The following is a 112,695-nucleotide window of genomic DNA, read 5'->3' as shown; positions in this document are numbered from 1 at the left end:
ACCCGCCGCCCCGCCGGGGAGGGTTGGCGCAGCCCACCCCTGACCCCACGAGGACCCGTCTGATGAGTGCTCATCCGCTGCCCACCAGCACCCCCGCCGCCGAGGGCGTGGACGCGCGGGGCGTCCACGCCTTCCTCGACGCCGTCGAGGGCGCGCCGGACATCGAGCCGCACAGTCTGATGATCCTGCGCCACGGCCGGCTGATCGCCTCCGGCTGGTGGGCGCCGTACACCGCCGAGCGGCCGCATCTGCTCTACTCCCTCAGCAAGAGCTTCACCTCCACGGCGGCGGGGCTGGCCGCCGCCGAGGGGCTGCTGGACCTCGACGCTCCCGTGATCTCGTACTTCCCCGAGTTCGAGGCGGAGATCACCGATCCGGGCAGCCGCGCCATGCTGGTACGCCATGTCGCGTCCATGGCCAGCGGACACCTCGAGGAGACCCTGGAGCGGGCGTTCGGGCTGGACCCGGAGGAGCCCGTGCGCGGCTTCCTGCGGCTTCCGCCGGATCGCGCGCCGGGCACCGTCTTCGCGTACAACCAGCCCGCCACGTACACGCTCGCCGCGATCGTCCAGCGGGTGACCGGGCGGTCGCTGACGGAGTATCTGCGACCGCGCCTGTTCGATCCGCTGGGCATCGGCGAGGCGGCCTGGCTCCAGGTGCCGGCCGGGCGCGACATCGGCTTCAGCGGGCTGTTCGCGGCCACCGACGCGATCGCCCGGCTGGGGCTGCTGTATCTGCGGGGCGGTGAGTGGGAGGGCGAGCGGCTGCTTCCGGCCTCCTGGGTCGCCGAGGCGACGCGGCTGTGGATCCCGACCGAGGAGGCCATGGCAGGCGGCTCGGGGCCGGACTGGCGGCGGGGGTACGGGCTCCAGTTCTGGATGTCCCGGCACGGGTACCGGGGCGACGGGGCGTACGGGCAGTTCTGCCTGGTGCTGCCCGAGCACGATGTGGTGATCGCCACGACGGCGGACACCGAGCGGATGCAGGCCGTCCTGGACGCGGTCTGGGAGCATCTGCTGCCCGCGTTCGGCGACGCGCCGCTCACCGGCCGCGAGGACGAGGACGCCGCGCTGGAGCGGCGGCTGTCCCGGCTCGCCCTGCCGCCGCTGGCGGCGAAGCCCGCGCCGCTCGCGGACCCCGGCGCCTGGTCGGGCGCGGAGTTCTCCCCCGAAGGCGGCGTCTGCGCGGACCAGCCGACCCTGACCGGGGTCACCGTGGCCGAGGACGGCTCCGGCGGATGGGCCGTCTCGCTGGCCGAGCGGGCGTCCCGGCTGGACCTGGGGTTCGACGGCGCGGGGTGGCGGGTGCACACCGGGCCGGAGGCGCCCGTCCCCACGGCGGTGAGCGGGGGCTGGACGGACCCGGACTCGCTGACCGTGGACATCGCGTTCCTGGAGACCCCGCATCACCTGCTGGTCACCTGCTCCCTCGCGGACCGCGTCTTCACCGCGCGGTGGCGCACGACACCGCTGCACCGCGGACCGCTGCACGCCATGCGCGCGCCGGGGCCGCGTTGACTCGTTCCGCCGGTCTGACCACGGTACGGCCCGGGTCCGGGGTACCCCCGGCGCCGCCGTGGTCGTGGATCTGTCACGGGTCCGGGAGAGCACGGCGGGGGGGGTGTGCGGGGTCTGCCGCGCTGTGCGCGGCCCCTGTCCGAGGCCGGAGCCCCGCTGCTCCTCGCCGGGGCCGCCGACGACGTGTGCGCCCGGCCGGTGGTGGCGGACATCACCACCGACCGCGTCTTCTCCGACACCGCCCACGATCCTGCTCGACCTGGCCACCCGGGCGGGGCTGGGGCTGGAGTGGCACGGGCGCACGGTCGTGCTGGACGCGCTCGAAGACCCGCACCGGCGCGCCCTCGCCGCGGCCCGCGGAGCGGCTCCCCGGCGGCCGTCTCTTGGGAGTCCTCCCGGCGGGTACCCGTCGGAGTCGTGACAGCGCTGCTCGGGGCCCGGCGTCGGGAGGACGACCATGGCTGTACCGGCCGCGACCCGCTCCGGCGGCATCCACGCGCCGCCGTGGCTCGGGATCTACCTCAACGACCATCTGGTGGCCGCCACGGCAGCGGTCGGGCTGGCCCGCCGGATGACCCGCAGACACCGGCGCTCGGCCTACGGCGGCGAGCTGGCGAGGCTCACCGCGGAACTCGTCCAGGACCGCAGGTCGCTGCTGTGGTGCATGGCCTCGCTCGACGTCCCCGTCCGCCGCGGCAAGCTCCGCGCGTCGCGGGCGGCCGAGCGCACGGCGCGGCTGGCGCCGGGCAGCCGACCGCGGCGGCGCACCGGGGTGAACACGCTGGTGGGGCTGGAGGCGCTCCGGGTGGGCGTGGAGGGCAAGGCGCTGCTGTGGCGCTCACTGCTCGCCGTGGCCGTCCATGACACCCGGCTCCAGACGGGCCGCCTCGCGGAGCTGCTGGAGCGGGCCGGGCAGCAGCTCACCGCCCTGGACTCGCTGCACTCCCGGGCCGCCTCGGCGCTGATCGCGGCCGAGGGGCCGGTGTAGGGCCCTTCTGACGGATCTCCGCGGCGTCGCGACGCCCGGCACGCCCTCTCGCCGCACCGTGCGAAAACCCAAGTAGCTCCGCTACGAGGGCTTCACGCTCCCCCAGCTACCGCTGGGAGGTGCCCCCCTGACGCCGCTCCTTCTTCCACGGAGATCCGTCAGAAGGACTAGGCGGCGGCCGGTTCGCCCGCCTCCCCTTCCCGCCTCACCCGCCCACTTCGGGCCACCCGCTTCAGACGGTCGCCGGTGGGCACTCGGGAACGATGACCGAACTTCCTGGCGCGCCCGAGTCGTACTGGATGGACACCGCCCCGCCCGGCACCCCCCACCCGGCCCTGACCGAGGACCTGGAGGTCGATGTCGCCGTGATCGGTGCCGGGATCGCGGGGCTCAGCACCGCGTGGGAGCTGACCCGCGCCGGGCGCCGGGTGGCGGTGCTGGAGGCGGACCGGATCGCCGCGGGCGTCACCGGCCACACCACGGCCAAGCTCACGGCGCTGCATTCGCTGATCTACGACCGGTTGCGGCGCACCCGCGGGCCGGAGGGCGCGCGGATGTACGCCCAGTCGCAGTCGGACGCCGTCGAGCGGGCGGCGGCGATCGCGGCCGAACTCGGCGTCGACTGCGATCTGGAGCGCGTCCCGGCCTTCACCTACACCGAGGACCCGGCGCGCGCTGACACCATGCGCGCCGAGGCGGACGCCGCGAGCGAGGCGGGGCTGCCCGCCTCGTACGTGACCGAGACCGGGCTGCCCTTCCCGGTCGCGGGCGCGGTCCGGGTCGAGGGAGGGGCGCAGTTCCATCCGCGCACCTACCTCCTCGGGCTCGCCGAGGACCTGCGCGCCCGCGGCGGGCGGATCCACGAGCACACCCGCGCCACCGGCCTGGAGGAGGGCACCCCCTGCCGGGTCACCACGGAGGGCGGGGCGGTGGTGACGGCCGGGGACGTGGTGATCGCCACCCACTACCCGGTGTTCGACCGGGCGCTGCTGTTCGCCCGGCTCTCGCCGCGCCGCGAACTCGTCGTGGCCGGGCCCCTTCCCGCCGACCGGGATCCGCAGGGCGCGTACATCACCCCGGACCAGCGCACCCGGTCGGTGCGCACCGCGCCGTACGGCGACGGGCGACGGCTGCTGATCGTGACCGGCGAGACCTTCACCCCCGGCACCGGGGACACCCCCGAGCGCTTCGAGCGGCTGGCGGGCTGGGCCCGGGAGCGCTTCCCCGGCGTGGAGATCACCCACCGCTGGGCCGCCCAGGACAACGACCCCACGGACACCGTGCCGATGGTCGGCCCCTTCCACCCCGGCGCGCGCCACACCTACGTCGCGACGGGCTTCGCGGGCTGGGGCCTGAGCGGCGGCATCATGGCGGGCCGGCTGCTCACCGCGCTCATCGGCGGTGAGCGGCCGGAGTGGGCCGGGCTGTACGACCCCCGGCGGCTGGGGACCGCGCTGCGCGAGGCCCCCGCGCTGATCAGCCACCAGGTCCACGTCGGGAGGCATTTCGTCGGCGACCGGCTGAGCACGTTGAGCACCCCGGGGGCCGACTCGGCCGACCGGATCGCCCCGGGCACCGGGGCCGTGGTCCGCCTGGACGGGCGGCGCCGCGCCGTCTACCGGGACGAGGACGGCACAGCCCACGCGGTCTCGGCCCGCTGCACCCATATGGGTTGTCTCGTGGCGTTCAACGCCGCCGAGCGGGCCTGGGAGTGCCCCTGCCACGGCTCCCGCTTCGGCACCGACGGCCGGGTGCTCCAGGGCCCGGCCAACCGGCCCCTGGAGCAGCGCGACATCTGACCCGCGGCGTCCGATGTTCCCGCGGGCTCTGTTGGATGAAACACGTACATGGCCCCCGGCCCCGGGGGTACACGCCTGGCGTCAACCCGTCGGCTGAGAAAGGACCACTGCCGTGCTGATGGCCCACCCGGTCGTACTTCAGAACCTCATCGAGCAGTACGAGACGCTGCGGATGCTGCACGCCGAATCGGGCGGCACCGAGGTACGACAGCGGATGGACGATCTCGCCTACACCCTGTGCGTCTCCACCGGGACGCGGGATGTGGACGCCGCCCTCATCGCCGCCCGGCACCGGCTGCCCGGCGCACGGGTGGAGGACGACTCGGCCCTCACGGCCGGGGCGGGCACACCGGGCGCCTGAGCCCGCCGCGGCCGCCTACAGGTGAAGGCGCCCCCGCCCGATCAGCCCTCGGCCCCCTTCGCCAGCTCGGAGAGGTCCATGGTCTGGTCGGCCGGCGGCGCCTTCACCGTGACCGGCTCGTTGAGGGCCGAGAAGGTGATGGTCATGTCGAGCGGGCCCTTGTCCCCCTCGCCGCGGACGCGGAACCGCTTGGTGTGGCCGTCCGGGTCGATCCACATGTCCATGGACAGCCGGTCGACCCCCATCTCCTCGTACGCCTTGAGGTTCTTCTCGCGGCGCTCGCGGGTCGCCGCGTCCTCGCCCTTCAGGCTCGCGCGCATCTGGCGGGAGGTGATGGTGCCCCGGTAGTGCGTCGTGCGCACTCCGTCGATGGTCTCCTCGCCGACCCGCTTCACATCGTCGGCGCCGGAGAGGAAGGCCGACTCGTCGGCCGGGTTCTTGTCGGCCTGGCGGGAGAGCGCACCGCCGCCCAGCGAACCGGTCGCCTTCTCGCCCAGCGCCGAGAGGTCCAGCTTGAGCCAGGTCTTGCCGTCCAGCCCGGCGGCGGCCTCCTTGCCCCCGTCGAGGTACATCGCCCCGTCGAGCATCCGGATCTCCACCGCCGCGTCCGCGCCCTGGCCGACCGCGCGCATCTTCATGCTGACGGCGACCGGCTTGACGCTCATCGCCGCCTCGCCCTCGATCCGCCCGTCCTCGGGGGTGCGGCCGCTCATGCGGTAGCGGAACGAGGTGAGCTTCTCGCTCTTCTCGGCGGCCGTGCGCACGGCCGCCGCCGGGGCCATCCGCACCTGCTCCGAGGACTTCTCCCCCGCCTTGCCCTCCTGCTTCCCGTCCGCGCCGGACGATCCGCAGCCGACCGCGCCGCCGCAGAGCAGCACGGCGGTGAGCACGGCACCGGCCGCACGGGCACCCCTGCCATGTCCGCCATGTACGACGATGGCCATAAACCCCACCCCTTGCAGAACTTCTGTTCGTTTCACTGTGATCCGGGACAGTACCAGCAGACGCCGACAGCTACCCGTGGGCGCGGACCGGGGGCAGGGGGCCGTCGTGGCGTTCGAGGGCGACGCGGGTGAGCTGTCCGGTGCAGCCCTGGGTCAGCCGCGAGGTGCCGATGTCGTGGGTGACGGCGTTGGGGTTGCCGTGGACGCAGGTGGCCACCTCGGGCGCCGAGGGGTCCCACCAGGCGCCGGTGGCGAGTTGGGCCACCCCGGGGCGTACCGCGTCGCTGATCCGCACTCCGGCCAGGCAGCTGCCGACGGCGCCGCGGATCCGCACCACGTCGCCGTCGCCCAGCCCCAGCGCCCCGGCGTCCCGCGGATGCAGCCGGACCGGCTCACGGCCCGCGACCTTCGACGACGCGCTCAGCTCGCCGTGGTCGAGCTGGCTGTGCAGCCGGGTGGCGGGGTTGTTGGCTATGAGCCAGAAGGGATATTCGGCGTCCTGCCCCGGGTCCGGGGGCAGCCAGGCCGGGTGGCCCGGGCAGTCGTCGTAGCCGTACGAGGCGATGGTCGCCGAGGCCAGCTCGATGCGGCCGCTCGGGGTGGCCAGCGGACGGGCGCCGGGGTCGGCGCGGAAACCGGCGTAGAGGGTGTGGTGTTCGCGCAGACCGCGCAGGGGGATCCGGCCCGCCCGCCAGAAGGTGTCGAAGTCCTCCTCGGGGGCGTACCGCGGGTCGAGCCCCGCGCGCCAGCTCTCGTAGAGGTGCTCCAGCCAGCCGCGTTGGTCGCGGCCCTGCGAGAAGTCGTGGCCGATGCCGAGCCCGTCGGCCAGGTCGGACAGGGCACGGAAGTCGTCGCGGGCCTCGCCGACCGGGTCGGCGACGCGGTGCATGGCGATGAGCGCCGCGTCCTGGCTCGCACCGCCGATGTCGTCGCGTTCCAGGGTGGTGGTGGCGGGCAGCACCACATCGGCGTGGCGGGCGGTGGCCGTCCAGTACGGCTCATGGACGACGACCGTGTCCGGGCGGCCGAAGGCGCGGCGCAGCCGGGCCAGGTCCTGGTGGTGGTGGAAGGGGTTGCCACCGGCCCAGTGGACGAGGCGGATGTCGGGGTAGGTGTACCGGCCGCCGTCGTAAGCGAAGGTCTCCCCCGGGCGCAGCAGCAGATCGGCGATCCTGGCGCAGGGGATGAAGTCGGGGACGGGGTTGATGCCCTGGTCGAGGGTGGGCAGCCGGTACGGGAGGGTGCCGGCGCCGATGCCGGCGGTGGCTCCGTAACCATGGCCGAAGCCGCCGCCGGGCAGCCCGATCTGGCCGAGCAGGCAGGCCAGGGCGATCCCCGCCCACAGGGGCTGCTCACCGCGGTGGGCGCGTTGCAGGGACCAGCTGAGGGAGATCATGGTCCGGTGCCGGGTCAGCTCACGGGCGAGTTCGGCGATCCGGGCGGCGGGGATGCCGCAGATCGCCTCGGCCCACCGCGGGGTCTTGGGAGCGGAGCCGTCCTGGCCGAGGACATGGCGGGCGAAGGTGTCGAAGCCCGTGCAGTGGGTGCGGCAGAAGTCCGCGTCGTAGCGCCCCTCCTCGATGAGGACATGGCTCAGCGCCAGCATCAGCGCGGTGTCGGTGCCGGGGACGGTGGCCAGCCACTCGGCGTCGAGTTCGGCCGCGAGGTCGTCGCGCACCGGGCTGACGAGGATGAACCGGGCACCGCGGGCGCGGGCCGCGGCCAGCCGCTCCGCGGTGCGATGACGGCTGAGGCCGCCCGCGTTGACCTGGAAGTTCTTGGCCGGCATACCGCCGAAGCAGAGAAAGAGGCCGGTGTGCTCGGCCAGCACCGGCAGGGTGGTGGGGGCGCTGATCGGTGAGTCGTCGCCGACGACATGGCGCAGCAGGGTGCGGGACGCGCCCAGGCTGTAGGTGTTGACCGAACGGGTGTAGCCGCCGAAGCAGTTGAGGAAGCGGTGGATCTGGCTCTGCGCGTGGTGGAAGCGGCCCGCGCTGCCCCAGCCGTAGGAACCGCCGAAGACGGCGCGGTTGCCGTGGTCGGCGCGGACCCGGCCGAACTCCCGGACCAGGAGGGAGATCGCCTCGTCCCAGGACACCCGTACGTAGGTGTCCGCACCACGCTCGGGGTCGGGCCCGGGGCCGTGCTCCAGCCAGCCGCGGCGGACATGCGGGGCGAGCACCCGGCCCCGGGGGCCGAGCGCGGCGGGGACGTTGCGCAGCAGGGGCGACGGGTCGGGGTCCCCGGGGTCGGGGATCACCTCGAGGCCGCCGCCGGGGAGGGGCGCGGCGGTGAAGGTGCCCCAGTGCGAGCTGTGGGGGCGGGGGGTGGGAGCGGACGGCGCGTCCGGGTCCGGGTTCGGCGGGGCGTCCGGGTCCGGGTTCGGCGGCGCGTCCTGGGCCATCGCGTGGCCTGGCGGGTCCGGGGTCATCCGGTGGCCTTCCTCCCGTCGTTCTCCTGAGCCTCCCCCTCGACCGAACCGAGGCTCAGCATCAGGCGGTTGGCCCAGCCGAAGAACGCGGCACAGTGTACGAGGTCGACCAGCGCGAGCTCGGTGAGGCCCAGCGCGCGCAGCGCCTCCGCATCGGCTTCGGCGGCGGTGGCCGGGACCGGGGCGAGCCCCGCGGCGAGCCGGGCGATCAGCTTCCAGCGGCGGCCGAGGACGGCCGTGGAGCCGTGTGCCAGGAAGCGGTGCACCGGTGCGGGGTCGCCGTGCAGCCGGGCGGTGAGCCGGGCGTGCACCGAGGCGCAGTAGACACACCCGTTGTACAGCGATACGGCGGTGGCGGCCAACTCCCGTTCGGCACGCGGCAGTCCGCCCTCGGCGGTGAAGGCGGCCAGGTCGATGGCGGTCCGTACGGCGAGGATGCCGAGGTCATGGCCGAGGGTGCGGAAGTACGCCGTGTCGACGCGCCGTTTGCCGGCGAGCGCGGTGCGGTGTTCCTCGCTCAGCTCCTCGGGGGCGAGCGGACGGATGGCGGGGTGCCAGGTGAGGACGTCGGTGGTGTACCGCGGCCCCCCGGACACGGTGGTCGAGGGCGCGCCGGGGTCGGTGCCGGTACCGGAGTCACCGGTGGCCAGCAGCGCCAGCCCGGCGGCCAGGTGCATCTGGTGGTTGGCGAAGGCGATGGTCTGGGAGAGCGTCACGATCTGCGGATCGGTGAATCCGGCGGCGCGCAGCGCGTCGGGTCCGCCCTCGGCCGGGGTGTGGGTGAGCAGCCGGGCGTGGGCGACGGCGGCGGCGATACGGCGTGCCGCCGCCGTCGCCGCCGTATCGCCGTTCAGTGGAGCGCGGGCGGTGATCCGGTCCGCGGTGGTGGCGTCCCCCGCGGCGGCCTCGAGCAGCGTGCGGTAGTGGCGGACGGCCGGGGCGCGGCGGTGCTCGACGGCCACGGCGAGGGCGGCCGCGGCGCGTTCGGCGGCGCTGACGCCGGTGTCGGCGGCCGCCCCGGGGCCGGGTGGGAACAGCACGTCATACGCGCGCTGCTCCAGTTCGGCCAGCTCCGGGCGCAGGGCGCGCAGCCGGGCCAGCTCCGGGGTGGCGCCCGCGAAGTGGTCCAGTACGTCGATGACGTCGATGGGGTGCTCGGTGTTCTGCACGGCTTGGTGCACCTCGGGGCCTTTCATGCCGGTCATGCCGGACGGCGCGGGGACGGGGTGGCCTCGATCAGCGCACGGGTGTAGTCGCTGCCCGGGCGCTCCATGATCTGCTCCCGGTCCCCGGTCTCGACGATCCGGCCGTGGCGCAGTACGGCGATCCGCGAGCACATGTGCCGTACGACGGTCAGGTCGTGGGAGATGAAGAGCATCGCCAGACCCCGGTCCCGGCGCAGCTTGGTGAGGAGGTTGAGCACCTGCGCCTGGACGGAGACGTCGAGCGCGGACACCGGCTCGTCGGCCACCAGCAGCCGGGGCTCGGGCGCGAGGGCGCGGGCGATGCCGACGCGCTGGCGCATCCCGCCGGAGAGCCGGTCCGGGTAGACACCGGCCAACTCCGGGTCCAGGCCGACCTCGGCGAGCAGGGCGGCGACCCGTTCACGGCGGGCCGCGCCGCGGGGCAGCGCGGCGCCGATGGTGTCGCCGACGCGGCGGTCGGGGTTGAGTGAACCGTACGGGTCCTGGAACACCATCTGGATCCCGGCGGCCAGCTCCCCCCGGCGGCGCCGGGTGGCGCGGGTGATGTCCTCGCCGTCGAAGTGCACGCTTCCGGAGCCCGCGCGCTGGAGGCCGAGCAGGACGCGGGAGATGGTGCTCTTGCCGGAGCCGGATTCGCCGACGAGGCCGAAGGATTCGCCGGGTGCGATGGCGAAGTCGACGTCGTCGACGGCCTTGAGCGGGGGGCGGGCGAGGGTGCCGGGGTAGGTGACGGTGAGCGCTCGGACCTCGAGCAGGGGGTCTTCCCCACCCCGCCCCTTCCCGAACCGGGGATCCGCCCCGGCCCCCGCCGGGGGCTGCGACCCCGCCCCCCTGCCGGGGCTCCGCCCCGGACCCCGGTCCTCAATCGCCGGACGGGCTGGATTGTCCGCCGCCACGCCGGGGAGTGCCTCCTCGCCCGAGACCGGGACGGGCAGCCCGTCCGCCTCCTGCGAGGCGGGCGCGCCGTCCGTTGTCCGCGCGGGCGCCTCGCCGGAAACCGACGCCGACCGCGAGTCGGCGCCCTGGTCCACCGCGGTGGGAGCGGCGAGGGGCCCGCCCCCGCCCGAGCCCGAGTCGGGCACCGCCGCCGCGGGTGGCCCGGCGGACGGGCCGTCCGTCGCCCCCGCGGCCGGCGCCGACGCGGGGTCCGGCCCGTTGGGCGAGTTCGGCCCCGGCTCCGGGACCGGCCCCCGGCCGCCCTGAACGGCCGGGCGGGGCCCCTCGGACGAGGCCAAGGCGCCCTGGGGCGACGTGCCCTCAGGCACGGCCAAAGCGCCCTCAACCACCGCGCCCTCGGACGCAGCCAAAGCGCCCCGAGCCACCGTGCCCTCGGACGCGGCCAAGGCACCCTCAGCCACCGCGTCCTCAGCCGCCGGCCCCCCAGACGCGGCCAAGGCGCCCTGGGGCGCCATCGTGGCGCTCGGCGCGCCGGAGGGGATGCGCAGGGTGGGGTCCGCCAGGGACTCCTCGTCCACCGGGCCCACCAGGGCGGCGACGGTTTCGGGGACCGTGGCCAGGCGGGTGCCGGGGGTGTCGTCCATGCGGGGGACGGATGCCACCAGGGCGCGGGTGTAGGGGTGTTGGGCGGCGGTCAGGATGTGATCGGTCGGGCCCTGTTCGACGACCCGGCCCCGGTACATGACCACCACGCGCGAGCACATCTGCCCGATCACCCCGAAGTCATGGGTGACCAGCACCACCGCCATGCCCATCTCGCGCCGCAGCTCCGCGAGCAGTTCCAGGACCTGGGCCTGGACGGTGGCGTCCAGCGCCGTGGTGGGCTCGTCGGCGATCACCAGCTCCGGTTCGTTGACCAGGGCGGCGGCGATCATCACACGCTGGCGCATCCCGCCGGAGAACTGGTGCGGATACTCCTTGGCGCGCCGCTCCGGCCGGTCGATGCCGACGCGTTCCAGCAGCTCCACGGCGCGGGTGCGGGCCTCGGACCGCTTCACATCGTGGTGCAGCCGGTACGCCTCGGCTATCTGGGCGCCGACCGTGCGATACGGGTTGAGCGCGTCGAGGGCGTCCTGGAAGACCATCGAGACGCGGCGGCCGCGCAGTCCGCGCAGGGTGCGTTCCCCGGCGCCGACCAGCTCCTGGCCGCCGAGCCGGATGGACCCGGTGATCCGTGCCCGCGGCCCGTGGAGGCCGAGGACCGCCAGTCCGGTGGCGCTCTTGCCCGAGCCCGACTCCCCCACCAGGCCGACCGTCTCGCCCGGCCGGACCTGCCAGGACACCTCGCGTACGGCCTCGACGCCGGCGTCGGGGAAGGCGACGCTCAGGCCGGACACCTCCAGCAGCGGGTTCGCCCGTTCCTGTTCGGTCACCGGTTCCGTCCTCTCTGACCGCTCAGACCTGGATCAGGTCGCGTCGGGTGTGGGTCAGCAGCTCATGGCCGGCTTCGGTGATCACCAGGCTGTCGGAGTGCTGCAGACCGCCGAAGCTGGGGATGCGCAGGTTCGGCTCGAAGGTGAGCGTCATCCCGGGCTCCAGCACCAGGTCGTCGTGCGGGCCCAGGCTCGGCTGCTCATGCGGGCCGAGGCCCAGACCGTGGCCGATGCGGCCGGGGAGGTAGTCGCCGTAGCCGTGCCTCAGATAGCTCTCCCGGGCCGCCTCGTAGACCTCGGCGCAGGTCAGTCCCGGCCGGAGAACGGGCCGGACCTCCTCGCGGATGGCCAGCAGCGCCTCGAAGGCGCGCTGCCGCTCGGCGGGGAGCGGGCCGACGGCGACGCTGCGCTCGTTCTCGGCGTGCATGCCGTCGATGGCGGTCCAGATGACGGTCCACTGGATCTCGCCGTCGACCGGGCGGCGAGAGGTGGGCGGTGCCGAGTTCATCGGCACCCGGTCGCCGACCAGGGAGTAGGCCCACAGGGCATTGAAGACGCCGCCCTCGAGGTTGCCGAAGTCCATGGCGAGCCGGTCGGGGTGGAGGCTGGACCACACCTCCTGCATGGTGCGCATGACGGCCGAGGAGACCTCGACCTCACTGCGCCGCGCGGCGACCGCCTCCAGCGCCGCGTCCATGCCCGCGTCCGCGATCTCGCAGGCGACACGGAGCGATTCGAGCTCGGCGGCGTCCTTGACATAGCGGGCGCGCATCAGGGCCTGGCCGGTGTCGGTGAAGACCGCCTCGGGCAGGGTGCGTTCCAGTGTGCGCTGGTAGTTGGCGGGCAGGAACTCGCCCTCGATGCCGATCCTGGCGTCGCCCAGCCCACGTTCGGCCATCACCTCGGCGAGCACCTGCCACCAGTGGTCGGGGCCGATCTCCTTGGCCCAGCGCCCGTAGGGGCGGATGTCGGAGATCCGGGAGACCGTGCGGGAGCTGTGGGCGCGCAGCGCGTGCAGGATGAACACCGGCTCGCCCTCGGCGGGCAGCACCACCAGCACCGGATGGGAGTAGATCATCGGCGTGTAGCCGGAGAGGTAGAAGGTGTTCTGCGGCTTGACGACGACCATGGCGTCCACGCCGTCGGCGCGCAGGTTGTGCTGAACGCGGACCCAGCGGGCGCGGACGGTCTCGGTGTCGGGGATCATGCGGTGGTGCTCCTCGCGGTCACGGTCTTCTTCACGGTGCTGCGGGCCGCGCGGCGTCCCCCGCCGCGCTCGGCGAGCCGCTCCCCCAGCAGATTGGCGCCGATCACCAGCGCCACCAGGCCGAGGCCCGGAGTCACGGCGATCCACCAGGCGCCGAGCAGCTGTCCCTGCCCCTCGGCCACCATCAGTCCCCAGTCGGGGGCGGGCGCCTGGGCGCCGAGGCCCAGATAGGTGAGTCCGGCCTCCATCAGCACGGCGCGGGACAGATCGAGGGTGGCGGTGACGGCGACGAGTCCGCGCACCCCGGGCAGCAGGTCGTACACCAGCACCCGCCAGGTGGCGATGGACTGGGTCAGCGACGCCTCGACATACGCCATGGTGCGCAGGGCGAGCACCCGTGAGCGGACGAGGCGGAAGTAGGCGGGCCAGCCGGTCAGTGCGATCACCAGCACCAGGACGGCGGTGGACTGGCCGCCGAAGGTCAGCACCAGCAGCGCCAGCAGGACGGACGGCAGGGCCAGTTGCACATCGGCGAGCCGGGAGAGCACCTGGTCGAGCCAGCCGCGGGCGAACCCGGACAGCAGCCCGAGCAGCGTCCCCACGAGGCCGCCGCAGACCACGGCGAGCACCCCCACCAGCAGCGGGGTGCGGGCGCCGTACAGCAGCCGGCTGAGCAGATCGCGGCCGAGCTGGTCGGTGCCGAGCGGATGGCCGTGGACCCCGGGCGCGGCGTCGGTGTGGGCGAGGTCCTGGGCGAGCGGATCATGCGGCGCGAGCACGGGCGCGAGCAGCGCCATCAGCACCACGAGGGCGAGCAGCACGGCGCCGGTGGTGCCGGCCGCGCCCGGCCGGAAGCGCCGGCCTCGCTGGTCCAGGTGGCTCATCGGCTCTCTCCTGCCTGGTGCCGGACGCGCGGGTCGAGCACGCCGTAGAGCAGGTCCACGACCAGGTTGACCACGACGAAGGCGATGATCAGGAAGGTCAGGTCGGCGAGGACCAGCGGATAGTCCTGGTTCTGCAGGGCGGTGATGACGAGCTGGCCGACGCCGGGCCAGGAGAACACCGACTCGACGATCACGGTGCCGCCGAGCAGCGCACCCGCCTCCAGCCCGAGGACGGTGACGGTGGGCAGCATCGATCCGTACGCGGCGTGCCGCACCACCCGGGCGCGGCTCATGCCGAGCGCCGTCCCGGTGCGGGAGTACGGGCGGGCCAGCTCACCGCGGAGGTTGTTGCGGAACACCCGGGCCAGCGGCGGCAGCACCCCGCAGGCGAGGGTGACCGCGGGCAGCACGATGGAGGTGGCGGTGGTGGCGCCGGAGGTGGGCAGCCAGGCCAGCTCCACCCCGAAGACCCACACCAGCAGGACACCGATGTAGAAGCCGGGCACCGACTGGGCGAGGAACACCAGCCACATGGGCCATTCGCGGCGCGCCCCGCCGCCCTCGCGCGACCCGGTCCACAGCCCGACCACGAGCGCCGCGGCGGCGGCACCGGTGAGGGCCACGGCGGCCAGCAGCACGGTGGCGCCGAGCCGTTGCAGCACCACGTCCATGGCGGGCTGCTGGAAGGTGAGCGAGTCGGGGAAGTGGCCGCGCAGGGCGTCGCCGAAGAACGACGCGTACTGCTCGGCCAGCGGACGGTCGTAGCCGAGGGCGTGGCTGAGCTGGGCGACCTTCTCGGGCGGCGAGCCGATCGGGGCCATCAGCACGGCGGGGTTGCCGGAGGAGTGCAGCACGCAGAAGACGGTCGAGAGGGCGCCCCAGACGGCCAGCGCGGTCAGCGCGAGGCGGCGGATCAGGAAACGGATCATCGCGTGGCCCCTGTCCAGGACATCTCGGCGGGGCGGACCCAGTCGTCGGGCCTGGCCCGCCAGTTCAGGCCCTCGGCGGTGGCGTAGAGGCCGGGTTGGGGGAAGAGGAAGAGCACCGGGGCCTGGTCGCGGGCGCGCCGCGCCGCACGGCCGTACAGCGTGTCGCGCTCGGTGCGGTCGTCGGTGCCGCGTGCCCGGGTGACGGCGTCGGTGAACTCCTCGTCGCGCCAGTAGGCGTAGGGGCTGTCGGAGACGAAGAGCCCGTAGAGCCCGCCGGCGGCGAGGGTGGGCCACGCCTGGGTGATGTACTGCATGTCGGGCATCGCCTTCTGCTGCAGGTACTTCTGCATGTAGACGGCGAACGGCACGCTGTTGATCTTCACGCTCACACCGGTCTCGCGGAGCTGCTGGGCCACGGCCTGCACGACCAGCTCGCCCGCCACGTACTGACCGCTGGGCACGGTCAGCTCCAGCCTCAGCGGGCGGCCCGTGCCGTAACCGGCCTCGCGCAGCAGCGCCCTGGCCCGGTCCGGGTCGTGGGGGTAGCCGGTGAGGTCCTCGGTGTAGCCGGAGTAGGACGGGGTCATCAGCTGGCCGGGGCTGGGATCGACGGTGTTCTTCAGCAGGCTGGAGGTGATGGCCCGCTTGTCGACCGCGTAGTTGACCGCGCGCCGCACCCGTACGTCGCGCATCGGGCCCTTGAGGGTGTTGAGCTTGATGAACGCCATCCGGGTGGTGTCCAGCCGCTGGATCCTCAGGCCCCGGTCGGCGCGCAGCCGGTTCAGGTCCTGCGGGTCGAGCCCGGCGACGGCGTCGAGTTCCCCGGAGAGCAGCCCGGAGACGCGGGCGGCCTCGGAGGGGGTGATCCGGAAGGTGGCCCGGCGGATGGCGGGCGCGGGGCCCCAGTAGTCGTCGCGGGCGCGCAGCTGGATGGTGCCGCCGGGGCTGTAACCGGTGATCGTGTACGGGCCGGATCCCATCGCCCCGGTGGCGGGCTTGTGGCGCGCCGCCCAGCGGGGCTCCAGCAGATACAGGAAGGACAGCGCGCCGAGCAGATCGGCGTCGGGGCGGGAGGTGATGAGGTCGACGGTGTGCCGGTCCACCTTCTCCGCACGGGTGAGGGCGGGGAAGTTGGGGGTCATGCGCAGCGCGTTGTCCGCGTTGAGCAGCCGCCGGACGTTCCAGACCACGACATCGGCGTCCAGCGGGGTGCCGTCGGCGAACGCCGCACGGGGATGGAGCCGGAACCGCCAGCGGGTGGGCTCCACGCGCCGCCAGGAGGTGGCGGCGTCCGGGCCGATGGTCAGATCCGGCTTGCGGGTGACCAGCGAGGAGTGGACCGAGGACAGCACGGACAGATCGGTGCCGACCGAGGTGGTGTTCATCGGGTCGAGGGTGGTGACGGCCGCGGACAGCCCGATCACCACATGCGAGGCGTCCGCCCGGTCCCGAGGGGTGTCGCCGGGCAGGCAGCCGGCCAGTGCCGGGGTGAGGGCGAGCCCGGCGCCGAGGCCGAGCAGACCGCGCCGGGTCAGCGGTGGTGTGCCGTTCATCCGGCCGCTCCGGCTGCCGGGGAGTCGCCGAACACCGTCCGGTCGGAGGCGCAGGGGTTGCCGAGAGTCACATAGAAGGCGCCCTCGGGGAGCACGGCGATGGAAGCGTAGGTCGTCTCGGAGCCGGCCCCCTCGACCTGGTGGCGGCAGAGCGAGTCCTGCGGATAGCCGGTGTGGTCGGCGAGCAGTTCGGCGAGCGCGCCCGGGGTGAGCCCGTGGGAGGTGCCCAGGGCGCGGCCCGCGGTGGCGGCGCGGTGGTACGAGGAGGCGTTCTCGTCCGGGCCGGGCGCGAGCGGTGCGGTGGCCGGGCACTCGTAGTGGTTGGTGAGCACATGGTGGTCGGCCCGGTCGCGGACGGTCACCTCGGAGGCGGTGGCCTCCACGGCGAGCCGGTCGGCCGGGTCGGCGAGCGCGATGTTCAGCCCGCTCAGCCGGGGCTGCCCGCGCAGCAGGTCGGCGAACTCCGCCGCGGTGCGGGCGCGGCGCAGCAGATCGTGCGAGTTGATGAGGATCCATCCGGTGCCGGAGGCCCGCCAGTCCACTCCGGTGCGCTCGCTCCAGACGCCGGAGGTGGACATCGCCACCCCGGAGTCGTTGATGCCGCTGCCCGGCCACAGGACGCTGCCCGCGACGGTGACCTCGGTCATCCGCCGCCCGTCGGGGTAGCGGCGGCGCAGCACGACATGCCGGGCGAAGTGGCCGGCCATGTCCCGGGTCTTGGCGAGCAGGGTGTGCCCGGCGGCGGCGCGGTCCCCGGTGGCCAGGAGCTGGCTGCACTCCTGCGGGACCCAGCGCAGCACCATATGGGCGGGCAGGTTGAGGGCGAGGATGTCGTCCAGGGGCGCGTCCGCGCCCTCGGCGATACCGCACAGCTCGGCCCACTGCCCGGGGTCGTGGCGGCGCACGAAACCGGCGTTGGCGGCGAGGCACTGGCGGTAGCGGCTCACCGACTCCTCGTCGGTGCACAGTTCGCCGATGTCGCGGCGTACCGCGGCGATATTGGCGGCGATCGCCGCACGGGCGGCGCGGCCGTGCTGTCGGCCCTGTTCGGCGGGGTCGCCGCGGAGGTCGAGATAGGCGGGGTCGGCCGGCTCCCCGGCCGGCCCGGGGGCCAGGCCCCACTCCCGCCAGCGGCTGGGGTGGGCGGCGCGGACGGGTTCTGCGACGGTCACGGCTGACTCTCCTCGGTCAGGGGACGGCGGGGGGCCGGGACGGCGGCGGCGGGGCGGCGGTCCGGTGGGCCGACGGCGCGCAGGAGTTCGGCGGCGACGCGGTCGGTCTCGTGGAAGAAGTCCGCGTCCGTACCAGGCCGGGCCCCGATGGCGGTGGTCCAGCGGACGCCTTCCAGGGGGACGCCCACGGCGAAGAGCGCCTGGTGCGCCGTGCCGTCGGGGCGGCGGAGCCGGCCGTCGGCGGGGCGGACGTCGAGCGCGCCGGTGGGCAGCGGTGGGGCGTCCGTGTCGCCCGAGGCCAGCCGGTGGGGGCGGGCCATGCCGTCGGCGAGGAGGCGGCGGACGACGCCGGGGCCTTCGGTGGTGACGTCCGTTCCCGGCAGCCAGGCGTCGATCACCGCGTCGGGCCGTACCGACAGCCCCGCCACGACCGCGGAGTCCCCCCGGGTCCCCGGGCGGACCGGCCCCAGCAGGCGCACCACGCCCGCGTCCAGCAGCGCCCGCAGTTGACGGACCCGCAGCGCGGGCGGGCCGCCGGAGACGAAGCCCGCGAAGCCGTTGAGCCAGCCGAGGACGTCCCGCCGGTACGACTCGCCACTGAGGTTGCCCGCCGTGATGAGCGTGCGCAGCGCGGGGCGCGCCTGGCGCACGGCGACGGCGAGCGCGGCGGGCGGGGGCACCCGGGGGTCGGTGGCCGCGGCCACATCGGCGTCGAGGTACCCGGCCCACCAGGCGTGCAACTCCGCGGAGTGGGCGAAGCTCCGCCCGCGCAGCGGTTCGGCGATCGCGTCCAGGTCCAGCCGGAGGGCGGCGGGGGCGGCGGCGCGCAGCGCGCGGTCGCGGTCGGGGCCGGGCGGCTCGGCGAGGGCGCGGCGCAGCGCGCCGGGGTCGGGCAGTTGGTCGGCGTGGAGCTTCAGCACCCGGTCGTACCAGGCGAGTTCGAGGTCGGCGAGCAGCAAGGGCAGCACATCGGCGCGGAAGTCGAGCCGGTCGCGGGCGGCGAGCGCGGCGATCCGCTCGGGGGTGAGGAAGGCGACGGGCGCCGCGACCCCGGGGGCGTCCACCCGGGCGTGGAACGGGACACCGCGCCGGCTGGTGATCCAGACGCGCGGCTCCCGGCCGCTGGGGGAGTAGCCGTGCTCACCGAAGCGGCCGCCCCGGCCGAGGGTGAGCAGGGCGAGCACGTCGAAGGCGTTGAGCCCGCCGCCCCGCAGCAGCACCCGGGCGCGCGGGGCGATGGCGTCGAGGGGGTAGTCGGTGGGGTGGCCGCCGGGGAGGTGGAGCGGCTCGCGTCGCGGCGGGGTGGCGGGCGCGTCGAGATGGCCGGTGGCGAGGACGACGGCCCGGGCCGCCAGCCGGCCCCCGTCGTCCAGGACGACCTCGTATCCGGCCGGTGTGCCGGAGGAGCCCTCCGGGGCCGTCAGGGGCGTCACCCGGACCACGGCCGCCGTGCGGACCGCTATCCGGATACGGTCCCCCGCGGCCGCCCGTATCCGGTCCAACGCGTCGGTGAGATAGGCCCCGTAGACCCGGCGCGGGGCGTAGTCGCGGTCATCGGCGCGGGCGGCGAATTCCGCGGCGGTGGAATCGGGATGGCCCTTCCCGGCGATACCCCGCAGCCATTCCGAGAACGTGGGGCCGGTGTCCACGGGTGCGTCCACACGCACCGATCCATCGGGGAAGACGGTGTTGTCGGCCACCATCGTGTTCATCAGGAGCTGCGGTGGCTGATCACGCCGCCACACCCGCCCGGCGCCCGGCGGATACGGGTCGACCAGCACCGTACGGAGCGGACGGTCGCCCGGGGCCGCCCTCGCCACCAGCCGTTCCAGCACCGACACCCCGCGCGGACCGGCACCCACGACGACCGCGTCGACCGGTCGGCGGTCGGGCCCCGGTGCGGGCACAGCGGAATCGTTCATAAAGATGTCACATTTCTCGGACGGCACGGGAAAGCGGCGGAACGAAATCTTGCGGGCAGCGTCCTCGCACGTCAAAAGTCTCTTTGGGGAATCCCAAATGGTGGCTTTGAGTCCGCGCGGAAAAGCGAGCGGGGCGGGGGGCGGATCTGTTGCATCAGATTTCCCGGACGACGGGGAATAGGGTGTTGCTCCTGCCGGTCGGCCCGGCCGCGATCCGGCCCGGTGCCCATCTGGTGCATCAGGCCGGGGGCTGTGGTATCCGTCACAGTCACCCTCCCGGAGCCCCGGAGCCCCGCGCGACCTACGGACGTACAAGAGAAGAAGCAGACGACACGACCATGACCGCATCCGAACCACCCGAGCCACCCGCCTATCTGCGCCTGGCCCGGGACCTCCGCCGCCGGATCGAGGACGGCCGGCTCCCGGCGGGCGCCCAGCTTCCCTCCCGTGCCCAACTGGCCCGGACCTACGGCGTCGGCCCGAACGTGGCGAACTCCGCGGTGCGGGTGCTGATGGCCGAGGGGCTGGTGCACGGCCGGGCGGGCAGCGGGGTGTACGTGACCGAGCCCCGGGCGCTGCGCCGGATGCTGCGCTCATGGCACGACGGACGGCTCAGCGGCACTCCGTATGTGCTGGATCTGCCGGGCCACGGCGGCGGCCGGCGGGAGGGGAGTTCCACCACGCTGACCGCGCCGCCGGGGATCGCCGAACGGCTGGGGCTGGCGTCCGGGGCGCAGGTGGTGCGGAGCGCGTATGTGTTCTGGAGCGGCGACGGGAGCGGTGCGGGCGCCGCGCGTGAGGGGACCGCTGGCGAGCGGGCCATGATCTCGACGAGCTGGGAGCCGCTGGAGCTGACGGGCGGCACACCGGTCGCGCTGCCGGAGGCGGGCCCGCTGGCGGGGCGCGGGGTGGTGGCGCGGATGGCGCACATCGGACTGCCGGTGGACCGGGCGGTGGAGGCCGTCGTGGCGCGCACGGCGTCGGCGGAGGAGGCGTCGCTGCTGGAGATCGCGGCAGGTTCGGTGGTCGAGGCGCTGGAGCGCACGTACTACAGCGGAGATCGGGCCGTGGAGACGGCGGACATCGTCGTCCCGGCCGGCCGGTATCAGCTGGTGTACGAGTTCCCGGTCGACTCCTGACCGGCGGCTCCCGGCCGTGATCCGCCGGCCGCACCGTGGGCCGCCCCCTCTCACCGTGGGCATACTTGAAGACGCGACCATTGGTTCACTCTCCGCCAAGGGCGCCACGAGGAGCCGGCACCTCGCCCACGGCGGACGACCCGGGGCAAGGGTGAGATGACAGCATGACGCGACCGGACACCCCGCGGGACGAGCGGTCCGTCCGGTCGGGCGATCTCCTCGGCGAGGGGGCCACCGCCAAGGCCACGGTCGACGAGCACGGCATCGTCACCCAGTGGAACGAGGCGGCCCGCGGGCTGCTCGGCTACCGCCCCGCCGAGATCGTGGGCAGACCGGCGGCCGAGCTGCTCCACGACTCCTCTCGCGCCCGCGCCGAGGTGCCGGCCGCGCTGCGCTCCCCCTCCCCGCCCGCCCGGCTGAACGGGCGGGTCACCCTGCTGCGCCGCGATGGCTCCACCGTGGAGCTGGGGCTGCTGGCGCACCGCCGCACCTCGTCCGCCGGGGCCCCCGAGTGGCTGATCGTCTCCGCCGTGCCGCGCGCCGGGGACGCCGCCGCCGACGAGGAGCTGATGCGGCGCTCCTTCCTCGAGGGTCCCTGCACGATGGCGGTCTGCGACACCGGACTGCGGCTGCGCTGGGCCAACCACGACCTGGAGCGGGTGATGGGCCTGGCCCAGGAGGAGATGCGGGGGCTGCGGATTCCGGAGATCCTGCCCGGCCCCGAATCCGAGTCGGCCGAGCGGACGATGCGGCGGGCGCTGGAGACGGGCCAGGGGCAGCGGCTGGAGCTGGCCACGCCCATGCCCGGCCGCCCCCGCCCCCTCGCCTGGTCCGCCGTCGTCGCCCCGCTGCTGGACGAGGAGGGCCGGGCGGCGGCCGTGATGCTGTCCGCCCACGACACGACGGCCCAGCTGACCGCCCGGCAGCGGCTGACGCTGCTCAACGAGGCCAGCGTGCGGATCGGCAGCACCCTGGACATCGACCGGACCGCGCAGGAGCTGGCCGATGTGGCCGTCCCCGCGCTCGCCGACTTCGTGACGGTCGATCTGCTGCCCGCGGTGCACGACGGCGGCGAGCCGCGCCCCGGCCCGCCGGGCGGCCATGTGCTGCTGCGCCGGGTCGCCTGCCGGTCGGTCCTCGCGGGCTGCCCGGAGGCCGTGCTGGAGCCGGGGCAGGTGGCCGCCTACCCCGAGTTCTCCCCACCTGCCGAGTCTCTGAAGGCCGAGCGGGCGATGCTGAACCGGGTCACCGACCCCGCCGTCGCCCGGTGGGCCGACGAGGCCCCGGACCGGGCCGCCATGATCCGCCGGTTCGGGCTCCATTCGACGATGGCCGTTCCGATGCGGGCCCGTGGCACCACCCTCGGGGTGGCCACCTTCTCCCGGCACCGCCGCCCCGAGCCGTTCGAGCAGGACGATCTGCTGCTCGCCGAGGAGATGACGGCCAGGGCCGCCGTCTGCGTCGACAACGCCCGGCGGTACACCCACGAGCGGCACACCGCGCTGGCCCTGCAGCGCAGTCTGCTACCGCGCACCCTGCCCCCGAGCGCCGCGGTGGAGGTCGCCTCCAGCTATCGGCCGGCCTACTCCCGGTCCGGGGTGGGCGGCGACTGGTTCGACGTCATCCGGCTGTCGGGCGCGCGGGTCGCCCTGGTCGTCGGCGATGTGGTGGGCCATGGCGTCCGGGCGTCGGCGGCCATGGGTCGGCTGCGTACGGCGGTGCGCACCCTCGCCGACGTCGATCTCGCCCCCGATGAGCTGCTCACCCACCTGGACGACCTGATCAACCATCAGTCGGACGAGACGGAGAGCGGCCCCGGCGGCCCGGGCGCGGCGGAGGCGCCTGAGGCAACTGAGGCGACGGGCGCACCGGACTCGGCGGAGGCCGTGGACTCGGCGGAGGCGGTCGAGGTGACCGACGCGGAGGTCGGCGCCACCTGTCTGTACGCGGTCTACGACCCGGTCTCCCGCCGCTGCTCGCTGGCCCGGGCCGGGCATCCGCCGCCCGTGCTGGTGACGCCCGACGGCACCGCCACCCTCCTCGACCTGCCCAGCGGACCGCCGCTGGGGCTGGGGAGCCTGCCGTTCGAGACGGTCGAGCTCGACCTGCCCGAGGGCAGTCTGCTGGCCCTCTACACCGACGGTCTGATCGAGTCCCGCGAAGGGGACGTCGACAAGGCGATCGACACCCTGCGCTTCGCCCTCGCCCAGCCCGCCGCCTCGCTGGACGCCCTCTGCCAGGCGGTGTCGGCCAGGCTGCTGCCGGGCCACCCCACCGACGACATCGCCCTGCTCGTTGCCCGCACCCGGGGGCTGGGCGCGGACCGCGTGGCCACCTGGGAGCTGCCGGACGACCCGGCCGTGGTGGCCCGGGCCCGCCGGGAGGCCGCCGGGCGGCTGGCCGCGTGGGGGGTCGAGGAGGCCGCCTTCACCATGGAGGTGGTGGTCGGCGAGCTGGTCACCAACGCCATCCGGCACGCCACCCCGCCCATCCGGCTGCGGCTGATCCATGACCGGGCCCTGATCTGCGAGGTCTCCGACGGCAGCGCCACCGCACCGCATCTGCGCCGCGCCCGTGCCTTCGACGAGAGCGGCCGCGGACTGCTGCTGGTCGCCCAGCTCACCGAGAGCTGGGGCACCCGGCAGACCGCCACGGGCAAGACCATCTGGGCCGAACTGGCCGTGCCCGCCCTGGAGGGGCCCACGGCCTGAAGGGCCGCGCATCGTCGCGGTCGCCCCTCCACGGCTTCACGACCGCGGCCCCCGCCGCACCTCTTCACTACAATCGCGGAGCAACGAAGCCCCGCTCAGCAGAGGCTGAAGGCTGCCATCCATGCGTACCCAGCACCCACGCGACGCCAGTCCCCTGGCCGCGCTGAGCCCCGCCGAATCGGCCCGTCTCATGGCGGTGATCCGCGAGGCGGCGCTGAGCCGGGGACGGCTTCCGCTGCCCGCGCGACCGGTGATCGGCGCCTCCTGGGACCGGATGCTGCGCCTGGGCCTCGACCCCGATCACGGCCGCGCGCAGCGGCCGCTGGGCCTGGACGAACTGGAGCGGCGGAGGCGGCAGACCCGGCTGGCCGAGGTGCTGCCCACCCTGCGGGACGGCCTGCTGGAGGCGGCGGAGGCGGCCGCGCACATCATGATCATCGCCGATGCGGAGGGCCGGATCCTCTGGATCGACGGCCATCGGGGCGTCCGCAGGCAGGCCGACGGCATCGCGCTCGTGGAGGGTTCGCACTGGGCCGAGGACGTCGCCGGGACCAGCGGAATCGGCACCGCGCTCGCCGTGCAGTCCCCCGTACGGGTGCATTCGGCGGAGCACTTCGTGAGCGCCTTCCACCCCTGGAGCTGCGCCGCCGCCCCCGTCCACGACCCGCGCGACGGACGGCTGCTGGGCGTCATCGACGTCAGCGGCCCCGCCGCAACCGCCCATCCGACGGTGCTCTCCCTGGTCACCGCGACCGCCCGGTGGGCCGAGGGCGAACTGCGCCTCGCCCACAGCCGGGAGCTGGAGGGTCTGCGCGCGGTCGCCGCGCCGCTGCTGGCGCGGATCCGCGGCAAGGCCGTGGTGGTCGACCAGCACGGCTGGATCGCCGGGGTCACCGGGGTGACCCCGCGCGAGCGCCGGCTGTTGCTGCCGAAGGCGCCGTACGACGGTCCGGTGTGGCTGCCCGCGCTCGGCTCGTGCGCGGTGGAGCCGCTGCCCGGCGGCCATCTGCTGCGGGTGCTGGACGGCGAGACCTCCGAGGGGGGCGGCCCGGCCGGCTGGGGCGATCTGCTGCTGGACGTCCGCCATCCGCACCGCTGGACCCTGACGTTCTCGGGCCCCTCGGGCACCTGGACCCATGAGCTCAGCGCCCGCCACGCCGAGGTGCTGCTGGTGCTCGCCGCGCACCCCGAGGGGCGCACGGCGGCCCAGCTGGCCCAGGACCTGTTCGGGGACCCGACGCGGACGGTGACCGTACGGGCCGCGATGTCCCGGCTGCGCGGCCGCGTAGGGGCGGTGCTGGCGCACCGCCCCTACCGCATCGCCGACAGCGTCCGCATCGCCGTGGCCACCCCGGACCACCCCGCCGAACTGCTCCCCCACAGCTCGGCCCCGGCCGTCGCGCGGCTACGAACGGAGCCCTGAGGGCTGCCCCGCGACCTCCTCCGGGCGCAGGACCTCGGCCAGGCGGTCGGCGGGCAGCAGGCCCTTCTCCAGGACGAGTTCGGCCACGCCGCGGCCCGTGGCGAGGGCCTCCTTGGCGATGCTGGTGGCCGCGCTGTAGCCGATGTACGGGTTGAGCGCGGTGACCAGGCCGATGGAGTTCTCCACGGAGGTGCGCAGCCGCTCGGTGTTGGCGGTGATGCCCGCGACGCACCGCTCGGCCAGCACCAGGCAGGCGGCACGCAGATGGGTGACGCTCTCGGAGAGGGAGTGCAGGATGATCGGCTCGAAGGCGTTCAGCTGGAGCTGTCCGGCCTCGGCGGCCATCGTGATGGCCACGTCGTTGCCGATCACCTCGAAGGCGACCTGGTTGACCACCTCGGGGATCACCGGGTTGACCTTGCCGGGCATGATGCTGGAACCGGCCTGCACCGGGGGCAGGTTGATCTCGTTGAGCCCGGCCCGCGGGCCGGAGGAGAGCAGCCGCAGGTCGTTGCAGCTCTTGGAGAGCTTGACCGCGATGCGCTTGAGGACGCCCGACAGATGGACGAAGGCGCCGCAGTCCTGTGTGGCCTCCACCAGGTTGGCGGCGGTGACCAGCGGCAGCCCGGTGATGGCCTCGAGGTGGCGGCGGGCGGCCTCGGCGTAGCCCTTGGGCGCGTTGAGGCCGGTGCCGATGGCGGTCGCGCCGAGGTTGATCTCGTGCACCAGCGTGGCGGCCTCCAGCAGCCGGCTCTGGTCCTCCTCCAGCATCACGGCGTACGCCGAGAACTCCTGGCCCAGCGTCATGGGCACCGCGTCCTGGAGCTGGGTGCGCCCCATCTTCAGGACGTCGCGGAACTCCTCGGCCTTGGCGGCGAACGCCCGGCGCAGCGTCTCCATGGCCGCGTGGAGCTCACGGACGGCGATGATCGTGGAGACGTTGACGGCGGTCGGGTAGACGTCGTTGGTGGACTGGCTGAGGTTGACGTCCTCGTTGGGGTGGAGGTGGGCGTAGTCGCCCTTCTCGTGGCCGAGGAGCTCCAGCGCCCGGTTGGCGATCACCTCGTTGGCGTTCATGTTGGTCGAGGTCCCGGCGCCGCCCTGGATCACATCGACGGTGAACTGGTCGTGCAGGGCGCCCCGGCGTATCTCCTGGCAGGCGGCCGCGATGGCGTCGGCCTTCTTCGAGGTGAGCAGCCCGAGGTCCTCGTTGGCGCGGGCGGCGGCCTCCTTGACGGCGGCCAGGGCGCTGATCAGGTGCGGATAGGCGGAGATGGAGGTGCCGGTGATGGGGAAGTTCTCGCCGGCGCGCAGGGTGTGGATGCCCCAGTAGGCGTCGGCGGGGACGTCGCGGTCGCCCAGCAGGTCGTGTTCGCGGCGATAGCCGGTTGCGCTCATGGTGTGCGGTCTTCCTCGGTTCCTCGTGAGGGTGGGCGGGGTCAGAGCCGGTGTCCTATCCCCGGCCGGGCGTGCGGCGTCTGGCACGCACGCTCGCCGCGTTGCCGAAACGCCCAAGTGGCTCCGCCACGAGGGCGCTCCGGCGCCTTGCGATCGCACGCACCAGACGCCGCACGCTGATCCGACCGGGGATAGGACACAGGCTCTCAGGCGGTGGGCGGGGCCAGGACGTCGGTGGGGTGCACACCGCCGACGGCGGCCCCGCCGCCGTACACCGGCGTGGTGGCGAACTCGGCGAGCACACCGGGGTCGATCCCGCAGTGGGCGAGGGCCGCGGCGGTCACCGGCATCCGGGCGCGGTCCGCACCGTCGGCGATCTTCACGGCGACGGCCCGCCCGTCGGGCAGCGCCGCGATCTGCACGCCTTCGAAGCCGTCCTTGGCTATCAGGCCGGGTACGGCACGCATCAGCCGGGCCACGTCCCGGTCGGTGCCGGACGCCATGTCCGGGTGGGCGCGCAGGGCGGCCGCCACCCGCCCCTCGGGGGTGTCCATGGCGCCGGAGGCGATCCGGGCGGCGGCCGTCGCGAGCCCGCGCAGGGAGACGGAGAACAGCGGCGCGCCGCAGCCGTCGACCGAGACCCGGGCGACGCCCTGCCCGGTGAGGTCCTCCACGGTCTCGGCGATCAGCCGCTGCAGCGGATGGGCCGGGTCGAGGTAGTCCTCCAGCGGCCAGCCGCGCAGCCGGGCGGTGAGCAGCATCGCGGCGTGCTTGCCGGAGCAGTTCTGGGCGAGCCGGGTGGGCTCGCCGCCGTCGCGCAGCCAGGCGTCGCGCTCGGCGGCACCGTACGGCAGGTCCGGGGTGTTGCGGAGGTCGGCCTCGGTGAGCCCGGCCTGGTCGAGGATGCGGCGGGCGCCGTCCAGGTGGCGCGGCTGGCCGGAGTGGCTGGCGGCGGTGAGCGACAGCAGCTCCCCGTCCAGCGGCAGTCCGGCCCGCAGCAGGCCGGCGGCCTGGACGGGCTTGAGCGCGGAGCGCGGGTAGAAGGCCACGTCGATGTCGCCGGCCTGGAACGCGACCCGGCCGTCGGCGGCCAGGACGACGACCGAGCCGTGGTGGACGCCCTCGATGGCCCCGCCGCGCACCACATGGGCGAGCGGCACATGGCGGGGTGCACGGATGGCGGGGGGCTCGGCCGGGGTGCGGCGGGTCGCGTCGTCGGTCCGTCCGAGGGGGGTGTTCATGGTGGTGCTCTCGTGGTCGGGGGTGTTCACGGGGTGGGATTCCTCCGGGTGGTGGTGGAGGGAGAGGGCGTCCGGGGGTGGTACGGCCGCGCGGAGAAACGATTCCTCAGTACGGGCTCACGAAGGGTCCTTCATCCGGCTGCGGGCCGCGTACCAGCCGATGGCCAGCGCCGCCAGGATCGCCGGAAGCGCCATGACGATCAGTCGGCTGGGGCCGCCGTCCGCCCACATCAGGACCAGGACGGAGGCGAGGAAGCCCAGGGTGACGATCTCGGTGTACGGGGAGCCGGGGAGTCGGTAGCCGGGGCGGCTGAGCTGGCCGGCCCGGGCGCGCCGCCAGAACAGCAGATGACAGAGCATGATCATGGCCCAGGTCGAGAGGATGCCGATCGCGGCGAAGTTGAGCACGATCTCGAACGCCTTGCTCGGCACCACATAGTTCAGGCCCACGCCCAGCACACAGAAGAAGGAGGTGAGGAGGATGCCTCCGTAGGGCACATGGGTGCGGCTCATGGCGCCGGTGAACTTGGGCGCGGAGCCGGACATCGCCATCGAGCGCAGGATCCGGCCGGTGGAGTACAGCCCGGAGTTGAGGCTGGACATCGCGGCGGTGAGCACGACGAGGTTCATCACGCCGCCGGCCGCCGGGACGCCGATCTTGGACAGCACGGTGACGAACGGGCTCTGGTCGCCCGAGTAGGAGCTGGAGGGCAGCAGCATCGACAGCAGCACCACGGAGCCGACGTAGAACAGGCCCACGCGCCACATGATGGAGTTGATCGCCTTGGGCATGATCTTCTCGGGGTTCTCGGTCTCGCCCGCGGCCACGCCGACCAGTTCCACGGAGGCGTAGGCGAAGACGACGCCCTGGACGACCAGCAGCATCGGCAGCACACCGTGCGGGAAGACGCCGCCGTGCTCGGTGATCAGGCTGGGGCCGGTGCTGCCACCGGCCACCTGCTCGCGGGTGACCAGCAGGAAGATGCCGATCGCCATGAAGACGACGAGCGCGCCGACCTTGATGATCGCGAACCAGAACTCCAGCTCACCGAAGATCTTCACCGAGATCAGGTTGACCGTGAGCACCACGGCGAGCGCGATCAGGGCGATCACCCACTGCGGGATCTCGGTGAACATCCCCCAGTAGTGGGTGTACGTCGCCACGGCCGTGATGTCGGCGACCCCGGTGGTGGCCCAGTTCAGGAAGTACATCCAGCCCGCGACGAAGGCGCCCTTCTCGCCGAGGAACTCACGGGCGTAGGAGACGAACGCGCCGGAGGAGGGCCGGTGCAGCACCAGCTCGCCCAGGGCGCGCACCACCAGGAAGGCGAAGACGCCGCAGACCGCGTACGCCAGGGCCAGCGACGGCCCGGCGTCCTTGAGCCGCCCGCCGGCGCCGAGGAAGAGGCCGGTGCCGATGGCGCCGCCGATGGCGATCATGTTGACGTGCCGGGCCTTGAGGGACTTGCTGTAACCGGCGTCGCCCGCGTCCACATGCGCGGGGCTCCCGGCCTGGTGCTGTGGGCGGTCTTCTTGCCGGAGGGACTGCTCGCTCACGCCTGCTGTCCGCCTTCCGTCGGTGCTGTCGTCCGGCTGTCCGCCGCGGCGGGCCGCACGATGGAGGTCAGGGTGGTCTCCACGCGTTCGAGGTGGTGGGACATGGCCTCCACCGCGTCGTGTTCGGACCCGTCGGCGAGCGCCTCGACGATCGCCCGGTGCTCCCGGTTCGACTGCTCGCGGCGGCCGCCGAGTTCGTTGAGAAATGCCGACTGCCGGGCCAGGGCATCGCGGATCTCCTCGATGACCCGCCGGAAGACCGGGTTCTGGGCCGCCTGGGCGACGGCGAGATGGAACAGCGTGTCCATCGCCACCCATGCGGTGGTGTCGGTCTCCCGCTCCATCCGCTCCAGCAGATGGGACAGGTGGTCGAGGTCCTCGGCGGAGCGGCGCAGGGCCGCGTAGCCCGCCACCGGGATCTCGATGTGCCGGCGTACCTCCAGCAGGTCGCTCGCGGCGTAGTCGCCGAAGGTGGGATCCTCCACCGGGCCGCTGGAGATGACGAAGGTGCCCTTGCCGGTGCGCGAGGCGGTCAGCCCCATGGTCTGCAGGGCCCTGAGGGCCTCGCGGAGCACCGGCCGGCTCACCTCCAGGCGACGGCAGAGCTCGGCCTCGGAGGGGAGTTTGTCCCCCACCGCGTAATCGCCGCGCTCGATCGCTTCGCGGAGGTGGGTGAGAACCGCTTCCATCGCGCTGACGCGACGAGGGGAGACGGATCCGGAGCCACCTGTCTGGCTGTCTGACAAGTTCACGCGGCGATCCTCAGGCGTACACCGGAGGGTTGTCAAGGGTCGGCTTTCCCCTCCCCGTCGCCCGCTCTGTGGTGATATGGAGTATTCATCCCGAACTTCGGAGACCCCATGCCCCACCGCCTCACCACCGCCACCGCGGCCCTGCTCCTGCTGTGCGGCCCGGCCGTCGCGGGCTGCGGCGGGGGCGCGGAGTCGGGCAAGGTCGGCGTGGTGCTGCCGCTGCTCACCTCGCCCTTCTGGGAGGCGTACAACGACGACATCCCGAAGCAGGCCAGGAAGGCGGGCGTACGGGTGCTGCCGACGGTCAACTCCGATAACGACCCGAGCAAACAGATCACCGATATCGACAATCTGCTGGCCCAGGACATCAAGGGCCTGGTCGTCTCCCCGATCGACTCCGCCGCCATCGGCCCCGGGCTGAGCGTCGCCCGGCGCGCCCATGTGCCGGTCGTCGCCGTCGATGTGGCCCCCGACCGGGGCAGGGTGGCCATCGTGGTCCGGGCCGACAACCGCGCGTACGGCGTCAAGGCGTGCCGCAGCCTCGGCCGCGCCGTGCGGCGGGGCACGGTGGTGCAGATCGAGGGCGATCTGGCCTCGGTCAACGGCCGGGACCGCACGGCCGCCTTCGACCGCTGCATGGCGCGGCACTACCCGGACATCAAGATCCTTGATATCCCGGCGGGCTGGGAGGCGGAGAAGGCGGCGGCCGGTCTGGAGGCCCTCTACAGCGCCCACCCCGGCATCAAGGGCATCTACCTGCAGGCCGGCGGCGTCTATCTGGCGCCCACCCTGCGCACCCTCCAGCGCCACCGCGCCCTGGTCCCGGTGGGCCGGCGCGGCCACATCGCCATCGTCTCCAACGACGGGATCCCGCAGGAGCTGGACGCGATCCGTAAGGGCCTCATCGACGCCACCGTCTCCCAGCCCGCGGACCTCTACGCCGTCTACGCCATGCGCTACATCAAGCAGGCCATGGCCGGGAAGCCCTTCAGGACCGGGCCGACCGACCACGGCAGCACCATCGTCCGGCTGCGCGGCGGCAATCTGGAGGACCAACTGCCCGCCCCGCTGGTGACCCGGGCCAATGTCGACGACCGCTCCCTGTGGGGCAACCGGGTATGACCGGGGAGCCGCCCCCGCTGGCCGAGGCGCGCGGGATCACCAAGCGGTACGGGCCCACGGTGGCCCTGCGGGACGCGGGGATCGCCGTACGGGCGGGCGCCTCGCACGGCCTCGTCGGCCGCAACGGCGCGGGCAAGTCCACGCTGGTCGCGATCCTCACTGGCCTTGAGCGGCCGGACGCGGGGACCGTGGCCTACGACGGCGAGCCCGCCCCCGCCCTCGCCGACCGGGCGGCGTGGGACCGCCGGGTGGCCTGTGTCCACCAACGCTCGATGGTCATCGGCGAACTGACGGTCGCGGAGAACCTGTTCCTCGGCCGCCGTCCGGTCACCTCACGGGGGCTGCCGGTCAGTTGGCGGCGGCTGCGCCGGGAGGCCCGCGCCCTGCTGGACACCTGGGGCGTGGCGGTGCCCGAGAACGTTGTGGCGCGGGCCTTGAGCGTCGAGGACGCCAAGATGGTGGAGATCGCCCGCGCGCTGTCCCGCGGCACCCGCTTCATCATCCTCGACGAGCCCACGGCCCAGCTCGACGGCCGGGCCGCCGCGCGGCTGTTCGGCCATATGCGGCGGCTCCAGGACGCCGGGGTCACCTTCCTCTACATCTCGCACCGGCTGGGCGAGATCTACGAGGTCTGCCGGACCGTCACCGTCCTGCGGGACGCCCGCCGGATCGTCACCGCACCGGTCGGCGAGCTCCCCGCCCGGGCGCTGATCGAGGCGATGACGGGCGGGCCCGCCGAGCCGTACCGTGCCCCGGCCCCCGCCGCCCCGCCGCGGCCGGGCGGCGAGGGGCCGGTGGCGGTGCGGGTCGACCGGCTCAGCGGGCCGTTCTTCCACGACGTCAGCCTCAGCCTCGCGGCCGGGGAGGTGGCCGGCCTCGCCGGGCTGGCCGGTTCCGGCAGCCATCAGCTCGGCGCGGCCCTGGCCGGTCTGCACCGGCCCACCGGCGGGCGGATCGAGATCCTCGGCCGGCCGCTGCGGACCGGCAGCGTCCCGGCGGCGCTGGCCGCCGGGGTGGGCTGTCTGCCCCGCGACCGGCACACCGAGGGGCTGGTCCCCCAGCTGTCGGTGGCCGAGAACATCACGCTGCCGGTCAGCGGGCGGCTCGGGCCCGGCGGGCTGATCCGGCCCTCGGTCCGCGACGCCCTCGCCCGTCGGGCCATCGACGAGCTGGAGATCACCACCGAGGGCCCGGCGCAGCCGGTGACCGCGCTGTCCGGCGGCAATCAGCAGAAGGTGGCCATGGCCCGCGCGCTGGCCACGGATCCGCGGGTGCTGGTGCTGATCGACCCGACGGCCGGGGTGGACGTGCGGTCCCGGCACGCCCTGCTGGGCGTCGCGCTGCGGGCGCGGGCCGAGGGGCGGGCGGTGCTGCTGGTCTCCGACCAGCCGGAGGACCTGCGGGCCTGTGACCGGGTGCTGGTGATGGCGGGCGGCTTCCTGACCGCCGCGTACGAGGCGGGCTGGGCGGAGCGGGAGCTGATCGCCGCGATCGAGGGGGTTCCCCCCGGCCATGGCTGACCTCCGCACGCCCCACGCGCCGGGCCGCGTCCGCCGTCTCGTCCCGCTCGGCATCCGCGATCTGGCGCTGCTGCCCGCGGTGGTCCTGCTGCTGGTCATCGGCGCCCTCGGCAACCCCGGCTTCCTCACCCGGGACAACCTGGTCAACATCCTGGGGGCGTCCTCCGCGCTCGGGCTGCTGGTGCTCGCCGAGGCGATGATCCTGATCAGCGGCCGGATGGACCTCTCCCTGGAGTCCATCGCGGGCCTGGCCCCCGCGCTCGGCTTCCTGGTCGTCATCCCGGCCGCCGACGCGGGCTTCGGCACCCGGTGGCCCACCTGGGCGGGGCTGCTGCTGATCCCGCTGGTGGGCGCGGGCGTGGGCGCGGTCAACGGGGCGCTGATCGTGGGGCTGGGGCTGAACGGATTCATCGTGACCCTGGCGATGAACATCGTGCTGCGGGGTGTGCTGATCGGCCTGGTCTCGGGCAGGACGCTGTTCAGCGCGCCGGACGCGTTCTTCGCCCTGGGCTCCCGGGACTGGCTGGGGGTGCCGATCTCGGTGTGGCTGACGGCGCTGTGCTTCGCGCTCGCCGGGTTCGTGCTGCGCTACCACCGGCACGGCCGCGCGGTGTACGCGATCGGCGGCAGCACCCCCGCCGCCCGGGCGGCGGGCATCCGGACCGGGCGGGTGGGGTGGGCGGTGCTGGCGATCGGCGGGGCGCTGTCGGGGGTCGCGGGGCTGGTGCTGGCCGGGCGGGTCGGGGCGCTGGGCGCCAATCAGGGCAGCGGCCTGATCTTCACCGTCTTCGCGGCCGCGGTGATCGGCGGGATCAGCCTCCGGGGCGGCCGGGGCTCCCTGCTGGGGGCGCTGCTGGGGACCCTGCTGCTGGGGATGCTGGAGAACCTGCTGACCCTCGCCCAGGTGTCGTCGTTCTGGATCCAGGCGATCTACGGCGGGATCATCCTCGTCGCGCTCGTGGTCGCACGGCTCACCACCGGGGAGGCGCAGGAGTCATAGTATTAAGGGAAATGTATCCGCAGAGGGGACGGGTGCGATGGCCATCCCCCAGGGAATCGCGCCGACCGAGACGCATGTCCCGTTCGACATGGCGGATGCGGCCTCGGCGCTGATCGACGCCACGGGGACCATCATCGGCTGGACCCCGACGGCGGAGAGACTCCTCGGCTATCCGGCGGCGGATGCGATGAAGCAGTCGGCCAGGATGCTGCTGGCGGCGCCGGAGGACGCCACGAAGGCCGGGGCGATCGGCTCATGGTGCCAGGAGCACGACGGGTGGGGCGGCCTGGGTCGGCTCCGGCACCGGGACGGCCGCCGGATCGAGGTGGGGCTGCGGATCTCCGCCATGCGCGACCCGGACGGCGATGTCGCCTGGCTGGTCTCCGCGATCGACGTGGGCTCCATCCCGACCTGGGCGCTCAGCGGCTCGCTGCTCCAGGCGTTCCTCACCCGGTCGCCGGTCGGGATCGCCGTGCTCAGCCCGGATCTGCGGTACGTGTGGCTCAACGACACGCTGGAGCGCTACGGCGGGCTGCCCCGTGAGCAGCGGATGGGCCGCCGGATGGCGGAGTGCCTGCCGGGGCTGGACACCGAGGCGCTCGAGGCGCAGATGCGGAAGGTGCTGGAGACCGGCAAGCCGGTGATCGACTACGAGTACCGGGGCTGGACGATGGCCGCGCCCCACCGCGAGCACGCGTACTCGACCTCCTTCTTCCGCCTGGACAACGCCGAGGGCCATCCGGTGGCCGTGTGCTACATGGGCATCGACGTCACCGACCGCTGGCGGGCCCGGGAGCGGCTGGCGCTGCTCAACGAGGCCAGCGAGCAGATCGGCAGCACGCTGGACGTCATGCGCACCGCGCAGGAGGTGGCCGACTTCGCGGTGCCCAGGCTCGCCGACTTCGTCACCGTGGATCTGCTGGAGTCCGTCCTGCGCGGCGAGGAGCCCTCGGCACGGCCGACCCGGACCATCCCGGCCTTCCGGCGCGCCGGCCAGGCGTCCATCCACGAGGGCTGTCCCGAGTCCATCGCGGCGCGCGGCGATCCGATCACCATCTCCCCGGCGTCGCCCTTCGCCTGTTGTTTCCTCGAAGGAGAGTCCGTGCTGGATTCGGAGCTGGACGCCTCCTTGCAGGCGTGGAGCGGCGACGACCCGGCCCGGGCGCGGAAGGTGCACGAATTCGGGATGCGCTCCTTGATCGTGGTTCCGATCTGCGCCCGCGGCGCCCTCCTGGGCGTGGCCTCGTTCGTCCGCTCCCGGCATCCGGACCCGTTCGAGGAGGACGATCTGCTGCTCGCCGAGGAACTGGTCGCGCGGGCCGCGCTGAACATCGACAACGCCAGCCGCTACAGCCGTGAGCGCGCCACCGCGCTGGCCCTCCAGCGGAGTCTGCTGCCGCACGCCCTGAGCGGCGGCCAGGCCGTCGAGGTGGCCTCGCGCTATCTGCCCACGGACGCGCGCAGGGGGGTCGGCGGCGACTGGTTCGATGTGATCCCGCTGTCCGGCGCCCGGGTGGCGCTGGTGGTCGGCGATGTGGTCGGGCACGGCATCAACGCCGCGGCCACCATGGGGCGGTTGCGGACGGCCGTGCACACGCTCGCCGATATGGACCTGCCGCCCGAGGAGCTGCTGGCCCACCTCGACGACCTGGTCATCCGGCTCACCGAGGAGGAGTCCGGGCAGGAGGGCGTGGCGGCCGCGGTGCTGGGCGCCACCTGTCTGTACGCGATCTACGACCCGGTCACCCGGCGGTGCACCATGGCGCGGGCGGGCCACCCGACCCCCGCGATCGTGGACCCCTCGGGCGAGGTCACCTTCCCCGCGCTGCCCGCCGGTCCCCCGCTGGGCCTGGGGTCGCTGCCGTTCGAGTCGGCGGAGCTGGAGCTGCCCGCCGGAAGCCTGATCGCCCTCTACACCGACGGACTCATCGAGACCTGCGACCAGGACATCGACGTCGGCCTCGGTCGGCTGAGCAACGCCCTGGGCCAGGCCGTGCTGCCGTTGGAGGAGCTCTGCCGCACGGTCATCGACACCCTGCTGACCTCCCCGCAGACCGACGATGTGGCCCTGCTGCTGGCCCGTACGCACGGTCTGGGCACCGGACACGTCGCCTCCTGGGACCTGCCCTCCGATCCGGCCGTCGTGGCCAGCGCCCGCTCCCTGGCGATGCGCCAGCTCGCCGAGTGGGGTCTTGACGAGCTGATGACCACCACGGAACTGATCGTCAGCGAGCTGGTCACCAACGCCATCCGCCACGGCACCGGCCCCATCCGGCTGCGGCTGATCCGGCACGACGTGCTGATCTGCGAGGTCACCGACACCAGCAACACCTCGCCGCGGCTGCGCCACGCCCGCACCACCGACGAGGGCGGTCGGGGGCTGTTCCTCGTCGCCCAGCTCACCCGCCGCTGGGGCACCCGCTACACCGAGGGCGGCAAGCTCATCTGGGCCGAACAAGACCTCCCAGAACGAGACCTCCCGGAACGAGACCTCCCGGAACGAGACCTCCCGGAATCGGCATGAAGCACGCTCCGGCGCACCCCCGCCCTGTTCATGATCGGCCGACTCCCGCACACTGGCCCTGTGCCAACAGGAGGGGGGCATCCGAGGTGCGGAGGCCGGTCGGCGGCGAGGACCTGTGGGGGCGGCGGCTGGCCTCCCCGTGGTGGCGGGGCGCGATGGCGCTGCCGGCGGGCGCGCTGCCCGCACTGGCCTTCCCCGCGCCCTCGCTGTGGTGGTGGGCGTATGTGGCCCTGGTGCCCTGGCTGCTGCTGATGCGCTCGGCGCCCACCGGCCGCCGGGCGATGCGGGACGGCTGGCTGGGCGGCGCCGGGTTCCTGCTCGCGGTACACCACTGGCTGATGCCGAGCCTGCATGTGTTCATCGTGCTCCTGGCGCTGCTGCTGGGGCTGTTGTGGGTGCCGTGGGGGTGGCTGACGCACCGGCTGCTGCACGGCCGCCCGGGCCCCGGGCGGGTGGCGGCGGCGCTGGTGCTGCTGCCGTCCGCCTGGCTGATGGCCGAGCTGGCCCGGTCCTGGCAGTACCTCGGCGGCCCCTGGGGGCTGCTGGGCGCGAGCCAGTGGCAGGTGGCGCCCGCGCTGCGGCTGGCCTCGGTGGGCGGGGTCTGGCTGCTCGGCTTTCTGCTGGTCCTGGTGAATGTGGCGGTGACCGTGCTGATCGCGGTGGCCCGCGCCCGTACGGTGGCGCTGGCCGGGCTCACCGTGTGCGGCGCCGCGGCGGCCGGGGCGTGGGCCTGGGTGCCGCAGGCCAGGGAGCCCGGGACGGCGCGGGTCGCGGTGGTGCAGCCGGGGGTCGTCCCGGGGCCGGGGCCGCGCTTCGAGCGCAGCGCGGAGCTGACCCGGCAGCTCGCCGGCCGCGGTGTCGACCTGGTGGTGTGGGGCGAGAGCAGCGTGGCCCAGGATCTGACCACCCATCCGGAGCTGGGCCGGCGCCTTGCCGCGCTGTCCCGGACGGTCGGCGCGGATCTGCTGGTCAACGTGGACGCGCGGCGCGGCGATATGCCCGGGATCTACAAGAGCTCGGTGCTGATCGGGCCGAACGGCCCGACGCGGCAGCGCTACGACAAGATGCGGCTGGTCCCCTTCGGCGAGTACATCCCGGCCCGGCCGCTGCTGGGCTGGGCCACCTCGGTGGGCAAGGCGGCCGGTGAGGACCGCCACCGGGGCACCGAGCCGGTGGTGATGAACCTCCCGGGCTCCCTGCGGATCGGGCCGCTGGTGTGCTTCGAGTCGGCGTTCCCGGACATGAGCCGGACCCTGGCGCGGGAGGGGGCGCGGATGCTCGTCGTCCAGTCCTCGACCTCGACCTTCCAGGGGAGCTGGGCGCCCGCGCAGCACGCCTCGCTGGCCGCGCTGCGCGCCGCCGAGACCTGGCGGCCGATGGTGCATGCCACGCTGACCGGGGAGAGCGCGGTGTTCGGGCCGCGCGGCGAGCCGGTGGGCCACCGGATGTCCACCGGCACCAGCGCGGCCACCGTCTACACGGTGCCACTGGGGCAGGGCACCAGCCCGTATGCGCGGATCGGGCCCTGGCCGGTGTACGGGGCGATGGCGGCGCTCGCCGTCTTCTGCGCGGCCGAGGGGAGCCGGGCGCTCAGACGGCGGACGGACCGGCCGTCCGGTCAGCGGCCGGGTCGGGCGCCGGATGAGCGAGCGGACCGGCGGCCGGACCAGCCGTCGGACCAGCCGTCGGGCCGGCGGACAGACCGGCCGACTCCAGGGCGTCCCTGACGACCCGTTCGCACAGCTCATGGGTGCGCAGCGCGTCCTCGGCGCCGATCCGCCGCCCGGAGCGCACCGCCTCCAGGAAGGCGTCGGTGATCTGCTCGATCCCGCGCTGCCGCGCCACCGGCACCCAGTCGCCCCGGCGGCGCACGCTCGGCTGGCCCTTGTGGTCGACCACCTCGGCGAGGTTGAGCACCTGCCGCTTGGTGTCCTGACCGGAGACCTCCAGGACCTCCTCGGTGGAGCCGCTCATCCGGTTCATCACGCCGAGCGCGGTGAACCCGTCCCCGGAGAGCTGGAGCAGCACATGGTGTATCAGCCCGCCGCGGATCCTGGCGCGCACATCGATGTGGTCCACCGGACCGGGCGCGAGGAAGCGCAGCGTGTCGACCACGTGGATGAAGTCGTCCAGGACCAGGGTGCGCGGGTCCTCGGCGAGGCCGACGCGGTTCTTCTGGAGCAGGATCAGATCGCGCGGATGGTCCAGGCACTGGGCGTAGCCGGGCGCGTAACGCCGGTTGAAGCCGACCATCAGGCTCACCCCGCGCTCCTCGGCGAGCCGCACGAGCCGCTCGCTGTCGGCGAGGTGGTACGCGAGCGGCTTGTCGACGTACGTGGGCACCCCGGCCTCGAGCAGCCGGGTGACGAGGTCGGCGTGGACGTCGGTCGGGGCGTGTACGAAGGCCGCGTCGAGCCCGGCCGCGAGCAGCGAGTCGAAGCCGGCGTGGCGCTGCGCGTCCGGGACGCGATAGGTGTCGGCGACCCGCTGGAGGGTGGCGGGGGTGCGGGTGTGCAGATGCGGCTCCAGGCCGGGGCGGGCCATCAGCACGGGCAGATACGCCTTCTGCGCGATGTCGCCGAGCCCGACGCAGCCGACCCTCATGTGTTCTCCCCGGTCTCTTCCGATCACGCCTTCCGCTGTGCCCCCGCAGGATACGTGGGGGTGGGCGGACACCAGTCGGCGATGCCGTCGAAGGAGCGGAGGGCAAGACCGGGGGCGAGGCGGCCGACGGCGGCGATCGCGGCGTCGCGGAGGGCGACGGCGGGGGCACTGGTGAGGGTGATCATGCGGGCGGCGCGTGCCGAGCGGCGCACCACGTCCATCGTGCGGGGCAGCCGGTCGCGGGTGTAGGCGGCCAGCGCGGCGGAGGGGTCGGCGGTGTCGGGGGCCAGGTGGTGGGCGAGGACGACGGCGTCCTCGATGGCCTGGTTGCCGCCCTGCCCCATCGTGGGGGCCATGGCGTGGGCGGCGTCGCCGAGGAGGGCGACCCGGCCCCGGTGGTAGGCGGGCAGCGGCTCGGCCATGTACCGGATGTCATGGCGTGGCACGTCCCCGGGCGCGACGGCGGCGAGGACGTCGGGGACGGGCCGGTGCCAGTCGCCGTAGAGCCGCAGCAGTTCGGACCGCTCGTCGTCCGGGGCCCGGCCGCCGGGCGGGGCGACGGCCGCCGCGTAGGCGTAGACCCGGCCGTCCCCCAGCGGCTGGGTGCCCCAGATCCGGCCCCTCCCCCAGGTCTCATGGGGCTCGAACGGCCGGTCGAGGGCGGGGATGACGACACGCCAGGTGGTGAATCCGGCGTAGCGGGGCCCGGGATGGTCCGGGAAGAGCGTGCGGCGGACGGCCGAGTCGATGCCGTCGGCGCCGATGACGAGGTCCGCCTCGTGGTCGCCGTCCTCGGTGGTGACCCGGGCCGGGCGGCCGGCGGCGCCGGGGTCGGCCAGCCGGGCGGCGGTCCCGGTGCGGACCACACCCTCGGGCGGCCGGGAGACGAGCAGGTCGACGAGGGTGGCCCGGTGGAGGAGGACCAGCGGGCCGCCGAAGCGCTCGGCCATGGTGGCGCTGTCCATCCGGGAGAGCCGGCGGCCGCCGGGGGTGCGCAGTCCGCCGCCGCCCTGCCAGGCGGCGAGCGTGCGCACGTCGTCGCCGAGGTCGATGGTGTCCAGGGCGCGCTGGGCGTTGGCGGCGAGCGAGATTCCGGCGCCGACCGGCTCGAGGCGGGCGGCCCGCTCCAGCACGGTGATGGACCAGCCGCGGCGGTGCAGGGCCGCGGCGGCGGTGAGCCCGCCGACTCCGGCACCGATGACGAGGGCACGGGGCTGCCGCATGACTCCTCCAGGTCAACTACAGGTGTAGTACTCACTTACGTTACTACATCCGTAGTACGGATGGCGGATGGGCTTAGGTTGGCCCCATGACCGCTGATCGAACCGCCGCTTCCGCTTCCGGCACCTCCCCGCCCGCCCCCGCGTCCGCCTCCCCGTCCGCCTCCGCGTCCGGCGCCTCCCGCGCCGAGCTGATCGCCGACACCGCGCTGGCGCTGCTGGCCGAGCGCGGGATGCGGGGGCTGACGCACCGTGCGGTGGACGAGGCGGCCGGGCTGCCGCTCGGCTCGACCTCCAACCACGCCCGGACCCGCGCCGCCCTGCTCAAGGCGGCGGTCCGGCGGCTGGCCCAGCGGGAGGCGGAGGTGCTGGCGCCCGACGAGATGCCGCGCCCCGCCGGCGCGGCACCGGACGGAACCGATCCGATCGCGGGGCCGGCCGACGCGCTCGCGCTCGCCCTGCACCGCTCGCTCACCGCCCAGCGCGATCTGCTGATCGCCCGCTACGAGCTCGCGCTGGAGGCGACCCGCCGCCCCGAGCTGCGGGAGTTCTACGACGCCACGGGGCGCGGCTTCCGTGAGCCGCTCGAGGCGATGATGACAGCACTGGGCTCCACCGAGCCCCGGCGGCACGCGCGGTCGCTGGTCGCCTGGTGCGAGGGGCTGATGTTCAGTTGCGCCGCGGGCGCCGACCACGACGCCGTACCCGACCGCGCGGCGCTGCGCACCGGCTTCGAGGAGCTGCTGCGCGGGATGCTCGACGGATAACGCGTGGCGGGCCGGGAGGCCGGACCGCCATCATGACCGCCATGACGACCACAGAACGCGCCGAAGCACCCCGGACCGCCGATGAACGCACCAGCCTGGAGGGGTGGCTGGACTTCCACCGCGCGACCCTCGCCCTCAAATGCGAGGGGCTGGACGACCAGCGACTGCGCGAGGCGTCGGCGCCGCCGTCCGGGCTGACCCTGCTCGGCCTCGTACGACATATGGCCGAGGTCGAGCGGAGCTGGTTCCGGCGGGTGCTCGCCCAGCAGGACATAGCGCCGATCTGGTACAGCGAGGAGGACCCGGACGGGGAGTTCCACCTCACCGACGAGGACACCTCGGAGACCGCCTTCGCCATCTGGCGGGAGGAGATCGCCAAGGCCAAGGAGGCCGCCGCGGGCCGCTCCCTGGACGATGTGATCACCCGCCCCGGCCGCGGGGACTACAACCTGCGCTGGATCTATCTGCACATGATCGAGGAGTACGCCCGCCACAACGGTCACGCCGACCTGATCCGCGAGCGGATCGACGGCGTCACCGGCGACTAGGGGGTGTCCGACGGATCGTGACGCCTGCCGCGGGCCACTCCCCTCCCCGCCCCTTCCCGCGGCATCGATATGCGGCTCCGCCGCGTGGCAGGGGCTTCGCCCCTGAACCCCGGGGTCTGGGGCGGAGCCTCAGTATCGGGAAGGGGCGGGGAGGGGAAAGATCCGCCGGACACCCCATAGCGACCCGAGTCAGGTGGTGCCGTGTCGGATGGGGCCGCAGGGCCGACACCCTGCGGCCCTCACGTGTTTCCGTGGAGGCACCGGGGCAGGTGCGGTAACGCGGCGGCGCCGTATCGGCGGTTGGCCATCGGAGCCCTCCTCGGGGGCGGCGCGCCGCTGAGAACCAGCCATCGCGAGGCAGCTCAGGGCACGCAGTTCCGGATGTGAACAGAAACCATCCGAGCACGTACGAACTCTCGGCGCAAGGCTTCATGCCAGCCACGATCATCTTTCGTTCATCTTCGTGAAGCCGGGAAAGACGGCCGACGCGTGGGGAAAATACGAGGTCAGCGGGGGCGTTCTGCCCGTCGCGGCCACCCCGGGAGGCGAACCGATCACAAAATAATTCGGCCGTACCCCTTGCCAAACCCAGATCGTACGCGTTCGGATTAATTGCGTCGGCGGCGCCCGTGAGACCCACGCCTCCCCATGAAGCCACCTGGCCGCATGGCTGGATCTATACCTCTGCGCCCGCCCGGACCGTGCGATCGCCGTCTGCCACCTCCCCCTCCCCCAGGAGCGAGACATGCTCGACCTCACCTCCGTTGACCTGCTCGACGCGTTCACCCAGGAGCTGAAGCTGTGCAAGCTCAAGCCCGATGAGCACGTCGTCGTCCTGTCCGAGCCCACCAGCCGCGGCGACTACGTGGCGGCCGCCTTCGGCGCGGCCAAAGCCTGCGGCGCGCACGTCATCGCCGCCACGGTCCCCGGCGGCAACCCGTCGCCCTCCGACAGCACCCGCACCGGTGCCGGACCCGGCCTGAGCGCGGTGCTCGGCGACACCGCCGCGCAGGACCTGCTCAAGGCCGCCGACCTCGTCGTGGACCTCACCCGGGAGGGCTTCATCCACGCCCCGCTCCAGCAGGAGATCCTGCGGACGGGCACCCGCATCCTCTTCGTGTGCGACGCCCCCGACGTACTCGTGCGCAATCTGCCGAGCCCGGAGGACAAGGCGGAGGTGCTCAAGGGCGTGAACCTGCTGAAGAGCGCGTCCGTCATGCGGGTGACCTCCGAGGCCGGCACCGACCTGACCATCGAACTCCCCGGCTCCAAGCCGGAGTTCCAAGTGGGCTTCGCCGACGACCCGGGCCGCTGGGACCACTGGCCGAGCACCATGGTCCTGTGCTGGCCGCGGTTCTCCGAGGGCCGGATCGTGCTCTCCGAGGGCGACATCCTGCTGCCGTTCAAGGAGTACGTACGTCAGCCGGTCACTCTGGAGATCGCGGGCGGGAACATCGAGAAGGTGTCCGGTGGCGCCGAGGCCCACCTGCTGAACACCTTCTTCGACGACGCGAACGACGAATGGGGACGCAGCCTGTCCCATATGGGCTGGGGCCTGATGCGCACCGCCGACTGGTTCGCCACCGCCCTGTACGGCAAGGAAGAGCTGATGGGCATGGACGCGCGGGCGTTCGCCGGGAACTTCCTGTGGTCCACCGGACCCCACCCCGTACTGCGGCGCGAATCGTATGCGCACGTCGACATCGCCATGCGCGGCTGCACCGTCTCCGTCGACGACCAGGACGTCGTCACCGCGGGCCGACTCGTCGACTTCTGATCCCGCCGCCGCACCTGCATCTGGAGAGAAGATGGCATCCACCCAATCCCTCGACGTCGTCATCGTCGGCGGCGGGCTCGGCGGAATGACCGCCGCGCTGTCGCTGCGGCAGCGCGGCCATCAGGTGACCGTGCTGGAGCAGGCACCGCGGTTCGGCGAGATCGGCGCAGGCATCCAAACAGCGCCCAACGCGAGCCGGGTCCTGCTCGGGCTGGGCCTGCGCAAGCGACTGGAGGCCATCCGCACCGAGCCCCAGGACCAGGTGCGGCGCCGGTGGAAGGACGGCAGCATCATCGGCCTCACCCAGCTCGGTGACTACTGCAAGCAGCGGTACAACGCGCCGTACTGGCACTACCACCGGGCCGATCTGCACGGTGTCCTCACCGATGCCTGCGTCGAGCCGACCGGCCCCGGCCCGGTGGTCGCACTGCACACCTCGAGCCGGGTCGGCGAACTGGACCGCGGCAACCCCCGTCGCCCCGCTGCCCTGACCGAGGACGGCCGGCGCTTCGAGGCCGACGTGCTGATCGGCGCCGACGGCATACGCTCCCGGGTCCGCGATCTCATGGGCCTCCCGGACACCCTGCTGTTCTCCGGCGAGATGGCCTTCCGGGCCCTCATCCCCGGCGACCTCATCGCCGCCGACCCGGCCACGCGCTTTTTGATGGACCGCTTCCAGAGCACCATCTGGTACGGCCCCGATCGGCACCTGGTCCACTACATGATCCGCGGCGGCGAGTACCTCAACGTCGTCGGCTGCGTCCCGTGCACGGACGAGGTCGCCGAGAGATGGACCGGCTCGGCCACCGCGGAAGACCTGGTGAACGCCTACGAGGGCTGGGACGATCGGGCGGCGGCGATGCTGTCCAAGGCCAAGGAGGACGTGCTCTCCTTCGCCCTCTACCACCGCCGGCGCGACCCGGTCTGGATGGACGGCCGGGTGGCCCTCCTGGGCGACGCCTGCCACGCCATGCTGCCCTACCAGGCCCAGGGGGCCTCCCAGGCCATGGAGGACGCCGCCGTACTGGCCGAAGAACTGGGCCGTGTCAACGCCGACGGCGTCGAGGGCGCGCTGCGACGCTACGTGGACCGGCGAGCCAAGCACGCCGGCATGGTCCAGGACGCCTCGCTGCAGAACAAGACCTTCTACCACTATCCCGACGGCCCGCAGCAGGAGGCCAGGGACGCCCTGCTGCGGCGCGGCTTCGACGGCGAATCCGACGTCTCCTACCACTGGTTGTGGAGCGGCAGCCCGCTCGACGACCCGGACCTGGGCGCCTTCGACTACCGCTTCGCCCGCTGACCAGACCCTCCCCCTCCCTCTCATTCCCCACTCGTCACCCGCCCCCTCCGGGGCCACTTCCCGCTCATCCACCTCGGTGTCGCCCCGCGCGGGCACATCCCCGAACACCCCGTGGAGCGACAGTGAAAACAGGCGACCAGATCGTCCAGGACCTCCCATGGAGATGGGGGGTCCAGGGCAGGATCTTCATCATCGGCGGCCTCGGCTACCTCTTCGACGCCTATGACATCGCCCTCAACGGCTTCCTGATGCCGCTGTTGGGCGACCACTTCCACCTCTCCCTCTCCCAGCGAGGTCTGGTGGCCACCGCGAATCTGGTGGGCATGGCCGTGGGCGCGGTGACCTGGGGCGCGATCGCCGACCGCATCGGACGCAAGAAGGCATTCAGCGTCACCCTGCTGATCTTCGCGCTGTTCTCGGTGGCCGGTGCCCTGGCCCCGAACTACGCGATCTTCCTCGCCCTGCGCTTCGTCGCGGGTGTCGGACTGGGCGGTTGTGTCCCCGTCGACTACGCCCTGGTGGCGGAGTTCTCCCCGACGAAGTACCGCGGACGCGTACTGACCGCGCTGGACGCCTGGTGGCCGATCGGCGTGACCCTGTGCGGTCTGGTCTCGACGGCCATGCTGTCCCTCGAAGGCAACTGGCGGTGGATGCTCAGCGTGATGAGCATTCCGGCGCTGCTGCTGTTCTGGGTGCGAAGGGGTGTGCCGGAGTCGCCCGTCTACCTCAGCAGGAAGGGCAGGGAAGCCGAGGCGCGGGCCGTCATCGACGATCTGGTCGCCCGCACGGGTGCGCCCGTCGAGCCGTACGTCATTCCCGCCCCGGTGCACGAGGCCGGGAGGAACGGCCCCCGCGCCGCCCTCGAACAGCTGCGTGCCGTCTGGAAGTTCAGCCCGCGCATCACCTCCGCCGCCTGGCTGCTGTTCGCCACCGTCATGCTGGTGTACTACGCGGCCCTGAGCTGGCTGCCGTCCATTCTCAAGGAGGAGGGCCTCGGCGACACGGCCGCCTTCATGAGCACCACGCTGATGAGCGCGGTCGGCATCGTCGGCGTCCTGACCTCCACGGTGCTGGTGGACGCGGTCGGCCGGAAGTGGCTCATAGGGGTCTCGGCCCCGATCGCCTCGCTCGCACTGGTGGCGTTCGCGCTGGTGATGCGCATGCCGACGGGTTCCATCGTGGCCATCGCCGCCTTCGGCTTCCTGATGCAGCTGACCATCCCCGCCATGTACGCCTACGTCTCCGAGCTGTACCCGACAACGCTGCGTGCCAGCGGTTTCGGCTGGGCGTCCTCGTTCAGCCGGGCGCTCACCGGCTTCGCCCCGATGCTCTTCGGCTCGGTGATGTGGCCGCTGCTGGGACTGCCGCTGACGTTCGGGGTACTGGCCGTGGCCGTCCTGGGGGCCGTCGTCTGGACGGCGTTCGCGGCGCCCGAGACAAAGGGACGCGACCTCGACGAGGACGACCCGACCGCTGTGCCCGCCCCCGCGTCCCCGGAGCCGGCCGTCGGTCAGCCGGTGCGCTGAAGGGCAGCCCGCCCCGACCGGACTGCCCGGGTCAGCCGTCGAAAAACGACAGGAGAAACATGAAGCCCGCTCCCTTCCAGTACCACCGGGCGCGCGACGTCGAGGGCGCCACGGCACTCCTGGCCGAACTGTCCGACGAAGCCAAGGTCATCGCCGGCGGCCAGAGTCTGGTCGCGATGATGAACTTCCGGCTGGCCCGCCCGGGGCATCTGGTCGACATCGCCGGCCTGCGCGAACTCGACCATCTGGGAGTCGAGGCCGACGGCGGGCTGCACATCGGGGCGCTCACCACCCATCACACGGTGGAGACCGCGCCCGCGGACCGGCTCGGGGCGGGTTTCGAGGTCATCCGCGATGCCATGCGGTGGATCGGCCATCTGCCGATCCGGACCCGCGGCACCGTGGGCGGGAGTATCGCGCACGCCGACTCGACCGCCGAGTGGTGCCTGCTGGCCGTGCTGCTCGACGCCGAGCTCGTGACCCACAGCCCGCGCGGGCGGCGTCGCATCCCGGCCGGTGAGTTCTTCTTCGGCTACTACACCACCGCCCTGGACCCCGACGAGATCCTTCTGGAGATCGTCTTCCCCCGCCCCGCGCCGCACGCGGCGCTCACCGAGTTCGCCGAGCGTCGCGGAGACTTCGCCATCGTCTCCGCCGCGGTCGATCTGGCGACCGACGGCGAGGACATCCGCGGCGGCCGGGTGGCTCTGGGCGGTGTCGCCGCGATGCCGGTACGCGTGCCCGAGGCGGAGGCCGTGCTGGCGGCCGGCGGCTCGTTCCGGGACTGCGCGGAGGCGGCGGCCTCCGCCGTGGATCCGCCGAGTGACGGACACGGCAGCGGCGACTACCGCAAGCACCTCATCCGCAATCTGATCGAGCGAGCCTGTGAGGAGGCGATGTCACGATGACGTCCGCCAAGGACGACCGGCTGGTCGGCAGGTCGGTGGCGCGCCGCGAGGATCCCCGGCTGCTGTCCGGACGCGGCCGTTTCGTCGACGACATCGAGCTGCCCGGCATGCTGCACGCGCAGTTCGTCCGCAGCACGGTCGCTCACGGGACGATCACCGAGATCGATCTGACGCGGGTGCGTCAGGTCCCGGGTGTCGTCGCCGCGTTCACCGCCGCCGACTTGGAGCTGGGTGACATCACCGCCCAGCTCGGCCGCCCGCTCTCGGAGTTCGTGCCGACCGCCATGCCCGTCCTCGCCCGCGACCGGGTCCGCTACGTCGGCGAGCCCGTCGCCGTGGTCGTCGCCCGGGACCCCTACCTCGCCGAGGACGGCCTGGAGGCCGCCAAGGTGACGTACGCGCCGCTGCCGCCCATCACCTGTGAGGAACAGGCCCTCGCCCCCGACGCTCCGCGGGTGCATGCGGAGGCCGCCCGGAACACCCTGGTCGACGTCCGCCTGTTCGCCACCGAGGGCATCGACGAGGTCTTCGACCAGGCTCCGTGCGTGGTCCACGTCGATGTGCGAACCGGCCGCCAGAACGCCCTGCCGCTGGAGACGCGTGGCGCGGTGGCGCAGTGGGACGACCGGGAGGAGCAGCTCGTCCTGCACACCTGCACCCAGACCCCGCATCAGGTGCGGACCGTGGCCTCGCGCTGCCTGCGGCTGGACGAGCGCGCGGTGCGCGTGATCGTCCCGGACATGGGTGGCGGCTTCGGCCTCAAGTGCGTGGTCGGCCGCGAGGAGATCGCCGCCGCGGCGGCCGCGCTGCGGCTCGGCCGGCCCGTCAAGTGGATCGAGGACCGCAAGGACGCCCTGTCCGCCTCGTTCCTCGCCCGGGAACAGCACTACACCGCGCGCGCCGCCTTCGACGCCGACGGCCGGATCCTCGGCCTCGACGCGGACGTGGTGTGCGACATGGGCGCCTACTCCTGCTATCCGTTCACCGCCGGTATCGAGCCGCTGATGGCCTCCGCCGAGATGCCCGGCGTCTACAAGGTCCCCGCCTACCGGGTGCGCGGCCGGGCCATCACCACCAACAAGGCGCCCACCGCCCCCTACCGGGGCGTGAGCCGCCCGAGTTACGTCATGGCCATCGAGCGGCTCATGGAACGCGCCGCCCGCGAACTGCGCCTGGACCCGGTGGAGATCCGGCGCCGCAACGTCATCACCGACTTCCCGTACACCGGCGTCAACAACATCACCTACGACCCCGGCTCGTATCTGGAATCCCTCGACCTGTGCGAGCGGGCACTGCACGAGGCGGGCTGGTACGACCGGCAGGCCGCGGCCACGGCCGAGGGGCGGCACATCGGGATCGGCTACAGCTGCTTCAGCGAGCGCACCGGCTACGGCTCCGCCGCCTTCGCCCAGCGCAAGATGGAGGTCGTGCCCGGGTTCGACCTCGCCGAGGTCCGCATGGACACCAGCGGCGCGGTCACCGCCACCACCGGCACCATCAGCCACGGGCAGAGCCATGAGACGACCATGGCGCAGATCGTCGCCGATACGCTCCACCTCGACCTCGCCAAGGTCAAACTCCACCAGGGCGACACCGACCGCATCACCTACGGCTGGGGCACCTTCGCCAGCCGCTCGATCGCGGTCGGCGGCAGTGCCGTACGTCTGGCGGCGGGCAAGCTCGGCGACAAACTCCGCGCCATCGCCGCCGCCGAGTGGGGCATCCCCCCGGAGGACACCGAACTGGACCGGGGCCGGGTCCGCCGACGCGACGACCCGGATGTCGCACTCTCCTACGAGCACCTGGCCGACACCGCCTATCTCAAATCGCATCTGCTGCCCAAGGACATCGACCCGGGCCTCACCGCCACCGCCGTCTTCGACGTCCACAACGACGGCACCTTCTCCAATGCCACCCACGGGGCGGTGGTGGAACTGCACGAGGGCACCGGGCAGGTGGAAATCCTCGCCTACTTCTGCGTCGAGGACTGCGGTGTCGCCGTCAATCCGCAGGTGGTGGAGGGGCAGTGCCGGGGCGGCATCGCACAGGGGATCTCGGGGGCGCTCTTCGAGCAGATCACCTACGACGCCCAGGGCGAGCCGTCGGCCACCAGCTTCATGGACTACAAGGTGCCCACCGCACACGAGATCCCGGAGGTGGTGATCCACCATCTGGAGACCCCTTGCGCCTTCACCGCGACGGGAGCCAAAGGCGCCGGCGAGGGCGGCACCATCGGGGCCCCCGCCGCCGTACTCAACGCCGTCAACGACGCACTGCGGCCCACCGGCGTCGAACTGGACCACACGCCCATCACACCGGAGACGGTCCACCGTGCCCTGACCCCCCGCACACCGGAGCAGACACCATGAACGACACCACCGGCCTGGGCGACGACGTCCAGCTCATCACGCTCGACGTCAACGGCACGTCATACGAGGTGATCACGGCGCCGCGCCGCACCCTGGTGGACGTGCTCCGCCACGATCTGCGGCTGACCGGCACTCATGTCGGCTGCGAGCACGGGGTCTGCGGGGCCTGCACCGTGCTCGTCGACGGGCTCCCGGTCCGGGCCTGTCTGATGTTCGCCGCCCAGGCGGAGGGAGCGCGGATCACCACCGTCGAATCCCTCGCCGACTCCGGCACCGGTGAGCTCAGCGATCTCCAGCGGGCCTTCACCGCTCACCACGGCCTGCAGTGCGGCTTCTGCACCCCCGGCTTCTTGATGTTGGCCCAGGGCTTCCTCGCGGAGCGGCCGGAGGCGACCAAGGAGGACATCCGGGAGGTCGTCGCCGCGAACCTGTGCCGGTGCACCGGCTACCAGACCATCGTCGAGGCGATCGACGCCTGCGCGACCGCCCGGCGCTCTCAGCGTGCCATGGGCGCCGAGGAGGACTCATGCAACTGATCAATACCGTTTCCGTCAAAGCCGAGCCCGACGCGGTGTTCGCGCTGCTCGGCGACGTCCGGAGAGTGGCGTCCTGTATGCCCGGCGCCGCTCTTGAAGGCCGTGACGGCGATGCCTGGCGTGGTGCGGTCAAGATCAAGGTGGGCCCGATCTCGGCCGCCTATGCCGGCACCGTGCGCTTCCTGGAGGTCGACGCCGAAAAGCGGAGGCTGCGTGTCCACGCCAGCGGCGCCGACACCCACGGCAGCGGCGACGCCGAGGCCGAGGTTTCCCTGGAGGTCCTCCCGGCCGAGGGCGGCGCCCAGCTGAACCTCTCCACCGACCTGGTGATCCGGGGCAAGATCGCCCAGTTCGGCAAGGGAGCCATCGGGGCGGTGTCCGACAGGATCCTCCAGCAGTTCGCCCAGAACCTCGGCGACCTTCTCCTTCAGCAGGACGGCGCGGAAGTGTCCCCCGCCTCCGGCGCGGCGCCCGCCGCGGCCACTCCCGCGGCCGGCGCGGCCGCCGAGGCGCCCGGTGAGCTCAACGGAATGGTGCTGATCGCGGGCCCGCTGCTGAAGAAGTACGGCCCGGTCGCGGCCGCGTTCCTGTTCGGGCTCTCTCAGGGCTGGCTGCTGGGGAGGCGCCGATGAGCGGCGGACTGTACGGCGTCGCCGCCGACCGCACCTACCAGCGGGCCGGCTTCGGTGCCGCGGTGCGGCGCGGCAGCCGTCCGGCGATCGTCGTGGTGGACCTGACCCGCGGTTTCACCGAGGACTCCTACCCTTCCGGTGCCGACCTCTCCGAGGTCGTGGCCGCCACCACCCGCCTGATCGAGGCGGCCCGGCCGGTGGATGTGCCGGTGATCTTCACCGCGATCGCCTACACCGAGGCCGAGGCGTCCGGTGACGCGGTCGCCTGGCTGCGCAAGGCCCCCGGTATGCGCACCTTGGTCGAGGGCAGTGATGCCGTGGCCATCGACCCGCGGCTGCCCATGCGGCCGGGACACGATCCGCTGGTGATGAAGAAGGGGGCCTCGGCCTTCTTCGGCACGAGTCTCGCCGCCATCCTGACCGGTCTGGGCCGCGACACCGTCGTGGTGTGCGGCGCCACCACGAGCGGCTGTGTGCGGGCCACCGTGGTCGACGCCGTCCAGTCGGGCTTCCCGGTGCTGGTGCCCCGTGCCTGCGTGGGTGACCGGGCCGAGGGGCCGGCGGACGCGGCGCTCTTCGACATCCAGGCTAAGTACGGCGACGTCGTCACCCTCGAGGACGCCGTCGGCTACATCGGCTCCGTTCCCGCCCCGGCGGCTCCTGACGCGGCCCGGCGTTCCCACCGACGAGGAGACAGCACATGACACGGCGTTCGGTCCTGCAGAGCGCGCTCGCCGATCTGGCCGATGTGCCGGCCACGAGCCGGTGGGTGCGCTCCGGAGAGGTACGGCTGCACGCCCTCGACTACGGCGGCGACCTGCCGGCGCTGGTCGTCCTGCCCGGTATCACCAGTCCCGCGGTCACCATGGACTTCGTGGCACGCGAACTGACCGACCTGGTCAGGCCGGTGGTGCTGGACGTACGCGGCCGGGGTCTGTCCGACGAGGGCGACGGCTACGGGCTGGAGGAGTACGCCGAGGACACCGAAGCCCTCATCACCCACCTCGGCCTCGACCGTCCGCTGCTCCTCGGTCACTCCATGGGCGCGCGGATCGCGGCGGCCGTCGCGGTGCGTGCCAAGGTGCCCCTGCGCGGCACCGTGCTGGCCGATCCGCCGATGAGCGGCCCGGATCGCGGACCCTACCCCACCACCCGGGAGGTGTTCCTGCGGCAACTCTCCGAAGCCCGGCGCGGAACGGACGCCGACGAGGTGGCCGCCTCCTGGCCCACCTGGCCGCGGCGGGAACAGGAGCTGCGGGCCCGCTGGCTGTCCAGTTGCGCCGAGGAGGCCATCGTGGCCACGCACCACGGCTTCGAACACGAGGACTTCTTCGACTGGTGGCCCCGGGTGCCCGGACCGGCCCACCTGCTCTACGGAGCCGACAGTCCCGTCGTGACGGCGGAAGGGGCGCGGGAGGCCGCCGGGAGCAATCCGTCGGTGCCGCTGCACGAGATCCCCGGCGCCGGCCACATGATCTTCTGGGACGCCCCGGCCACCGCCACCGCGACGCTCCGCGACGCGCTGCGGACCATCCTCTCCCCGGCCGCCTGACCGGTGCCCGCTGCCCCGTTTCGGAGGACCAATCCCATGGCAGACCATCACATCGGGCTGATCGTGCCCAGCTCCAACCTGACGATGGAGACCGAGCTTCCCCGGATGCTCACCGCACGGGAGTCCATCGCCTCCCACGACCGCTTCGTCTTCCACACCAGCCGGATGCGGATGAAGCACGTCACCCCGGACGAGCTGCGCGCCATGAACGCGCAGACCGAGCGGGCCGCCCTCGAACTGGCCGACGCGCGGCCCGACGTCGTCGCCACCGCCTGCCTGGTCGCCATCATGGCGCAGGGGCCGGGTCACCACTGTGTGGCGGAGGCCGACATCACCTCCGCGCTGCGGGCCGAGGGCTCCCAGGCGCCCGTGGTCTCCAGCGCCGGCGCCCTGCTCAGCGGCGTCGAGGCGCTCGGCGCCCGCCGGGTCGCGATCATCACGCCGTATATGAAGGAGCTCACCGCCAAGGTGGTCGACTACATCGAGGACGCCGGTATCGAGGTGGTCGACGCGCTCAGCCTCGAAGTTCCGGACAACCTGGCGGTGGCCCGTCTGGACCCCGCCGATCTCCGTGAGCACTGGCGCCGCCTGAACCTGGGCAGGGCCGACGCGCTGGTGCTGTCGGCCTGCGTGCAGATGCCGTCGCTGGCGTCGATCCAGCCCGTCGAGGACGAGGCGGGGCTGCCCGTGCTGTCAGCGGCCACCTCCACCGCGTTCCGCATCCTGACGGAGCTCGGGCTGCCGCCCGTCGTGCCCGGCGCCGGGAGCCTGCTCGGCGGTCAGGTCTCCCGCCCGGCCGGGAGCGGCTCCGGAACGACGGCCGGGCGGAGCTCCGGCGGTACGGGACCGATCCACCTCGGTACCGGTCGGTGAGCCTGCGGCCGGGGCCGGAGGGTGTGCCGGCGCCCGCCCCGCTATCCCTCGGCGTCAACCGTGCGTGCTTAAGTAGGTTCTATGACTGACCCGACCCCGTCCGCCGAGACCCGCCCGGCGGCTCCCACTGCCCTGACAGCCGCGCCCGGCTATCAGGTCCGCCGTCTCTACCAGGCGTATCTCGCCGTGTGGGCACGGGAGGTGGACCCAGTCCTCACCGGCCCTCAGTTCGCGGTGCTGCAGACAGTGGAAGCCCATCCGGGCCAGGACCAGCGCTCCATGGCCGCCGCCGTCGCCCTGGACACCTCCACCATGGCCGACGTGGCTCGCCGGCTGGAGAACCGTGGTCTGCTCGCCCGGCGAACCGCGGCTGCCGACGGCCGTCGCAAACTGCTCTACCTGACCGACGCGGGCCAAGAGGCGCTCCGGGAGGCGAACCACCGGGCGCGCAGGCTCGACAAGATCCTCCTGGAGTCCTTCGACGAGGCGGAACGCGAACGGTTCGTCGTCAAGCTGAAGGCGCTCGCCGACCGCTGGGAGGAACTGGCGGAGGCGGCATAGCCGTCTGCCGCGCCTGGGCACACGGCCCACCCCCGCTACCCGGCGAGGGTCTTCCGGGCGCCGGACCTTCAGTCCTCGACGGCGCCCTCCAGGACCAGCGTCAGCCGCAGGATGGCCGCCCGCACCCCGTCGCCGTACGGATCCTCGCCGAGCGCGCCGGCGGCCTCGCGCGCCAGCGCCAGCTGGCCCCGGGCCGCCTCCTCCTGCCCCAGCTTCAGATGGCTCGCGGCCACGTTGAGGTGGAGGGAGGGCAGGAACGCCCTCGGCACCAGCGCCCCGGTGAGCGCGTCGGCGGCGGCGAGCGCCCGCAGGTCCCAGATCAGCTCGTCGAGCGGGTCGTCCTGGGTGTCGGCCAGATAGTGGGCGAGGGCGCAGCGGTGGAAGGGGGCGCCGTCCCGTTCGATCTCCCGCCACAGCGCGGCGAGGCGATTGCGCGCCTCCTCCCGGTCGCCGCCCCGGTGCAGCATGACCGCCTGCCCGATCCGGGTGAGTACGGCATCGCCCTCCGGCGCCTGCTGCCGCGCTTCCGCCATCGCCGCCTCCCGTCTTTCGAAACGACGCTAGCCGCTCGCGCCCGCGCCGCTCGGCGTGTCGTGGCGCGGCGGGGCCTTAAGGGGTGTCGTCCGGCGCGCCGTAGCGGCGGGCCAGTTCGGTGACGGCGCGGGCGACGGCCGACCGCAGCTCGGGCGGGCCCAGCACCTCGGCGTCGGTGCCCAGCCGCAGCATGTCGTGGACCGCGACCGGCAGCGACTCCACCGGGAGGACGACACGCCGTCGCCCCTCGGCGTCGGGCGCGCCCGCAGCGGCCACCGCCTCCGCGCCCACCGCCCCGAACTGCATCGGGAGCAGCTTCATCCCGCGCTCGGAGAGCAGGAGTTCGGCCTCGCCCTGGAAGCGCATGGACTCCAGCCGGCGGGACGACTCCGCCCAGGAGGCGGCGAGGTCGAATCCGGCGGGCCGCTCGAAGACCTCCTCCAGCACCTCGGCGTCGAGGATCCGCGCCACCCGGTAGCTGCGCACGGATTCCTCGACCCTCGCCACCAGGTACCAGATGCCGCCCTTGAGGACGAGGCCCAGCGGGCACAGCTCCCGCCGCACCTCGCCGCGCCAGCGGCGGTAGTGCACCCGCAGGACGCGCCGCTCCCATACGGCCTCGGCGGCCGCCGCCAGATGGGGCACCGGCTCGGCGTCCCGGAACCAGCCCGGCGCGTCGAGGTGGAAGCGCTCCTGGATGCGCCGGGACCGCTCCCCCAGCTCGGCCGGGAGCGCGGCCCGCAGCTTGAGCTGGGCCGTGGTGAGGTGGGCGCCCAGGCCCAGCTCGGCGGCCGGGCCCGGCATCCCGGCGAGGAAGAGCGAGTCGGCCTCGTCGCCGGTGAGCCCGGTCAGCCGGGTGCGGTATCCGTCGAGCAGCCGAAAGCCCCCGGCCGGGCCCCGGTCGGCGTACACCGGCACCCCGGAGGCGCTCAGCGCCTCCACATCGCGGTAGACGGTGCGCACCGAGACCTCCAGCTCGGCGGCGAGCTCGGGCGCGGTCATCCGGCCCCGGTTCTGCAACAGCAGGAGCAGTGAGAGGAGGCGGTCGGCGCGCATGCGGTCCATTGTGGCCGCCGTACCTGACAGAAGATGTCAGGTACGGCGGCCAGAGTGGTTCCCGCAGCCGATCCCGGCCCCGGAAAGGATCCACCATGACCACGCACACCACCGGCCACTTCACCTACGCCGACTGGCAGGAGTCCGCCCTCGAGGAGGCCGAGGGCGGTGCCAAGCTGGCCCGGGCCGTGGTGACGAACGCCTTCTCGGGCGGTATCGAGGCACCGCGGACCAGCTGTCAGTACGCCATCACCTATCTGTCCGACAAGACCGGCGTCTGCTGCGGCTACGAGCTGCTGACCGGCACCCTGGACGGGCGCGCGGGCAGCTTCGTCGTGGTCCAGCACGGCGGCTGGGGTGAGGACGCCGCCGTCCACTGCACCTTCGAGGTGGTGCCCGGGTCCGGCACCGGCGAGCTGACCGGGCTCACCGGATCGGGCACCTTCTCCGCCGTCCAGGGGGAGTCCGAGACCCCCTACAGCTTCGACTACACGCTCTGACCCCGGTCAGGCGCCGAGGTCCGGGATCCGCCAGTCGATCGGGGTGTGGCCCTGGGCCTTGACCGCCTCGTCGATCTGGGTGAAGGGGCGCGACCCGAAGAACTTCTTCGCCGACAGCGGGGACGGGTGGGCCCCCTTCACCACCGCGTGCCGCGACGCGTCGATGAGCGGCAGCTTCTTCTGGGCGTAGTTCCCCCAGAGCACGAAGACGGCCGGATCGGGGCGCGAGGCCACCGCGCGGATCACCGCGTCGGTGAACTTCTCCCATCCCTTGCTCTTGTGGGAGTTGGCCTCGCCGCCCCGGACCGTCAGCACCGCGTTGAGCAGCAGCACACCCTGCTCGGCCCAGGGCATCAGATAGCCGTTGTCGGGCACCGGGTGGCCGAGCTCCTCCTGCATCTCCTTGAAGATGTTCCGCAGCGACGGCGGGGTTTTGACGCCCGGCCGCACCGAGAAGCACAGACCGTGGCCCTGGCCCTCGCCGTGGTACGGGTCCTGCCCGAGGACGAGCACCTTCACCTGGTCGAACGGCGTGGCCTCCAGGGCGGCGAACACCTCCTCGCGCGGCGGGTACACCGGCCCCTTGGCCCGCTCCTCCTCGACGAACTCGGTGAGCTCCTTGAAATACGGCTTCTCCAGCTCCTCGCCGAGGACCCCGCGCCAGGACTCGGGCAGCACATAGGGCACGTCTTCAACCTCCGGTCGGTGTTTCCGTCTTACGGACACAGAACCTACCGGCGGCCGCCGACAACGCCTCACACGCTCCCGGGCCACTTCGGCGGCGCGGGGCCGGACCGGGCGCCGGTCAGCCGAGCCCGGCGCCCAGGAGGATGCCGCCGTCCACGACGAGCGTCTGGCCGGTGACCCACGCCGACTGGTCGGAGGTGAGGAACGCGGCCGCGCCCCCGATGTCCTCCGGCGCGCCGAGCCGCTTCAGCGGATAGGCCGCGGCGGCCTCCTCCTCCCGCCCCTCGTACAGGGCGGTGGCGAACTTGGTCTTCACCACCGCCGGAGAGATGGCGTTGACCCGCACCCGGGGGGCGAACTCCTGGGCGAGCTGCACCGTGAGGTTGATCATGGCGGCCTTGCTGACGCCGTACGCCGCGATGAACGGCGAGGACGACATCCCGGCGAGCGAGGCGATGTTGACGATCGTGCCGCCGTTCTCCTGCTGCCATGCCTTCCAGGTCCGCTGGGCGAAGCCCAGTGCCGAGACGACATTGGTCTCGAAGACCTTACGGATCACATCGAGGTCGAGATCGGCGATGGGCGAGTAGACCGGGTTGGTGCCGGCGTTGTTCACCAGGTGGTCGACGCGTCCGAACGCCTCCATCGCCCGCTCCACGGCGGCCGCCTGGTGCGCCTGGTCATGGGCCTTCCCGGCGACGTAGATCGCGCGGTCGGCCCCGAGCCGCTCCACGGCCTCCTTGAGCGCGTCCTCGTTGCGCCCGGTGATGCACACCCGGTCGCCACGGGCCACCATCGCCTCGGCGATGGCGTAGCCGATCCCCCGGCTCGCCCCGGTGATGAGCGCGGCCTTGCCGCTGTCCTGTATCTGCGCGGTCATGTGGTGCGTGACTCCTGATCAGTTGAGCGGGCCGCCGGCCACGTACAGGACCTGGCCGGAGACGAAACCGGCCGCCTCGCCGGTGAAGAAGGCGATCGCGTTGGCGATGTCGGCGGGCTCCCCGACGCGCTGCACCGGGATCTGGCTCGCGGCCGCCTTCTGGAAGTCCTCGAAGCCCATGCCGACGCGCTCGGCGGTCGCGGCGGTCATGTCGGTGGCGATGAAGCCGGGCGCCACGGCGTTGGCGGTGACGCCGAACTTGCCGAGCTCGATGGCGAGGGTCTTGGTGAAGCCCTGCATTCCGGCCTTGGCCGCGGAGTAGTTGACCTGGCCGCGGTTGCCCAGCGCCGAGCTGCTGGAGAGGTTGACGATCCGGCCGAAGCCCGCGTCCACCATGTGCTTCTGGCAGGCGCGCGACATCAGGAACGCGCCGCGCAGATGCACGTTCAGCACGGTGTCCCAGTCGGACTCGCTCATCTTGAACAGCAGATTGTCGCGGAGCACACCCGCGTTGTTGACCAGGATCGTCGGCGCGCCGAGCTCCTCGGCGACACGCGCGACGGCGGCCTCGACCTGCTCGGCGTCCGACACATCGCAGCCCACGGCGATGGCCTTGCCGCCCGCCTCGGTGATCTTCTCCACGGTGGCCGCACAGGCCCCCTCGTCGAGGTCGAGCACGGCGACGACGCGGCCCTCCTCGGCCAGGCGCACGGCGGTCGCCGCGCCGATGCCGCGGGCCGCGCCCGTCACGATGGCAACGCGCTGCTCGGTGGTGGACATGCGGGTTCTCCCTCGCATCGATGGCGGCTCACCGTCCCGGTCCCGGGAGTGAGCAACCGCTTAGTCTCTCCTGCGCACGAGACGCTATGAGGCCCGCCACCGCCTGTCAACGACCGCCCTTATGTGCTCGCTCACCTCCGCGCGCTTTGAGCCGATGCGTCACCGCACCAGCAGGTCGAGCAACCGTTCGAGCTCCGCCTCCGCGTCCGCCGTCAGGCCCGTGTGCACCGGCCCCGGCTGGACCACCGTGGAGCGCGGTGCCACGAGCCAGCGGAAGCGCCGTCCCGCGTCCTCCCCGCCCGCCTGACCGGCCCGCTCTCCCCCGCCGCAGACACACTCCACCGCGCGCAGCGCGGCCCGTACCGCGGGCACGTCCGCCGACGGGTCCAGCGCGCGCAGCCGGTCCTCGTCCAGATGGACCCGGGCCGCCACGAAGGACGTGGCGCGGCAGTAGACGACCACGCCCGCGTTGATCAGCTCACCGCGCTCGACTCGGGGGACGACGCGCAGCACGGCGTATTCGAAGACGTCCCGGCCGTTGTGGAACCCGCTCACCGCGCCGCCTTTCCGTCGACCCACACCCGCAGCCACTCGGGGGCCTTGGACGGCCCCTCACCGGCGCGCTCCCCGAGCGTGATCCTCTGCTCCACCGTGGCCGCCCGCTCCAGCAGCACCTCGACATAGGCGCGGCGCACCGCGTCCGGGCCGTCGAAGCCCGGCTCGTCGGTCAGCCATTCGTCGGGGACGTCCGCCACCACCTCGGTGAGCAGCTCCTCGGTGATCCGCGGCGCCAGGGCCCGGCCGGCCGCGGCGATGTCCGGTGCGAACGGCGCGAGGACGTGGTCGGAGGCGTCGTACGGCTTGGTGGCGGCCTTGTCCAGCCCGCGCCAGCCGTGGTGCCAGATCATCGTGGCGCCGTGGTCGATGAGCCAGAGCTGCCCGTGCCAGACCAGCATGTTGGGGTTGCGCCAGGAGCGGTCCACATTGCCGATGAGCGCGTCGAACCACACGACCCGGCCGGCCTCCTCCGCGCCCACCTCGAAGGCGAGCGGGTCGAAGCCGAGCGACCCGGGGAGGTAGTCCATGCCGAGGTTGAGCCCGCCACTGGCCTTGAGCAGCTCCTGCACCTCCTGGTCCGGTTCGCTCAGACCGATCACCGGATCCAGCTGGATCCGCACCAGATCCGGCACTCGCAGCCCCAGCCGGCGGCCCAGCTGACCACAGACGACCTCTGCGACGAGGGTCTTGCGACCCTGCCCGGCCCCGGTGAACTTCATGACGTAGGTGCCCAGATCGTCGGCCTCGACGATGCCCGGCAGCGATCCGCCCTCGCGCAAGGGCGTGACATACCGGATCGCGGTGACTTCGGTCAACATTTTCCCAGGCTATCCGACTTACTGACCTTGCAATCCACGATTGGCTCCAGGCAGGCACAAACCGAGGAATCCGCCGCCATAAGCCCTGGGGAGCAGTGCTGTGATCTTCATCGTTGTGCCCTCTGAGCGAGGTCCTCTATCAGCTCGGGGAGCCGCTCGAACTGGGCGGGGTCGGCCAGGGCCGAGCCCAGGGAGACGGCGGCGGCTCCGGCGTCGAGGAACTCCAGGGTGTTCTCCAGGCCCATGCCGCCGGTCGCCACGAAGCGAGCCTCGGGGAACGGGCCGGCCATCGAGGTGATCCAGCCGGACCCGAGGTCGGTGGCAGGGAAGGCTTTGAGCCAGGTCAGGCCGAGCGCTTGGGCCTGCTGGATCTCGGTGGCGGTCGCCACGCCCGGCAGATGCGGCAGGCCCGCGGCGAGCGAAGCCTCCGCGATCTCGCGGGAGAAGCCGGGGGCGACGGTGAAGCGTGCCCCGGCCGCCACAGCGCGCTCCACGCGGTCGAGGGTGGTCACCGTGCCGGCGCCCACCGCGGCGCCGCGCTCCTCGCCGGCTGCCACCGCGGCCCTCAGCGCCGCTACCGCGTCATCGCTCTGGACGGGCACTTCGACGAGCCGGATGCCGACGTCCCAGGCCCGCCGGGACACCTCCACGGTGCGTCGCGGGTCGAAGCCGCGCAGGATCGCCATGAGCGGGAGGGCGTCGAACGCCTCCTCGAACAGCCGGTCGTACGCGGTCATGGGGTTGTTCGTCATTGGGTCCAGCCAAGTGCTCGGGAGATGGATTGGGCGGTGGTCCGGATCGTCGGCAGCAGCTCTCGCAGCCGGGCGAGGTCCACCTGCGCTTTGAGCGCCGTGACGGACAGGGCGGTGCGCACCGCGCCCGTGCCGTCCCGGACCGGGAGGGCAACGCAGTTGATGAAGGGCTCGTACTCTCCGTCGTCCACCGCCCAGCCGCGCTCGCGGATCTCGCGCAGTTGGGCGGCGAAGTCGTCGGCGTTCGTCACCGTCGTGTCGGTGAACCGCTCGTAGGAGTAGCCGTCCAGGACATGGGCGCGTTCCTCCGCGGGCATATAGGCCAGGATCACCTTGCCGACGCCGGAGGTGTGCAGCACGACTGGCTTGCCGATCTGCGCGTACAGCCGTACTCCACCCTGCGGGTCGACCTTGTCGACGTAGAAGACGCGGCCTTCCTCGACGGTGGCGATGTGCACGGTGAGGCGGAGCTTGCGGCCCAGCTCCAGCAGGTGCGAGTGGGCGATGGTGCGCAGATCGAACTGTTCGAGTGCGGACTGCGCCAGGCCGGCCAGCCGGTAGCCGACGGCGAACGAGCCGTCCTCCCGTCTGCGGGCGAGCCCGCCCTGGCACAGGTCCTGCAACAGGCGCAGCGCCGTGGTCCGGTGGACGCCCAGGCTTGCGGCGACGTCTGTCGGATGCCGGGGGCTCTCGCTGATCAGCTCCAGGACACGGATGGCGCGTTCCACGGTCTGGCTCATCGGGCGGCCTCCGCTGTACGCAGGACGGTGGCGTCCGCGTGGTCCCCGACCGCGCCCAGGGCGAAAGCGGCCAGCCGGTGGCCGAGCCGCAGCCGGTCGGCCGGCCCGGCGCCGCGCAGCCAGGCGGAGAGGTAACCGGCCGCGAAAGCGTCCCCCGCGCCGACGGGTTCGACCACCTCGACCGGGCTCGCGGGGACGAAGACGGCCGGGCCGCCCCCGGGCGGGAAGTGCGTGGCGCCGACGGCCGCGTCTTTCACCACCAGACCCACCCCGGGCCCGACCAGCTCTCGCGCCTGCTCCGCGGTCTCGGCTCCCCAGACGTGCTGGGCCTCGTCCAGGCCGACGAAGACGACGTCCGCCCGACGTGCCAGGGCGAGCAGCGGTCCGGCGGCCTGCCGCGTACTCCACAGGGCGGCGCGGTAGTTGACGTCGAACGAGCAGCGCGCCCCGGCCGCACGGGCGCGTTCGAACAAGGCTGTCGACGTCGCGGCACAGCCGTCCGACAGGGCAGGAGTCACCCCGGACAGGTGCACCAGGCGCGCGGTGGACAGCGGGAGGCTGTCGAGACAGGCAGGGGTCATCCTGGAGGCGGCCGAGCCGGTCCGGTAGTAGTGCACCCGGGTGCCCTCCGGACCGGGGTCCTTGAAGTACACACCGGTCGGTGCCGAGCGGTCCCGCTCGACGTGGCCGACATCGACGCCTGAGCGAGCGATCGCGGACAGCACCTGCTCCCCCAGTGGGTCGGCGCCCACTCGGCTCGCCCACGCGGTGCGGTGGCCGAGGTCGGAGAGGTACTGCGCGACCGTCGACTCGGCTCCGGCGACCCGGATAGCCGCATCGCGTGCGGTGGCGAGACGCTCACCCGGCGCGGGGGCCACCAGGACCATCGCCTCACCGAGGCACAGCACTTCGGGCTCTGACACTTCTTCTCACACCTCTGTGTACTCGATGTCGGCCGGTGCGCGGCCGTCGCCGGCGCCGCTCCTGAGCTCCTCGCGGCGCAGGGCGCGGGGCGCGGTCTCCGGAAGCAGCAGCACCGACACGGCGGTGACGATTCCCGACAGGGCCATGTATCCGGCGAGCAGCCATGGGCTCCCACCGCCCGCGTGCACCAGCAGGGTGGCGATGAACGGCGCCGTGCCGGAGAAGAGTACGGCGGTGGTTTCGCGGGCCAGGACCAGACCGGTGTAGCGGACTTCGGTGAGCAGCAGCTCCGAGAAGAACGAACCCGCCGGGGCGAAGATCATCGAATTGAGCATGACGGCGAACCCGAGGATCACGGCCATCACGATCAGTGGCGTCGACTTCGTGCCCACCAAGAGCCAGAACGGTCCGGCGAACGCGGCGACGGCCAGACCACCGGCGATCATCAGCGGGCGCCGGCCGATCCGGTCGCACAGCCAGCCGCAGACCGGCACACCGACGATGGAGACGGCGGAGGCGACGGTGATGGCGATGACCGCCACGTTGTCCGGCAGCCCCAGTTCCTGGGTGGTGTAGGCGGGCAGGTAGCCCTGGATCGAGTACGAGGCGATGGCGGTGGCACAGCCGGCGCCGATCATGAGCACAATCCGCCGGCCGTGGTGGCGGACCGCCTTCACCAAAGGGGCCTTCTCCGTCTTGCCCTCGGCCACGGCGTCCTTGAAGCTCTCGCTCTCCTCGGACATGTACCGCAGGACGATGCCGCCGATCACCACGAGCACCGAGGCGAGGTAGGGCAGCCGCCATCCCCAGTCGAGGAACTGCTCCTGGGGCAGCGAGGAGACCACCGCCATGGATCCGGACGCGCACACCACGCCCAGGAACTCGCCGGCGCCGGGCAGCGACGCGTAAAAGCCGCGATTGCCCGGCTTGGCGCTCTCGGTGGTCCACACATAGGCGCCGCCGAGTTCGGCGCCGACACCGAGTCCCTGAAGGATCCGGCAGGCGACGAGCAGCGCCGGGGCCCACACGCCTATCTGCTCGTAGGTCGGGAGCACGCCGATGGCCAGGGTGCCGAAGCCCATCATCAGCAGCGTCACCATCAGCACCGGTTTGCGTCCCCAGCGGTCGCCGAAGTGAGCCAGGATCAGCCCGCCGACGGGACGTGCGGCGAAACCGACGGCGAACGTGGCGAACGAGGCGAGAGTGGCGACGAACTCGGACTCACCCGAGAAGTAGATCTTGTTGAACACCAACGCCGCGGAGGTACTGAACAGGAAGAAGTCGTACCACTCCAGGACAGATCCGACCACAGCGGCCACGGCGTTGCGGCGCCGCGCCGTGCGCTGGGAATGGTGGCCGACTGTCTCGGCCACAGGGCTGTCCGGCATGCGTGCTCCTTTGCACGGCAGGTGTCCTGCCAAAGTGTTTCGGCGCAGTCAACCTCGTACCGAGCGATATACACACCAGTTGTGCACATATTGCACGCAGGGCCGGCGAACTGGCCGGCACCGGCATCCAGGCCGCCCACGTCGGCATCGACGTGTCGTACCGGCTTCCCGCCGCCTCCTCGTCGAACCCCGCCCCGCAGTGGCTCACGTGCTGCCGCGTCCTCCGACAGACGGCCGGGCGCCACCGTCTCCTTGGACCCGCGATCTCTGCCCCGGCCCGCACGGCGAGATCGGGCGCGGCCGACAGGGCCGGCGGGCGGCGGATGCCGCCGGGACACACCGGCTCACACCCCGTAACCTCCGTCGACGTCGAGCATCTGACCGGAGATGAAACCGGCTCGGTCCGAGGCCAGGAAGCACACGGCCTCGGCGATGTCGCTCGCCGACCCGAACCGCCGCAGGGGGATATTGCCGCGGGTGACTTCCAGGGCCCGTTCATCCAGGTCCCCCGAACCGATCAGCCGGGCGGCCATCCCGTCGAGCAGCATTCCGGGGCCCACACAGTTGGCACGCACCCCGAACCGGCCCTCCTCCGCGGCGAATCCCCGCACCAGCGCCTCGACGGCCCCCTTCGGCCCGGCGGAGAGACCGTCCCGGACCGGGAAGCGACGGGTGGCAGCCGTGGTGACCGCGACGATGCCGCCCTTGGCCGCGCGCAGCCGTGGCAGGGCCGGCCGCACCAGGTTGAAGAAGGCGATCGCGTCCTCCTCGATCTGCTGTCGGAACCGGTCCGGCGTCACCCGGCTCAGATGCACCATGGGCACATGCGGTCCGGCCGCGTAGACGAGCGTGTGGATGCGGTCGAAGCGGTCCGCCACCTCGTCCAGGAAGCGTGCCGTCGCGTCGGCGTCCGACAAGTCCAGCGGCCAGGCGGACGCCCGGACACCCGTCGCCTCGGCCTCCTCGGTCAGGGCGATCGCGGCCTCGGCGTTCTTCCGGTACGTCAGCGCCACATGGCTGCCGCGCCCGGCCAGCATGCGGGTGATGGCGGCTCCGATGCCACCGGTGGCACCAGCGATCACGGCCACACCCGGTCGGTCGGCGAAGTCCCGCATCGGATTCTCCTGCCTCTTGTTCCCGACCGCCGGCTACCGAGCCGGCGCTTGGTCGGACGAGGTGCGTCGTTCAGCGCACCCATCCAGCGAGGAGTGAGCCGCGGTCACACCGCGCAGGTCGATGACGTTGGCATTCCAGCGGTGTCTTCCGCGCCGGCCTGATGGCCCCTCCTCCGGCCTCGCTTCCGAGCGGTCATCGTGTGCCGTAGACCGGCTGTGGGATGTCCGAGGCGGCGAGCAGCCCCAGCACCGCCTCGCCGGCCTCCGCCGGACTCCACCGGGCCCCTTTGTCGGCGGCCGGACCGGGACGCCAGCCCTCCATGACGGTGATCCGGCCGCCCTCCGCCTCGAAGACCCGTCCGGTGACCCCCGCGGAGGCGGCGGATCCCAGCCAGACCACCAACGGGGAGACGTTCTCCGGGGCCATCGCGTCGAATCCGCCCTCGGCCGGCGCCGCCATCGTCTCGGCGAAGGTGTGCTCGGTCATGCGGGTACGCGCGGCCGGGGCGATCGCGTTGACCTGGACGCCGTACCGGCCCATCTCGGCGGCGGCGACGAGCGTGAGGCCGACGACTCCGGCCTTCGCGGCGGAGTAGTTGCCCTGGCCGACACTGCCGAGCAGCCCGGCGCCCGAGCTGGTGTTGACGACGCGCGCCCGGGGCGTTCGGCCGTCCTTCGCCTCGGCACGCCAGTGCGCGGCAGCGTGCTTCAGCGGCAGGAAGTGGCCCTTGAGGTGGACCCGCATGACGGCGTCCCAGTCGTCCTCGTCCAGATTGACCAGCATCCGGTCACGGAGGAACCCGGCGTTGTTGACCAGGGTGTCGAGCCTCCCGAACGCCTCCAGGGCGGTGGCGATCAGCGAGGCGGCACCGTCGGTGGTCGCGATGTCACCGCCGTGCGCGACCGCCTCGCCGCCCGAGGCCACGATCTCGTCCACGACCCGCTGGGCCGGGCCATCCCCTTCCGCACTCCCGTCCAGCCCCACGCCGAGATCGTTGACCACCACCTTCGCCCCCTCGGCGGCGAGGGCGAGTGCATGGGCCCGGCCCAGTCCGCGGCCGGCTCCGGTGACGACGGCGACGCGTCCGGCGCAGATTCCGGTCATCTTCATGTCTCCTTGTTGACGGTGGCGGCGTCGAGGAAGGCGGGGCGTTCCCCGCCGCCGTGGACGAGCAGGCTCGCGCCGGAGATGTACGCGGCGCGGCCGGAGGCGAGGAAGACGCAGGCGTCGCCGACCTCGGAGGGCTCCGCGAGGCGCCCGAGCGGTACGGTGCGGCCGACGGCCGCGACGCCCGCCTCGTCTCCGTAGTGCAGAGGGGAGAGTTCGGTGCGGACCATGCCGAGGACGAGCGTGTTGATCCGTATCGTCGGTGCCCACTCCACGGCCATGGTGCGGGCGAGGCTCTCCAGTCCCGCTTTGGCGGCGCCGTAGGCGGCGGTGCCCGGGGAGGGGCGGGTGCCGCTGACGCTGCCGATCATGGTGATCGAACCGCCTGCCGCCTGGCGGCTCATCACCTCGTACGCGGCGAGGGAAGCGGTGAGCGGAGTGAGGAGATTCAGCTCCAGGACTCGCGCATGGCGCTCGGGCCCGCCGTCGGCCAGCATCCGGAACGGCGCCCCTCCGGCGTTGTTGACGAGAGCGTCCAGCCGTCCGTGGTCGGCGGCCACCTGGGCGAAGAGTTCCCGTACGGCCGCCGGATCGCGCAGGTCGACAGGGACGAACCGGGCCGCGCGGCCACCCGCCTCCACCGTCGCGTCCGGGCTTCTGCGCGCGCAGACCACGACCTCCGCGCCCGCTTCGAGGAAGGCCCTCGCGATCCCCGCGCCCACGCCCCGGGTACCGCCGGTGACGACGGCGACCCGGCCCGACAGGTCGTAGGCCACGCTCACCATGAACCTCCCGCTTCATACCATCCACTGCTACGGTGCCTAACAAATGCTTGGTAGGAAGGTAGCTGATGCGCTCATGGGTGTCTCCACCTCCGAGCCGGAAAAGGGCATCGTCGTTGTCACCGTCGACTTCCCGCCCGTCAACGCCCTGCCCGTGCGGGGCTGGTACGACCTGGCCGACGCGGTGCGCGCGGCAGGCCGCGACCCCGGCGTCCGATGCGTCGTACTCACCGCGGCGGGGCGCGGTTTCAACGCGGGCGTCGACATCAAGGAAGTGCAGCGCGACGGCGGCCACGGCGCCCTGATCGGAGCGAACCGCGGCTGCTTCGAGGCGTTCGCGGCGGTGTACGAGTGCGAGGTCCCGGTCGTCGCGGCCGTGCAGGGCTTCTGTCTCGGTGGCGGGATCGGGCTGGCGGGCAACGCCGACGCGATCGTGGCGAGCGAGGACGCGGTCTTCGGGCTGCCGGAACTGGACCGGGGCGCTCTGGGGGCCGCGACCCATCTGGCACGGCTGGTCCCCCAGCACCTGATGCGCGCCCTCTACTACACCTCGCGCAGCGCCACCGCCGAGGAACTGCGTCAACACGGCTCGGTCTGGAAGGTCGTCCCGCGCACGGAACTGCGGGACGCGGCCCTGGAGCTGGCCCGCGAGATCTCGGCCAAGGACGGATATCTGCTGCGCCTGGCCAAAGCCGCCATCAACGGCATCGACCCCGTGGACGTCCGGCGCAGCTACCGCTTCGAGCAGGGCTTCACCTACGAGGCGAACCTCAGCGGGGTCGCCGACCGCGTCCGCGCCACCTTCGGCGCGGACAAGGACGAAGGCGCGGAGGTGCAGTCATGAGCAGGAACAAGACCATGACCGCCGACGAGGTCGTCGCCCGCCTGGAGAGCGGCATGACGATCGGCATCGGCGGCTGGGGATCGCGGCGCAAGCCCATGGCACTCGTACGGGCCCTCCTGCGCTCGGACATCACCGATCTGACCGTCGTCTCCTACGGCGGCCCGGACGTCGGCCTGCTGGCCGCGGCCGGAAAGATCCGCAAGCTGATCGCGGCGTTCGTCACCCTCGACTCCATACCCCTCGAACCGCACTTCCGCTCCGCCCGGGAGCACGGCACGTTCGAGATGACGGAGCTGGACGAGGCCATGTTCATGTGGGGGCTGACCGCGGCCGGACACCGCCTGCCGTTCATGCCGATCCGGGCGGGCCTCGGCTCGGACGTGATGAAGGTCAACCCGCACTTGCGCACGGTGCGCTCCCCGTACGACGACGGCGAGGAACTCGTCGCCGTCCCGGCACTGCGCCTGGACGCCGCGCTCGTCCACCTCAACCGGGCCGACGCACACGGCAACGGCCAGTACCTCGGGCCCGATCCCTACTTCGACGACCTGTTCTGCGAGGCCGCGGACCGGGCGTATCTCTCCTGTGAACGGATCGTGGACAGCGCGGAGTTGCGAGCGGAACACGGCCCCCAGACCCTGCTGGTCACCCGGGCGTACATCAATGGAGTGGTCGAGGCCCCGGGCGGTGCGCACTTCACCTCATGCGCCCCTGACTACGACCGCGACGAGGCATTCCAGCGGGCCTACGCGCAAGCCGCCGCCGACCCCGAGGCGTGGCGGGGGTTCACCGAGCGGTTCCTGTCGGGAGACGAGGACGCCTATCAGGCGGCCGTCGCGGCGTTCGCCAAGGAGGCCACATGAGCGAGAGCGTGACCCGCGCCGAATGCTGCGTGGTCGCCTGTGCCGAGGCGTGGCGCGGCGACGGGGAGATCCTGGCGAGCCCGATGGGCACCGTGCCCACGATCGGCGCACGGCTGGCGAAACTCACCTTCTCCCCCGATCTGCTGCTGACCGACGGGGAGGCGATGCTGATCGGCGACGTCCCGGCGGTGGGGAGCGGTTCCCAGGTGACCGAGGGCTGGCTGCCGTACCGCCGGCACCTGGCGATGGTGGCCGGTGGGCGGCGCCACGTCATGATGGGCGCCAGCCAGCTCGATACTTACGGCAACCAGAACATCTCCTGCGTCGGCGACTGGGGCAAGCCCCGGCGGCAGCTCCTCGGAGTGCGCGGCGCTCCCGTCAACACACTGAACAATCCGACGAGTTACTGGGTCCCCCGGCATTCGCCGCGCGTCTTCGTCGAGCGGGTGGATATGGTCTCGGGGGTCGGCTACGACCGAGTGGCGACCGCCGGGCCCGCGACGAGGCGCTTCCACGAGATCCGGCGTGTCGTCACCGATCTGGCGGTGCTGGACTTCGCCACTCCCGACCACTCCCTGCGGCTGTGCTCTGTGCATCCCGGCGTCACGGTGGACCAGGTGCGGGAGGCCACCGGCTGCTCGCTGGCCGTCCCGGACGAGGTACCGCACACCCGTATGCCGTCGGCGGAGGAACTGCGGCTGATCCGGGAGGTCCTCGACCCGAAGGGGCTGCGCGACCGCGAGGTGAGGTCATGAGCGGAGTCACGATCGCGACGCCACTGACGAAGCTGGTCGGGGTCCGCCACCCCATCGTCCAGACGGGCATGGGGTGGGTGGCCGGACCCCGGCTCGTCTCGGCCACGGCGAACGCCGGAGCGCTGGGCATCCTCGCCTCGGCGACGATGACACCGGATCAGCTACGGGCCGCGGTCCGCGAGGTCGGATCCCGTACCGACGCGCCGTTCGGGGTCAATCTGCGGGCGGACGCGGGGGACGCGGCCGAGCGGGTGCGGATCATCGTGGAGGAGGGCGTGCGGGTCGCGTCGTTCGCCCTCGCCCCTTCCCGCGAGCTGATCGCCCGGCTGAAGGACGCCGGAGTCATCGTGATCCCGTCCATCGGCGCGCGCCGGCACGCGGAGAAGGTCGCCGCCTGGGGCGCGGACGCGGTGGTCGTCCAGGGCGGCGAGGGCGGCGGCCACACCGGCAACGTCGCCACCACCGTCCTGCTGCCCCAGGTCGTGGACGCCGTGGACATCCCCGTCGTCGCCGCGGGCGGCTTCTTCGAGGGCCGTGGCCTGGTCGCGGCGCTCGCCTACGGGGCGGCGGGGGTGGCGATGGGCACCCGGTTCCTCCTGACGTCGGACAGCACCGTCCCGCGCGCCGTACAGGCCCGCTATCTCCAAGCCTCGGTTCAGGACGTCACGGTCACCACGAAGGTGGACGGGCTCCCCCACCGGATGCTGCGCAGCGAACTGGTGGACACCCTGGAGCGTTCCGGCCGGACGGCCGCCCTGCTGCGCGCCGTACGCCACGCCGCGTCCTTCAGGAAGCTGTCCGGCCTGAGCTGGACGCACATGGTCCGCGACGGGCTGGCGATGAAGCGCGGCAAGGACCTCACGTGGGGTCAGGTCCTGCTGGCCGCCAACACCCCGATGCTGCTGCGGGCGTCCATGGTCGACGGCCGTACGGATCTCGGTGTGATGGCGTCAGGACAGGTCGCGGGCCTCATCGAGGACCTGCCGTCCTGCGCCGAACTGGTCGAGGGGATCATGGCTGAGGCGCGTACCGTCCTGGGTCGGCTGCCGCAGGTCACCTGAGCGTCCTCCGCACCGGCCGACCCGTTGCCGCCGACCCGAGCGCTCGGGCCTGCGGCAACAGGCGCATCGCAGGTGTCAGAGCCGTTCGATGATGGTGACGTTGGCCTGGCCGCCGCCCTCGCACATGGTCTGCAGACCGAACCGGCCGCCGGTGCGCTCCAGTTCGTGCAGCAGCGTGGTCGTCAGCTTGGTGCCGGTCGCGCCGAGCGGGTGGCCGAGCGCGATGGCGCCGCCATTGACGTTGACCTTCTCCGGATCCGCACCGGTCTCCTTCAACCATGCCAGGACCACGGGCGCGAACGCCTCGTTGATCTCCACCAGGTCGATGTCGTCGAGTGACATCCCGGACTTCTTCAGTGCGTACGCGGTGGCCGGGATGGGGGCGGACAGCATCCGGATCGGGTCCTCGCCCCGCACCGACAGATGGTGGACGCGGGCGCGCGGTGTCAGGCCGTGCTCGGCGACCGCCCGCTCGGAGGCGATGAGCAGCGCGGACGCGCCGTCGGAGACCTGTGAGGAGACGGCGGCGGTCAGTCGGCCGCCCTCGACAACCGGTGCCAGAGAAGCCATCTTCTCCAGCGAGGTGCCCCGGCGCGGCCCCTCATCGGTCGTCAACTCCCCGTACGGGACGAGCTCGCGGTCGAAGCGGCCCTCGTCGATGGCCCGTATCGCGCGCTGGTGGGAGCGCAGCGCGAACTCCTCCATCGCCGCCCGGCTGATACCCCACTTCTCCGCGATCAGTTCCGCTCCGTGGAACTGGCTGACCGGCTGGTCACCGTAGCGGGCCCGCCAGCCCGCGGAGCCCGCGTACGGACCGTCGTCGAGGCCGAGGGGCTCCGCGGCCCGGCGGCTGGCGAAGGCGATGGGGACCATCGACATGTTCTGCACCCCGCCCGCGACCACCAGGTCCTGAGTGCCGGAGAGCACGCCCTGCGCGGCGAAGTGCAGAGCCTGTTGGGAAGAGCCGCACTGACGGTCCACCGTGGTCCCCGGCACCTCCTCCGGCAGCCCGGCGGCCAGCCAGCAGGTGCGCGCGATGTCCCCGGCCTGGGGGCCGACGGTGTCCAGGCAGCCGAAGACGACGTCCTCGACGGCGGCGGGGTCGGCGCCGGAGCGCTCCATCAGCGCCTTCAGCACATGGGCGCCGAGGTCGGCCGGATGCACGGTGGACAGAGCGCCGTCGCGTTTGCCGACGGGAGTGCGCACTGCTTCGACGATGAATGCCTCGGGCATGGCTGCTGCTCCTTCGCGGGTGTTTATGTCTGTACGGCGATCCCGTCCAGCACCATCGACAGGTACTGGCGGGCGATTTCCTCGGGGCTGTGCTGTCCGCCGGGCCGGTACCAGGACGCGGCGACCCAGACGGTGTCCCGTACGAAGCGGTAGGTGAGCCGGGCATCCAGGTCGGCGCGGAAGGCGTGGACCGCGACGCCGCGTTCCAACGCCCCCAGCCACACCTTCTCGAACTTCTCCCCCGATGCGGCGAGGTAGGCGAAGCGGGGGTGCGCGGACAGATGCCGGGACTCCTTCTGGTAGATCGCCACGGCGGCACGATGCCGGTCGATCTCCCGGAAGGACTCGGTGACCAGGGCCTCGATGGTCGCCCGGGGGGCGAGACCCGCTTCCAGCACGGCGTCGTATCCGGCCCACAGCTCGTCCAGGAAGCCGGAAAGGATCTCGTCGAGCATCGACTCCTTGGAGTCGAAGTGGTAGTACAGGCTGCCCGCGAGCATGCCCGCGGCGTCCGCGATCTGCCGGACGGTGGTCGCGCTGTAGCCCTGCTCGGCGAAGACATCCGCCGCGACGGCGAGCAATTCGGCACGCCGCGCGGTCGACGGGCTCATCGTGGGCTTCTTCTTGCCGGTCTCCGGCACGCTGGTGTTCCTTGTGTTCGGCACCCGGTCATTGTCGTCTCACGCCCGCTGGCTGCTGACCGAGACGGTCTCGCCGGTCATGTACGAGGAGTAGTCGCCGGCCAGGAAGACGATCACGTTGGCGACCTCCCAGGGCTCGGCGTAGCGGCCGAACGCCTCGCGCTCGGTGAGCTCGGCCAGCAGTTCGGCCGTGGTCACCTTCACCAGGTGCGGGTGCATCGCGAGGCTCGGGGCGACCGCGTTGACCCGCACGCCGTACTCGGCCGCCTCGGCGGCGGCGCAGCGGGTCAGCGCCATGACTCCGGCTTTGGCGGCGGCGTAGTGGGCCTGCCCGGTCTGCGCGCGCCAGCCGACCACCGAGGCGTTGTTGACGATCACGCCTCCGGCACCCGCCGCCTCCATCCGGCGCAGCGCGGCGCGGGTGCAGCGGAAGGTTCCGTTCAAGGTCACGTCGAGGACCGTGCTCCACTGCTCGTCGGTCATCTCGGTGAGGCGGGCCGTGCCGCCGAGCCCGGCGTTGTTGACCACGATGTCGAGGCGTCCGTGCCGCTGCTCGGCGAGGTCGAGCAGAGCCGTGATCTGCCGCTCGTCGGTGACGTCGCAGGGCAGGCCCGCGACCCGGTCGGCGCCGAACTCCTCGGACAGCGCGTCACAGGTCTCCTTCAGCCGGCGCGCATGGGCGTCACCGATGACGATGCGGGCGCCCTCGTCGAGAAATCTGCGCGCGGTGGCCCCGCCGATTCCGGCACCCGCGGCCGCGGTGATCACCGCGGTGCGGCCGTCGAGCAGGGCATGGCCGGGGACATACGGGGGCGGGCCGGCGGCAGTCATACGGGGGCCTCCTCGATCCTCGACGGCGCTCATGCCCGTACGGTAACCTACCAAACACTTGTTAGAAAGGGACTGCGGGATGCCCGCTGCCCATGACGAACCGGTGCACTACGAGACCGCCCCCGACGCGCTGGGCGGAGTGGACATCCGGGCGATGAAGGAGGCCAGGACCTGATGGATCTCGACTTCAGCGCCGCCGAGAACGCCTTCCGGGCCGAGGCCCGCGCCTGGCTCACCGCACATGTGCCCACCTCTCGCCTGCCCTCCCTGGAGACCGCGGAGGGGTTCGCCGCCCATCGGGAGTGGGAGCGCGCCCTGTTCGCAGACCGGTGGTCGGTCGTCTCCTGGCCCGAGGAGTACGGCGGCCGGGGTGCCTCGCTCCTCCAATGGCTGGTCTTCGAGGAGGAGTACTACGCGGCGGACGCACCCGGCCGGGTCAGCCAGAACGGCATCAATCTCCTCGCCCCCACCCTCTTCGAGCACGGCACACCGGAGCAGCGCGCCCGCGTCCTGCCGCCCATGGCGAGTGGCGACGTCATATGGGCCCAGGCATGGTCCGAGCCGGAGGCCGGCTCCGACCTCGCACGTCTGCGCTCCACGGCCCAGCGGACCGAGGGCGGCTGGCGCCTGAGCGGTCAGAAGACCTGGTCCTCCCGGGCCGCCTTCGCCGACCGGGCCTTCGGCCTCTTCCGCAGTGATCCGGCGGCGGACAAGCCGCACCGGGGGCTGACGTATCTGATGTTCCCCCTGGACGCGCCGGGCGTGACGGTGCGGCCCATAGGACGCCTCGACGGCAAGCCCGCCTTCGCCGAACTCTTCCTGGACGAGGTCTTCGTACCCGACGAGGACGTCATCGGAGCGCCGGGTGAGGGCTGGCGCGTGGCCATGAGCACCGCGGGCAGCGAGCGCGGGCTGACCCTGCGCAGCCCCGGCCGCTTCACGGCCGCCGCGGACCGGCTGGCGCGGCTGTGGCGCGAGGAGGCCGACCCGGCGGACACGGCCCTGCGCGACCGCGTGGCCGACGCGGTGATCGGCGCCCGCGCGTATGAACTCTTCGCCTACGCGAGCGTCTCGCGGATCGCGGCCGGAGAGTCGATCGGCGCGGAGTCCAGCCTCAACAAGGTCTTCTGGTCGGAGCTGGACATCGCGCTCCACGAGACCGCCCTCGACCTGCTCGGCCCCTGCGGGGAGCTCGCCGACGACGCCGAGGACGCGCCGGCACACGGTCGCTGGGCCGAGGGCTACACCTTCTCCCTCGCGGGACCCATCTACGCCGGAACCAACGAGATCCAGCGCGACATCATCGCCGAGCGGCTGCTCGGCCTGCCGAAAGGACGCCGCTGATGCGCTTCCTCCTCGACACCGAGCAGCGTGCGTTCGCGAAGACCCTGGACGGCATGCTCGGATCGTCGGACACACCGAGCACGATACGGTCCTGGGCGGCCGGGGACCCGGGCCCCGGCCGCACCCTGTGGAGCCGACTCGCGGAGGCGGGAGTCTTCGGCCTCGCCGTACCGGAGCGACACCAGGGCCTGGGCCCGCTGCCCGTCGAACTGAGCGTCGCCTTCACCGAACTGGGCCGCCACGCCGTACCGGGCCCGCTGGTGGAAACCGTCGCCGCGGCGGCCCTCCTCGACCGGCTCGGCGACCGCGCCCCTGCCGGAACGTGGCTGCCGCGGATCGCCACCGGCGCCGCGCTGGTATCCCTGTGCGCGCCCGATGCCGGGAGCCCTTACGCGCTCGACGCGGACGTGGCCGACGCCGTGTTCGTCGTCGAGGACGACACCGTATGGCTGGCAGCGGGGTGCGGCCCGCTGCAGCGTTCCTCCGATCCGGCCCGCCGGCTGTCCCGCCCGACGGGCGCGACGGTCCTCGTCGAGGGGCCCACGGTCCGGGCAGCGGCCGCGTACACCACGGATGTGGCGGCGCTGGCAACGGCCGCCCAGGCCCTGGGGCTCGGCCGCGCGCTGCTGGACCGTACCGTCGCGTACGCCGCCCAGCGCACCCAGTTCGGAGTCGCCATCGGCTCGTTCCAGGCCGTGAAACACCGTCTGGCGGACGTTCTCCTCGCATTGGAGTTCGCCCGGCCTCTGATCCACTCCGCCGCCCTGGCCCTGGCCTCGGACGCCCCGCACGCCCGCCGGGAGTGCGCGGCGGCGAAAGTGGCCGCGGGCGAGGCGGCCTACGCCGCCTCGCGCACGGCCCTGCAGGTGCACGGCGCGCTCGGCTACACCGAGGAGCTGGATCTGTCCCTGTGGATCCGCAAAGCCCGCCCCCTGCGTGATGCCTGGGGAACCCCGGCCGCATGCCGATCCCTCGTCCTGGCGCCGTGAGCCCCGATCGTGAGGGAAGATGTCGCGGCCGTCAGGTTTCGCTGAAGGTCCGTCGGTAGGCGCCGGGTGTGGTGCCGAGGTGCGCCCGGAAACGGCGGCGCAGGTTGACCGCCGAGGCGAGTCCGACCCGGGTGGCGATGGTTTCGACCGGCAGGTCGGTCTGCTCCAGCAGGGCCCGTGCCGCGTCGAGGCGCTGGGCCAGCAGCCACTGCCCCGGGCTGGTGCCGAGCTGTTCGGTGAACCGCCGGGCGAGGGTCCGGCTGGACAGCCCGGCGCGTTCGGCGAGGCAACCGAGGGTCAGTGGGGTGTCGAGCCGGGAGGTGACCCACTCCAGCAGTGGCGCCAATGACTCGTCCGCCCTGGCCGGTGCGGGTTGCCTAGCGTACTGGAGTTGGCTGCCCTCGCGGTGTGGCGGCAGAACCATGTTCCGGGCGATCTGGGCGGCGTACGCCGCGCCGTGGTCGGAACGTACCAGGTGCAGGCACAGGTCGATGCCCGCGCCGGTTCCGGCGCTGGTAGCCACGTCGCCGTGGTCGACGAAGAGCACGTCCGGGTCGACCTCGATCTCAGGGAAGGCGGCGGCGAATTGGGCGGTGCTGCGCCAGTGGGTGGTGGCGCGGCGGCCGTCGAGCAGTCCGGCCCGAGCGAGGACGAAGGCGCCCGTGCAGATGGCGACGATCCGCGCCCCGCGCCGGTGGGCGGCCCGCAGCGCCTCGGTGACGGTCGGCGGTACTGGCGTGCCGTACTGCTGCCAGCCGGGGATGACCACGGTGTCCGCGTCCCGCAGGGCCGCCAGCCCCGCGTCGACGAGCATCGCGAAGCCGGCGGTGGTCCGCAAGGAGCCGGGGCGCTCGGCGCAGATCCGGAAGCTGTAGCGGGCCGGCCCGTCCCGCGAGTCGGTGCCGAAGACCTCGGCGGCACAGGCGAGCTCGAAGGGCGACTGGGGCGGGCTGAGCAGGGCCACGACCCGATGGAGGTCCATGGCCAGATTGTACTCATGGATGTCTTTCTGGACTCTCGGCCGGGAGACCGGGCTCCGGTCACAGTGGTCGCATGAGCGGAACCACCGAAATGAACGTGTTGAGGACCGCGATCCAGGTCGACGGCGACATGGCCAGCTACCTGACCGTGGAGCGGGACGGACCGGCTGTCCTGCTGCTGCACGGAACGTACTGGAGCCGGGTCTGGCTCCCGGTGCTGGACCGCCTCGCCGAGGCGGGGCTGCGGCCCTTCGCGGTCGATTTCCCCGGCCTGGGGCGTTCGGGAGGCGAGCTCACCCCGGAGACGGCCACGGTCCCGGCCCTTGCGGACTGGGTGGCGCGATTCGCGTCCGCGCTGGGGGTCTCCGGGCCGGTCGCCGTGGGGGGCCATGACATCGGCGGCGCCGTCGCCCAGCATCTCCTCGTCCACGATCGGCTGGAGGTGTCCCGGCTGGCCCTGGTCAACTCGGTCGCCTACGACTCCTGGCCGGCGCCCCACGTGGCCCGGTTCCAGGCCCCGGGGGCCACCGCCGACGACATTCTCGCCGCCCGCCGAGACGCGGTGACGGCGGCGCTGGCCGGCGCCGCCACCGAGCAGCGGATCGCGGACTACCTGGACCCGTGGACCGATCCGCGGGTGCGTCGCTCCTGGATGGCCATGGCGGGCGCGGCCGACAGCCGCTACACCCTCGATCTCGTTCCCGCGCTGCGGCGGTCCACGACGCCCAAGTTGCTGATCTGGGGCGAGGACGACGCCTTCGAGACGGTGGAGTACGCCGAGCGGTTCGCCTCGGAGATCCCGCACACCACACTCATACGTATCCCAGAAGCGGACCACATCCCCACGGAGAACGCGCCCGGACAGATCGCCCGCGCGCTCAGCGAGTTCTTCGCGCCGTAGAGGCCCGCGTGGACGGTATGTGGCCTGCCAGTTCGCGGAACGGGGGCTCCTGACCCGAATTGTGCTGTCACGGGGCGGTACGAGGGCGCGTTCAGCCGGCTGTGATGCGTGCGTTGACCCCGCGCATCCAGTCCTGGTCGGTGTTCCACATGGGGTGGTGAGGCGCCGCGTTGGAGGTCGGAACGACGCCCTGGAAACCCGCCGCGAGGCATCGGTCGACGACGAATTCCGCGATGTCCTTGCCGACGGCGTCCTCCTCGAAGCGCGTCAGGAGAGGGGTGTACCCCACCACGCCTTCGCCGAGTACGGCGGGGATCCCGCGACGGCGGGCGAAGGCGGCGACGGAATCGACCCACAGGGCCAGGGTCTGCCGCATGGCCTGACGGTACGGGAGGTAGTTCTCGTACAGCCACAGGTCCCAGCGGTCGGGATCGACCCAGTCGTGCGCGTAGAACAGCTCACGCGGGATCCCGGTGGCCGCCAGCCGCCAGGGCTCGTCGGGGTGGTAGTCGGCGAAGTCCGGTGCGTCGGGGCGCAGCATGCCGGCCAGTTCAGGCGTGGGCCACGTGGCTGTCGGGGGCGCCTCCTCGGTGCCGTGGCCGAGCCCGGCGGCCCGGTACAGCGCGCCGAGCACGCCGTAGACGTAGAAGTGGAAGTGGGCGATCTGCGCCTGTTCCGGCAGCTCGTCGAGTTCGAGTGGCCAGGGCTCTCCCAGCGAGTAGGTGACGGGGATGTCGGGGTGGCTGGTTCGCAGCAGGGCCACGGCGCGGCCGAGGGGGCCGCGCAGCCGGGAGTAGTGGGTGCCGCCGTCGCTCGGCACCAGGGAGCAGTTGTCGACCTCGTTGTGCACCTCGACGTAGGCGACGCGGTCGGCCAGCCCGCGCTCGTTGAGGAAGTCCAGCAGCCCGCCGAGCGCTTCGGCCATCACCTCGGCACGCTCGGGTCCGGGGATCGCGGCCAGGGCACGGTGCCAGACGTCGGTGTCAGCGAAGCAGGGGGACTGCTGGTACTCCCATGAGGACACGATCACCTTGCAGTCGTGCCGGGCGGCCGCCTCGAACAGCTCGACAAGGCGCCGGCGGCCGTCCATCGCATAGCCGCCCCGCACGTTGTACCAACGGGTGCGCTGTCCGAAGTCCTTGCCCAGACCGCGGATGCGGAGGGATTCCGGATCGGGGACGCGGCCGGAGAACAGCAGGAAGGGCATGGCGCATATCCGTACGGTGTTGAAGCCGCGGTCCACCGCCTCCGCGAAGGCACGGTCGAGGCCGGCGAACGGCTCCCCGGGCCCGGCCTGTGTGTACCAGCCGAAGTCCCACAGGGTGATGGCGAGCCGACCGGTGGTCTCGCCCGTAACGGCCTGTTCATGTGCGGTCATGGGATCGCCCGTCGCTCGTGTGCGGTGCGTGTCACAGCCGGGCCGGAGCCACAGCCACACGGGAAGTCCTGGTCGTGGCGCAGCCGTGCCGTCAGGCAGGCCGCGGCCGGATCGACGGCTCCACGCTACCTCAATTCATTATTAATGAATATTCCTTGACAGTGGGCTCCGGGCTGTCCAGGCTCTTGGGGCGAACGGACACCTGCATGTCACCAGCCACCGTGCGAACGCCCAGCGGCCGCGCGGACGGTGAGCCGAGGGAGCCCCACGTCATGACCGATCGCACCCACCCGTCGGAACAACGCCCCCCGACGGCCGGCCGCCCGTCCCGGCGCACAGTCGTCGCCGCGCTCGGCGCCGCCGGATGTGCCGCCCTGCCGGCGTGGCCGGACCCGGCCTGGGCCACGGCCGGTACGGCCACGGCCGCTTCGGGCGGCCCGGTACTCGACACCCATCCGGACAGCGAGCCGTCCGGCACCCATGTGCGGGACGTCGGCGGCACCAACGTCGTCTTCCAGTACGGCGTGGTGCTCCCCAGCTTCGACGGCCGGCGTACCCATGAGCCCACCCGCGAGTACCTGTCCCTGGACCGGCGGTGGCGCTTCCGCTTCGACCCCCGTAACCGCGGACTCGACCAGGGCTGGGAGTCCCCGCACCTCGACGACAGCGCATGGGGCCGCATCGACGTCCCCGCGGCCTGGGACCTGCTGGACACGCCCGGATTCGCCACGGAGACCGCGGAATTCGGCAAGGGCACGGCGTTCGCCGACGGCTATGCCTGGTACCGCACCGCCGTCGGCATTCCCGGATCCTGGCGCTCCCGCCATGTACGGATGGCCTTCCTGGCCGTCGGCTACAGCGCCGAGGTCTGGCTCGACGGCACATACCTCGGCAAGCACGAAGGGGCGAACTCACCCTTCGCGCTTCCCGTGGCGGGAGCGCTCCGGCCGGGGACGCGGCAGACGATCGCGGTGCGGGTCTTCCGCCGGGCGAGCTATGCCGACTACCAGGAACCGACCCCGCGGCCGGTCACCGACACGTACGAGATCCCGTACAAGCCGGTCGACTACTGGCCCTACGCGGGCCTGACCCGGTCCACCTGGATCGAGGCGGTTCCGCGGGTCACCATCGCCAAGCTGCTCACGGCCGGCGCGAGCGGAAGACTTGAGGCACGGGCCGTCGTCGAGAACCACGGCACCACCGACTTCAACGGCTACCTCACACTGGATCCCGGTCGCGGGAGCGGCGGCCGCCCCACGGTCGTCGCGGCCCGGATCACGGCGGGGTCGGCCGGCGTCGTGCCCGTATCGGTCCCCCTGCCCGGCGCGCCACGGTGGAGCCCGGACTCACCGCACACGCTCACCGCCCGCGCCACGCTGACCGCCTCGACATCCCGGGGCCCGCGGGTGGACACCCTGTCCACCGTCTACGGGATGCGCGAGCTGTCGGTCGTGGGCGCGCAACTCCGGCTGAACGGCGAGCCGGTGTTCCTCAAGGGAATCAACTGGCATGAGGAGACCGCGGCACACGGCAGGGCGATGACGCCGGCCGAGTACGACACAGAGCTCGGCCACATTCCCGCACTGGGCGCCAACTTCATCCGCAACTGCGTCTACAACCGCCACCCGTACGTCTACGACTGGGCGGACGAGCACGGTGTGATGGTGATGGACGACATCGACACCATGTGGCTCAACACCGCCCAGGAGAAGCTGCAGACCGACAGCTACGGCCTGGCCCGAGCTCAGGCCCTGACCATGGCATGGAACCAGCACAACCATCCGTCCGTGATCCTCTGGGGCCTGCAGAACGAGTCGGAGATCGACGCCGACGGCGCCCCCGTCTACCGGGCCTGGCTCGCCGATCTCAAAGCGGCCGTACACGCGGTCGGCCTCACCGCCCGTCCGGTGACCTGGGCCTCCAACACCAGCGACGACCCCGCCTTCGACATCGCCGATGTGATCGGGTTCAACGAGTACTTCGGCTACTTCTACGGCAAGGACGCCGATCTCGGCCCGGCGCTGGACGCGGTGCATGCGAAGTATCCCCACAAGCCGATCCTGATCACCGAGAACGGCACCTGGTCGCGGGCCGGCCACCACGGCCCGAGCACCACGGAGGGCACCGAGGAATGGCAGGCGGCCCGCTTCACCGACCACTGGTCCCAGGTGGCCGAGCGCAGCGATTTCGTCGCCGGCTACACCTACTGGGTGCTCAAGGACTACAAGGAAAGGGCCGGGTACAACCAGGACCACAACGGCCTCTCCCTCATGGGCATGCTCACCTTCGCCGAGGAGCGCCCCAAGCTCGTCTACGAGGCGTTCCGGAAGGTGACCAACCCGAGGGCGCTGTGAGCGACATGGCCCTGTGGCCGGATCAGCCTTCGAAGACGAGGCAGACCTTGCCCGCGGCGCGGCCGGCCGCGGCCTCGTAGGCGCGCCCCGCCTCCTCCAGTGGGAAGCGGTCGCTGACCAGCAGTTCGGGGTGCAGTTCGCGCCGGGCCAGCAGTTCGGCCAGCCGGGTCATGCCCTGGACGGAGGTGACCCAGGACCCGGAGATCCGCACCTGCTTGTGGAGGACGTCGTTCGAGACGTCCAGCGTCATCTGCCCTCCCTCGCCGACGAGGGCGAGCCGGCCTCGAACCCGCAGGGCCTTCAGGGCGAGGGAGCGCGCCGCGTGGTGGCCGGAGCAGTCGACCGCCGCCTCGACACCGGTGCCGCCCGTCAGCTCGTGGATCCGCTCCAGCGGTTCGACGGTGGAATCGAGCACCTCGTCGAACAGGCCGAGGGAGCGGGCCCACTCCATGCGCTTCGGGACCACCTCGGCGCCGTACACGGTCGTCACACCGAAGGCCCGGGCGACCAGGGCAGCGGCCGCGCCGACCGGGCCGAGCCCGGTGACCAGCAGGCGGTCCGCGCCAGGCGAACGAACCGATCGCCGCGCCCACCGCCACCAGCGCGAGGGAGAGCCAGAAGGTGGTTGGAGAGCGCTCCGGAGAGCCAGGAGCCGATCGCGACGAAGGCGCCGTAGACGCTGATGACGAGGCCCGCGCCGGAGGAGCTGAAGCCGCTGTCGCGCAAATACGGTTCCAGGTAATTGGACTCGACACCGTCACCGATCATGAAGACCAGGACCGCGACATATCCCCACATCAGGGGCTGGGGGATGCCCATGCGCTCCACCCAGGGCAGTGCGCTGCGCGGAACCGCCGGCTCGCCGGGTGCTGTGCTCATCGAATTTCCTTCCTGGGTCCGGTCGGGGCCGGGGGGACGTACTCGCACGGGCTCACCAGGGAACGGAGGCGGGCCATCGCGGCCGATCGCGACCCCGGCGGCCCGGCTGCTCCCGGTCCCGTTGACCGTCGGGGAGACGCGGCTGAAGGGCCAAGGTCAGCCCTTGACGCTGCCCTGGGTCAGGCCGGACCGCCAGTAGCGCTGCAGGACGAGCATCGCGGCGGCCAGCGGGAGGATGGAGAGGAACGCGCCGCCCACCGTGAGCTGGTAGAGCTCGGGATGCCGGTCGGCGGCCGACTGCCAGGTGGTGAGACCCAGCGTGAGGGGGTATTTGTGGTCGTCGGAGAGCATGACCAGCGGCAGGAAGTAGTTGTTCCAGATGCCGACGAACTGGAAGAGGAAGACGGTCACCAGCGCGGGTGTCATCGTGCGCAGGACGAGTGTGCCGAAGATCCGCCACTCGCCGGCGCCGTCCACGCGTGCCGCCTCCAGCATCTCGGCCGGCACCGCCGCCTCCGCGTAGATCCGGCACAGATACACCCCGAACGGGCTGACCACGCTGGGAGTCAGCACGGCCCAGTAGGTGTTGGCCAGACCCACCTTGCTGAAGAGCAGGTACATCGGCAGTGCGAGTGCGGTGCCGGGCAGCAGCACACCGGCGAGCACGCCCTTGAAGATGGCTTCCCGCCCGCGGAAGCGGTATACGGCGAGGGCGTATCCCGCGGCGCACGCGAGCAGGGTCGCCAGCGCGCCGCCCACGCCCGCGTACAGGAGGCTGTTCCAGGTCCAGTCCCAGAAGATGCCGTCGTCGTGGGAGAAGACCCGCGACAGGTTGTGGAGCCATCGCGGGTCGGAGAACCACAGTCCGAAGCTGCCGAAGAGCCCGGCGCTGCTCTTGGTGGAGGCCACCACCAGCCAGTAGACGGGCAGCAGGAAGTAGAGGGCCGCGATGGCCAGCAGCGCGATCAGCAGGATCCGCGAGGGCTTCAGCGCACGGCGCGGCTTGCCGCCACGGTCTTGTCCGGTGGCACGCGGGGCGTGGGCCGAGGTGGCCGCCGTCTCCTCCGTCCGCGGTGTGGACACGCTCACCGGGCATCCCTTCCCTTGCGGTTCACCAGGCTCAGGAAGCCGAAGGACAACACGCTCGCGACCAGGGCGAGGATCACCGACTCGGCCGCGGCGAGGTAGATGTTGTTGTTGGCGAACGCCTCGTTGTAGGCGCTCAGGTTCGGTGTGTAGGAACTGGTGACTGTCGAGGTCAGCGGCTTGATCACCAGTGGCTCGGCGAACAACTGGAGGGTCCCGATGATGGAGAACACGCCGGTGAGCACCAGGGCGGGCCGGGCCAGCGGGAGCTTGATCCGGATCGCCGTCTGCCACGCACTGGCACCGTCGATGCGCGCGGCCTCGTACAGCTCCTGCGGGATCGCCTTGAGCTGGGCGACGATCACCAGCATGTTGTAGCCGGCGAACTCCCAGATCACGATGTTGGCGATGGACCACAGCACGCTGTCGTAGCCGAGGAAGTCCGGCGCGAGCCCGATCCTGCCGAGCAGGTCGACGATCGGGCTCACGCCCGGCACGTAGAGAAAGCCCCACAGGACGGAGGCGATGACGCCGGGAACGCCGTACGGCAGGAAGTAGACGGCGCGCAGGAGACCCGCCCAGCGGTGGGAGAGCGTGTCGAGTGCCAGTGCCAGCGCGGTGGACAGCAGCAGCATCAAGGGGACCTGGACGACACCGAAGAGGAGCACCCGTCCGAAGCCCTCCAGGAAGTCCGACTGCTGCAGGGCGAGCGTGTAGTTGTCCAGTCCGGCGAAGCCGACGGTGGCCCTGCCCAGGCCCAGCGGCCCGGAGCGGACCGGAGTGAGCAGGCTCTGGTAGATCGCGTAGCCGAGCGGAAGGACGAAGGTGAACAGGAAGAGGGCGACGAAGGGGAGGACGAATCCCCATGCCGCCCGGTCCGGGCGGGCGGAGCGGCGGCCGCCCGGTGCGGACTTCCTTGTCCGGCTGTTCACGGTGCTCATCGCGCGCTCCTCGCCTTCAGGCCCTTGGCCAGCAGGTCGTCCACGGTGCGTTTCTGCGCGTCGGCCAGCGACGAGGTGAGGGTGCCGCCTTGGGCCATGGCGGCGCCGAAGGCGTCCTGGAGGTGGGCGAAGTCGGCATCCGTGGTGGGCGACCACTTCCAGGAGGTGTCGATGGCCCGGTCGGAGGCGATGAACACGTCGTTGTACCGCTGTCCGCCGAAGAACGGGTCCGGCCGGTCGAGCGCCGATCCCCGGAAGACACCCGCGGCGGCGGGCCAGCCGTAGCCGGCGGCGATGTTCAGGTCGACGGCCCGGGGGTCGGTGTTGAGCCAGTGAGCGAACCGCAGCGCCTCACGTGGGTGGCGGCTGCCCTGCAGTACGGCGGTGGACGATCCACCCCAGTTGGCGGAGGTTTCCTCGCCCGCCGTCCACTGGGGCAGCGGAGCGACCCGCCACTTTCCCGCGGTGCCCGGGGCGTTGCCGCGCAGCAGGGCATCACCCCACTGCGGTCCGATCCAGGCGGCGATCCGCCCGGTCTGGACCTGCCGGTACCAGGCGCTGGACATGTCGGGTTCGACGAAGACGAGGTCGTCGCGGACCATCCTCTCCCAGTAGTCGGCGACCTCACGGGAGAGGTGGTTGTCCATGTCGACGATCCAGGTGTCGCCCTGGGTGCGCACCCATCGCGCACCGCGCTGCCAGCACATCGCGGCGAACCAGCTCGGCTGGTTGGGGGCGAAGGCACACAGCCTGGCGCCGTTGCCGCGGGTCTTGACCACGCGGGCGGCCCGCTCGAACCCGTCCCAGGTGGCGGGCGTCTCGATGCCCCACTTCTCGAAGAGGTCCCGGCGGTAGAAGAGCCCCATCGGGCCGGACGCCTGTGGGACGGTGTAGACCCGCCCGCTGAAGACGCCCTGGTTCCACTGCCACGGCACATAGCTGTCGCGCAGTGCGTCGGCGCCGTATGCGCTCAGGTCCGTCAGGCCGTTGACCAGCATGAAGGCGGGAAGCTCCTGGTATTCGACCTGCGCCAGGTCCGGCGGGTTGCCGGCCGTGAGCGCGGAGTGCATCTTCTGGTAGCCGCCCTGGACGTTCTGGGGGACGGACTGCATCCGGACATGGATGTCGGGGTGCGTCCGGTTCCACAGGTCGACGGTCTTCTGCATCGGCACCCAGGTCCAGAAGGTGAGTGTCACTTTCTGGCCGCGGCGGGTGGGCGCCTGCCGGGTCGTGCGGGCGGCTCCGACGGTCTGGCCACAGGCGGCGAGGGCGGGGGCGGCAAGCGCCGCGCCTCCCCACCGGAGAAAGGATCTCCGTACCGGTATCGAGGTGTGCATATGTGTCCCTTTGGCTGACGGCTTTCCGGCTCTACGGCTTGCTCAGCACGGCCACTCCGGCCCCCGGCAGCGTGACGCGGTCCGAGGGGGCGGCCCCCTGGGCGAGGGCGTCGGTCATCGGCTCGTCCAGACCGACCTCGACCTCTTCCCGCCCGTGGTTGAGCAGGAAGAGGAACCGTCCGCCCTCGCCCTCGCGGACGGTCGCCTGGACCTGCTCGGGAAGACCGGTGAGGACGGGACCGGCACCCGCGGTGCGGCACACCTCGTCCATCAGAGCCCGCATGGCCTCCGCTGACAGTCGCGTCGCGACGTACCACGCGCTCCCCTCGCCGAACGGGTGGCGGGTGATCGCCGGCTGCCCGGCCAGCGGACCCGAATCGAAGGCGGCCACCGCCCGCGCCCCCTCGGGTACGACGACCTCCGACCACAGGTCGGCGTGGCTCACCGTGCCGTCCTGGTGCCGCACATCCACCGTCCCGTCCTCGGGCAGTGGCCAGAACTCCTCGACGCGCAGGCCCAGCACCTCGCGCAGCGGCGCGGGGTAGCCGCCCAGGTGCACCCGGTCGCAGTCGTCGACGATGCCGGAGAAGAACGACACCACCAGATGGCCGCCACCGCGGACGAATTCCGTGAGGCGGTCGGCGTCCCGCTCGCGCAGCAGATAGAGGTTGGGCACCACGACGAGGCGGTAGCCGGACAGGTCGCGGTCGGGCGGCACCACGTCACAGGCGATACCGGCCTCGAACAACGGCCGGTAGTGGGCGAGCGCGATCTCCATCTGGTCCAGCGCGGTGGACGGGTGCGAGTCCAGCTCCAGCGCCCACCAGCTGTTCCAGTCCATCACCAGGGCGACGTCGGCGGTGCACCGCGTACCGGCGATTCCCGGCACGGAGGCGAGTTCGCGACCCAGTTCGCTCACCTCGCGGAAGGTCCGGGTGCCGGTGCCGCCGTGCGGGAGCATCGCCGAGTGGTACTTCTCGGCGCCGCCCCTGGACTGACGCCACTGGAAGTACAGCACCGCGTCCGCGCCCTGGGCGACCGCCTGCCAGCTCCACAGGCGCATCCGTCCCGGTGGCTTGGGCCCGTTGCGGTCGCGCCAGTTCACCGCGCTGGGCGCCTGCTCCATCAGCATCCACGGCTGACCGTCGCGGGCGGACCGGGTGACGTCGAAGATGAAACCCGCCGCGATGTGGGTGTCCTGGGCGTGTGGGTCCTGGTAGACGTCGACCGAGACGACGTCCTCCTGGGCGGCCCAGCGGAAGGCGTCGACGGGCTTGTGCACCCCGATGAAGTTCGTGGTGACGGGGACGTCCGGGGTGATCCGCCGCAGCACCTCCTTCTCCGCCAGGTAGCACCGCAGCAGGGCGTCGTCGGAGAACCGGGCGAAGTCCAGTTGCTGCGCGGGATTGGGGAAGGTCGGCGCGAGCCGTGGCGGCAGCACCTCGTCGAAGCTGTCGTAACCCTGGGACCAGAACGCCGTCGACCAGGCGTCGTTGAGTGCCTCGATGGTGCCGTACCGGTCGGACAGCCAGCGGCGGAAGTCGGTCGCCGACTCCTCGCACCAGCACATCGGGGTGTGGCAGCCGTACTCGTTGCCGATGTGCCACATCTCCAGCGCGGGGTGGTCGGCGTACCGGGTGGCCAGCCGCTCGACGAGGCGTGTGGCGTGGCCGCGGTAGACGCCGCTGGAGGGGCAGTAGTGCTGGCGTCCGCCCGGCCACAGGCGGCGGCCGTCGGCGGTCTCGGGAAGGATGTGCGGGTGCAGCCGGGAGAGCCACGGCGGCGGGGACGCCGTCATGGTGGCCAGGCATACGGCCACCCCCGCCCCGGCGAGGTTGTCCATGACCCGGTCGAACCAGGTGAAGTCGAACTCCCCGGGCCTGGGCTCCACCTTGGCCCACGAGAAGATGCCGGCCGTCACCAGGGAGACTCCCGCCTCCTTCATCAGCGCGACGTCCTCGGCCCACACCTCCTCGGGCCACTGCTCGGGGTTGTAGTCGCCACCGAAGGCGATTCCGGCCGGGCGCAGGCGCCGCCGGGCATCGGTTGCTACCGCGTGTGCTCGTTCCATGCGGGTCAGTGTTGAAGCAGCATCGGAGGTCCGTCAAGATTTTTGCATTATTAATTGAAAGAGCTATGGTGACGCAGGCAGCAGAAGGGGAGAGCGTGCGATGACGGAATGCCGCAGGATGGCGGGGCGAGTCGCGGTGATCACCGGCGCGGCGCACGGTATCGGCGCGGCCACGGCCCGCAGACTCGCGGCCGAGGGCGCCGCGGTCGTGGTCACGGACGTGGACGACGCGACGGGCGAGGCGGTCGCGGCAGGCATCGAAGAGAGCGGAGGGCGGGCGGAGTACCTACGCTGCGACGTGACCAGCGCCTCCGACTGGGAGGTGCTGGCCCGCCATGTCGACCAGCGCTACGGGCGGCTGGACGTGTTGCACAGCAATGCCTTCGCCCAGCTCAACAAGCCCGCACACGAACTGAGCGAGACCGAGTGGGACGGTCAGATGGCCGTGCTGCTGAAGCCGGCCTGGCGGGGGATGAAGACCTTCGCGGCCCCGCTGCGCGAGGCATCGGGGTCCGTGATCCTCACCTCCTCGGTGCACGCGGTCATCGGCCTGCCCGGCCACGCCGCGTACGCCGCGGCGAAGGGCGCCCTGTGTTCACTGGCGCGGCAGCTCGCGGTCGAATACGGACCGCACATCCGGGTCAACACGGTGCTGCCCGGCCCCATCCTCACCGCCGCCTGGGACGGGATCGGAGAGACCGACCGGGAACGCAGCGTGGCGGCCACCGCGGCCAAGCGGTTCGGGGAGCCGGACGAGGTGGCCGCCGCGGTCGCCTTCCTGGCATCGGCCGACGCTTCCTATGTGACTGGAGCGAGCCTTGTGGTTGACGGAGGATGGAGCGTCATGAAGGAGTCCTCGTGAGTGGCACCCACGAGGCGGTGAGCTGTGCGCGAGGCCCGCGAACAGGGCTCGGGCGGAATCGGAGAACGTGGTGACCTATCCCGGCAAGGGACTGCACGGGCAAGCCGTGGAGGAAATAGGCCGGCGCATCATCCGCGGCGACCACCCGCCCGGCTCCGTCCTGCACCCGGACCAGCTCGAAGCCGAACTCGGCGTCAGCAAGACCGTGGTGCGCGAGGCGATGCGGGTGCTGGCGTCCAAGGGACTGATCGAATCCCGGCAGAAGCGCGGCACGACGATCCGGCCCCGTGCCCACTGGAACCTGCTCGACAGTGACCTGCTGCGCTGGCAGGGAAGCAGCGCTCCCACCGAAGGCTTTCTGGAAGACCTCGCCGAGGTGCGCGCCATCATCGAGCCCGCCGGCGCCCGGCTCGCCGCGACCCGCCGCACCGAATCCGACCTGGCCGCCATGCGCCAGGCGCTCGACGCGATGGCGGTGGCCGGGACGGACGCGGACGCGATGGTGGAGGCGGACCTGGCCTTCCACCGCGCCCTGCTGGACGCCGCGCACAACGAACTGCTGAGCCGGATGGAAGTCGTCATCGAGGCGGGGCTCGGCATCCGCGACCGGATCGTGCACGGTGCCCAGCACTTCTCCGACTCCGTACCGGTGCACCAAGAACTGCTGCGAGCCATCGAAGCGGGCGACCCGGAGGCCGCCGTGGCCGCCGTCGAATCGCTGCTCACCCAAGCCTCCGAGGACTTGGCGGCCGTGCAGTCGAGAGACGAACACGACGAAGACGTCACCGAGGCCGCGCAGGAGGAATCCCCTTGAAAATAACCGAACTTGAGACGTTCCTGGTGGCTCCCCGGTGGCTGTTCCTGCGCATCGCCACCGACGAAGGGATCATCGGCTGGGGCGAACCAGTGGTCGAAGGCCGCGCCGAAACCGTACGCGCCGCGGTCCACGAACTGGCCGACTACCTCATCGGGCAGGATCCGCTGCGCATCGAGGACCACTGGCAGGTGCTCACCAAGGGCGGCTTCTACCGCGGCGGTCCGATTCTCTCCAGCGCCGTCGCGGGCATCGATCAGGCGCTGTGGGACATCGCCGGCAAGACCTACGGCGTCCCGGTGCACCGGCTCCTCGGCGGCCCGGTGCGCGACCGGGTGCGGATGTACGCCTGGATCGGCGGGGACCGCCCGTCCGATGTGGCCGAGCTGGCCAGGGAGCAGGTGCGGGCGGGCTTCACCGCCGTGAAGATGAACGGTTCGGCCGAACTCGCCCCGATCGACACCCCGGCACGCACCGCCGAGGTCGTCGAGCGCGTCGCGGCCGTCCGCGAGGTGCTCGGTGACGAGCGGGACATCGCGGTCGACTTCCATGGCCGGGTCTCCACCGCCATGTCCCGCCGCCTGCTGCCGCTGCTCGAACCGCTGCACCCGATGTTCGTGGAAGAGCCCGTCCTGCCGGAGCACTCGGGCCAGTTGCGCAGCCTCGTGGAGTCCACGAGCGTGCCGCTCGCGACCGGCGAACGTCTCTACTCCCGCTGGGACTTCCGCGAGGTGCTGACCAGCGGCATCGCCGTCGCCCAGCCCGACCTGTCGCACGCGGGCGGCATCTCCGAGGTCCGCCGCATCGCGGCCATGGCCGAAACCTACGACGTGGCCATGGCTCCGCACTGCCCCCTCGGCCCCCTCGCCCTGGCCGCGAGCCTGCAGATCGCCTTCGCGGTACCCAACTTCCTCATCCAGGAACAGAGCATGGGCATCCACTACAACCAGCAGAACGACCTGCTGGACTATGTGATGGACCCGGCGCCCTTCCGATTCGACAACGGCTACGCCGCAGCCGGTTCCCGCCCCGGGCTGGGCGTAGAGATCGACGAGAAGGCGGTGCGCCGCGCGGCCGAAACAGGACACCGCTGGCGCAACCCCGTATGGCGGCGCGCCGACGGATCGTTCACCGAGTGGTGACGCGGCCCGGCGGCGATCCGCCCTCAGGCAAGGGGGGACATACCGGATCGCGGTGACTTCAACGGCGTCGCCCGGGCTATCCGGCTCCGGCAACCGCTTTCGCGGGTCAGCCGGAGCGGAAGAGGCCCCCGGCCGACGCCGTGATCCTCCGCCGCAGCGAGCCACCGGCGAGGTGCGGGAGCGACGGGCCCCGGGCGCCCTCCGGCCCGTGGAACTCGGCCCAGTCCGGCGGGGTGTCCCCGTCCACCATGAACTCCAGCAGCAGTGGCCCCTCGGCGGCGAGCGCCTCGTCCCAGACGGCGCCCTCCTCGCCCGGCCGCTCGCAGCGGACGCCGGGCAGGCCGAGCAGGTGGGCGTATGCGGTGTAGGACACGGCGGGGACCTCGCCGGTCACCGGGATGCGCGGGTCCCCGGCCGCCTTCCGACGCTCCCAGGTCAGTCGGCTGAGATCCTCGTTGTTGAGGACACAGAAGATCGTCGGGGGCAGACCGGCGAGACGTTCCAGGTGCCGTCTCACGGTGATCAGCTCGTTCATGCCGCTCGACTGCAGGGCGCCGTCACCGATGAGGGCGATCACCGGGCGCTCGGGGAAGGCGAGCCGGGCGGCGACGGCGTAGGGAACGGCCGCTCCGGGCGTGGCCAGACGGGCTGACAGGGCCGCGCGCATGCCGTCGCGCAGCTCCAGGTGCCGGGTCCACCAGTCGAGGGCGCATCCCGAGTCGGTGACCACGACGGCGCGCTCCGGCAGCCGCGCGGACAGCTCGGCCACCACGGAGCGGGGGTTGATCGCCATGCCGAAGAACCGGTGCGCCTTCGAGCGGCCCTCCGCGCGCCACGCCCGGACGGCACGCTCGACATCCGTACGCCACCCGCGCCCCGATGCGCGGTGCAGCAGCGGGATGAGGGCGTCCAGTGCCGGGCCCACGTCACCGGTCACCCGGGCGGCAGGGGGCCGGCCCAGGCCCACCGGGGCGGGGTCGGCGTCGGCGCCGACCGTGATGACCCGGCGCGTCCCGGTGTCCGGTACCAGGCCGGTGTCGAAGTCCTCGGCACCGACCAGGAGGAGGGTGTCGCAGTCGCGGAGCAGGGCGACGGCGACCGGGCTGCCGTAGGGTGCCGCCACTCCCGCCAGGCAGGGCAGGTCGTCGGGGAGGACATCCCGGGCCAGTGGCGTCTTGGCGGCCCCGGCCCCCAGGAGCTCGGCGACCCCCACGATCTGGCCGGAGGCTTCCGCGGCGCCCTGGCCGACGACGATCGCCACCCTGCGGCCCGCGTTCAGGACCTCGGCCGCGCGACGCACCTCCCGCTCCTCGGGCGAGCGCGCCGGCGGACGGCGGCGGGCCCGGGCGGAGGCGGCTTCGTCGTCCGCGCGCGGCGCCGGGGGCGCCTGGGCCTCGAGCACCGGACGGGGCACGATCAGCGTGGCCACCCCTCGTTCGGCGAGCGCCGCCCGGAGGGCGCGGTCCAGCGCGTCCCCCATCAGGGCCGGGTCGGAGACCACCTCGCAGTGGACGGACACCTCGGCGAAGAGGTGGGCCGCGTGGACGTCCGGCCGCCGCCCACCGCCCGCGGGCGGTGGCTCCTGGCCGACGACGGCCACCACCGGCCGGCGGTCCAGCGCCGCGTCGTACAGGCCGCTGAGGAGGTGGAGCGCGCCGGAGCCGGGCGAGGCGAGGCAGCAGCCCGCCCGTCCGGTGAACTTGGCGTGGGCGCAGGCCATGAGCGCTGCCGATTCCTCGTGCCGCGACTGGATGAACTCCGGGGTGTTCCGCTCACCGGTCAGAGCGGTGACCAGGGGGTCCACGTCCCGGCCGGGGATGCCGAACACCCGGTCGACACCCCACTCCCGCAGGCGTGCCGCCATGAACGCGCAGACGCTGGCCACCTGGACCTCCCGCACCGTGGGCCGACGGTCGTCCGGCCGGGTAGCCCGCCGCCCGGACCGCAAACCGCGAGCTGATCCGCTGGTCCACGCCGATGCGGGCGGCACCGCACCGCCCGTGTCGCCCCCGTCCCCCCGACGCCGTTCCGGCGGCGCGTGCCCCGGGCACTCGTGCCAGGCTCGGAACGAACAGTCGGCGACTGACCACGCACCGCGGTCGCCGCAGCGGGCGTCAGGAGGGCGAACACGCCGTGGCGGTGGCTGACGAGAACGCGTCGACCCGGGCGGCCGCGCGCGGGGAGCGGCTGGCGGGCGCACTCGACAAGCGCCTGCCGCTCGCCGGCGCCGGCAAGGAGTTCCTGCGCAAGGCGTTCCCCGACCACTGGTCGTTCCTGCTGGGCGAAGTCGCCCTGTACAGCCTGGTCGTCCTGGTGGTGACGGGCGTCTGGCTGACGTTCTTCTTCCACCCCGACATGGCGGAGACGCCGTACACCGGTTCGTATCCGCCGCTGCGGGGCGTGATGACGTCGGAGGCGTACACGTCGGTGCTGCACATCAGCTTCGATGTGCGCGGCGGTCTGCTGATGCGGCAGGTCCACCACTGGGGCGCCCTGGTGTTCGTCTCCGCGATCGGCCTGCATCTGCTGCGGATCTTCTTCACCGGCGCCTTCCGGCGTCCCCGGGAAGTCAACTGGATGGTCGGCGTGACGCTGTTCCTGCTGGCCCTGCTGGAGGGCTTCTGCGGCTACTCGCTCCCCGACGACCTGCTGTCCGGCACCGGTCTGCGCACGTCCCAGGGCATCATGCTCTCGGTCCCCGTCGTCGGCACCTATCTGTCGTTCTTCGTCTTCGGCGGCGAGTTCCCCGGGCACGACATCATCCCCCGCATGTACGCGGCCCATATCCTGCTGCTGCCGGGGCTTCTGCTGGCCCTCGTCGCCCTCCATCTGACGCTCATCGTGTACCACAAGCACACCCAGTGGGCCGAGCCCGGCCGGACCAACCGGAACGCGGTCGGCAAGCCGCTCGTCCCGCAATACGCCGCCAAGTCCCTGGGGTTGTTCTTCGCCGTGACGGGTGTGCTCACCCTGCTGGGCGCGCTGCTCCAGATCAACCCCATCTGGTCGGTGGGCCCCTACCGCGCCGACCATGTCTCGCTCGACGCCCAGCCGGACTGGTACGTGGGCTTCCTGGAGGGCGCGCTGCGCCTGATGCCGGCCGCGGAGACGAATATCGCGGGGCACACCGTCGTGTGGGACGTCTTCCTGCCCGGCGTGGCGCTGCCCGTGGCCCTGTTCGTGATCCTCTACGGCTATCCGTACGCCGAACGGTGGATCACCGGGCCCACCCCCGAACAGCATCTGTGCGACCGCCCGCGCAACCAGCCCACCCGGACCGCCCTGGGCGTCGCCGCCGTCTCCGCCTACGCCGTCCTGCTCATGGCGGGCGGTCAGGACGTCATCGCCTTCGTCTTCAGCATCTCGGTGGAGCTGGTGACGTACACCCTCCGCACCGCCCTGTTCGTGGTGCCGTTCCTGGCCTACCACGCCACCAAACGGGCGTGTCTGGGTCTCCAGGCGACCGACCGCCGGCGGCTGGTGGAGGGGCGGGCGGCCGCCGAGGTACGGCAGAGCGCGGACGGCGGCTACGAGCAGGCCCGGACGCTGCTGCCCGCGGCCGAGGCGTACCGCATCCTCGTGCGCGCCGAGCCGGAGCCACGGGCGCACGGCACGGAGGCGTGGCGCTGGTTCCACCGGCACCGGGTCCGCAACGCGCTCAGCCGGTGGTACTTCGGCCGGCGGGTGGAGCTGCCCGCCACCGACCGGCAGCGGCGCCGCATCGAGGTGGTGCGCGCCGCCCCGGGCGAGGCGGAGGAGGCCGACGACAGGTGAGCGACGGGCCCCGCCGAGCACAGGCACTGAGCACGGGCACGGGCACGGTCCGGCCGGCCGCGTGCGGCGCCCGTACGCCCTCGGGGGCGTCCGGGCGGCCGTCAGCGGCCATGGGGATCACCGCCCCGCACCGCGAGCGGGAGCGCGTCCGCCGCCTGCCGTTCCTCCCGGCTGATCCAGGACCAGGTGACGGCGGCAGCGGCGATGCCGAGGGGCAGCATGCCGACGATCATGGCGAGTCCTGCCGCGGAGTGTCCGGCCGCGATCACCCCGAGCGCCGGGAGATCCAGCAGCGGGACGGCCAGGAACAGATACACGCACCGGCCGGGATCGCTGAGGCGGTGCCGCGTACGCACCACGACGGGCGCCCAGAACGCCACCGCGGCCGGCAGCGGGATCAGCTCCGACACCATGGTGACAGCGGTGGGCATCGGACGCACCAGGCCGGCGAGCATCGCCCAGCCGTGCAGCAGGACCAGCAGGGGCAGGGCCACGCCCGGGGGCAGGCTCACCCGCTCCCACAGCGGCGCCCGTCTCGACGGCCACATGACGCCCGGCACCACCGCGGCCAGCGCGAAACCCGACAGGGCCATCGCGGCCACGGACGAGAGCTGCGTCCCGGGTGCCGAGTGGTCCATCACCGGTTCAGTCCTCCCGTGCCGTCGTGCCGCGCACCGCGAGAGCCACCGCCACGAGCAGCAGCGGCCCGGCGAGGGCCAGCAGCCACGCGCCGTAGACGAACGCCAGCGCGACGAGGAGGAAGCCGAAGGCGGCGGGCACCACCGCGCCGGCCGCGCGGTCCGGCACCCGGTAGCGGACGTGCTGGTCGGGCCCGATGCGGGAGGAGGCGAGCACGGCCACGGCCGCCAGCTCCAGCAGCACGACGACGCCGCCCCACAGCCAGAACACCATGGCGCTCTCGCCGTACACCGCCAGCACCGCGAGCAGCACACCGTTGAGGATGCCCCAGCCGGCCACGACGACGACGGACAGGTGCCGCTTCACGGCCGCCCCCCGTCGGCCGCGGCGGCCTCCTCGTCCCGCCGCTGCCGCAGGTCCAGCAGCGGGGCGAAGCTGGTGACGGGCGGCACCGGGTGGTCCGGGGTGAAGTTCAGCCGGGGCGGCGGGGACGTGGTGGCCCATTCCAGGGTGTGTCCGCCCCACGGGTCGTCCGGGGCCCGCTCGGCGCTCCCCAGGGTCCGCCTGCGCAGGGTCCACAGCACATTGACGGCGAACACCACCACACTCGTGGCGAGGAAGGCGGCACCGATGCTGGACAGCAGGTTCAGCGGGCCGAAGCCATCGAAGGACGCGTACGTCGACACCCGGCGCGGCATGCCGAGGTAGCCGAGGGCGAACATGGGCAGGAACGTGACGTTGGTGCCGATCACCAGCAGCCAGAAGTGCAGCCGGCCCGCCCGGTGGCCCAGCATCACGCCCGTGACCTTCGGGAACCAGAAGTACACGGCGGCGAACAGCCCGAAGGCGCTGCCCGCGAAGAGCACGTAGTGGAGGTGCGCCACGACGAAGTAGCTGTCGGTCACGTGGTAGTCGATCACCGGGGTGCCGAGCATGATGCCGGTGAGCCCGCCGATCAGGAACTGCGGGATGAAGGCCAGGGCGAACAGCATCGGCGGGCCGAAGCGCGGTCGCCCGCCGAGGATGGTGCCGATCATGGCGAAGTACTCCACGCCCGCGGGGACGAGCAGGGCGATGGAGGTCAGCGAGTAGTAGTCGTTGGTCGCCTGGCCGGTGGCGAACATGTGGTGCCCCCACACGCTCATCGACATCGCGGCGAACACCAGCAGCGACAGGACCGTGCCCTGGTAGCCGAAGAAGCGGCGCCCGGAGAAGACGGCGAGCACCTCGGACACGGCGGCCAGATAGGGGAAGAACATGACGTACACGACCGGATGGCCGTAGAACCAGAAGATGTGCTGGTAGCCGATGTTCCACACGTTCGATTCGAAGATCGCCGGGTCGGCGCGTCCGACGGCGAGCAGACCGAGCGCGGCCAGCAGGGCGGGGAAGGCGCCGATCACCATCAGACAGGTGGCGACCATCGACCAGGAGAACACGGGCAGCCGCAGCATCGTCATCCCGTGGGTCCGCCTGCGCAGCACCGTCCACAGCACGGCCCAGCCCATGACGATGGTCCCGGTGGTCGCCAGCAGCACTCCCACGATCCACAGGTCGGAGCCCGGACCCGGCGAGTGGACGCTGTCGGCCAGCGGCGGGTAGGAGAACCAGCCGCCGGCATGGGCCCCGTTGGGCGTGGCGAATCCGGCCAGCATGACCAGCGCCCCGAGCGCGTAGAGCCAGTAGCCCAGCAGGGTGAGGCGTGGGATGGCGATGCCGGGTGCCCCGATCTGGAGCGGCACCAGGTACACGCCCATGCCGATCGCGAACGGGGTGACGACCATGTAGATCATGCCCGAGCCGTGGAGGGTGAAGAGTTGGTTGTAGAACTGCGTGCTCACCAGCTGCTGCTCGGGCTGGGCCAGCTGGGCCCGCATGGTCAGCGCGAAGGTGCCCGTGACCAGGAGCAGCACCAGCGAGGTGCCGATGGTCAGCACGCCGATCCGCTTGTGGTCGGTGCTGGTCACCCAGCCCAGCCAGCCGCTCGGCGGGACCGGCCGCCCGCCGGTGCCCTCCTTGGCGGTGGGTGGCGCGACCGTCATGCCGCCGCTCCCTGCTGGCCGCCGTGCACGTACCGGTCGTACTCCTCGGGCGACACCGCCTTGATCCAGAAGTGCATGGTGTGGTGCCGGAGGCCGCAGAACTCCGCGCACTTGCCCATCCAGCGGCCCTCCCGGTCCAGGGTGAGGGTGAAGGAGTTCACATGGTCGGGAAAGACGTCCATCTTGTAGCGCAGTTCCGGAACCCACAGCGAGTGGATGACGTCGCGGGAGGTCAGCCGCAGCTTCACGGGACGGCCGGTCGGCACGACCAGGGTCGGCAGGTCGTCGCCCCGGCACGTCCCGGAGGTACCGCGCCGCTGGGGTGCCTGTGGGTAGCTGAAGGTCCAGCACCACTGGAAGGAGGAGACGTCGACGCGCACGGGCGGGCGCTCGGCCGTCCGGTGCTCCCGGTGGTTCTGCCACGCCGTCCACGCCACCAGGAACACGCCGAACACGGTCAGGACGGCGACGTAGCAGACCTCCAGGCGCGGGCGCTCCGCTCGCCCGGAGACGGTGGTCCGCCTCCCGGCCCGCCGCCTGAGCAGCGCGTACGTCAGGAGGGCGAGTACGACGACGAAGACCCCGGCCGCGATGACCGCCTCCAGCGCGAAGACCTGGCCGAAGATATGACGCTGGGTCACCGCGCCACCTTCTCCACGTCCTCGGCGGGGCCGCGCCTTCGACCGCGCTCGCCCGGACCGGCGCCGGCCCCTGCCGTTCGGCGGAAGTCCCCGATAGCCACCCGATCACTCCCGTCGTACTATTCCAAAGCGAGGCCAAGCGGACATTACGGGTAGGCCGAACGGTCCGCGAGCGGACACACCGCCGGTCGCAGTGCCCGGGTGTCCACGCCTCACACCTGCCACGAGGCGACTGGGGAGAGCGAAACGGGGTACCCGGCGGGCACCGAGCACCGCTGATGACGGGCGCGAGCGAAAAGGCGCGAGCGCGAGAGCACCACCGCGAGGGCACGGAAGGGCGGACGGCATGGGCGTACGCACCTGGATCGCCTCCTGGCCGGTCTACCGCCAGCTCACGGGGACGGACCCGCTGGGCCGCGGGGCCGCCGCCACGAGCGCCGGTGCGCGGCCCACCGCCCGGACCGCCTCGGCGGACCGGGTGGTGAAGTCGGTCTGCCCGTACTGCGCGGTGGGCTGCGGCCAGAACGTGTATGTGGAGGACGACCGCGTCACCCAGATCGAGGGCGACCCCGACTCCCCCGTCTCCCGCGGCCGGCTGTGCCCCAAGGGCTCGGCCAGTCTCCAGCTCACCACCGGCGGCGCCCGCGAGCACCACGTCCTCCACCGGCGCCCGCACGGCACCGCGTGGGAGCGTCTGGACCTCGACACGGCCATGGACATGATCGCCGACCGGGTGATCGAGGCGCGCCGGGCGGGCTGGCAGTGGGAGGTCGACGAGACCCGCACCCGGCGCACGCTCGGCTTCGCCAGCCTGGGCGGGGCCACGCTCGACAACGAAGAGAACTACCTGATCAAGAAGCTGTTCACCGCCCTGGGAGCCGTGCAGATCGAGAACCAGGCGCGGGTTTGACACTCCTCCACCGTTCCCGGTCTGGGAACCTCGTTCGGCCGCGGCGGCGCGACCACCTTCCAGCAGGACCTCCAGAACTCCGACTGCATCGTCATCCAGGGCTCGAACATGGCCGAGTGCCATCCGGTCGGGTTCCAGTGGGTGATGGAGGCCAAGGCCCGTGGCGCGAAGGTGATCCACGTCGACCCGCGCTTCACCCGCACCAGCGCGCTGGCCGACCTGCACGTACCGCTGCGCGCGGGCTCGGACATCGCCTTCCTCGGCGGGATCATCAACCACGTCCTGCGGAACGACGCGTACTTCCGGGACTACGTCGTGGCGTACACCAACGGCCCCGTCGTGCTGCGCGAGGACTTCCGCGACACCGAGGACCTCGACGGCGTCTTCTCCGGCCTCGACCCCGAAGCCCGCGCCTACGACAACGACACCTGGAGTTACGAGGGCATGGAGGTGCAGGCGGCCTCCGGTGAGCGCGACCAGGGGTACGAGAAGCGCACCGGCGGCGGACGGACGGTGACGGAGGCCGCGCGCGGTGAGGCGCACGGCGCCGGCGGCGCCGAGGTCGGCGAGGGCGAACCCGAGCGGGACGAGACGCTCAGCCATCCGCGCTGCGTCTTCCAGGTCCTCAAGCGGCACTACGCCCGCTACACGCCCGAGATGGTGGAGCGGATCTGCGGCGTCCCGCAGGACCTCTTCCGCCAGGTGTGCGAGCTCGTCACGGAGAACTCCGGACGCGACCGCACCACCGCCTTCGCGTACGCGGTCGGGTGGACGCAGCACACGGTGGGCGTGCAGTACATCCGCGCGGCCTCCGTCCTGCAGAGCCTGCTCGGGAACATCGGCCGGCCCGGCGGCGGCATCCTCGCCCTGCGGGGCCACGCCTCCATCCAGGGCTCGACGGACATCCCCACCCTGTTCAACCTGCTGCCCGGCTACATCCCGATGCCGCACGCCCACCAGCGGCAGGACCTGGACACCTTCGTCCGGGCCGAGGCGGCCCGCAAGGGCTACTGGGGGAACATGCGGTCCTATCTGGTCAGCCTGCTCAAAGCCTACTGGGGTGAGACCGCGCAGGCCGAGAACGACTTCTGCTTCGACTACCTGCCGCGGCTGACGGGCTCCCACTCCACCTACGAGACGGTCATGGCCCAGCTCGAGGGGGTCTGCAAGGGCTACTTCCTCATGGGCGAGAACCCGGCCGTGGGCTCGGCCAACACCAAGATGCAGCGCCTGGGCATGGCCAACCTGGACTGGCTGGTGGTCCGGGACTTCTCCCTCATCGAGTCCGCCACCTGGTGGCAGGACGGCCCGGAGATCGAGACCGGCGAGCTGCGCACCGAGGACATCGGCACCGAGGTGTTCTTCCTGCCGGCCGCCGCGCACACCGAGAAGGACGGCAGCTTCACCAACACCCAGCGGCTGCTGCAGTGGCACCACCGGGCCGTCGAACCGCCCGGCGAGGCGCGCAGCGACCTGTGGTTCATGTACCACCTGGGCCGCAGGATCCGGGCGAAGCTGGCCGGGTCGGCCGATCCGATGGACCGGCCGGTGCTCGATCTGACCTGGGACTACCCCACCAAGGGCGAGCACGCCGAACCGGACGCGGAGGCGGTCCTCGCCGAGATCAACGGCCACGACGCCCAGGGCGCCCCGCTCTCGTCCTACGAGCAGTTGGCCGGGGACGGCTCCACGTCCTGCGGCTGCTGGATCTACTGCGGCGTCCACGCCGACGGCGTCAACCAGGCCGCCCGCCGCACGCCCGGCGCCCGGCAGAACTGGGTGGCGGCCGAGTGGGGCTGGGCCTGGCCCGCCAACCGCCGCATCCTGTACAACCGGGCCTCGGCCGACCCGGACGGCAGGCCGTGGAGCGAACGCAAGGCCCTGGTGTGGTGGGACGAGGAACGGGCCCGGTGGTCCGGCCATGACGTGCCCGACTTCGCCCCCGGCAAGCCCCCCTCCTACCTGCCGCCGCCGGACGCGACGGCCGGGGCGGCGCTGTCGGGCACCGACCCGTTCATCATGCAGGCCGATGGCAAGGCATGGCTGTACGTACCGTCCGGCCTCACCGACGGTCCCTTGCCCACCCACTACGAGCCGCAGGACTCGCCGTTCCCCAACCTGCTGTACGGCCAATGGCGCAACCCCGTGCGGCACCTGATGCCGTCCCGCCCGGACAACCGCTACCAGCCCGGCGGCGGCGAGCCCGGCTCGGAGGTGTTCCCGTTCGTCGCCACCACCTACCGGCTCACCGAACACCACACCGCGGGCGGCATGTCCCGGTGGCAGCCCTACCTGGCGGAGCTGCAGCCGGAGTTCTTCTGCGAGGTCTCCCCCGAACTCGCCGCCGAACGCGGCCTCGAGCACACCGGCTGGGCGACGATCGTCAGCGCCCGCGGGGTGATCGAGGCGCGGGTCCTGGTCACCGACCGCGTACCGCCCCTGACCGTGCACGGGCGCACCCTGCACCAGGTCGGCCTGCCGTACCACTGGGGGCCGAACGGCTACAGCACCGGGGACGCGGCGAACGAGCTGCTGCACATGTCCCTCGACCCCAACACCCACATCCAGGAGACCAAGGCGTTCGCCGTCGACATCCGGCTGGGCCGCCGGCCCAGGGGCGCGGCCGCCGTGGAGCTGGTGCGGGCCTACCGGACGCGGGCGGGCATCGACGAACACACCGGTACGGAACTCTGAGCCGCCCCGGGGTCCACCTGAGGACCGTCCCGCCCGAGGGCGGTCTCACCTCAGGACGAGGGAGTGCTCCCCCTTCGGGACCAGCTCTCCCACCACCGGCGCTCCGGGCACCTCGCCCGCCACGAGCAGCCCACCGGAGGTCTGGGCGTCGGCCAGGAGCAGCCTGGTGCCGGGTTCGGTGTCCCCGAAGTCGGTGAACGGCGCCACCCACTCAAGGTTCCGCCGGGTGCCGCCGCTGACGTACCCGTCCCGGACCGCCTCCCGCGCCCCGTCCAGGTACGGCACGGCGGCGGTGTCGACCACCGCGGTCACCTCCGAGGCCCGCGCCAGCTTGTGCAGATGGCCGAGGAAGCCGAAGCCGGTGATGTCCGTGGCGCAGGTCGCGCCTGCCTCCAGGGCCGCGGCCGACGCGTCCCGGTTGAGCGCCACCATCGTGGCCACCGCCTGCTCGAACCGTTCGCCGGTGGCCTTGTGGCGGTTGTTCAGCACCCCCAGGCCGAGGGGCTTGGTCAGCGACAGCGGCACACCCGGCCGGCCTGCGTCGTTGCGCAGCAGGCGGGCCGGATCGGCGAGGCCGGTGACGGCCATGCCGTACTTGGGCTCGGGATCGTCCACACTGTGCCCGCCGCCCACGTGGCAGCCCGCCTCGGCGGCGATGTCGAGCCCGCCGCGCAGCACCTCACGGGCCAGGCCGAACGGCAGCACATAGCGCGGCCAGGCCAGGAGGTTGACGGCGAGCACCGGGCGGCCGCCCACCGCGTACACGTCCGACAGGGCGTTGGCCGCGGCGATGCGCCCCCAGTCGTACGGGTCGTCCACGACGGGCGTGAAGAAGTCCGCGGTGGACACCACCGCCTGGGCCGGGCCGCCGGTCGGGGCGGGCAAGGTGACCACGGCGGCGTCGTCGCCGGTGGCCAGTCCGACGAGCAGCGGGCTGTCGCTCGCGGCCGTCGTCGGCCCGGCCAGTCCGCTGAGCACGCCCTCCAGTTCACCGGGCGGGATCTTGCAGGCGCAGCCGCCGCCGTGGGCGAACTGCGTGAGCCGTACGGGCGTTTCGCGGGTCGTGGTCACGCCGGTCCTCTCGGTCGATGGTGGTCGGCGGCGGGTAGCCTTGAGCGGGCGAGGGAGGCGTGTGGGTGCCTGGTGGCCCTCCCGGTCTTCAAAACCGAGGTGCCCGAGGATCTCGGGCAGGCGGGTTCGATTCCCGTCCGCCTCCGCTCTCCGCACCGGCCCGGCAGCGCCGGCGCTGGTCGTCCACGCGTTCGGTGAGACCCCGGGCATCGAGGTACTCCAGCAGCGGTACGGCCACCCGGCGCGTCGTGTCCAGGGCCCGGCGCGCCTGGCTGAGCGTGAACGGCTGCGGAAGGCCGCGGAGGACGGCCGCGGCCCGGGCGTCCGCTCCGGGAAGCAGCAGGATGCCGTCGCCGACCCGCAGCAGCGCGCCCGCCGCGACGGCGGCGGCCACCGTCCTGCGGGTCAGCCCCAGTTCGGTCAGCCGGTCGGCCTCCGGGGCACGGAACGGTGCCCGCAGCAGGTCGCGCCGCACGTCGTCCACGGCCGCCTGGACGGGTGGCGGCAGGGTGGGCCGGGCGTCCGCCCCGCCGTACAGCCGCCCCTGACTGCCGTGCACCTTCTCCGAGGTCTCGGCGAGGGCGCCGACCAGGGACCGGTCGGGCAGGCCGAGCAGGCGGCGGGCCGCCTCCGGGGGCAGGCCGGGCTCCAGCGGGTGGCGCGCCGCATGGCGTGCGACCTCGGCCTCCAGGCGGTCCCGCAGCGCCGCCCAGTGGGCCGCGTCGGCCAGCCAGTCCCCGGCGACCGGCGCGGTGGGGGCGGGCAGCCCCATGGCCGCCAGCTCCGAGCGGCGGACGAGCCCGCGCCGCCGCAGTTCCGCCGCGCCGTCCGGAGCGCCGGTCAGGTCCGCCAGCTCGGCCGCCCTCGTCCGGGCCGCCCCGCGCCGGGTCAGCCGGGGCGGCCGTACGTCCAGGACGGTCACCCCGCACGGCGGGCGCCGACCACCCGGTTCCCGCAGGACCGCGCGGTCGCCCACCCGCAGCGGCAGCTCCCGGGGCAGGGTCAGCCTGGCCGTGTCCTCGCCCAGCGGGCGGACGGTCACGGGCACGGCGGCGGTGCCGATGTGGAGGGTGACCGTCCGGGGCAGGTCGCGGGCCGGCGCGCCGTGGACCCGGACGTCGATCAGGCCGGTGAGCAGCCAGCGGTCCGGCGTCAGCAGCACCTGCCCCCGGCCCAGCACACCGTCGGGCGCGCCGTGCACATTGACCGCCACCCGCGCCACCCCGCGGACCGCGGACCGGTCCTCCCGCAGGCACTGGAGCCCGCGCACCCGCAGCGCGGTCCTGCCGTCCCCCGCCACCAGCCGGTCGCCGGCGCGCAGGGTGCCCGCCCCCAGGGTGCCGGTGACGACCGTGCCCTGGCCGCGCACGGTGAAGGCGCGGTCCAGCCACAGCCGTACGTCCGCATCGGCGGGCGGAACGGGCAGCGAGCGGCCCAACCGGGCCAGTTCCCGGCGCAGTCCGGCCAGTCCGGCTCCGGTCACCGCGCTCACCGCGGCGGACGGCACGGTGCCGAGGGAGGTGGCCGCCATGCGCTCGACGGCGTCCGCCCGCACGGGCTCGGGGTCGGCCAGGTCACCACGGCTCACCGCGAGCACGGCGTGCCGCACCCCGAGCGCGTCCAGGATCTCCAGGTGCTCCTGCGACTGCGGCTGCCAGCCCTGGTCCGCGGCCACCACGAACAGAACGGCGGGCACGGGCCCGACACCGGCCAGCATGGTGGCGACGAAGCGTTCGTGTCCGGGCACGTCCACGAAGGCGATGTGCTCGCCGCCGGGGCCGCCGTGTCCGTCCGGGCTTCCGGCCGGGTCTCCCTCCGGGCTTTCGCCGTCCGGGCTTCCGTCGTCCGGGCCATCGCCGTCCGGGCTTCCGTCCGGGTCCAGGCGGGTCCAGACGAACCCGAGGTCGAGGGTCAGGCCGCGGCGCCGCTCCTCCTGGAGACGGTCGGGCTCCATCCCGGTCAGCGCCCGCACCAGCGCCGACTTGCCGTGGTCGACGTGCCCGGCGGTGGCCAGTACCCGCATGCCCCTACCTTTCCGCGGCCGGATCCGTGGCGGCCGGATCCACGACCGACCGCACGGCCTCGGCCAGCCGCTCGTCGTCCTCCCGTGGCACCGCCCGCAGGTCGAGCAGGCACCGGCCCGCCTCCAGCCGCCCCACCACGGGAACCGGGCCGGTCCGCAGGGCCGCGGCGTACCGCTCGGGCAGCGACAGCGCGGCGCTGGGCAGCGTCACCCCCGGGGCGCCGCCACCGCCCACCGACGCGGCGCTCTCGACGGCCCGCACATCGATGCCGTCGGCGCCCAGGGCGGCGGCGAGCCGCTCGGCACGGTGGCGGAGCCCCGCCGGGTCGGCGGCCAGTGCCGCGGCGGTCGGGGTCTCGGGCCCGGTCAGCGTCGCCTCCAGCGCGGCCAGCGTCAGCTTGTCCACGCGCAGCGCACGGGCGAGCGGATGCCGGGACACGGTCCGCACCAGCTCCTCCTCCCCGAGCAGCAGTCCGCACTGCGGTCCGCCGAGCAGCTTGTCGCCGCTCGCGGTGACCAGCGACGCTCCGGCCCGGAGCCGGGTCTCGGCGTCCGGCTCGTCCGGCAGCGCGGGATGCGGTGCGAGCAGCCCGGAGCCGATGTCGACGACCACCGGAACGCCGAGAGCCGCCAGTTCCCCGGTCTCGGCGGCGCGAGTGAAGCCCATGACACGGAAGTTGGAGGGGTGCACCTTCAGCACGAAGGCCGTCTCCGGGCCGATCGCGGCGGCGTAGTCGGCGACGGAGGTGCGGTTGGTCGTCCCCACCTCGCGCAGCCGGGCTCCGGTGGACACCAGCAGGTCCGGCAGGCGGAAGCCGTCCCCGATCTCCACCATCTCGCCCCGGCTGATGACGATCTCCTTCCCGGCGGCGAGCGCGGTCGCCACCAGGACCAGCGCAGCCGCGCCGTTGTTCACCACATGCGCGGCGGCGGCCGACGGCACCCGCTCGCGCAGCGCGGCCAGGGCGGTCCGCCCGCGGCGGGCCCGGACCCCGGTGCGCAGGTCCAGTTCGACGTCCGTGGGCCCGGCGGCCTCCCGCACCGCCCGCCGGGCCGCCGCCGACAGCGACGCCCGGCCGAGGTTGGTGTGCAGCACCACCCCGGTGGCGTTGATGACCGGCCGCAGCCCGCCGGCCGTGCGGGGCAGCAGGGCGACCGCCGTGTCCGCCACCTCGTCCGGCGCGACGGCACCGGCCCGCGCCCGCTCCTGGGCCTGCCGCACCGCCGCCTTCACCGCCCCGGATCCCAGCCGGTGTGCCGCCTCGACCAGGCGTGTGTCACCCAGGACCGCGTCGGTGCGGGGAATCCGCCGTCGTCCGTCCGTGGTGGTGACCCGCTGGTCCATGGGGCCCCTTCCTTCCGCCCGCTGTCGTGGCTGCCCGGCGAACGCCCATCGTCTCTCAGTGCCCCGTACCGGCGTCACGACACGCCCGGCGGACGGAGCGCCGTCCGGTCGGCACGGCCCGTTTCCGCGGGCCGTGGGCGGGGACCCGCCGTCCGTGGTGGCACAGGGACCGGGAGCGAACGGATGAGCCGACGGCGCGGCACGGCCACCCGCCCCGCGCGGCTGCGCTTCGACGGATGGATCGCGGGCATGGGCACCTCCTCCGGGACGCGCATCGTGCTGGGCCACTGGGAGCGGTCGCCGTTCGGGCCGTTCAGCGACGTGATGCTCGACCGGGTGAACGGTGAGCGGCTGCTGCTGGCTCCCACCCCGGAGACGGCGGACTTCATCGCCGGCACCTACCACTTCGACGCGGTGCGCGTCGTGCCGGTCCGGGTGAGCGTCGAGGCGGGCATCTGGACCCTCACGGCCGGGGCACTGGACCTGCGCTTCACCGTGGGCCGACGCGGGCCGCTGGGGCTTCTGCTGCGCGCCGTGCCCGGCGCGCTCGCCCGCCGCCCGGCGTGGAGCGCGCTGATGGACGTCCCCGCCCGTCTGCTGCTGCCCGGCGTGCGGACGCGAGGCAGCGCGGGCGGCGGTCGCCGCGAGTGGTACGGCGCACGGGATCTGCGGCCGATCGGCGCGGTGTCGGCGGTCTTCGAGGGCGAGGACCTCGGGGCGATGGCGCCCGTCGAACCCGCTGTGCGCTTCGGGTTCGGTTCGGTGCCCCGGAAGCCCGGCGTCACCCGGGTCACCACGACGGTGGTACTGGACCGGGGCGGCCCTCCACCGGATCTCACCCTTCCCGGTCGCCGCTGAGCCGCACCGCCGCCTCGAGGAGTTGCGCGTGGACGAACGCCTGGGGCAGGTTGCCCCTCAGTTGGCGCTGGCCGACGTCGTACTCCTCGGCGAACAGCCCCGGTGAGCCACAGGCGGCCCGGGTGCGCTCGAACCAGCGGAAGGCGCTGACCGGATCCCGCTGGTGGTGGGCGGCGAGCGCCATCATGAAGCCGCACAGCAGGAAGGCCCCCTCGGCCTCGCCCAGCGGCCGGTCGCCGTGGCCGAAGCGGTAGAGGTAGCCGTCCTCGGACAGCCGTTCCTCGATGAAGCGGCGGGTGCGCGGCCCGCTGGGGTCGTCCGGCGGGAGGCAGCCGCGGGCGAGGGGCAGCAGCAGGGCGGCTTCCGGCCCGTCGTCGCCCTCGGCGCGGCGCCAGTGGCCCCGGGGGCTCAGACAGCGGCGGCGGGTCTCGCGCAGGATCGTGTCGGCGAGGCCGTCCCAGTCGCGTGCCGCCCGGCCCCCCACCGCGCCCGCGGCGGCGCGCAGACCGGCCACCGCGCACAGTCGTGAATGGGTCCACCAGTGGTTTTCCAGCTCCCACAGCCCCGCGTCCGGGCGCGGCCAGTTGCGCTCGACGGCGGCCACGGCCACGTCGAGGGCGCGGCGGGCGTCCGTGTCGAGCCGGTCGAGCCGTGCGGCGGCGGCGTAGAGCTGCAGGATCTCGCCGAAGGAGTCCAGCTGGAACTGGCGGCCGGCGCGGTTGCCCACCCGGTCGGTGCCGCCCGGATAGCCGGGTAGCGGCAGGGAGCGCTCTCCGGCCACCGGGTCCCCGGTGACGGTGTAGGCGGGGCGCAGTTCGCCGCCGTCGGCCAGCAGGCGCTCGGTCATGAAGCCCACCCCCGCGTCCAGGAGGGGATGCGGGCCGTGCGCCGCCACCGCCAGACCGGCGTAGCACTGGTCGCGGATCCAGGCGAAGCGGTAGTCGTAGTTGCGTTCGCCGTTGGCGCGCTCCGGGAGCGAGGTGGTGGCGGCGGCCACCATGGCGCCGGAGGCGCTGGTCAGCCCGTGGAGGATGGCGTATGCCTGCCGGGCGTCCCGCGGGGCGGCCAGCCCCGAGCAGTCGGGTGCGACACCGGCCCAGTGGCGTTCGGTCGCCTGCCACAGCCGTCCCGGGTCCAGCTCCTCCGCTCCCGCCCGGGTGCCGATCTCCAGGACGAGGTCCCGCGCCTCGCCGGCGGCCACCGTGAAGCGTGCCTCCAGCACGCCCCGCCCCTCGGGGGTGGCGTCGGCCGCTCCGGCGAGGCGCAGGTGGAGTCCGCCGCCGTGGGCCGACCAGGTGCCGTCCTCCTGCCGCAGGCCGGTCATGGGGTGGGCGCCGAAACCGGGTCTGGCGTCGAGCCTCAGCCGTACGCGGGCGTCGCCGCGCACCGCCCGGATCCGGCGCAGCAGGACCAGCCGGTCGGGCGCGGCGGGCCCGGCCAGCGCCTCCCGGCACTCGATCTCGCTGTCACCGGTGATCCAGCGGCCGACGTGGATGAGGGTGCCTTCCTCGTAGTAGCCGCCCCAGACGTTCCAGTGGTCGTCGGGGCCGAGGAGGTACTCCCCCGGTCCGCCGATCAGGGTCGAGAACACCGCGTCGCTGTCCCAGCGGGGCGCGCACAGCCACACCATCTCGCCACGTGGTCCCACCAGGGCGCCGCGTTCGCCGTCTCCGAGGAAGGCGTACTCGCGGAGGGTCCACGGCGACGACGCCTGGGTGGTGGGTGGCGTCGGGGGGCCCGGGGGCGTGCCGTTCATCCTCCTCCTTCTTCCGGGTCCTTCTTCCGGGCTCGCGGTTTCCCGTGCCGCGCGGCCCGTGGGGTCTTTTTCGTACGGCGTCCTCCGGGTACCCGGCTCAGCCCTGGCAACCGCTGGAAGCACGGAACAGGAGGTCACGATGGGCAGGAAGCGGCACGGTCCTCCGATCGTCGTCGTGACCGGCGCCAGCGCCGGTGTCGGCCGCGCCACGGCTCACGCCTTCGCCGCCCGGGGCGCGACGGTCGCGCTGCTGGCGCGCGGCGCGCGCGGTCTGGAAGCCGCCGCGCGGGATGTGCGGGCGGCCGGTGGCCATCCGCTGCCCATCAGCGTCGATGTGTCCGATCCGCAGGCCGTCGACGCGGCGGCCGCGCGGGTGGAGCGGGAGCTGGGACCGATCGACGTGTGGGTGAACGCCGCCTTCGCCACGGTCTTCGCACCCGTCCAGGAGATCGAGGCCGAGGAGTTCGACAGGGTCACGCGCGTCACGTACCTGGGATTCGTCCATGGCACACAGGCGGCCCTGCGCCGCATGGTGCCCAGGAACCGCGGCACCATCGTGCAGGTGGGCTCCGCCCTCGCCCATCGCGGCGTCCCACTGCAGTCCGCGTATTGCGCGGCCAAGCACGCCATCCAGGGCTTCCACGAGTCGCTGCGCTGCGAGCTCCTGCACGATCGCAGCCGGGTGCGGGTCACCATGGTGCACCTGCCGGGCGTCAACACGCCCCAGTTCAGCTGGGTCCTCTCCCGGCTGCCCCGGCACCCCCAGCCCATGCCGCCGATCTACCAGCCGGAAGTGGCCGCGCGGGGCATCCTCTACGCCGCCGACCACCCCGGGCGGCGCGAGTACTGGGTGGGCGGCTCCACCGCCGCGACGCTGATCGGGAACAAGTTCGCCCCTGGGCTGATCGACCGGTACCTCGCCCGCACCGGCTACTCCTCCCAGCAGACGGACCGCCCGCGCGACCCGGACCGGCCGACGAACCTCTGGGCCCCCGCCGACGGCGCCGACGGCCGCGACTACGGCTCGCACGGCGCCTTCGACGACCGGACGACGACCCGCAGCACCCAGTTGTGGACCTCCCAGCACCGCGGGCTCCTGGCCGGGGCGGCCGCCGGGGCCATCGGGTGTGCCCTGGCCGTACGGAGCGCACGGAGCTGACCGCACGCCTGGAGCCGCGGCCCACCCGGCCGGGTGGCACCGGCCGGGTGGGGTCCGTCAGTGTCTCTCCACCGGGGGCGGGAGCATGTCCAGCTCGGCGGCGAGCAGCCCGGCCTCGAAGCGCGAGCGCGCGTCGAGCCGTTCCATGATGTCCGCGACCGCCGCCTGGCCGGGGACGATCGCCGCCTGTTCCGCATGCTCGGGCTGGCCGGTGTCCGGGTCCTGTCCGCGCCCCCGGGGACCGAGCTGCCGAGCCTCGCCGTGCCCGACGTGGCGGAAGCGCTGGAACGGCTGCCGGACACCCGGCTGCTGAAGGTCGTCCACCCGGGCGCCCCCGGCGCCGTGCTGCGGTTCTGGCTGCACGGGCCTGGTCTCCGCCTACGCCCGGGAGCGGGCAGAAGAAGAGGCGTCGGAGATCGAACGAGCGGCGGCCCTGGAGCTGCGGCGCCTTGAGGACCGGGAAGCCCTTCCGGCGGCGATCGGTGGGGCGGGAGCCTCTGTAGCGATGGTGCCGGTCGACAGCGTCCACGGCTGAGCCCGTACGGACGAGTTCCGGCGCGGCTCAGCGGATCGACGGAAGCCGGCCGCGGTTCGAAAGCCGCCCTGAAGGGGCGCGGGGCCGTGTCGCTGCGCGGCTCCGCCGCGGCTGTGTCGCTGTGCGGCTCCGCCGCGTGGCCGGCCACGACGGCGCCGCGGACGATCGACGGCAGGTCAGGGGGCGTCCAGCGGAGCGCTCAGCGGACCCGGTCGACACGGCGCTCGTCCCAGACCGGCTCCGCCGTCTCGCGGACGACGCCGTCCGATCCGAAGACCAGGAAGCGGTCGAAGGACCGCGCGAACCAGCGGTCGTGGGTGACCGCGAGCACCGTGCCCTCGTAGGCCCCGAGCCCGTCCTGGAGCGCCTCGGCCGACTCCAGGTCCAGGTTGTCCGTGGGCTCGTCCAGCAGCAGAGCCGTCGTCCCGGCCAGTTCGAGCAGCAGGATCTGGAACCGGGCCTGCTGACCACCCGAGAGCCGGTCGAAGGTCTGGTCGCCCTGGCGGTCGAGCTCATAGCGCCGTAGCGCGCTCATCGCGCGTCCCCGGTCCCGGGCGTGTTCGGTCCACAGGATGTCGACCAGCGTGCGCCCGAAGAGCTCCGGATGGGCGTGGGTCTGAGCGAAGTGGCCGGGCACGACGCGCGCGCCCAGCTTCCACTCCCCCCGGTGGGCGACGCTCTGCCCTGCCAGGAGCCGCAGGAAGTGGGACTTGCCCGAGCCGTTGGAGCCCAGTACGGCCACCCGCTCGCCGTAGAAGACCTCCAGGTCGAAGGGGCGCATCAGCCCCTCAAGTTCCAGCGCCCGGCAGGTCAGTGCCCGGACCCCGGTGCGTCCGCCCGCGAGCCGCATGGTGATGTCCTGTTTGCGCGGCGGCTCCGGTGGCGGCCCGGCCTCCTCGAACTTCCGCAGCCGGGTCTTGGCGGCCTGGTAGCGGGAGGCCATTTCGTCGCTGCGGGCCGCGTACCGCTGCATGTCCAGCACCAGCCGTTTGAGCTGGGCGTGCTTCTCGTCCCAGCGCCGCCGGAGCTCCTCGAAGCGCTCGAACCGCTCCTCGCGGGCCTCGTGGTAGGTGGCGAAGCCGCCGCCGTGCACCCACACATCGCTGCCCGCCGGGCTCGGCTCGACGCTGACGATCCGGTCGGCCGCGCGGGCCAGCAGTTCCCGGTCGTGGCTGATGAACAGCACGGTCTTACGGGTCTCGCGCAGCCGCTCCTCCAGCCACTGCTTGCCCGGCACGTCCAGGTAGTTGTCCGGCTCGTCCAGCAGCAGCACATCGTCGGGCCCGCGCAGCAGCGCCTCCAGCACCAGCCGCTTCTGCTCGCCACCGCTGAGCGTGCGCACCTCGCGCCACTGGGCCCGTTCGTACGGCACTCCGAGCGCCGCGGTGGTGCACATGTCCCACACCGTCTCGGCCTCGTAGCCGCGCGCCTCGGCCCAGTCGCTCAGGCTCTGGGCGTAGGCCATCTGGGCGGCCTCGTCGTCCCGCTCCATGATCGCCAACTCGGCCTCGTCCACCGCGCGGGCGGCCTCGCGGATCCGGGGCTGGGCCACCGACACCAGCAGGTCGCGCACCGTCCGCTCATCGCGCACCGAACCGATGAACTGCGGCATCACCCCCAGCGAGCCGCTGACCGTGACCGTGCCGCCGTGCGGCTCCACCTCGCCGGAGACCAGCCGCAGCAGCGTGGTCTTGCCCGCCCCGTTGGGCCCGACCAGAGCGGCCACCGTCCCCTCGGCGACGCGGAACGACACATCGCCGAGCAGCAGCCGTCCGTCGGGCAGGAAGTAGGCGAGGTGCGCGGCCTCCAGATGTCCCATGGAACCGCATTCTCACGGCACGGCCGGGCGGTCGGCAAAGCGATTTTCCGGCCCGCGGCACGACGATGCCCGGGTACGGCTGAACGCGGCGGCCCCGCCGTCCGTATGGAACGGTGAAACGTCCCCCGAGCAGGAGGCACCACCATGACGCAGTCGGCAATCCCCGGGCAGGGCACCACCCGCCGTGCCGTCGTCACCGCGGCCGGAGCGGCCGGGCTGGCCGCCACGCTTGCCGCGTGCGGCAAGGACGACGACGGCGGTTCGGGCGGCGGCAGCGCGGACAGCGCCCAGGACGCCGGGAGCTCGCAGCCGTCGCAGAGCGCGGAGGGCGGCCAGTCGGGCGCCGCGGAGGGCGGCCAGTCGGGCGGCGGGGACGGCATGGAACTGGCCAAGACCTCCCAGATCCCCGAGGGCGGCGGCATGGTCTTCAAGGACCACAAGGTCGTGGTGACCCAACCCAAGGCGGGTGATTTCAAGGCGTTCTCCTCGATCTGTACGCACCAGGGCTGCTCGGTCGGCGATGTGAGCGGCGGCACCATCAACTGCCCCTGCCACCAGAGCAAGTTCGACATCACCGACGGCAGTGTGAAGGGCGGCCCGGCGCAGAAGCCGCTGCCGGGCGCGCAGATCAAGGTGCGGGGAAGCTCGATCTGGATGGCGTGACGGCCGTCCGCCGCCAGCAGGCGGCCACCTCGTCGGCCGTGGTGACGGCGGCCACGAGGGCGAGGGTGTGGCGGACCATCGCCGGGGTGTACGAGGCGGGCACCCCGGCGATCGCGTCCTCGGGCACCACGGCCGCATAGCCGAGGTTGACGGCGTCGAAGACGGCGGCCGGGATCGCCACATTGGCCGACACGCCGGTGATGACCAGCGTGCGGCGGCCCAGATTGCGCAGCAGCGCGTCCACCTCGGTCCCGGCGATCGGCGAGAGACCGTGCAGCCGCCGTACCACCAGGTCCTCGGCCGCCACCGGAACCGGTTCGGCGATCTCCACCGCCGCGCTTCCGGTGAGCTGCCGGACCGGCAGCCGCTCGACGGCCCGGAACAGCGGTGCGTTGCGGCTCGCGCCGCGTCCGTCGGCGCGCCGCTCGGCCACCGCGTGCAGCACCTGGACGCCCGTGTCGTGGGCGGCCGCCACCAACCGGGCGACACGCCCGAGCGCACCGGACTCCTGGGCCACGGCGGCGAGTTCGGGCAGCGCGCTGTCCGGCCCCACCACACCGCGCTGGCATTCGACGGTGAGCAGGGCACAGCCTTCCGGCCGGAGCAGTTCCACGAGGTCTTCGCGGGGGCTCGGGGTCACGGCGCGGGAGAGTAGCGTCCCTTGCGTCATCAAGGAAGAGCCATCATCCTGTGCCGCACAACGGGTTACCGGGAGGTACAGGTCGGATGACCGTCACCCAGCGGCGGGGACGCCGCATCATGATGAGCCAGGACGAGCGGGACGCCTTCCTCACCGAACAGCGCACCTGCCGGGTGGCGACCGTGTCCACGGACGGGCGGCCACATGTCAGCCCGCTGTGGTTCTGCTGGGACGGCACCGCCCTGTGGCTGTACTCCCTGACCCGCAGCCGCCGCTGGGCGGAGCTGCGCCGCGATCCGCGGATCGCGGTGGTGGTCGACGACGGGCACGACTACGGCGAACTGCGCGGGGTGGAGCTCTCCGGTGAGGCGGTCCCCGTCGGCGAGGAGCCGCGCACCGGCGTGTCGTGCCCCGAACTCGACACGCCGGAGCGGATGTTCGCGGCGAAGTACTTCGGCCTGGACGCCATGCCGCACGACGGGCGCCACGCCTGGCTGCGCCTGGCCCCCGAGGCGATCCGCTCCTGGGACTTCCGCAAGATGCCGCAGGGCTGAGAGGCCCGGGTCAGTCGGTGATCAGTCGATGATCTTCTCGCCGACCGACCGCAGCACCTCGACCGCCGCCCGGATCGACGGCCTGCGGTCGGCGTCGGCGCGCCAGATCGCGTAGATGTGCCGCCGCATCGTGGGCTGGCTGACGGGCACCATCCGCACCCCCTCGGGCACCGGGCCGCGGCCCAGCCGGGGCACCACGGCGATGCCCAGCCCGGCGGCGATCAGCGAGAGCTGGGTGTGGTGCTCATGCGCGGTGTGCCGGATCCTCGGCTCGATGCCCTTGCCGCGCAGGGTCACCATCAGCCAGTCGTAGCAGAACCCGCCCTTGGGCCAGGAGATCCACTCGTCGTCCACGAAGTCCTCCGGCTCGACCGCGTGGCGGTCGGCGAGGGGGTGGTCGGCGGGCATCGCGACATCCACCGGGTCGTCCAGCAGGGCGGCCTTCACCAGCCCGCCGGGCATCGGCAGCGGTTTGTTGTACCAGTCCAGGACCACGGCCAGATCGATGTCGCCGCGCACCACCGAGGGCACCGACTCATCGGGCTCCATCTCCTGCAGCCGCACGTTGAGCTGCGGATGCTCGGTGCGCAGCCGGCTCAGCGCGTCGGGGAAGAGACCGCGGACGGCGGTCGGGAACGCGCCCAGCAACAGCTCGCCGACGGCGTGGCCGCGCTGCGCCTCCAGATCCGCCTGGGCCAGCTCCACCTGGGAGAGGATGCGCGCCGCGTGGTCGGAGAGCAGCCGCCCGGCGTCGGTGAGGCGGATCCCGCGCCCGTTCTTGGCGAGCAGTTGCTGACCGGTCTCCCGCTCCAGCTTGGCGAGTTGCTGCGAGACGGCGG

The 112,695-nt window shown here is 72.7% G+C and carries 95 protein-coding genes, 1 tRNA gene and 2 pseudogenes (1 of these 98 cut by a window edge); 44 read left to right on the top strand and 54 right to left on the bottom strand.

What is annotated here, in order from left to right:
- Positions 1-62: 62 nt before the first annotated feature.
- From ACZ6TD_RS41215 to ACZ6TD_RS41200, 4 genes are all read left to right on the top strand, one after another.
- Positions 63-1,517, top strand: coding sequence for a serine hydrolase domain-containing protein (locus ACZ6TD_RS41215; RefSeq protein WP_471346405.1), 1,455 nt, complete (start codon positions 63-65; stop codon positions 1,515-1,517).
- Between the two features lie 457 nt (positions 1,518-1,974).
- Complete coding sequence (locus ACZ6TD_RS41210) at positions 1,975-2,505, top strand: hypothetical protein (protein WP_471346403.1); 531 nt, start codon at positions 1,975-1,977, stop codon at positions 2,503-2,505.
- Between the two features lie 263 nt (positions 2,506-2,768).
- On the top strand, positions 2,769-4,304 hold the full coding sequence (locus ACZ6TD_RS41205) for an FAD-dependent oxidoreductase (RefSeq protein ID WP_471346401.1): 1,536 nt from the start codon (positions 2,769-2,771) through the stop codon (positions 4,302-4,304).
- 112 nt (positions 4,305-4,416) lie between these two features.
- A complete protein-coding gene (locus ACZ6TD_RS41200) occupies positions 4,417-4,665 on the top strand; it encodes a DUF5133 domain-containing protein (RefSeq protein ID WP_471346399.1) in 249 nt (82 codons plus the stop codon).
- Positions 4,666-4,706: 41 nt separating this feature from the next.
- On the opposite strand, the gene ACZ6TD_RS41195 is transcribed toward ACZ6TD_RS41200, so the two are convergent.
- From ACZ6TD_RS41195 to ACZ6TD_RS41150, 10 genes are all read right to left on the bottom strand, one after another.
- Complete coding sequence (locus tag ACZ6TD_RS41195) at positions 4,707-5,609, bottom strand: SCO4651 family lipoprotein (RefSeq protein ID WP_471346398.1); 903 nt, start codon at positions 5,607-5,609, stop codon at positions 4,707-4,709.
- A gap of 70 nt (positions 5,610-5,679) precedes the next feature.
- On the bottom strand, positions 5,680-8,040 hold the full coding sequence (locus ACZ6TD_RS41190; protein WP_471346396.1) for a molybdopterin-dependent oxidoreductase: 2,361 nt from the start codon (positions 8,038-8,040) through the stop codon (positions 5,680-5,682).
- Positions 8,037-9,245 carry a peroxidase-related enzyme gene (locus ACZ6TD_RS41185; RefSeq protein ID WP_471346395.1) on the bottom strand — a complete coding sequence of 403 codons (1,209 nt, stop codon included), beginning with the start codon at positions 9,243-9,245 and terminating at the stop codon, positions 8,037-8,039. The genes ACZ6TD_RS41190 and ACZ6TD_RS41185 overlap by 4 nt, the downstream gene beginning before the upstream one ends.
- Positions 9,242-11,575 carry a dipeptide ABC transporter ATP-binding protein gene (locus ACZ6TD_RS41180; RefSeq protein ID WP_471346393.1) on the bottom strand — a complete coding sequence of 778 codons (2,334 nt, stop codon included), beginning with the start codon at positions 11,573-11,575 and terminating at the stop codon, positions 9,242-9,244. Before ACZ6TD_RS41180 ends, ACZ6TD_RS41185 begins: the two co-directional genes overlap by 4 nt.
- Before the next feature lie 22 nt (positions 11,576-11,597).
- A complete protein-coding gene (locus ACZ6TD_RS41175; RefSeq protein ID WP_471346392.1) occupies positions 11,598-12,782 on the bottom strand; it encodes a M24 family metallopeptidase in 1,185 nt (394 codons plus the stop codon).
- Positions 12,779-13,666, bottom strand: coding sequence for an ABC transporter permease (locus tag ACZ6TD_RS41170; RefSeq protein WP_471346390.1), 888 nt, complete (start codon positions 13,664-13,666; stop codon positions 12,779-12,781). The genes ACZ6TD_RS41175 and ACZ6TD_RS41170 overlap by 4 nt, the downstream gene beginning before the upstream one ends.
- Positions 13,663-14,595: an ABC transporter permease gene (locus ACZ6TD_RS41165; RefSeq protein ID WP_471346388.1), complete on the bottom strand. Its 933-nt coding sequence runs from the start codon at positions 14,593-14,595 to the stop codon at positions 13,663-13,665. The genes ACZ6TD_RS41170 and ACZ6TD_RS41165 overlap by 4 nt, the downstream gene beginning before the upstream one ends.
- Positions 14,592-16,148, bottom strand: a complete 1,557-nt coding sequence (locus ACZ6TD_RS41160; RefSeq protein ID WP_471346386.1) for an ABC transporter substrate-binding protein — start codon at positions 16,146-16,148, stop codon at positions 14,592-14,594. Before ACZ6TD_RS41160 ends, ACZ6TD_RS41165 begins: the two co-directional genes overlap by 4 nt.
- Positions 16,145-17,320, bottom strand: coding sequence for a C45 family autoproteolytic acyltransferase/hydolase (locus ACZ6TD_RS41155; RefSeq protein ID WP_471346384.1), 1,176 nt, complete (start codon positions 17,318-17,320; stop codon positions 16,145-16,147). Before ACZ6TD_RS41155 ends, ACZ6TD_RS41160 begins: the two co-directional genes overlap by 4 nt.
- Positions 17,317-19,242, bottom strand: a complete 1,926-nt coding sequence (locus ACZ6TD_RS41150) for an FAD/NAD(P)-binding protein (RefSeq protein ID WP_471346383.1) — start codon at positions 19,240-19,242, stop codon at positions 17,317-17,319. The genes ACZ6TD_RS41155 and ACZ6TD_RS41150 overlap by 4 nt, the downstream gene beginning before the upstream one ends.
- A 338-nt stretch (positions 19,243-19,580) precedes the next feature.
- Here ACZ6TD_RS41150 and ACZ6TD_RS41145 point away from each other — a divergent pair, with 338 nt between their 5' ends.
- The 3 genes from ACZ6TD_RS41145 (at position 19,581) to ACZ6TD_RS41135 (ending at position 24,515) form a co-directional block, all read left to right on the top strand.
- Positions 19,581-20,381, top strand: coding sequence for a GntR family transcriptional regulator (locus ACZ6TD_RS41145; protein WP_471346381.1), 801 nt, complete (start codon positions 19,581-19,583; stop codon positions 20,379-20,381).
- Positions 20,382-20,545: 164 nt separating this feature from the next.
- Complete coding sequence (locus ACZ6TD_RS41140; protein WP_471346379.1) at positions 20,546-23,092, top strand: SpoIIE family protein phosphatase; 2,547 nt, start codon at positions 20,546-20,548, stop codon at positions 23,090-23,092.
- 121 nt (positions 23,093-23,213) lie between these two features.
- Positions 23,214-24,515, top strand: coding sequence for a GAF domain-containing protein (locus tag ACZ6TD_RS41135; RefSeq protein ID WP_471346377.1), 1,302 nt, complete (start codon positions 23,214-23,216; stop codon positions 24,513-24,515).
- On the opposite strand, the gene aspA is transcribed toward ACZ6TD_RS41135, so the two are convergent.
- From aspA to ACZ6TD_RS41115, 4 genes are all read right to left on the bottom strand, one after another.
- Positions 24,498-25,913, bottom strand: a complete 1,416-nt coding sequence (aspA, locus tag ACZ6TD_RS41130; protein ID WP_471346375.1) for an aspartate ammonia-lyase — start codon at positions 25,911-25,913, stop codon at positions 24,498-24,500. The genes ACZ6TD_RS41135 and aspA overlap by 18 nt on opposite strands.
- Before the next feature lie 206 nt (positions 25,914-26,119).
- Positions 26,120-27,154 carry an asparaginase gene (locus ACZ6TD_RS41125; protein ID WP_471358502.1) on the bottom strand — a complete coding sequence of 345 codons (1,035 nt, stop codon included), beginning with the start codon at positions 27,152-27,154 and terminating at the stop codon, positions 26,120-26,122.
- A gap of 117 nt (positions 27,155-27,271) precedes the next feature.
- On the bottom strand, positions 27,272-28,711 hold the full coding sequence (locus ACZ6TD_RS41120) for an amino acid permease (protein WP_471346373.1): 1,440 nt from the start codon (positions 28,709-28,711) through the stop codon (positions 27,272-27,274).
- Complete coding sequence (locus ACZ6TD_RS41115) at positions 28,708-29,400, bottom strand: FadR/GntR family transcriptional regulator (protein ID WP_201854788.1); 693 nt, start codon at positions 29,398-29,400, stop codon at positions 28,708-28,710. Before ACZ6TD_RS41115 ends, ACZ6TD_RS41120 begins: the two co-directional genes overlap by 4 nt.
- A 171-nt stretch (positions 29,401-29,571) precedes the next feature.
- Here ACZ6TD_RS41115 and ACZ6TD_RS41110 point away from each other — a divergent pair, with 171 nt between their 5' ends.
- From ACZ6TD_RS41110 to lnt, 5 genes and pseudogenes are all read left to right on the top strand, one after another.
- Positions 29,572-30,585: a sugar ABC transporter substrate-binding protein gene (locus tag ACZ6TD_RS41110; protein WP_471346371.1), complete on the top strand. Its 1,014-nt coding sequence runs from the start codon at positions 29,572-29,574 to the stop codon at positions 30,583-30,585.
- Positions 30,582-32,105 carry a sugar ABC transporter ATP-binding protein gene (locus tag ACZ6TD_RS41105; RefSeq protein ID WP_471346370.1) on the top strand — a complete coding sequence of 508 codons (1,524 nt, stop codon included), beginning with the start codon at positions 30,582-30,584 and terminating at the stop codon, positions 32,103-32,105. Before ACZ6TD_RS41110 ends, ACZ6TD_RS41105 begins: the two co-directional genes overlap by 4 nt.
- A complete protein-coding gene (locus ACZ6TD_RS41100; RefSeq protein ID WP_470008158.1) occupies positions 32,098-33,105 on the top strand; it encodes an ABC transporter permease in 1,008 nt (335 codons plus the stop codon). Before ACZ6TD_RS41105 ends, ACZ6TD_RS41100 begins: the two co-directional genes overlap by 8 nt.
- Before the next feature lie 37 nt (positions 33,106-33,142).
- The gene (locus ACZ6TD_RS41095) at positions 33,143-35,629 is read left to right on the top strand and encodes a SpoIIE family protein phosphatase (RefSeq protein ID WP_471346368.1); all 2,487 of its coding nucleotides are present in this window, start codon (positions 33,143-33,145) and stop codon (positions 35,627-35,629) included.
- Positions 35,626-37,011: pseudogene (gene lnt, locus ACZ6TD_RS41090) on the top strand (apolipoprotein N-acyltransferase); the annotation flags it as partial. The gene ACZ6TD_RS41095 and the pseudogene lnt, both read left to right, overlap by 4 nt.
- A gap of 208 nt (positions 37,012-37,219) precedes the next feature.
- Here lnt and ACZ6TD_RS41085 read toward each other — a convergent pair.
- Together ACZ6TD_RS41085 and ACZ6TD_RS41080 are read right to left on the bottom strand one after the other, a co-directional pair.
- Entirely contained in the window at positions 37,220-38,233 is a 1,014-nt protein-coding gene (locus ACZ6TD_RS41085) for a Gfo/Idh/MocA family protein (protein WP_471346366.1), read from the bottom strand.
- Positions 38,234-38,256: 23 nt separating this feature from the next.
- The gene (locus ACZ6TD_RS41080) at positions 38,257-39,456 is read right to left on the bottom strand and encodes an FAD-dependent monooxygenase (RefSeq protein WP_471346364.1); all 1,200 of its coding nucleotides are present in this window, start codon (positions 39,454-39,456) and stop codon (positions 38,257-38,259) included.
- Between the two features lie 86 nt (positions 39,457-39,542).
- Between ACZ6TD_RS41080 and ACZ6TD_RS41075 the strand changes: the two genes are divergently transcribed.
- From ACZ6TD_RS41075 to ACZ6TD_RS41015, 13 genes are all read left to right on the top strand, one after another.
- Positions 39,543-40,220: a TetR/AcrR family transcriptional regulator gene (locus ACZ6TD_RS41075; RefSeq protein ID WP_471346362.1), complete on the top strand. Its 678-nt coding sequence runs from the start codon at positions 39,543-39,545 to the stop codon at positions 40,218-40,220.
- A gap of 41 nt (positions 40,221-40,261) precedes the next feature.
- The gene (locus ACZ6TD_RS41070) at positions 40,262-40,768 is read left to right on the top strand and encodes a DinB family protein (protein ID WP_471346360.1); all 507 of its coding nucleotides are present in this window, start codon (positions 40,262-40,264) and stop codon (positions 40,766-40,768) included.
- A gap of 745 nt (positions 40,769-41,513) precedes the next feature.
- The gene (locus ACZ6TD_RS41065; RefSeq protein ID WP_471346359.1) at positions 41,514-42,545 is read left to right on the top strand and encodes a 2,5-dihydroxypyridine 5,6-dioxygenase NicX family protein; all 1,032 of its coding nucleotides are present in this window, start codon (positions 41,514-41,516) and stop codon (positions 42,543-42,545) included.
- 31 nt (positions 42,546-42,576) lie between these two features.
- A complete protein-coding gene (locus ACZ6TD_RS41060; protein ID WP_471346357.1) occupies positions 42,577-43,848 on the top strand; it encodes an FAD-dependent oxidoreductase in 1,272 nt (423 codons plus the stop codon).
- Positions 43,849-43,970: 122 nt separating this feature from the next.
- A complete protein-coding gene (locus ACZ6TD_RS41055; RefSeq protein ID WP_471346355.1) occupies positions 43,971-45,374 on the top strand; it encodes an MFS transporter in 1,404 nt (467 codons plus the stop codon).
- 59 nt (positions 45,375-45,433) lie between these two features.
- Positions 45,434-46,282: an FAD binding domain-containing protein gene (locus ACZ6TD_RS41050; protein ID WP_471346353.1), complete on the top strand. Its 849-nt coding sequence runs from the start codon at positions 45,434-45,436 to the stop codon at positions 46,280-46,282.
- Positions 46,279-48,651 carry a xanthine dehydrogenase family protein molybdopterin-binding subunit gene (locus ACZ6TD_RS41045; RefSeq protein WP_471346351.1) on the top strand — a complete coding sequence of 791 codons (2,373 nt, stop codon included), beginning with the start codon at positions 46,279-46,281 and terminating at the stop codon, positions 48,649-48,651. Before ACZ6TD_RS41050 ends, ACZ6TD_RS41045 begins: the two co-directional genes overlap by 4 nt.
- Complete coding sequence (locus ACZ6TD_RS41040) at positions 48,648-49,187, top strand: (2Fe-2S)-binding protein (RefSeq protein WP_471346349.1); 540 nt, start codon at positions 48,648-48,650, stop codon at positions 49,185-49,187. The genes ACZ6TD_RS41045 and ACZ6TD_RS41040 overlap by 4 nt, the downstream gene beginning before the upstream one ends.
- Positions 49,178-49,819 (top strand): SRPBCC family protein, encoded by a 642-nt coding sequence (locus ACZ6TD_RS41035; RefSeq protein ID WP_471346348.1) that lies wholly within the window; start codon positions 49,178-49,180, stop codon positions 49,817-49,819. Before ACZ6TD_RS41040 ends, ACZ6TD_RS41035 begins: the two co-directional genes overlap by 10 nt.
- On the top strand, positions 49,816-50,523 hold the full coding sequence (locus tag ACZ6TD_RS41030) for an isochorismatase family protein (protein ID WP_471346346.1): 708 nt from the start codon (positions 49,816-49,818) through the stop codon (positions 50,521-50,523). The genes ACZ6TD_RS41035 and ACZ6TD_RS41030 overlap by 4 nt, the downstream gene beginning before the upstream one ends.
- On the top strand, positions 50,520-51,371 hold the full coding sequence (locus tag ACZ6TD_RS41025; protein ID WP_471346344.1) for an alpha/beta fold hydrolase: 852 nt from the start codon (positions 50,520-50,522) through the stop codon (positions 51,369-51,371). Before ACZ6TD_RS41030 ends, ACZ6TD_RS41025 begins: the two co-directional genes overlap by 4 nt.
- A gap of 36 nt (positions 51,372-51,407) precedes the next feature.
- Complete coding sequence (locus ACZ6TD_RS41020) at positions 51,408-52,244, top strand: maleate cis-trans isomerase family protein (RefSeq protein WP_471346342.1); 837 nt, start codon at positions 51,408-51,410, stop codon at positions 52,242-52,244.
- An 81-nt stretch (positions 52,245-52,325) separates the two neighbouring features.
- Positions 52,326-52,805 (top strand): MarR family winged helix-turn-helix transcriptional regulator, encoded by a 480-nt coding sequence (locus ACZ6TD_RS41015; RefSeq protein WP_471346341.1) that lies wholly within the window; start codon positions 52,326-52,328, stop codon positions 52,803-52,805.
- A 68-nt stretch (positions 52,806-52,873) separates the two neighbouring features.
- Here ACZ6TD_RS41015 and ACZ6TD_RS41010 read toward each other — a convergent pair whose 3' ends face one another.
- Entirely contained in the window at positions 52,874-53,338 is a 465-nt protein-coding gene (locus ACZ6TD_RS41010) for a hypothetical protein (RefSeq protein WP_471346339.1), read from the bottom strand.
- A gap of 76 nt (positions 53,339-53,414) precedes the next feature.
- A complete protein-coding gene (locus ACZ6TD_RS41005) occupies positions 53,415-54,395 on the bottom strand; it encodes a helix-turn-helix transcriptional regulator (protein ID WP_471346337.1) in 981 nt (326 codons plus the stop codon).
- A 95-nt stretch (positions 54,396-54,490) separates the two neighbouring features.
- Here ACZ6TD_RS41005 and ACZ6TD_RS41000 point away from each other — a divergent pair, with 95 nt between their 5' ends.
- Positions 54,491-54,895, top strand: a complete 405-nt coding sequence (locus ACZ6TD_RS41000; protein WP_471346335.1) for a DUF3224 domain-containing protein — start codon at positions 54,491-54,493, stop codon at positions 54,893-54,895.
- Between the two features lie 6 nt (positions 54,896-54,901).
- Here the strand turns inward: ACZ6TD_RS41000 and ung are convergent, their stop codons facing one another.
- From ung to ACZ6TD_RS40940, 12 genes are all read right to left on the bottom strand, one after another.
- Entirely contained in the window at positions 54,902-55,582 is a 681-nt protein-coding gene (ung, locus tag ACZ6TD_RS40995) for a uracil-DNA glycosylase (protein ID WP_471346333.1), read from the bottom strand.
- A gap of 118 nt (positions 55,583-55,700) precedes the next feature.
- Positions 55,701-56,462: an SDR family oxidoreductase gene (locus ACZ6TD_RS40990; protein ID WP_471346331.1), complete on the bottom strand. Its 762-nt coding sequence runs from the start codon at positions 56,460-56,462 to the stop codon at positions 55,701-55,703.
- A gap of 18 nt (positions 56,463-56,480) precedes the next feature.
- On the bottom strand, positions 56,481-57,242 hold the full coding sequence (gene fabG, locus ACZ6TD_RS40985) for a 3-oxoacyl-ACP reductase FabG (RefSeq protein ID WP_191068961.1): 762 nt from the start codon (positions 57,240-57,242) through the stop codon (positions 56,481-56,483).
- 159 nt (positions 57,243-57,401) lie between these two features.
- Positions 57,402-57,797 (bottom strand): DUF3037 domain-containing protein, encoded by a 396-nt coding sequence (locus ACZ6TD_RS40980; protein WP_471346329.1) that lies wholly within the window; start codon positions 57,795-57,797, stop codon positions 57,402-57,404.
- Positions 57,794-58,618, bottom strand: coding sequence for a HipA family kinase (locus ACZ6TD_RS40975; protein WP_471346327.1), 825 nt, complete (start codon positions 58,616-58,618; stop codon positions 57,794-57,796). Before ACZ6TD_RS40975 ends, ACZ6TD_RS40980 begins: the two co-directional genes overlap by 4 nt.
- Before the next feature lie 107 nt (positions 58,619-58,725).
- Positions 58,726-59,370, bottom strand: a complete 645-nt coding sequence (locus ACZ6TD_RS40970; protein WP_471346325.1) for a bifunctional 4-hydroxy-2-oxoglutarate aldolase/2-dehydro-3-deoxy-phosphogluconate aldolase — start codon at positions 59,368-59,370, stop codon at positions 58,726-58,728.
- Positions 59,367-60,110 carry an IclR family transcriptional regulator gene (locus ACZ6TD_RS40965; protein ID WP_471346323.1) on the bottom strand — a complete coding sequence of 248 codons (744 nt, stop codon included), beginning with the start codon at positions 60,108-60,110 and terminating at the stop codon, positions 59,367-59,369. Before ACZ6TD_RS40965 ends, ACZ6TD_RS40970 begins: the two co-directional genes overlap by 4 nt.
- Positions 60,107-61,033, bottom strand: a complete 927-nt coding sequence (locus tag ACZ6TD_RS40960) for a sugar kinase (RefSeq protein ID WP_471346322.1) — start codon at positions 61,031-61,033, stop codon at positions 60,107-60,109. Before ACZ6TD_RS40960 ends, ACZ6TD_RS40965 begins: the two co-directional genes overlap by 4 nt.
- 6 nt (positions 61,034-61,039) lie before the next feature.
- Complete coding sequence (locus tag ACZ6TD_RS40955) at positions 61,040-62,422, bottom strand: MFS transporter (protein WP_471346320.1); 1,383 nt, start codon at positions 62,420-62,422, stop codon at positions 61,040-61,042.
- 344 nt (positions 62,423-62,766) lie between these two features.
- Positions 62,767-63,537 (bottom strand): SDR family NAD(P)-dependent oxidoreductase, encoded by a 771-nt coding sequence (locus tag ACZ6TD_RS40950; protein ID WP_471346318.1) that lies wholly within the window; start codon positions 63,535-63,537, stop codon positions 62,767-62,769.
- Between the two features lie 193 nt (positions 63,538-63,730).
- Entirely contained in the window at positions 63,731-64,642 is a 912-nt protein-coding gene (locus ACZ6TD_RS40945; protein ID WP_471358500.1) for an SDR family oxidoreductase, read from the bottom strand.
- 2 nt (positions 64,643-64,644) lie between these two features.
- Positions 64,645-65,430: an SDR family oxidoreductase gene (locus ACZ6TD_RS40940; protein WP_471346316.1), complete on the bottom strand. Its 786-nt coding sequence runs from the start codon at positions 65,428-65,430 to the stop codon at positions 64,645-64,647.
- Between the two features lie 73 nt (positions 65,431-65,503).
- Between ACZ6TD_RS40940 and ACZ6TD_RS40935 the strand changes: the two genes are divergently transcribed.
- From ACZ6TD_RS40935 to ACZ6TD_RS40920, 4 genes are read left to right on the top strand one after another with little or no spacing between them, the layout of a single operon-like run.
- Positions 65,504-66,271: an enoyl-CoA hydratase family protein gene (locus ACZ6TD_RS40935; RefSeq protein ID WP_471346315.1), complete on the top strand. Its 768-nt coding sequence runs from the start codon at positions 65,504-65,506 to the stop codon at positions 66,269-66,271.
- On the top strand, positions 66,268-67,134 hold the full coding sequence (locus ACZ6TD_RS40930) for a CoA transferase subunit A (RefSeq protein ID WP_471346313.1): 867 nt from the start codon (positions 66,268-66,270) through the stop codon (positions 67,132-67,134). Before ACZ6TD_RS40935 ends, ACZ6TD_RS40930 begins: the two co-directional genes overlap by 4 nt.
- Positions 67,131-67,889: a CoA-transferase subunit beta gene (locus ACZ6TD_RS40925; protein ID WP_471346312.1), complete on the top strand. Its 759-nt coding sequence runs from the start codon at positions 67,131-67,133 to the stop codon at positions 67,887-67,889. Before ACZ6TD_RS40930 ends, ACZ6TD_RS40925 begins: the two co-directional genes overlap by 4 nt.
- Entirely contained in the window at positions 67,886-68,950 is a 1,065-nt protein-coding gene (locus tag ACZ6TD_RS40920) for an NAD(P)H-dependent flavin oxidoreductase (protein WP_471346310.1), read from the top strand. The genes ACZ6TD_RS40925 and ACZ6TD_RS40920 overlap by 4 nt, the downstream gene beginning before the upstream one ends.
- Before the next feature lie 75 nt (positions 68,951-69,025).
- Here the strand turns inward: ACZ6TD_RS40920 and ACZ6TD_RS40915 are convergent, their stop codons facing one another.
- The 3 genes from ACZ6TD_RS40915 to ACZ6TD_RS40905 all read right to left on the bottom strand — a co-directional run bounded on the left by ACZ6TD_RS40915 (position 69,026) and on the right by ACZ6TD_RS40905 (position 71,655).
- A complete protein-coding gene (locus tag ACZ6TD_RS40915; protein ID WP_471346308.1) occupies positions 69,026-70,183 on the bottom strand; it encodes an acetyl-CoA C-acetyltransferase in 1,158 nt (385 codons plus the stop codon).
- A 23-nt stretch (positions 70,184-70,206) separates the two neighbouring features.
- Complete coding sequence (locus ACZ6TD_RS40910) at positions 70,207-70,794, bottom strand: TetR/AcrR family transcriptional regulator (RefSeq protein WP_471358498.1); 588 nt, start codon at positions 70,792-70,794, stop codon at positions 70,207-70,209.
- 69 nt (positions 70,795-70,863) lie between these two features.
- Positions 70,864-71,655 carry an SDR family oxidoreductase gene (locus ACZ6TD_RS40905; protein WP_471346306.1) on the bottom strand — a complete coding sequence of 264 codons (792 nt, stop codon included), beginning with the start codon at positions 71,653-71,655 and terminating at the stop codon, positions 70,864-70,866.
- A 174-nt stretch (positions 71,656-71,829) separates the two neighbouring features.
- Here ACZ6TD_RS40905 and ACZ6TD_RS40900 point away from each other — a divergent pair, with 174 nt between their 5' ends.
- Complete coding sequence (locus ACZ6TD_RS40900; protein ID WP_471346305.1) at positions 71,830-72,999, top strand: acyl-CoA dehydrogenase family protein; 1,170 nt, start codon at positions 71,830-71,832, stop codon at positions 72,997-72,999.
- Positions 72,999-73,988, top strand: a complete 990-nt coding sequence (locus ACZ6TD_RS40895; protein ID WP_471346304.1) for an acyl-CoA dehydrogenase family protein — start codon at positions 72,999-73,001, stop codon at positions 73,986-73,988. Before ACZ6TD_RS40900 ends, ACZ6TD_RS40895 begins: the two co-directional genes overlap by 1 nt.
- Positions 73,989-74,019: 31 nt before the next feature.
- Here ACZ6TD_RS40895 and ACZ6TD_RS40890 read toward each other — a convergent pair whose 3' ends face one another.
- On the bottom strand, positions 74,020-74,970 hold the full coding sequence (locus ACZ6TD_RS40890; protein WP_471346302.1) for a GlxA family transcriptional regulator: 951 nt from the start codon (positions 74,968-74,970) through the stop codon (positions 74,020-74,022).
- 71 nt (positions 74,971-75,041) lie between these two features.
- On the opposite strand from ACZ6TD_RS40890, the gene ACZ6TD_RS40885 reads away from it, so the two are divergent.
- Positions 75,042-75,869 carry an alpha/beta fold hydrolase gene (locus tag ACZ6TD_RS40885; protein WP_471346301.1) on the top strand — a complete coding sequence of 276 codons (828 nt, stop codon included), beginning with the start codon at positions 75,042-75,044 and terminating at the stop codon, positions 75,867-75,869.
- A 91-nt stretch (positions 75,870-75,960) separates the two neighbouring features.
- Here ACZ6TD_RS40885 and ACZ6TD_RS40880 read toward each other — a convergent pair whose 3' ends face one another.
- Entirely contained in the window at positions 75,961-77,247 is a 1,287-nt protein-coding gene (locus ACZ6TD_RS40880; RefSeq protein WP_471346299.1) for a cellulase-like family protein, read from the bottom strand.
- Positions 77,248-77,519: 272 nt separating this feature from the next.
- Here ACZ6TD_RS40880 and ACZ6TD_RS40875 point away from each other — a divergent pair, with 272 nt between their 5' ends.
- Entirely contained in the window at positions 77,520-79,601 is a 2,082-nt protein-coding gene (locus tag ACZ6TD_RS40875) for a glycoside hydrolase family 2 protein (protein WP_471346297.1), read from the top strand.
- A 22-nt stretch (positions 79,602-79,623) separates the two neighbouring features.
- Here the strand turns inward: ACZ6TD_RS40875 and ACZ6TD_RS40870 are convergent, their stop codons facing one another.
- The 6 genes from ACZ6TD_RS40870 to ACZ6TD_RS40845 all read right to left on the bottom strand — a co-directional run bounded on the left by ACZ6TD_RS40870 (position 79,624) and on the right by ACZ6TD_RS40845 (position 85,915).
- Positions 79,624-80,091: a zinc-binding dehydrogenase gene (locus tag ACZ6TD_RS40870; protein ID WP_471346295.1), complete on the bottom strand. Its 468-nt coding sequence runs from the start codon at positions 80,089-80,091 to the stop codon at positions 79,624-79,626.
- Positions 80,088-80,480 carry a hypothetical protein gene (locus ACZ6TD_RS40865; protein ID WP_471346293.1) on the bottom strand — a complete coding sequence of 131 codons (393 nt, stop codon included), beginning with the start codon at positions 80,478-80,480 and terminating at the stop codon, positions 80,088-80,090. The genes ACZ6TD_RS40870 and ACZ6TD_RS40865 overlap by 4 nt, the downstream gene beginning before the upstream one ends.
- Positions 80,481-80,636: 156 nt before the next feature.
- Positions 80,637-81,470, bottom strand: coding sequence for a carbohydrate ABC transporter permease (locus ACZ6TD_RS40860; protein ID WP_471358494.1), 834 nt, complete (start codon positions 81,468-81,470; stop codon positions 80,637-80,639).
- A 95-nt stretch (positions 81,471-81,565) separates the two neighbouring features.
- Positions 81,566-82,507 (bottom strand): carbohydrate ABC transporter permease, encoded by a 942-nt coding sequence (locus tag ACZ6TD_RS40855; RefSeq protein ID WP_471346291.1) that lies wholly within the window; start codon positions 82,505-82,507, stop codon positions 81,566-81,568.
- On the bottom strand, positions 82,504-83,844 hold the full coding sequence (locus ACZ6TD_RS40850; protein WP_471346289.1) for an ABC transporter substrate-binding protein: 1,341 nt from the start codon (positions 83,842-83,844) through the stop codon (positions 82,504-82,506). Before ACZ6TD_RS40850 ends, ACZ6TD_RS40855 begins: the two co-directional genes overlap by 4 nt.
- A 31-nt stretch (positions 83,845-83,875) precedes the next feature.
- Entirely contained in the window at positions 83,876-85,915 is a 2,040-nt protein-coding gene (locus tag ACZ6TD_RS40845) for a beta-galactosidase (protein ID WP_471346286.1), read from the bottom strand.
- Positions 85,916-86,033: 118 nt separating this feature from the next.
- On the opposite strand from ACZ6TD_RS40845, the gene ACZ6TD_RS40840 reads away from it, so the two are divergent.
- The 3 genes from ACZ6TD_RS40840 to dgoD all read left to right on the top strand — a co-directional run bounded on the left by ACZ6TD_RS40840 (position 86,034) and on the right by dgoD (position 88,733).
- On the top strand, positions 86,034-86,777 hold the full coding sequence (locus ACZ6TD_RS40840; protein WP_471346284.1) for an SDR family NAD(P)-dependent oxidoreductase: 744 nt from the start codon (positions 86,034-86,036) through the stop codon (positions 86,775-86,777).
- Between the two features lie 67 nt (positions 86,778-86,844).
- Positions 86,845-87,591: a FadR/GntR family transcriptional regulator gene (locus tag ACZ6TD_RS40835; RefSeq protein WP_471346282.1), complete on the top strand. Its 747-nt coding sequence runs from the start codon at positions 86,845-86,847 to the stop codon at positions 87,589-87,591.
- A complete protein-coding gene (gene dgoD, locus ACZ6TD_RS40830) occupies positions 87,588-88,733 on the top strand; it encodes a galactonate dehydratase (RefSeq protein ID WP_471346280.1) in 1,146 nt (381 codons plus the stop codon). The genes ACZ6TD_RS40835 and dgoD overlap by 4 nt, the downstream gene beginning before the upstream one ends.
- A 106-nt stretch (positions 88,734-88,839) precedes the next feature.
- Here dgoD and ACZ6TD_RS40825 read toward each other — a convergent pair whose 3' ends face one another.
- Entirely contained in the window at positions 88,840-90,618 is a 1,779-nt protein-coding gene (locus ACZ6TD_RS40825) for a thiamine pyrophosphate-binding protein (RefSeq protein ID WP_471346279.1), read from the bottom strand.
- 248 nt (positions 90,619-90,866) lie between these two features.
- On the opposite strand from ACZ6TD_RS40825, the gene qcrB reads away from it, so the two are divergent.
- Positions 90,867-92,507, top strand: coding sequence for a cytochrome bc1 complex cytochrome b subunit (qcrB, locus tag ACZ6TD_RS40820; RefSeq protein WP_471346277.1), 1,641 nt, complete (start codon positions 90,867-90,869; stop codon positions 92,505-92,507).
- A 101-nt stretch (positions 92,508-92,608) separates the two neighbouring features.
- Here qcrB and ACZ6TD_RS40815 read toward each other — a convergent pair whose 3' ends face one another.
- The 4 genes from ACZ6TD_RS40815 to coxB are packed head-to-tail and all read right to left on the bottom strand — an operon-like array spanning position 92,609 to position 95,829.
- Positions 92,609-93,145 carry a hypothetical protein gene (locus ACZ6TD_RS40815; RefSeq protein WP_471346274.1) on the bottom strand — a complete coding sequence of 179 codons (537 nt, stop codon included), beginning with the start codon at positions 93,143-93,145 and terminating at the stop codon, positions 92,609-92,611.
- A gap of 7 nt (positions 93,146-93,152) precedes the next feature.
- Positions 93,153-93,512, bottom strand: a complete 360-nt coding sequence (locus ACZ6TD_RS40810; RefSeq protein ID WP_471346272.1) for a hypothetical protein — start codon at positions 93,510-93,512, stop codon at positions 93,153-93,155.
- Positions 93,509-95,188: a cytochrome c oxidase subunit I gene (locus ACZ6TD_RS40805; protein ID WP_471346269.1), complete on the bottom strand. Its 1,680-nt coding sequence runs from the start codon at positions 95,186-95,188 to the stop codon at positions 93,509-93,511. The genes ACZ6TD_RS40810 and ACZ6TD_RS40805 overlap by 4 nt, the downstream gene beginning before the upstream one ends.
- Positions 95,185-95,829 (bottom strand): cytochrome c oxidase subunit II, encoded by a 645-nt coding sequence (gene coxB, locus ACZ6TD_RS40800; protein ID WP_471346267.1) that lies wholly within the window; start codon positions 95,827-95,829, stop codon positions 95,185-95,187. Before coxB ends, ACZ6TD_RS40805 begins: the two co-directional genes overlap by 4 nt.
- 346 nt (positions 95,830-96,175) lie before the next feature.
- Here coxB and fdh point away from each other — a divergent pair, with 346 nt between their 5' ends.
- The gene (fdh, locus tag ACZ6TD_RS40795) at positions 96,176-99,433 is read left to right on the top strand and encodes a formate dehydrogenase (protein WP_471346265.1); all 3,258 of its coding nucleotides are present in this window, start codon (positions 96,176-96,178) and stop codon (positions 99,431-99,433) included.
- Positions 99,434-99,478: 45 nt separating this feature from the next.
- Here the strand turns inward: fdh and selD are convergent, their stop codons facing one another.
- Positions 99,479-100,504, bottom strand: a complete 1,026-nt coding sequence (selD, locus tag ACZ6TD_RS40790) for a selenide, water dikinase SelD (protein ID WP_471346263.1) — start codon at positions 100,502-100,504, stop codon at positions 99,479-99,481.
- Positions 100,505-100,557: 53 nt separating this feature from the next.
- Between selD and ACZ6TD_RS40785 the strand changes: the two genes are divergently transcribed.
- A tRNA-Sec gene (locus tag ACZ6TD_RS40785) sits at positions 100,558-100,650 on the top strand.
- Between the two features lie 14 nt (positions 100,651-100,664).
- Here the strand turns inward: ACZ6TD_RS40785 and ACZ6TD_RS40780 are convergent.
- Both ACZ6TD_RS40780 and selA read right to left on the bottom strand, forming a co-directional pair.
- Positions 100,665-102,527: pseudogene (locus ACZ6TD_RS40780) on the bottom strand (SelB domain-containing protein); the annotation flags it as partial.
- Positions 102,528-102,531: 4 nt separating this feature from the next.
- The gene (gene selA, locus ACZ6TD_RS40775) at positions 102,532-103,872 is read right to left on the bottom strand and encodes an L-seryl-tRNA(Sec) selenium transferase (protein ID WP_471346261.1); all 1,341 of its coding nucleotides are present in this window, start codon (positions 103,870-103,872) and stop codon (positions 102,532-102,534) included.
- Positions 103,873-104,055: 183 nt separating this feature from the next.
- Here selA and ACZ6TD_RS40770 point away from each other — a divergent pair, with 183 nt between their 5' ends.
- Positions 104,056-104,730, top strand: a complete 675-nt coding sequence (locus tag ACZ6TD_RS40770) for a hypothetical protein (RefSeq protein ID WP_471346259.1) — start codon at positions 104,056-104,058, stop codon at positions 104,728-104,730.
- Here the strand turns inward: ACZ6TD_RS40770 and ACZ6TD_RS40765 are convergent.
- Positions 104,708-106,486 (bottom strand): glycoside hydrolase family 15 protein, encoded by a 1,779-nt coding sequence (locus tag ACZ6TD_RS40765; RefSeq protein WP_471346256.1) that lies wholly within the window; start codon positions 106,484-106,486, stop codon positions 104,708-104,710. The genes ACZ6TD_RS40770 and ACZ6TD_RS40765 overlap by 23 nt on opposite strands.
- A 139-nt stretch (positions 106,487-106,625) precedes the next feature.
- Here ACZ6TD_RS40765 and ACZ6TD_RS40760 point away from each other — a divergent pair, with 139 nt between their 5' ends.
- Positions 106,626-107,645: an SDR family oxidoreductase gene (locus tag ACZ6TD_RS40760; RefSeq protein WP_471346254.1), complete on the top strand. Its 1,020-nt coding sequence runs from the start codon at positions 106,626-106,628 to the stop codon at positions 107,643-107,645.
- A 57-nt stretch (positions 107,646-107,702) separates the two neighbouring features.
- On the opposite strand, the gene ACZ6TD_RS40755 is transcribed toward ACZ6TD_RS40760, so the two are convergent.
- Together ACZ6TD_RS40755 and ACZ6TD_RS40750 are read right to left on the bottom strand one after the other, a co-directional pair.
- Positions 107,703-108,008 (bottom strand): hypothetical protein, encoded by a 306-nt coding sequence (locus ACZ6TD_RS40755; protein ID WP_471346252.1) that lies wholly within the window; start codon positions 108,006-108,008, stop codon positions 107,703-107,705.
- A gap of 371 nt (positions 108,009-108,379) precedes the next feature.
- On the bottom strand, positions 108,380-109,999 hold the full coding sequence (locus ACZ6TD_RS40750) for an ATP-binding cassette domain-containing protein (RefSeq protein WP_471346250.1): 1,620 nt from the start codon (positions 109,997-109,999) through the stop codon (positions 108,380-108,382).
- A gap of 144 nt (positions 110,000-110,143) precedes the next feature.
- Here ACZ6TD_RS40750 and ACZ6TD_RS40745 point away from each other — a divergent pair, with 144 nt between their 5' ends.
- Complete coding sequence (locus tag ACZ6TD_RS40745; protein ID WP_471346248.1) at positions 110,144-110,662, top strand: Rieske (2Fe-2S) protein; 519 nt, start codon at positions 110,144-110,146, stop codon at positions 110,660-110,662.
- On the opposite strand, the gene ACZ6TD_RS40740 is transcribed toward ACZ6TD_RS40745, so the two are convergent.
- A complete protein-coding gene (locus ACZ6TD_RS40740) occupies positions 110,628-111,332 on the bottom strand; it encodes a cysteine hydrolase family protein (protein WP_471346246.1) in 705 nt (234 codons plus the stop codon). The genes ACZ6TD_RS40745 and ACZ6TD_RS40740 overlap by 35 nt on opposite strands.
- A 56-nt stretch (positions 111,333-111,388) precedes the next feature.
- On the opposite strand from ACZ6TD_RS40740, the gene ACZ6TD_RS40735 reads away from it, so the two are divergent.
- Entirely contained in the window at positions 111,389-111,856 is a 468-nt protein-coding gene (locus ACZ6TD_RS40735; RefSeq protein WP_471346244.1) for a pyridoxamine 5'-phosphate oxidase family protein, read from the top strand.
- Between the two features lie 21 nt (positions 111,857-111,877).
- Here ACZ6TD_RS40735 and ACZ6TD_RS40730 read toward each other — a convergent pair whose 3' ends face one another.
- Positions 111,878-112,695, bottom strand: the 3' portion of a protein-coding gene (locus ACZ6TD_RS40730; RefSeq protein ID WP_137976665.1) for a LysR family transcriptional regulator. It continues 88 nt past the right edge of the window; only the last 818 of its 906 coding nucleotides appear in the window; its start codon lies off the right edge, out of view; its stop codon occupies positions 111,878-111,880.

This window comes from Streptomyces yongxingensis (assembly GCF_055597465.1).
Note: the sequence above shows the minus strand (reverse complement) of the source record. Positions and strands in the feature narration are given on the sequence as shown.

Excerpts from the sequence above, each read along its gene's own strand:
- ACZ6TD_RS41215 (WP_471346405.1), top strand. The coding sequence starts at position 63 with ATGAGTGCTCATCCGCTGCCCACCAGCACCCCCGCCGCCGAGGGCGTG.
- ACZ6TD_RS41210 (WP_471346403.1), top strand. The coding sequence starts at position 1,975 with ATGGCTGTACCGGCCGCGACCCGCTCCGGCGGCATCCACGCGCCGCCG.
- ACZ6TD_RS41205 (WP_471346401.1), top strand. The coding sequence starts at position 2,769 with ATGACCGAACTTCCTGGCGCGCCCGAGTCGTACTGGATGGACACCGCC.
- ACZ6TD_RS41195 (WP_471346398.1), bottom strand. The coding sequence starts at position 5,609 with ATGGCCATCGTCGTACATGGCGGACATGGCAGGGGTGCCCGTGCGGCC.
- ACZ6TD_RS41190 (WP_471346396.1), bottom strand. The coding sequence starts at position 8,040 with ATGACCCCGGACCCGCCAGGCCACGCGATGGCCCAGGACGCGCCGCCG.
- ACZ6TD_RS41185 (WP_471346395.1), bottom strand. The coding sequence starts at position 9,245 with ATGACCGGCATGAAAGGCCCCGAGGTGCACCAAGCCGTGCAGAACACC.
- ACZ6TD_RS41175 (WP_471346392.1), bottom strand. The coding sequence starts at position 12,782 with ATGATCCCCGACACCGAGACCGTCCGCGCCCGCTGGGTCCGCGTTCAG.
- ACZ6TD_RS41170 (WP_471346390.1), bottom strand. The coding sequence starts at position 13,666 with ATGAGCCACCTGGACCAGCGAGGCCGGCGCTTCCGGCCGGGCGCGGCC.
- ACZ6TD_RS41165 (WP_471346388.1), bottom strand. The coding sequence starts at position 14,595 with ATGATCCGTTTCCTGATCCGCCGCCTCGCGCTGACCGCGCTGGCCGTC.
- ACZ6TD_RS41160 (WP_471346386.1), bottom strand. The coding sequence starts at position 16,148 with ATGAACGGCACACCACCGCTGACCCGGCGCGGTCTGCTCGGCCTCGGC.
- ACZ6TD_RS41150 (WP_471346383.1), bottom strand. The coding sequence starts at position 19,242 with ATGAACGATTCCGCTGTGCCCGCACCGGGGCCCGACCGCCGACCGGTC.
- ACZ6TD_RS41145 (WP_471346381.1), top strand. The coding sequence starts at position 19,581 with ATGACCGCATCCGAACCACCCGAGCCACCCGCCTATCTGCGCCTGGCC.
- ACZ6TD_RS41140 (WP_471346379.1), top strand. The coding sequence starts at position 20,546 with ATGACGCGACCGGACACCCCGCGGGACGAGCGGTCCGTCCGGTCGGGC.
- ACZ6TD_RS41135 (WP_471346377.1), top strand. The coding sequence starts at position 23,214 with ATGCGTACCCAGCACCCACGCGACGCCAGTCCCCTGGCCGCGCTGAGC.
- aspA (WP_471346375.1), bottom strand. The coding sequence starts at position 25,913 with ATGAGCGCAACCGGCTATCGCCGCGAACACGACCTGCTGGGCGACCGC.
- ACZ6TD_RS41125 (WP_471358502.1), bottom strand. The coding sequence starts at position 27,154 with ATGAACACCCCCCTCGGACGGACCGACGACGCGACCCGCCGCACCCCG.
- ACZ6TD_RS41115 (WP_201854788.1), bottom strand. The coding sequence starts at position 29,400 with ATGGAAGCGGTTCTCACCCACCTCCGCGAAGCGATCGAGCGCGGCGAT.
- ACZ6TD_RS41110 (WP_471346371.1), top strand. The coding sequence starts at position 29,572 with ATGCCCCACCGCCTCACCACCGCCACCGCGGCCCTGCTCCTGCTGTGC.
- ACZ6TD_RS41105 (WP_471346370.1), top strand. The coding sequence starts at position 30,582 with ATGACCGGGGAGCCGCCCCCGCTGGCCGAGGCGCGCGGGATCACCAAG.
- ACZ6TD_RS41100 (WP_470008158.1), top strand. The coding sequence starts at position 32,098 with ATGGCTGACCTCCGCACGCCCCACGCGCCGGGCCGCGTCCGCCGTCTC.
- ACZ6TD_RS41095 (WP_471346368.1), top strand. The coding sequence starts at position 33,143 with ATGGCCATCCCCCAGGGAATCGCGCCGACCGAGACGCATGTCCCGTTC.
- ACZ6TD_RS41085 (WP_471346366.1), bottom strand. The coding sequence starts at position 38,233 with ATGAGGGTCGGCTGCGTCGGGCTCGGCGACATCGCGCAGAAGGCGTAT.
- ACZ6TD_RS41080 (WP_471346364.1), bottom strand. The coding sequence starts at position 39,456 with ATGCGGCAGCCCCGTGCCCTCGTCATCGGTGCCGGAGTCGGCGGGCTC.
- ACZ6TD_RS41075 (WP_471346362.1), top strand. The coding sequence starts at position 39,543 with ATGACCGCTGATCGAACCGCCGCTTCCGCTTCCGGCACCTCCCCGCCC.
- ACZ6TD_RS41070 (WP_471346360.1), top strand. The coding sequence starts at position 40,262 with ATGACGACCACAGAACGCGCCGAAGCACCCCGGACCGCCGATGAACGC.
- ACZ6TD_RS41065 (WP_471346359.1), top strand. The coding sequence starts at position 41,514 with ATGCTCGACCTCACCTCCGTTGACCTGCTCGACGCGTTCACCCAGGAG.
- ACZ6TD_RS41060 (WP_471346357.1), top strand. The coding sequence starts at position 42,577 with ATGGCATCCACCCAATCCCTCGACGTCGTCATCGTCGGCGGCGGGCTC.
- ACZ6TD_RS41050 (WP_471346353.1), top strand. The coding sequence starts at position 45,434 with ATGAAGCCCGCTCCCTTCCAGTACCACCGGGCGCGCGACGTCGAGGGC.
- ACZ6TD_RS41045 (WP_471346351.1), top strand. The coding sequence starts at position 46,279 with ATGACGTCCGCCAAGGACGACCGGCTGGTCGGCAGGTCGGTGGCGCGC.
- ACZ6TD_RS41040 (WP_471346349.1), top strand. The coding sequence starts at position 48,648 with ATGAACGACACCACCGGCCTGGGCGACGACGTCCAGCTCATCACGCTC.
- ACZ6TD_RS41035 (WP_471346348.1), top strand. The coding sequence starts at position 49,178 with ATGCAACTGATCAATACCGTTTCCGTCAAAGCCGAGCCCGACGCGGTG.
- ACZ6TD_RS41030 (WP_471346346.1), top strand. The coding sequence starts at position 49,816 with ATGAGCGGCGGACTGTACGGCGTCGCCGCCGACCGCACCTACCAGCGG.
- ACZ6TD_RS41025 (WP_471346344.1), top strand. The coding sequence starts at position 50,520 with ATGACACGGCGTTCGGTCCTGCAGAGCGCGCTCGCCGATCTGGCCGAT.
- ACZ6TD_RS41020 (WP_471346342.1), top strand. The coding sequence starts at position 51,408 with ATGGCAGACCATCACATCGGGCTGATCGTGCCCAGCTCCAACCTGACG.
- ACZ6TD_RS41015 (WP_471346341.1), top strand. The coding sequence starts at position 52,326 with ATGACTGACCCGACCCCGTCCGCCGAGACCCGCCCGGCGGCTCCCACT.
- ACZ6TD_RS41010 (WP_471346339.1), bottom strand. The coding sequence starts at position 53,338 with ATGGCGGAAGCGCGGCAGCAGGCGCCGGAGGGCGATGCCGTACTCACC.
- ACZ6TD_RS41005 (WP_471346337.1), bottom strand. The coding sequence starts at position 54,395 with ATGCGCGCCGACCGCCTCCTCTCACTGCTCCTGCTGTTGCAGAACCGG.
- ACZ6TD_RS41000 (WP_471346335.1), top strand. The coding sequence starts at position 54,491 with ATGACCACGCACACCACCGGCCACTTCACCTACGCCGACTGGCAGGAG.
- ACZ6TD_RS40990 (WP_471346331.1), bottom strand. The coding sequence starts at position 56,462 with ATGACCGCGCAGATACAGGACAGCGGCAAGGCCGCGCTCATCACCGGG.
- fabG (WP_191068961.1), bottom strand. The coding sequence starts at position 57,242 with ATGTCCACCACCGAGCAGCGCGTTGCCATCGTGACGGGCGCGGCCCGC.
- ACZ6TD_RS40975 (WP_471346327.1), bottom strand. The coding sequence starts at position 58,618 with ATGTTGACCGAAGTCACCGCGATCCGGTATGTCACGCCCTTGCGCGAG.
- ACZ6TD_RS40970 (WP_471346325.1), bottom strand. The coding sequence starts at position 59,370 with ATGACGAACAACCCCATGACCGCGTACGACCGGCTGTTCGAGGAGGCG.
- ACZ6TD_RS40965 (WP_471346323.1), bottom strand. The coding sequence starts at position 60,110 with ATGAGCCAGACCGTGGAACGCGCCATCCGTGTCCTGGAGCTGATCAGC.
- ACZ6TD_RS40955 (WP_471346320.1), bottom strand. The coding sequence starts at position 62,422 with ATGCCGGACAGCCCTGTGGCCGAGACAGTCGGCCACCATTCCCAGCGC.
- ACZ6TD_RS40950 (WP_471346318.1), bottom strand. The coding sequence starts at position 63,537 with ATGCGGGACTTCGCCGACCGACCGGGTGTGGCCGTGATCGCTGGTGCC.
- ACZ6TD_RS40945 (WP_471358500.1), bottom strand. The coding sequence starts at position 64,642 with ATGACCGGAATCTGCGCCGGACGCGTCGCCGTCGTCACCGGAGCCGGC.
- ACZ6TD_RS40940 (WP_471346316.1), bottom strand. The coding sequence starts at position 65,430 with ATGGTGAGCGTGGCCTACGACCTGTCGGGCCGGGTCGCCGTCGTCACC.
- ACZ6TD_RS40935 (WP_471346315.1), top strand. The coding sequence starts at position 65,504 with ATGGGTGTCTCCACCTCCGAGCCGGAAAAGGGCATCGTCGTTGTCACC.
- ACZ6TD_RS40930 (WP_471346313.1), top strand. The coding sequence starts at position 66,268 with ATGAGCAGGAACAAGACCATGACCGCCGACGAGGTCGTCGCCCGCCTG.
- ACZ6TD_RS40925 (WP_471346312.1), top strand. The coding sequence starts at position 67,131 with ATGAGCGAGAGCGTGACCCGCGCCGAATGCTGCGTGGTCGCCTGTGCC.
- ACZ6TD_RS40920 (WP_471346310.1), top strand. The coding sequence starts at position 67,886 with ATGAGCGGAGTCACGATCGCGACGCCACTGACGAAGCTGGTCGGGGTC.
- ACZ6TD_RS40915 (WP_471346308.1), bottom strand. The coding sequence starts at position 70,183 with ATGCCCGAGGCATTCATCGTCGAAGCAGTGCGCACTCCCGTCGGCAAA.
- ACZ6TD_RS40910 (WP_471358498.1), bottom strand. The coding sequence starts at position 70,794 with ATGAGCCCGTCGACCGCGCGGCGTGCCGAATTGCTCGCCGTCGCGGCG.
- ACZ6TD_RS40905 (WP_471346306.1), bottom strand. The coding sequence starts at position 71,655 with ATGACTGCCGCCGGCCCGCCCCCGTATGTCCCCGGCCATGCCCTGCTC.
- ACZ6TD_RS40900 (WP_471346305.1), top strand. The coding sequence starts at position 71,830 with ATGGATCTCGACTTCAGCGCCGCCGAGAACGCCTTCCGGGCCGAGGCC.
- ACZ6TD_RS40895 (WP_471346304.1), top strand. The coding sequence starts at position 72,999 with ATGCGCTTCCTCCTCGACACCGAGCAGCGTGCGTTCGCGAAGACCCTG.
- ACZ6TD_RS40890 (WP_471346302.1), bottom strand. The coding sequence starts at position 74,970 with ATGGACCTCCATCGGGTCGTGGCCCTGCTCAGCCCGCCCCAGTCGCCC.
- ACZ6TD_RS40885 (WP_471346301.1), top strand. The coding sequence starts at position 75,042 with ATGAGCGGAACCACCGAAATGAACGTGTTGAGGACCGCGATCCAGGTC.
- ACZ6TD_RS40880 (WP_471346299.1), bottom strand. The coding sequence starts at position 77,247 with ATGACCGCACATGAACAGGCCGTTACGGGCGAGACCACCGGTCGGCTC.
- ACZ6TD_RS40875 (WP_471346297.1), top strand. The coding sequence starts at position 77,520 with ATGACCGATCGCACCCACCCGTCGGAACAACGCCCCCCGACGGCCGGC.
- ACZ6TD_RS40865 (WP_471346293.1), bottom strand. The coding sequence starts at position 80,480 with ATGAGCACAGCACCCGGCGAGCCGGCGGTTCCGCGCAGCGCACTGCCC.
- ACZ6TD_RS40855 (WP_471346291.1), bottom strand. The coding sequence starts at position 82,507 with ATGAGCACCGTGAACAGCCGGACAAGGAAGTCCGCACCGGGCGGCCGC.
- ACZ6TD_RS40850 (WP_471346289.1), bottom strand. The coding sequence starts at position 83,844 with ATGCACACCTCGATACCGGTACGGAGATCCTTTCTCCGGTGGGGAGGC.
- ACZ6TD_RS40845 (WP_471346286.1), bottom strand. The coding sequence starts at position 85,915 with ATGGAACGAGCACACGCGGTAGCAACCGATGCCCGGCGGCGCCTGCGC.
- ACZ6TD_RS40840 (WP_471346284.1), top strand. The coding sequence starts at position 86,034 with ATGGCGGGGCGAGTCGCGGTGATCACCGGCGCGGCGCACGGTATCGGC.
- ACZ6TD_RS40815 (WP_471346274.1), bottom strand. The coding sequence starts at position 93,145 with ATGGACCACTCGGCACCCGGGACGCAGCTCTCGTCCGTGGCCGCGATG.
- ACZ6TD_RS40805 (WP_471346269.1), bottom strand. The coding sequence starts at position 95,188 with ATGACGGTCGCGCCACCCACCGCCAAGGAGGGCACCGGCGGGCGGCCG.
- selA (WP_471346261.1), bottom strand. The coding sequence starts at position 103,872 with ATGGACCAGCGGGTCACCACCACGGACGGACGACGGCGGATTCCCCGC.
- ACZ6TD_RS40770 (WP_471346259.1), top strand. The coding sequence starts at position 104,056 with ATGAGCCGACGGCGCGGCACGGCCACCCGCCCCGCGCGGCTGCGCTTC.
- ACZ6TD_RS40765 (WP_471346256.1), bottom strand. The coding sequence starts at position 106,486 with ATGAACGGCACGCCCCCGGGCCCCCCGACGCCACCCACCACCCAGGCG.
- ACZ6TD_RS40760 (WP_471346254.1), top strand. The coding sequence starts at position 106,626 with ATGGGCAGGAAGCGGCACGGTCCTCCGATCGTCGTCGTGACCGGCGCC.
- ACZ6TD_RS40750 (WP_471346250.1), bottom strand. The coding sequence starts at position 109,999 with ATGGGACATCTGGAGGCCGCGCACCTCGCCTACTTCCTGCCCGACGGA.
- ACZ6TD_RS40745 (WP_471346248.1), top strand. The coding sequence starts at position 110,144 with ATGACGCAGTCGGCAATCCCCGGGCAGGGCACCACCCGCCGTGCCGTC.
- ACZ6TD_RS40740 (WP_471346246.1), bottom strand. The coding sequence starts at position 111,332 with ATGACGCAAGGGACGCTACTCTCCCGCGCCGTGACCCCGAGCCCCCGC.
- ACZ6TD_RS40735 (WP_471346244.1), top strand. The coding sequence starts at position 111,389 with ATGACCGTCACCCAGCGGCGGGGACGCCGCATCATGATGAGCCAGGAC.